The 115,343-nt window shown below is 38.3% G+C and carries 99 protein-coding genes, 1 tRNA gene and 1 pseudogene (2 of these 101 only partly in view); 55 read left to right on the top strand and 46 right to left on the bottom strand.

Annotated features, from left to right (window positions below; translation table 11 throughout):
• Nucleotides 1–1,645, bottom strand: partial view of a methionine--tRNA ligase gene (metG, locus tag K1I41_RS04840; protein WP_220641556.1) — the 5' portion only. 488 nt of this gene lie to the left of the window's left edge; only the first 1,645 of its 2,133 coding nucleotides appear in the window; its start codon is at nucleotides 1,643–1,645; its stop codon lies beyond the left edge, outside the window.
• A gap of 136 nt (nucleotides 1,646–1,781) precedes the next feature.
• Between metG and K1I41_RS04835 the strand changes: the two genes are divergently transcribed.
• The 3 genes from K1I41_RS04835 to K1I41_RS04825 all read left to right on the top strand — a co-directional run bounded on the left by K1I41_RS04835 (nucleotide 1,782) and on the right by K1I41_RS04825 (nucleotide 3,997).
• Complete coding sequence (locus K1I41_RS04835; protein ID WP_220641555.1) at nucleotides 1,782–2,681, top strand: S66 peptidase family protein; 900 nt, start codon at nucleotides 1,782–1,784, stop codon at nucleotides 2,679–2,681.
• Entirely contained in the window at nucleotides 2,681–3,040 is a 360-nt protein-coding gene (locus K1I41_RS04830; protein WP_220641554.1) for a YraN family protein, read from the top strand. The genes K1I41_RS04835 and K1I41_RS04830 overlap by 1 nt, the downstream gene beginning before the upstream one ends.
• Nucleotides 3,041–3,337: 297 nt before the next feature.
• The gene (locus tag K1I41_RS04825; RefSeq protein WP_220641553.1) at nucleotides 3,338–3,997 is read left to right on the top strand and encodes an aspartate kinase; all 660 of its coding nucleotides are present in this window, start codon (nucleotides 3,338–3,340) and stop codon (nucleotides 3,995–3,997) included.
• Between the two features lie 64 nt (nucleotides 3,998–4,061).
• On the opposite strand, the gene mfd is transcribed toward K1I41_RS04825, so the two are convergent.
• Nucleotides 4,062–7,421 carry a transcription-repair coupling factor gene (mfd, locus tag K1I41_RS04820; protein ID WP_220641552.1) on the bottom strand — a complete coding sequence of 1,120 codons (3,360 nt, stop codon included), beginning with the start codon at nucleotides 7,419–7,421 and terminating at the stop codon, nucleotides 4,062–4,064.
• 35 nt (nucleotides 7,422–7,456) lie between these two features.
• Nucleotides 7,457–8,110, bottom strand: coding sequence for a hypothetical protein (locus K1I41_RS04815; RefSeq protein WP_220641551.1), 654 nt, complete (start codon nucleotides 8,108–8,110; stop codon nucleotides 7,457–7,459).
• Between the two features lie 233 nt (nucleotides 8,111–8,343).
• Between K1I41_RS04815 and K1I41_RS04810 the strand changes: the two genes are divergently transcribed.
• Entirely contained in the window at nucleotides 8,344–9,291 is a 948-nt protein-coding gene (locus tag K1I41_RS04810) for an L-threonine 3-dehydrogenase (protein WP_220641550.1), read from the top strand.
• 409 nt (nucleotides 9,292–9,700) lie between these two features.
• A complete protein-coding gene (locus K1I41_RS04805) occupies nucleotides 9,701–12,709 on the top strand; it encodes a sensor histidine kinase (RefSeq protein WP_220641549.1) in 3,009 nt (1,002 codons plus the stop codon).
• Between the two features lie 15 nt (nucleotides 12,710–12,724).
• On the opposite strand, the gene K1I41_RS04800 is transcribed toward K1I41_RS04805, so the two are convergent.
• The 5 genes from K1I41_RS04800 to K1I41_RS04780 all read right to left on the bottom strand — a co-directional run bounded on the left by K1I41_RS04800 (nucleotide 12,725) and on the right by K1I41_RS04780 (nucleotide 17,143).
• On the bottom strand, nucleotides 12,725–13,360 hold the full coding sequence (locus K1I41_RS04800) for a response regulator (protein ID WP_220641548.1): 636 nt from the start codon (nucleotides 13,358–13,360) through the stop codon (nucleotides 12,725–12,727).
• A 59-nt stretch (nucleotides 13,361–13,419) separates the two neighbouring features.
• A complete protein-coding gene (locus K1I41_RS04795; protein ID WP_255566966.1) occupies nucleotides 13,420–14,469 on the bottom strand; it encodes a glycosyltransferase family 9 protein in 1,050 nt (349 codons plus the stop codon).
• A gap of 392 nt (nucleotides 14,470–14,861) precedes the next feature.
• On the bottom strand, nucleotides 14,862–15,371 hold the full coding sequence (locus K1I41_RS04790) for a DinB family protein (RefSeq protein WP_220641547.1): 510 nt from the start codon (nucleotides 15,369–15,371) through the stop codon (nucleotides 14,862–14,864).
• A 100-nt stretch (nucleotides 15,372–15,471) separates the two neighbouring features.
• Nucleotides 15,472–15,693: a hypothetical protein gene (locus tag K1I41_RS04785; RefSeq protein WP_220641546.1), complete on the bottom strand. Its 222-nt coding sequence runs from the start codon at nucleotides 15,691–15,693 to the stop codon at nucleotides 15,472–15,474.
• A gap of 52 nt (nucleotides 15,694–15,745) precedes the next feature.
• Complete coding sequence (locus K1I41_RS04780; RefSeq protein ID WP_220641545.1) at nucleotides 15,746–17,143, bottom strand: dicarboxylate/amino acid:cation symporter; 1,398 nt, start codon at nucleotides 17,141–17,143, stop codon at nucleotides 15,746–15,748.
• A gap of 201 nt (nucleotides 17,144–17,344) precedes the next feature.
• Here K1I41_RS04780 and K1I41_RS04775 point away from each other — a divergent pair, with 201 nt between their 5' ends.
• Nucleotides 17,345–17,857, top strand: coding sequence for a nuclear transport factor 2 family protein (locus tag K1I41_RS04775; RefSeq protein ID WP_220641544.1), 513 nt, complete (start codon nucleotides 17,345–17,347; stop codon nucleotides 17,855–17,857).
• A 941-nt stretch (nucleotides 17,858–18,798) separates the two neighbouring features.
• Here K1I41_RS04775 and K1I41_RS04770 read toward each other — a convergent pair.
• The 6 genes from K1I41_RS04770 to rseP all read right to left on the bottom strand — a co-directional run bounded on the left by K1I41_RS04770 (nucleotide 18,799) and on the right by rseP (nucleotide 26,828).
• Entirely contained in the window at nucleotides 18,799–21,228 is a 2,430-nt protein-coding gene (locus K1I41_RS04770; RefSeq protein ID WP_220641543.1) for a TonB-dependent receptor domain-containing protein, read from the bottom strand.
• The gene (locus K1I41_RS04765) at nucleotides 21,206–22,576 is read right to left on the bottom strand and encodes an HTTM domain-containing protein (RefSeq protein ID WP_220641542.1); all 1,371 of its coding nucleotides are present in this window, start codon (nucleotides 22,574–22,576) and stop codon (nucleotides 21,206–21,208) included. The genes K1I41_RS04770 and K1I41_RS04765 overlap by 23 nt, the downstream gene beginning before the upstream one ends.
• A gap of 56 nt (nucleotides 22,577–22,632) precedes the next feature.
• Entirely contained in the window at nucleotides 22,633–23,739 is a 1,107-nt protein-coding gene (locus K1I41_RS04760; protein WP_220641541.1) for an imelysin family protein, read from the bottom strand.
• 103 nt (nucleotides 23,740–23,842) lie between these two features.
• Nucleotides 23,843–25,042 (bottom strand): DUF4856 domain-containing protein, encoded by a 1,200-nt coding sequence (locus tag K1I41_RS04755; protein WP_220641540.1) that lies wholly within the window; start codon nucleotides 25,040–25,042, stop codon nucleotides 23,843–23,845.
• Between the two features lie 239 nt (nucleotides 25,043–25,281).
• A tRNA-Asn gene (locus K1I41_RS04750) sits at nucleotides 25,282–25,355 on the bottom strand.
• A 138-nt stretch (nucleotides 25,356–25,493) separates the two neighbouring features.
• Nucleotides 25,494–26,828, bottom strand: a complete 1,335-nt coding sequence (gene rseP, locus K1I41_RS04745; RefSeq protein ID WP_220641539.1) for an RIP metalloprotease RseP — start codon at nucleotides 26,826–26,828, stop codon at nucleotides 25,494–25,496.
• A 130-nt stretch (nucleotides 26,829–26,958) separates the two neighbouring features.
• Here rseP and K1I41_RS04740 point away from each other — a divergent pair, with 130 nt between their 5' ends.
• Nucleotides 26,959–27,912 (top strand): aldo/keto reductase, encoded by a 954-nt coding sequence (locus K1I41_RS04740; RefSeq protein WP_220641538.1) that lies wholly within the window; start codon nucleotides 26,959–26,961, stop codon nucleotides 27,910–27,912.
• On the opposite strand, the gene K1I41_RS04735 is transcribed toward K1I41_RS04740, so the two are convergent.
• Nucleotides 27,913–28,383 (bottom strand): hypothetical protein, encoded by a 471-nt coding sequence (locus K1I41_RS04735; RefSeq protein ID WP_220641537.1) that lies wholly within the window; start codon nucleotides 28,381–28,383, stop codon nucleotides 27,913–27,915.
• 15 nt (nucleotides 28,384–28,398) lie between these two features.
• A complete protein-coding gene (locus tag K1I41_RS04730) occupies nucleotides 28,399–30,321 on the bottom strand; it encodes a M1 family metallopeptidase (RefSeq protein ID WP_220641536.1) in 1,923 nt (640 codons plus the stop codon).
• A 149-nt stretch (nucleotides 30,322–30,470) separates the two neighbouring features.
• Between K1I41_RS04730 and serS the strand changes: the two genes are divergently transcribed.
• The 9 genes and pseudogenes from serS to K1I41_RS04690 all read left to right on the top strand — a co-directional run bounded on the left by serS (nucleotide 30,471) and on the right by K1I41_RS04690 (nucleotide 38,841).
• Complete coding sequence (gene serS / locus K1I41_RS04725) at nucleotides 30,471–31,742, top strand: serine--tRNA ligase (RefSeq protein WP_220641535.1); 1,272 nt, start codon at nucleotides 30,471–30,473, stop codon at nucleotides 31,740–31,742.
• Nucleotides 31,743–31,891: 149 nt separating this feature from the next.
• The gene (locus tag K1I41_RS04720) at nucleotides 31,892–32,551 is read left to right on the top strand and encodes a hypothetical protein (RefSeq protein ID WP_220641534.1); all 660 of its coding nucleotides are present in this window, start codon (nucleotides 31,892–31,894) and stop codon (nucleotides 32,549–32,551) included.
• Entirely contained in the window at nucleotides 32,548–34,326 is a 1,779-nt protein-coding gene (locus K1I41_RS04715) for a tetratricopeptide repeat protein (protein WP_220641533.1), read from the top strand. Before K1I41_RS04720 ends, K1I41_RS04715 begins: the two co-directional genes overlap by 4 nt.
• A 47-nt stretch (nucleotides 34,327–34,373) precedes the next feature.
• Nucleotides 34,374–34,694 (top strand): DUF4286 family protein, encoded by a 321-nt coding sequence (locus K1I41_RS04710; protein WP_220641532.1) that lies wholly within the window; start codon nucleotides 34,374–34,376, stop codon nucleotides 34,692–34,694.
• Nucleotides 34,695–34,741: 47 nt separating this feature from the next.
• Entirely contained in the window at nucleotides 34,742–35,521 is a 780-nt protein-coding gene (rsmA, locus tag K1I41_RS04705; protein ID WP_220641531.1) for a 16S rRNA (adenine(1518)-N(6)/adenine(1519)-N(6))-dimethyltransferase RsmA, read from the top strand.
• A complete protein-coding gene (mgtE, locus tag K1I41_RS04700; protein ID WP_220641530.1) occupies nucleotides 35,511–36,863 on the top strand; it encodes a magnesium transporter in 1,353 nt (450 codons plus the stop codon). The genes rsmA and mgtE overlap by 11 nt, the downstream gene beginning before the upstream one ends.
• Before the next feature lie 118 nt (nucleotides 36,864–36,981).
• Nucleotides 36,982–37,935 (top strand): annotated as a pseudogene (locus K1I41_RS04695) (2-hydroxyacid dehydrogenase); the annotation flags it as partial.
• Nucleotides 37,909–38,346 (top strand): VOC family protein, encoded by a 438-nt coding sequence (locus K1I41_RS12505; protein ID WP_374106914.1) that lies wholly within the window; start codon nucleotides 37,909–37,911, stop codon nucleotides 38,344–38,346. The pseudogene K1I41_RS04695 and the gene K1I41_RS12505, both read left to right, overlap by 27 nt.
• Before the next feature lie 93 nt (nucleotides 38,347–38,439).
• Nucleotides 38,440–38,841 (top strand): DUF805 domain-containing protein, encoded by a 402-nt coding sequence (locus K1I41_RS04690; RefSeq protein ID WP_220641528.1) that lies wholly within the window; start codon nucleotides 38,440–38,442, stop codon nucleotides 38,839–38,841.
• 44 nt (nucleotides 38,842–38,885) lie between these two features.
• On the opposite strand, the gene K1I41_RS04685 is transcribed toward K1I41_RS04690, so the two are convergent.
• Nucleotides 38,886–40,703, bottom strand: a complete 1,818-nt coding sequence (locus K1I41_RS04685) for a GNAT family N-acyltransferase (RefSeq protein ID WP_220641527.1) — start codon at nucleotides 40,701–40,703, stop codon at nucleotides 38,886–38,888.
• A 189-nt stretch (nucleotides 40,704–40,892) separates the two neighbouring features.
• Here K1I41_RS04685 and K1I41_RS04680 point away from each other — a divergent pair, with 189 nt between their 5' ends.
• Together K1I41_RS04680 and K1I41_RS04675 are read left to right on the top strand one after the other, a co-directional pair.
• A complete protein-coding gene (locus tag K1I41_RS04680; RefSeq protein WP_220641526.1) occupies nucleotides 40,893–41,654 on the top strand; it encodes an exodeoxyribonuclease III in 762 nt (253 codons plus the stop codon).
• Nucleotides 41,655–41,680: 26 nt separating this feature from the next.
• On the top strand, nucleotides 41,681–42,643 hold the full coding sequence (locus K1I41_RS04675) for an OmpA/MotB family protein (protein ID WP_220641525.1): 963 nt from the start codon (nucleotides 41,681–41,683) through the stop codon (nucleotides 42,641–42,643).
• 129 nt (nucleotides 42,644–42,772) lie between these two features.
• Here the strand turns inward: K1I41_RS04675 and K1I41_RS04670 are convergent, their stop codons facing one another.
• From K1I41_RS04670 to panC, 7 genes are all read right to left on the bottom strand, one after another.
• A complete protein-coding gene (locus K1I41_RS04670) occupies nucleotides 42,773–44,152 on the bottom strand; it encodes a PQQ-dependent sugar dehydrogenase (protein ID WP_220641524.1) in 1,380 nt (459 codons plus the stop codon).
• A gap of 144 nt (nucleotides 44,153–44,296) precedes the next feature.
• Complete coding sequence (locus tag K1I41_RS04665) at nucleotides 44,297–45,904, bottom strand: DUF4139 domain-containing protein (protein ID WP_220641523.1); 1,608 nt, start codon at nucleotides 45,902–45,904, stop codon at nucleotides 44,297–44,299.
• Nucleotides 45,905–46,113: 209 nt separating this feature from the next.
• On the bottom strand, nucleotides 46,114–47,478 hold the full coding sequence (gene radA / locus K1I41_RS04660; protein ID WP_220641522.1) for a DNA repair protein RadA: 1,365 nt from the start codon (nucleotides 47,476–47,478) through the stop codon (nucleotides 46,114–46,116).
• Nucleotides 47,479–47,484: 6 nt separating this feature from the next.
• The gene (locus K1I41_RS04655) at nucleotides 47,485–48,633 is read right to left on the bottom strand and encodes an alpha/beta hydrolase (RefSeq protein ID WP_220641521.1); all 1,149 of its coding nucleotides are present in this window, start codon (nucleotides 48,631–48,633) and stop codon (nucleotides 47,485–47,487) included.
• Nucleotides 48,634–48,674: 41 nt separating this feature from the next.
• Nucleotides 48,675–49,637, bottom strand: a complete 963-nt coding sequence (locus tag K1I41_RS04650; RefSeq protein ID WP_220641520.1) for a lysylphosphatidylglycerol synthase transmembrane domain-containing protein — start codon at nucleotides 49,635–49,637, stop codon at nucleotides 48,675–48,677.
• 7 nt (nucleotides 49,638–49,644) lie between these two features.
• Complete coding sequence (panD, locus tag K1I41_RS04645; protein ID WP_220641519.1) at nucleotides 49,645–49,995, bottom strand: aspartate 1-decarboxylase; 351 nt, start codon at nucleotides 49,993–49,995, stop codon at nucleotides 49,645–49,647.
• Nucleotides 49,996–50,008: 13 nt separating this feature from the next.
• Nucleotides 50,009–50,854: a pantoate--beta-alanine ligase gene (gene panC, locus K1I41_RS04640; protein ID WP_220641518.1), complete on the bottom strand. Its 846-nt coding sequence runs from the start codon at nucleotides 50,852–50,854 to the stop codon at nucleotides 50,009–50,011.
• A 109-nt stretch (nucleotides 50,855–50,963) separates the two neighbouring features.
• Between panC and K1I41_RS04635 the strand changes: the two genes are divergently transcribed.
• From K1I41_RS04635 to K1I41_RS04610, 6 genes are all read left to right on the top strand, one after another.
• Nucleotides 50,964–51,770 (top strand): glycogen/starch synthase, encoded by an 807-nt coding sequence (locus tag K1I41_RS04635; RefSeq protein WP_220641812.1) that lies wholly within the window; start codon nucleotides 50,964–50,966, stop codon nucleotides 51,768–51,770.
• 20 nt (nucleotides 51,771–51,790) lie between these two features.
• Nucleotides 51,791–53,377 (top strand): BamH family beta-barrel-assembly machinery protein, encoded by a 1,587-nt coding sequence (gene bamH / locus K1I41_RS04630; RefSeq protein ID WP_220641517.1) that lies wholly within the window; start codon nucleotides 51,791–51,793, stop codon nucleotides 53,375–53,377.
• 9 nt (nucleotides 53,378–53,386) lie between these two features.
• Nucleotides 53,387–55,234, top strand: a complete 1,848-nt coding sequence (gene glmS, locus K1I41_RS04625) for a glutamine--fructose-6-phosphate transaminase (isomerizing) (RefSeq protein ID WP_220641516.1) — start codon at nucleotides 53,387–53,389, stop codon at nucleotides 55,232–55,234.
• A 106-nt stretch (nucleotides 55,235–55,340) separates the two neighbouring features.
• Nucleotides 55,341–57,821 (top strand): TPR end-of-group domain-containing protein, encoded by a 2,481-nt coding sequence (locus K1I41_RS04620; protein WP_220641515.1) that lies wholly within the window; start codon nucleotides 55,341–55,343, stop codon nucleotides 57,819–57,821.
• Nucleotides 57,822–58,017: 196 nt separating this feature from the next.
• Nucleotides 58,018–59,529, top strand: coding sequence for a F0F1 ATP synthase subunit beta (gene atpD, locus K1I41_RS04615; RefSeq protein WP_220641514.1), 1,512 nt, complete (start codon nucleotides 58,018–58,020; stop codon nucleotides 59,527–59,529).
• Between the two features lie 76 nt (nucleotides 59,530–59,605).
• Nucleotides 59,606–59,890 carry a F0F1 ATP synthase subunit delta/epsilon gene (locus tag K1I41_RS04610; protein WP_220641513.1) on the top strand — a complete coding sequence of 95 codons (285 nt, stop codon included), beginning with the start codon at nucleotides 59,606–59,608 and terminating at the stop codon, nucleotides 59,888–59,890.
• Nucleotides 59,891–60,053: 163 nt separating this feature from the next.
• Here K1I41_RS04610 and K1I41_RS04605 read toward each other — a convergent pair whose 3' ends face one another.
• Nucleotides 60,054–60,260 (bottom strand): helix-turn-helix domain-containing protein, encoded by a 207-nt coding sequence (locus K1I41_RS04605; RefSeq protein ID WP_220641512.1) that lies wholly within the window; start codon nucleotides 60,258–60,260, stop codon nucleotides 60,054–60,056.
• A 3-nt stretch (nucleotides 60,261–60,263) separates the two neighbouring features.
• Nucleotides 60,264–60,776, bottom strand: coding sequence for a DUF2975 domain-containing protein (locus K1I41_RS04600; protein WP_220641511.1), 513 nt, complete (start codon nucleotides 60,774–60,776; stop codon nucleotides 60,264–60,266).
• Between the two features lie 126 nt (nucleotides 60,777–60,902).
• On the opposite strand from K1I41_RS04600, the gene K1I41_RS04595 reads away from it, so the two are divergent.
• Complete coding sequence (locus tag K1I41_RS04595) at nucleotides 60,903–62,042, top strand: aminotransferase class I/II-fold pyridoxal phosphate-dependent enzyme (protein ID WP_220641510.1); 1,140 nt, start codon at nucleotides 60,903–60,905, stop codon at nucleotides 62,040–62,042.
• Here the strand turns inward: K1I41_RS04595 and K1I41_RS04590 are convergent.
• Nucleotides 62,026–63,144: an AI-2E family transporter gene (locus K1I41_RS04590; protein ID WP_220641509.1), complete on the bottom strand. Its 1,119-nt coding sequence runs from the start codon at nucleotides 63,142–63,144 to the stop codon at nucleotides 62,026–62,028. The genes K1I41_RS04595 and K1I41_RS04590 overlap by 17 nt on opposite strands.
• A 160-nt stretch (nucleotides 63,145–63,304) precedes the next feature.
• On the opposite strand from K1I41_RS04590, the gene K1I41_RS04585 reads away from it, so the two are divergent.
• From K1I41_RS04585 to K1I41_RS04570, 4 genes are read left to right on the top strand one after another with little or no spacing between them, the layout of a single operon-like run.
• Complete coding sequence (locus K1I41_RS04585) at nucleotides 63,305–63,721, top strand: putative signal transducing protein (protein WP_220641508.1); 417 nt, start codon at nucleotides 63,305–63,307, stop codon at nucleotides 63,719–63,721.
• A complete protein-coding gene (gene bioD, locus K1I41_RS04580; protein ID WP_220641507.1) occupies nucleotides 63,718–64,338 on the top strand; it encodes a dethiobiotin synthase in 621 nt (206 codons plus the stop codon). The genes K1I41_RS04585 and bioD overlap by 4 nt, the downstream gene beginning before the upstream one ends.
• Before the next feature lie 2 nt (nucleotides 64,339–64,340).
• Nucleotides 64,341–65,633 (top strand): adenosylmethionine--8-amino-7-oxononanoate transaminase, encoded by a 1,293-nt coding sequence (bioA, locus tag K1I41_RS04575; protein WP_220641506.1) that lies wholly within the window; start codon nucleotides 64,341–64,343, stop codon nucleotides 65,631–65,633.
• Nucleotides 65,634–65,692: 59 nt separating this feature from the next.
• On the top strand, nucleotides 65,693–66,847 hold the full coding sequence (locus tag K1I41_RS04570; RefSeq protein ID WP_220641505.1) for a beta-ketoacyl synthase N-terminal-like domain-containing protein: 1,155 nt from the start codon (nucleotides 65,693–65,695) through the stop codon (nucleotides 66,845–66,847).
• Nucleotide 66,848: 1 nt separating this feature from the next.
• On the opposite strand, the gene K1I41_RS04565 is transcribed toward K1I41_RS04570, so the two are convergent.
• Nucleotides 66,849–67,700 (bottom strand): helix-turn-helix domain-containing protein, encoded by an 852-nt coding sequence (locus tag K1I41_RS04565; RefSeq protein ID WP_220641504.1) that lies wholly within the window; start codon nucleotides 67,698–67,700, stop codon nucleotides 66,849–66,851.
• Between the two features lie 138 nt (nucleotides 67,701–67,838).
• Here K1I41_RS04565 and K1I41_RS04560 point away from each other — a divergent pair, with 138 nt between their 5' ends.
• The 3 genes from K1I41_RS04560 to K1I41_RS04550 are packed head-to-tail and all read left to right on the top strand — an operon-like array spanning nucleotide 67,839 to nucleotide 69,727.
• Nucleotides 67,839–68,270, top strand: a complete 432-nt coding sequence (locus tag K1I41_RS04560) for a DoxX family protein (protein WP_220641503.1) — start codon at nucleotides 67,839–67,841, stop codon at nucleotides 68,268–68,270.
• A 42-nt stretch (nucleotides 68,271–68,312) separates the two neighbouring features.
• Nucleotides 68,313–69,215, top strand: coding sequence for a histone deacetylase family protein (locus K1I41_RS04555; protein ID WP_220641502.1), 903 nt, complete (start codon nucleotides 68,313–68,315; stop codon nucleotides 69,213–69,215).
• A 47-nt stretch (nucleotides 69,216–69,262) separates the two neighbouring features.
• The gene (locus K1I41_RS04550) at nucleotides 69,263–69,727 is read left to right on the top strand and encodes a hypothetical protein (RefSeq protein WP_220641501.1); all 465 of its coding nucleotides are present in this window, start codon (nucleotides 69,263–69,265) and stop codon (nucleotides 69,725–69,727) included.
• 79 nt (nucleotides 69,728–69,806) lie between these two features.
• Here the strand turns inward: K1I41_RS04550 and K1I41_RS04545 are convergent, their stop codons facing one another.
• The 6 genes from K1I41_RS04545 to K1I41_RS04520 form a co-directional block, all read right to left on the bottom strand.
• On the bottom strand, nucleotides 69,807–74,660 hold the full coding sequence (locus K1I41_RS04545) for a DNA repair ATPase (RefSeq protein ID WP_220641500.1): 4,854 nt from the start codon (nucleotides 74,658–74,660) through the stop codon (nucleotides 69,807–69,809).
• Nucleotides 74,661–74,672: 12 nt separating this feature from the next.
• Nucleotides 74,673–76,433, bottom strand: coding sequence for an ATP-binding protein (locus K1I41_RS04540; RefSeq protein WP_220641499.1), 1,761 nt, complete (start codon nucleotides 76,431–76,433; stop codon nucleotides 74,673–74,675).
• Between the two features lie 153 nt (nucleotides 76,434–76,586).
• Nucleotides 76,587–78,647 (bottom strand): flotillin family protein, encoded by a 2,061-nt coding sequence (locus tag K1I41_RS04535; RefSeq protein ID WP_220641498.1) that lies wholly within the window; start codon nucleotides 78,645–78,647, stop codon nucleotides 76,587–76,589.
• Nucleotides 78,648–78,787: 140 nt separating this feature from the next.
• The gene (locus K1I41_RS04530; RefSeq protein ID WP_220641497.1) at nucleotides 78,788–79,426 is read right to left on the bottom strand and encodes an OB-fold-containig protein; all 639 of its coding nucleotides are present in this window, start codon (nucleotides 79,424–79,426) and stop codon (nucleotides 78,788–78,790) included.
• 17 nt (nucleotides 79,427–79,443) lie between these two features.
• Complete coding sequence (locus K1I41_RS04525; RefSeq protein WP_220641496.1) at nucleotides 79,444–80,160, bottom strand: PspA/IM30 family protein; 717 nt, start codon at nucleotides 80,158–80,160, stop codon at nucleotides 79,444–79,446.
• Nucleotides 80,161–80,164: 4 nt separating this feature from the next.
• The gene (locus K1I41_RS04520) at nucleotides 80,165–80,560 is read right to left on the bottom strand and encodes a type III secretion system chaperone family protein (protein WP_220641495.1); all 396 of its coding nucleotides are present in this window, start codon (nucleotides 80,558–80,560) and stop codon (nucleotides 80,165–80,167) included.
• Nucleotides 80,561–80,769: 209 nt separating this feature from the next.
• Here K1I41_RS04520 and K1I41_RS04515 point away from each other — a divergent pair, with 209 nt between their 5' ends.
• The 3 genes from K1I41_RS04515 (at nucleotide 80,770) to K1I41_RS04505 (ending at nucleotide 84,302) form a co-directional block, all read left to right on the top strand.
• Nucleotides 80,770–81,534, top strand: a complete 765-nt coding sequence (locus K1I41_RS04515) for a helix-turn-helix transcriptional regulator (RefSeq protein WP_220641494.1) — start codon at nucleotides 80,770–80,772, stop codon at nucleotides 81,532–81,534.
• Nucleotides 81,535–81,938: 404 nt separating this feature from the next.
• Complete coding sequence (locus tag K1I41_RS04510) at nucleotides 81,939–83,483, top strand: carbon-nitrogen hydrolase family protein (RefSeq protein ID WP_220641493.1); 1,545 nt, start codon at nucleotides 81,939–81,941, stop codon at nucleotides 83,481–83,483.
• Between the two features lie 15 nt (nucleotides 83,484–83,498).
• On the top strand, nucleotides 83,499–84,302 hold the full coding sequence (locus tag K1I41_RS04505) for an SDR family oxidoreductase (protein ID WP_220641492.1): 804 nt from the start codon (nucleotides 83,499–83,501) through the stop codon (nucleotides 84,300–84,302).
• 195 nt (nucleotides 84,303–84,497) lie between these two features.
• On the opposite strand, the gene K1I41_RS04500 is transcribed toward K1I41_RS04505, so the two are convergent.
• Entirely contained in the window at nucleotides 84,498–85,160 is a 663-nt protein-coding gene (locus tag K1I41_RS04500) for a response regulator (RefSeq protein WP_220641491.1), read from the bottom strand.
• A gap of 172 nt (nucleotides 85,161–85,332) precedes the next feature.
• On the bottom strand, nucleotides 85,333–87,396 hold the full coding sequence (locus K1I41_RS04495) for a M13 family metallopeptidase (protein WP_220641490.1): 2,064 nt from the start codon (nucleotides 87,394–87,396) through the stop codon (nucleotides 85,333–85,335).
• 166 nt (nucleotides 87,397–87,562) lie between these two features.
• Here K1I41_RS04495 and K1I41_RS04490 point away from each other — a divergent pair, with 166 nt between their 5' ends.
• The 4 genes from K1I41_RS04490 to K1I41_RS04475 are packed head-to-tail and all read left to right on the top strand — an operon-like array spanning nucleotide 87,563 to nucleotide 90,787.
• Complete coding sequence (locus K1I41_RS04490; protein ID WP_220641489.1) at nucleotides 87,563–88,255, top strand: SCO family protein; 693 nt, start codon at nucleotides 87,563–87,565, stop codon at nucleotides 88,253–88,255.
• A 54-nt stretch (nucleotides 88,256–88,309) separates the two neighbouring features.
• On the top strand, nucleotides 88,310–88,543 hold the full coding sequence (locus tag K1I41_RS04485) for a FeoA family protein (RefSeq protein ID WP_220641488.1): 234 nt from the start codon (nucleotides 88,310–88,312) through the stop codon (nucleotides 88,541–88,543).
• Nucleotides 88,544–88,546: 3 nt separating this feature from the next.
• Nucleotides 88,547–90,652 (top strand): ferrous iron transport protein B, encoded by a 2,106-nt coding sequence (gene feoB / locus K1I41_RS04480; protein ID WP_220641487.1) that lies wholly within the window; start codon nucleotides 88,547–88,549, stop codon nucleotides 90,650–90,652.
• 6 nt (nucleotides 90,653–90,658) lie between these two features.
• Nucleotides 90,659–90,787, top strand: a complete 129-nt coding sequence (locus K1I41_RS04475; protein WP_220641486.1) for a FeoB-associated Cys-rich membrane protein — start codon at nucleotides 90,659–90,661, stop codon at nucleotides 90,785–90,787.
• A gap of 33 nt (nucleotides 90,788–90,820) precedes the next feature.
• Here the strand turns inward: K1I41_RS04475 and K1I41_RS04470 are convergent, their stop codons facing one another.
• Nucleotides 90,821–91,645, bottom strand: a complete 825-nt coding sequence (locus K1I41_RS04470) for a ZIP family metal transporter (RefSeq protein WP_220641485.1) — start codon at nucleotides 91,643–91,645, stop codon at nucleotides 90,821–90,823.
• A 4-nt stretch (nucleotides 91,646–91,649) separates the two neighbouring features.
• A complete protein-coding gene (locus K1I41_RS04465; RefSeq protein ID WP_220641484.1) occupies nucleotides 91,650–92,303 on the bottom strand; it encodes a metal-dependent transcriptional regulator in 654 nt (217 codons plus the stop codon).
• A 133-nt stretch (nucleotides 92,304–92,436) separates the two neighbouring features.
• On the opposite strand from K1I41_RS04465, the gene K1I41_RS04460 reads away from it, so the two are divergent.
• The 5 genes from K1I41_RS04460 to K1I41_RS04440 all read left to right on the top strand — a co-directional run bounded on the left by K1I41_RS04460 (nucleotide 92,437) and on the right by K1I41_RS04440 (nucleotide 96,745).
• Nucleotides 92,437–93,588, top strand: coding sequence for a lycopene cyclase family protein (locus K1I41_RS04460; protein WP_220641483.1), 1,152 nt, complete (start codon nucleotides 92,437–92,439; stop codon nucleotides 93,586–93,588).
• A gap of 122 nt (nucleotides 93,589–93,710) precedes the next feature.
• Nucleotides 93,711–94,121 (top strand): BrxA/BrxB family bacilliredoxin, encoded by a 411-nt coding sequence (locus tag K1I41_RS04455; protein ID WP_220641482.1) that lies wholly within the window; start codon nucleotides 93,711–93,713, stop codon nucleotides 94,119–94,121.
• A 138-nt stretch (nucleotides 94,122–94,259) separates the two neighbouring features.
• Nucleotides 94,260–94,994 (top strand): lysophospholipid acyltransferase family protein, encoded by a 735-nt coding sequence (locus tag K1I41_RS04450; protein ID WP_220641481.1) that lies wholly within the window; start codon nucleotides 94,260–94,262, stop codon nucleotides 94,992–94,994.
• 4 nt (nucleotides 94,995–94,998) lie between these two features.
• Nucleotides 94,999–95,994, top strand: coding sequence for an acyl-ACP desaturase (locus K1I41_RS04445; protein WP_220641480.1), 996 nt, complete (start codon nucleotides 94,999–95,001; stop codon nucleotides 95,992–95,994).
• Nucleotides 95,995–96,091: 97 nt separating this feature from the next.
• Nucleotides 96,092–96,745 carry an HD domain-containing protein gene (locus K1I41_RS04440; RefSeq protein WP_220641479.1) on the top strand — a complete coding sequence of 218 codons (654 nt, stop codon included), beginning with the start codon at nucleotides 96,092–96,094 and terminating at the stop codon, nucleotides 96,743–96,745.
• A gap of 44 nt (nucleotides 96,746–96,789) precedes the next feature.
• Here the strand turns inward: K1I41_RS04440 and K1I41_RS04435 are convergent, their stop codons facing one another.
• From K1I41_RS04435 to K1I41_RS04410, 6 genes are all read right to left on the bottom strand, one after another.
• Nucleotides 96,790–97,572, bottom strand: coding sequence for an enoyl-CoA hydratase/isomerase family protein (locus K1I41_RS04435; protein WP_220641478.1), 783 nt, complete (start codon nucleotides 97,570–97,572; stop codon nucleotides 96,790–96,792).
• A 20-nt stretch (nucleotides 97,573–97,592) separates the two neighbouring features.
• Nucleotides 97,593–99,092: a sensor histidine kinase gene (locus K1I41_RS04430; protein ID WP_374106912.1), complete on the bottom strand. Its 1,500-nt coding sequence runs from the start codon at nucleotides 99,090–99,092 to the stop codon at nucleotides 97,593–97,595.
• Nucleotides 99,093–99,096: 4 nt separating this feature from the next.
• A complete protein-coding gene (locus K1I41_RS04425) occupies nucleotides 99,097–99,654 on the bottom strand; it encodes a CopD family protein (protein WP_220641477.1) in 558 nt (185 codons plus the stop codon).
• Nucleotides 99,654–100,994 (bottom strand): MATE family efflux transporter, encoded by a 1,341-nt coding sequence (locus K1I41_RS04420; protein WP_220641476.1) that lies wholly within the window; start codon nucleotides 100,992–100,994, stop codon nucleotides 99,654–99,656. The genes K1I41_RS04425 and K1I41_RS04420 overlap by 1 nt, the downstream gene beginning before the upstream one ends.
• Nucleotides 100,994–102,025 carry a ferrochelatase gene (gene hemH / locus K1I41_RS04415; RefSeq protein WP_220641475.1) on the bottom strand — a complete coding sequence of 344 codons (1,032 nt, stop codon included), beginning with the start codon at nucleotides 102,023–102,025 and terminating at the stop codon, nucleotides 100,994–100,996. Before hemH ends, K1I41_RS04420 begins: the two co-directional genes overlap by 1 nt.
• A 110-nt stretch (nucleotides 102,026–102,135) precedes the next feature.
• A complete protein-coding gene (locus K1I41_RS04410) occupies nucleotides 102,136–103,008 on the bottom strand; it encodes a helix-turn-helix transcriptional regulator (protein ID WP_220641474.1) in 873 nt (290 codons plus the stop codon).
• A 228-nt stretch (nucleotides 103,009–103,236) separates the two neighbouring features.
• On the opposite strand from K1I41_RS04410, the gene hemA reads away from it, so the two are divergent.
• The 11 genes from hemA (at nucleotide 103,237) to K1I41_RS04355 (ending at nucleotide 113,453) form a co-directional block, all read left to right on the top strand.
• A complete protein-coding gene (hemA, locus tag K1I41_RS04405; protein ID WP_220641473.1) occupies nucleotides 103,237–104,493 on the top strand; it encodes a glutamyl-tRNA reductase in 1,257 nt (418 codons plus the stop codon).
• A complete protein-coding gene (hemC, locus tag K1I41_RS04400) occupies nucleotides 104,490–105,413 on the top strand; it encodes a hydroxymethylbilane synthase (RefSeq protein ID WP_220641472.1) in 924 nt (307 codons plus the stop codon). The genes hemA and hemC overlap by 4 nt, the downstream gene beginning before the upstream one ends.
• A 13-nt stretch (nucleotides 105,414–105,426) precedes the next feature.
• Nucleotides 105,427–107,163 carry a TrkH family potassium uptake protein gene (locus K1I41_RS04395; RefSeq protein WP_220641471.1) on the top strand — a complete coding sequence of 579 codons (1,737 nt, stop codon included), beginning with the start codon at nucleotides 105,427–105,429 and terminating at the stop codon, nucleotides 107,161–107,163.
• A gap of 11 nt (nucleotides 107,164–107,174) precedes the next feature.
• Nucleotides 107,175–107,876 (top strand): potassium channel family protein, encoded by a 702-nt coding sequence (locus tag K1I41_RS04390; protein ID WP_220641470.1) that lies wholly within the window; start codon nucleotides 107,175–107,177, stop codon nucleotides 107,874–107,876.
• A gap of 2 nt (nucleotides 107,877–107,878) precedes the next feature.
• Nucleotides 107,879–108,556, top strand: a complete 678-nt coding sequence (locus K1I41_RS04385; RefSeq protein WP_220641469.1) for a uroporphyrinogen-III synthase — start codon at nucleotides 107,879–107,881, stop codon at nucleotides 108,554–108,556.
• A gap of 3 nt (nucleotides 108,557–108,559) precedes the next feature.
• Nucleotides 108,560–109,330 (top strand): hypothetical protein, encoded by a 771-nt coding sequence (locus K1I41_RS04380; RefSeq protein WP_220641468.1) that lies wholly within the window; start codon nucleotides 108,560–108,562, stop codon nucleotides 109,328–109,330.
• 23 nt (nucleotides 109,331–109,353) lie between these two features.
• Entirely contained in the window at nucleotides 109,354–110,379 is a 1,026-nt protein-coding gene (gene hemE, locus K1I41_RS04375) for a uroporphyrinogen decarboxylase (RefSeq protein WP_220641467.1), read from the top strand.
• A gap of 6 nt (nucleotides 110,380–110,385) precedes the next feature.
• Complete coding sequence (locus K1I41_RS04370; RefSeq protein ID WP_220641466.1) at nucleotides 110,386–110,928, top strand: GNAT family N-acetyltransferase; 543 nt, start codon at nucleotides 110,386–110,388, stop codon at nucleotides 110,926–110,928.
• Nucleotides 110,918–111,838, top strand: a complete 921-nt coding sequence (gene hemF, locus K1I41_RS04365; RefSeq protein WP_220641465.1) for an oxygen-dependent coproporphyrinogen oxidase — start codon at nucleotides 110,918–110,920, stop codon at nucleotides 111,836–111,838. The genes K1I41_RS04370 and hemF overlap by 11 nt, the downstream gene beginning before the upstream one ends.
• Nucleotides 111,839–111,873: 35 nt before the next feature.
• Nucleotides 111,874–112,869, top strand: coding sequence for a porphobilinogen synthase (hemB, locus tag K1I41_RS04360; protein ID WP_220641464.1), 996 nt, complete (start codon nucleotides 111,874–111,876; stop codon nucleotides 112,867–112,869).
• A gap of 173 nt (nucleotides 112,870–113,042) precedes the next feature.
• The gene (locus tag K1I41_RS04355; protein ID WP_220641463.1) at nucleotides 113,043–113,453 is read left to right on the top strand and encodes a c-type cytochrome; all 411 of its coding nucleotides are present in this window, start codon (nucleotides 113,043–113,045) and stop codon (nucleotides 113,451–113,453) included.
• Between the two features lie 70 nt (nucleotides 113,454–113,523).
• Here the strand turns inward: K1I41_RS04355 and K1I41_RS04350 are convergent, their stop codons facing one another.
• Together K1I41_RS04350 and K1I41_RS04345 are read right to left on the bottom strand one after the other, a co-directional pair.
• Entirely contained in the window at nucleotides 113,524–114,204 is a 681-nt protein-coding gene (locus K1I41_RS04350) for a response regulator transcription factor (protein WP_220641462.1), read from the bottom strand.
• Nucleotides 114,201–115,343 carry the 3' portion of a sensor histidine kinase gene (locus K1I41_RS04345; protein WP_220641461.1) on the bottom strand. It continues 138 nt past the right edge of the window, so the window shows 1,143 of its 1,281 coding nt (coding positions 139–1,281); the start codon falls outside the window, past its right edge; it ends in the stop codon at nucleotides 114,201–114,203. The genes K1I41_RS04350 and K1I41_RS04345 overlap by 4 nt, the downstream gene beginning before the upstream one ends.

Here is a 115,343-nt window from a genome sequence, read left to right as displayed (position 1 = left end):
CCACATCTTCCCAACGGGTAACATGCGCACGAATAGCATCGTTAACACTTAATGTTTCGTCTACAATACCCATAGTTATAATAGGCTCAGGGCGTTCGTCCAGTTTAAGTATGTTTTTTAGCTTGTTTGCTGTAAAGGGTAAAAATGGCTCACTAAGTACTGCCAAAGCGGTTGCTATTTGTAGGGCTACATACATTTGGGTTTGTACACGCTCAGGGTCTTGTTTAATTACTTTCCAAGGCTCTTCGTCGGCTAAGTATTTATTCCCCAATCGGGCTAAGTTCATCAACTCCGTAAGCGCTTCTCTAAAACGGTAACGCTCTATGCTGTTTGCTATAACCGCAGGATAGGCTTTCATTTCGGCAAGTGTAGCCTCGTCAACTTCGGTATAAGTATTGGGTGCTGGTATAATGCCATCGTAATACTTGTTAGTAAGTACTACTACCCTATTAATAAAATTGCCAAATATGGCAACAAGCTCATTGTTATTACGTGCCTGAAAATCTTTCCAAGTAAAATCGTTGTCTTTTGTTTCTGGTGCGTTCGATGTTAATGTGTAACGCAATACATCTTGCTTTTCTGGAAAATCCTCTAAATATTCGTGCAGCCAAACTGCCCAGTTTTTAGATGTTGATAATTTTTTGCCTTCCAGGTTTAAAAACTCATTGGCAGGTACGTTATCGGGTAAGATATAAGAGCCTTCTGCTTTTAGCATGGCTGGAAATATAATGCAGTGAAATACTATATTATCCTTCCCAATAAAGTGTACCAATTTAGTATCATCGCTTTTCCAGTAGGATTCCCAATCTTTACCTTCACGCTCAGCCCACTCTTTGGTAGACGATATATACCCAAGCGGTGCATCAAACCAAACATAAAGCACTTTACCATCTGCACCCGCTACAGGTACAGGAATACCCCAATCGAGGTCGCGGGTTACAGCACGAGGTTTCAACCCATCGTCCAACCACGATTTTACCTGACCTAAAACGTTAGGCTTCCAGTCTTTTTTATGTTCTCCTAGTATCCACTCACGTAAAAAGGTATCGTACTCGTTTAAAGGTAAAAACCAATGCTTGGTGCTTTTTGTTATGGGTTTAGAACCTGTAATGGTAGATTTTGGGTTAATTAAATCGGTAGCATTTAATGATGATCCACATTTCTCGCATTGGTCGCCATACGCCTCTTCGTTACCACAATTTGGACAGGTACCCATTACAAAACGATCAGCAAGAAACTGATTGGCTTGCTCATCATACAATTGTTCTGTTACTTCTTCAATAAACTTACCATCATCATACATCTTCTTAAAAAATGCTGATGCTGTATCGTGATGTATTTTTGAGGAAGTACGCGAGTAATTATCAAACGATATTCCGAAATCTTCAAACGATTGTTTAATTATACCGTTATACTTATCAATAACCTCCTGCGGTGTACTACCTTCTTTTTTCGCTTTCATAGGTATCGCGGCACCATGCTCATCGCTTCCGCAGATAAACGCTACATCCTTACCTTGCAATCGTAAAAAGCGGGCATAAATATCGGCAGGAACATACACCCCTGCAAGGTGCCCTATATGTATGGGTCCGTTAGTGTACGGCAATGCCGCCGTAATGGTATATCGTTTTGGGTTCTGTATCATCGGTAAAATTTGGTTTAAGCACAAATGTACAATATAGTTGCAAAGTCGTAAAGTTGAATGTTATAAAGTTTGCACACATTTGCCAATTGCAATTATCTCTTTTTTAGTTAAGTTTGTTACTATAGCATAAAGCATTATGAAAATACCACCCTATTTACAAAAAGGCGATACTGTAGCCATAGTAGCTACAGCCCGAAAAATAGACCTTGAAACGTTACAACCTAGTATAGCGTTGCTAGAGGAATGGGGGCTTACTGTAATTATAGGGAATACCATAGGACGAGATAATAATAACCAACTAGCGGGAACTGACGAAGAGCGTGCGTCTGATTTCCAGACTATGATAGATAACCCTACTATAAAAGCGGTTTGGTGCGCCAAAGGGGGCTACGGTACGGTACGCATGGTAGAACTTGTTGATTTTACTCCGTTTAAGAAAAACCCAAAATGGATTATTGGTTTTAGCGATGTTACCGTGCTACACAGCCATATTAATGCTATGGGTATTGCTACACTACATGCCATTATGTGCTCTACAATGCCAAGCAGTACACCCAAAGCTATAGCAAGCTTAAAAGGAGCTTTGTTTGGTAAAAAAATGAGCTATAGCATAGCTCCTCACCCTTTTAATAAGCAAGGGAAAACAAATGGTGTATTGGTAGGCGGTAACTTATCGGTACTATACAGCATAATAGGTTCACGCTCTGAGATAAATTATACTAATAAAATACTTTTTGTAGAGGACCTTGATGAATATTTGTATCATATTGATCGTATGTTGATGAACGTAAAACGCAATGGTTATTTTAATAACGTAAAGGGTATTATAATAGGTGGTATGACGGATATGAACGATAACGCCATACCGTGGGGACATGATGCTTTAGAAATTATAAGAGATATTACTAAGGAGTATAACATCCCGATGTGTTTTAATTTTCCTGCGGGACACTTACCCGATAACCGAACACTAATTTTAGGACACAAAATAACCCTTGATGTAACTACCAAAGGAACAACAGTAATTTTTGAGTAATGGCAGAGCATAACGAGCTGGGTAAACTAGGTGAGGCATTAGCGGTAGAATACTTGCAAAAAAAGGAATATACTATACTGGAAACCAACTGGATTTTCCAGAAAGCCGAAATTGACATTATTGCCCAAAAAGATGGTATATTGGCTATTGTGGAGGTAAAAACCCGATCCAGTACCGATTTTGGTTTACCACAGGATTTTGTAAAACCCAAAAAAATACAATTACTAGTAAAAGCCGTAAACGAATACATATTACAGAACGATTTAGATGTAACAACGCGTTTTGATATTATTGCCATACACAAAAAAGCGAAAACGTTTGAAATAGAACATCTGGAAGATGCTTTTTTTCACTTTTAGGTTAAACAAAAAGAACCAAAAAAGTATAAAAACTTCAAAAAAATTGTAGTTGTGTAATGTTTAACAAAAAAGATAAAACCATACTACAAAACAACTTAAACCTCTAAAAATGAGCTAATAGTTACAAAAAATTACATTTTTAGGACAAAACTTAGCAATACATATTAAACAAGTAATGTGTTTGATGTGAAATAAAAATCATTTTTGTAATTTTTAGTTTGTTAAATATTTAACAGAATGTTTTACTTTGTATATTTGTTTCACTAAATAACAACTACAACTACAACCCTTTACCCTATGAAAACAATATCTTCTGTAGTAGAGCACTACATAAAGACAAAACCATTTTTGCTGAGCGCACTATCGCAAGGCATTATAAACCTTACCTCTCTTGCCCGAACCATGATGCCTGAGCTAGAGTTGGAGTTAGGAAAAGATATAAAACAAGGTGCCGTAGTCATGTCGCTCAAACGACTATCAGAAGATCTTGATTTCCGACTTAACCATAAAATTGTTAAAGTATTAAAATCCATAGGAGAAATTACGGTACGCTCATCTTTAACGGACTATACTTTTGCAGTATCCGATACCATGTTGGATAAACACGTAGAACTCATTAATAGTATTACCACTAATCCCGAAGTATTTTACACCTCATCGCGTGGCGTAAACGAAACCAATATTGTAGTTAGTTCGTCGGTAAACGACCTTGTAGAACGCCTGTTTGCAGAAGAAAAAATGGTAGAGCGCGTAGATAATTTAGCCTCTATTACAATACGATTACCTAAAGATAATATCTCTACTCCTGGAGTATATTATTACATCTTCCAGAGGTTAGCTTGGGAAGGCATTATTATAAACGAAGTTATCTCTACATCGTACGAGTTTACAATACTGGTAAGTGAAGAAGAGGTTGATGTTGCCTTTAAAGTAATAAAAGACCTTAAAAATTTATAATAAAAAAGCACTGATTTCTCAGTGCTTTTTTATTACTCAAACCCATATTCTCTATTCAGAACTTCTATTCAAATACTTTTTCCAAAAGTTGTAATGCTTTAGGTAATGTTTTTACATTATCGAAAGTTAGCAATAAGCGCAGCCCGTTTTTGGTTTGTTTCTCTTTCATACGGCTAAGGGCAGGCTGCTCTTGCACAAACTGTAATACCTTACGGAAATTTTCCGATTGGTAATAATCCGATTGTTGGTCGCCTACAAAATAACCTATCATTTTACCTTGTTTTAGTATCAGTTTTTCGATACCCATTTTGGTAGCCAGCCATTTTATGCGCATGCTAATCAGCAAAGCCTTTGCTTGTTGCGGTAAAGGTCCAAAACGGTCGGTAAGTTTTTGTTCAAACTGTTGTAAAGCCTCTTCGGTTTTAATGGCACTTAACTCGTTATACAAGTTTAGCCTTTCGGTAATGTTATTAATATAATCGTCAGGGAATAGCAGCTCAAAATCAGTATCAATTTGTATTTCCTTTACGTACTCTTTCTGTGCGGGTTGCTCGGCATCTTCGTATAAGTCTTTAAACTCGTTTTCTTTTAGCTCCTCAATAGCTTCATTCATTATTTTTTGGTAGGTATCAAAACCTATCTCATTTATAAATCCACTTTGCTCACCACCGAGTAAATCGCCCGCACCACGAATTTCAAGGTCTTTCATTGCAATGTTAAAGCCACTACCCAATTCGCTAAATTGCTCTAGTGCTTGTATGCGTTTGCGGGCATCTTCAGTCATGGCACTGTAGGGTGGTGTAATAAAATAACAGAATGCTTTTTTGTTGCTACGCCCTACCCTACCGCGCATTTGGTGCAGGTCGGATAATCCGAAGTTATTCGCATTATTAATAAAAATCGTGTTGGCATTCGGTACATCAAGCCCGCTTTCAATTATTGTGGTCGCTACCAGTACATCAAACTCGCCATCCATAAAGGCAAGCATTAATTCTTCTAGTTTTTTACCCTCCATTTGTCCGTGCCCTACGCCTACTTTAGCACCAGGTACCAAACGCTGAATCATTCCTGCTACTTCTTTAATATTTTCGATACGGTTATTGACAAAGAATACTTGTCCGCCACGCTGAATTTCGTAAGTAATAGCCTCCCGAATGGTTTCTTCATTAAAGCCTACTACATGCGTTTCTATAGGATAACGGTTGGGTGGTGGCGTAGTAATAACAGATAAATCACGTGCTGCCATTAACGAGAATTGTAGTGTTCGGGGTATGGGGGTTGCCGTTAATGTAAGTGTATCTACGTTTTTGGCAATAGTTTTTAATTTATCCTTTACGTTTACGCCAAATTTTTGTTCCTCATCTACTATCAGCAAACCTAAATCTTTAAATACCACATTTTTATTGGTAAGTTGGTGTGTACCAATAATAATATCCAGTTTGCCTTCGGCAAGGTCTTTTAAGGTTTGCGATTTTTGTTTTGCTGTACGGAAACGGTTAATATACCCAATAGTTACGGGCATATCCTTTAGCCTTTCGCTAAAGGTTTTGTAATGCTGAAACGCGAGTATGGTGGTAGGTACCAAAATGGCTACCTGCTTGCCGTTATCTACAGCTTTAAAGGCTGCTCTAATGGCTACTTCGGTTTTACCAAAACCTACATCGCCACACACCAGCCTATCCATAGGGCGTTCGCTCTCCATATCGGCTTTTACATCGCGGGTAGCCGTAACTTGGTCGGGCGTATCTTCGTATATAAACGACGATTCTAATTCTGCCTGCATATAACTGTCTGGGGCATATTGGTAACCTTTATCAAGCCTGCGTTGGGCATATAGCTTTATAAGGTTAAAGGCTATGTTTTTAACCCGTGTTTTGGTTTTTTGTTTTAAGGTTTTCCAAGCACTACTCCCTAGTTTATATATTTTGGGTGGTGCGCCGTCTTTACCATTGTATTTGGCTATTTTATGCAGCGAGTGGATGCTTACATACACAATATCGTTATCGGCGTATACCAGTTTTATTGCTTCTTGTTTTTTGCCGTCTACCTCTATTTTTTGGAGTCCGCCAAACTTACCAATACCATGGTCAATATGCGTTACATAATCGCCCACCGATAAGGAGCTTAACTCTTTTAACGTAATGGTTTGCTTTTTGGAGTAGCCATTTTTTACATTAAAGCGGTGGTAACGCTCAAAAATTTGATGATCGGTATAACAGGCAATTTGGTTTTCGGCATCAATAAACCCTTCGTATATCGGGAACACAATGGTTTTATATTGTTTCCGAATATCTTCATGATTTTCGGCATCTATGCTTTCAAAAATATCATGAAAACGTGCTGCTTGTGCCTCATTAGCACAAAAAATATAGTTTTTAAAGCCGTTTTCGTGATTTTCGTTTAGGTTGGTAAGCAGTAAATCGAACTGTTTGTTAAACGAGGGTTGGGGTTGTATATGGAATTCAAACGATGCATCGGATTTGAATACGGGTTTGGTAGCCAACTCTACTACGGTAAAATCTTGTGCTTTTTTGAGAAAAGAGGCTTGGTTTAGGAATAACTCCTCGGGGGTAGCATGTTTTATATCTTCGGATAATTTTGTAAAGGCTTCGCCTGCTTTATCAAACAGCACATCCAGTTGCCCAAGCATGGCTTCGGTATTCTGAAGAAAAAGAACGGTTTTTTCGTTAATGTAGTCCAAAAAGCTCTGCCTGCTTTCTTGCATGAATTTATTTTCGACATTCGGGATAACCGATATTTTTTTATTGATTTGGAGCGATAACTGTGTTTCTACATCAAACGTACGGATGCTATCTACTTCGTTACCGAAAAACTCAATGCGGTAGGGATTATCGTTGCTAAACGAGAAAACATCTACAATACCACCCCGTACCGAAAATTCGCCAGGTTCGGTTACAAAATCAACACGACGGAATTCGTACTCAAATAATACCTCATTAATAAAATCGATGCTTATTTGGTCGCCCGTAGCTACCTTTAGGGTGTTTTTCTCTAAATCTTTACGGGTTACTACTTTTTCAAACAATGCTTCGGCATACGATACTATTATGGCAGGTTTTCTGCGCGAATTTATACGGTTTAGCACTTCTGCGCGGAGCAATACATTGGCATTATCGGTTTCCTCTATTTGGTAGGGGCGGCGGTACGAGCCTGGATAAAACAATACATCATCTTCGCCTACTAGTTTCTCTAAATCGTTTAGGTAATAGGCCGCTTCTTCTTTATCGGTAAAAACCAATAAAAAGGGGTGTTGCCCTGCCTCAAATAACGGGTGTATGGTAAAGGATAACGATGAGCCTAGTAGCCCTTTTATATGGAGTTTATTTTCGCGTTGCTGCAGTGCCGTAGCAATTTGGTGTATTTTTGCCGACTTTTGGTATAACGCTGTTATTTCGGGTTTCAATTTTCAGTTTCAGATTTATCGTTATTCTTAAAAGGTTACCTATTGCCTGTAGGCATGTTGGTATTGGGTTTTAAATCTACCGCTTTGGGTGGCAATATAGAGGGTTGCGGGGCTGTTTCGGGGTTTGCCATACGCAAAGTATCACGGGCACGTAACATTTGTGCTTCGCCTATCTCGGTAGGAATTTCGCTTATTCTAATTAACTCATCCAATTGTGCTTGTATGGCTGCTGTTTCGTGGGCTATTTCATCTATTAAAGGGATTACCTTATCGCATTGTACGGCATTTAGGGTAATGTAGGTATATAACGATTTTGTTTTGGTATCCAGCACCGCAATACGGCTACGTACTTCAGGTTCATTAAAAAATGGTGGAATACTTGTTTTTAGGTCACCAATTTCTTTAATAAGCTTTTCGGTTTTTTGTTGGTAAGCTGTTAATATACCCGTAGGTTTTTGGTCCAACTCCGCTCTAAACTGCTTCCACTCGTTCCAATCACTAGTACGCTCTTTTACTTTTTTGGTGGGTTCTGGCACGTCAAACTGCCAGTTACTGCTTATTACTTTTAGTATAGAGTCGTTACGCTGCTCTGCTTCAAGAGCTTCAGCAAGGCGCTTTTCGTTATCATCTGCACACGATGCTAAAGCAAGGCTCAAAAAAGCGGTTAGTATAAATAAGGTATATCTCATAATGCTGTATTGGAGTACAAATTTACAAATGTTAGACCAATGTGTTGTTTATTAAAATTTAAAATCTAAAAAGGCACTCGTTACCAAGCAGTAAGCAGCAAACCATTTTAAGAATATAGCAGTCATATTAAACTAAAAATCACAATACGGCAACGTTTTGTTACGAGCAAGGCAATAAATCACATATTTCGTAATCTGAAAATAGTATATTTGTGCAATTAAACAACACAACTATGAGTACTATTTTGATTATTGGAGCCTGTGGCCAAATAGGTACGGAGCTAACCCAGAAACTGCGAAACCTGTATGGTAAAGACAATGTTATTGCATCTGACGTTAGAGAGGGCAATGCAGCGTTTGTATCATCGGGTCCTTTTGAGGTAGTTGATGCCTTAAATCGTAATCAAATAGAAAGTATTATAGATAAATATGGTGTTACTGAGGTATACCTCATGGCAGCACTACTATCGGCCACTGCCGAGAAAAATCCTGCTTTTGCGTGGGATTTAAATATGAATTCGCTTTTCCATGTTCTTAACCTAGCTAAGGAAGGAAAAATCAAGAAAATATTTTGGCCATCCAGCATTGCGGTTTTTGGTCCTACTACACCTAAAGAGGATACACCACAGTATACCGTAATGGAGCCCTCTACAGTATACGGTATCTCTAAACAGGCAGGCGAAAGATGGTGCGAATATTATAATAAAGTACATGGTGTAGATGTGCGTAGCATACGTTACCCAGGGCTTATAAGTTGGTCTGCCATGCCAGGCGGTGGTACTACCGATTATGCTGTTGCCATATACCACGAGGCACTTAGTAAGGGTAAATATACTTCTTTCCTATCAGAAGACACACGACTGCCCATGATGTATATGGACGATGCTGTACGTGCTACCATAGCCATTATGCAAGCACCTACAGAGAATATAAAAATACGTTCGTCGTACAACCTATCGGCTATGGATTTTACACCTAAAGAAATTGCCGAAGCGATTAAAGCGCATATCCCTGATTTTACAATAGATTATGTACCTGATTTTAGACAGAAAATTGCCGATAGCTGGCCAAAGAATATAGATGATAGCCATGCCCGTAACGATTGGAATTGGAAACACAAATATGATTTGAATGATATGACCACCGACATGCTAAAAAACTTACAAAGTGTTGTAGAGTAGGGCAACGAAAATACCCCTACAACAAAGCCCGATTTACCATACAGGTAAATCGGGCTTTGTTTTAAATAGCAGCAATCTTTAAAAAATTAATTTTTACGATACACCTTTAAATAAGGAAAGATGTAAACGGTATTCGCTCACATCTTTTCCGGTTATAAACCTCTAAATAACATAAAGGTAATCGGGGGGCAAAAAATTATCTTTATTAATTTAAGTCAGTTCATTAACGCATCATAAACAAAACAATATAATAACACAAATTGATGCGTTTCACACAGTTGCAAATATAATTACTGAATTTTTATTAACAACACAAAAGTTGTTTCTGTTTTGTAGAATTAATTCTACAAAAAATAGTAGTATCTTTATTCTATCTACTTTAAATTCAATTTTTCATTACAAAGCATACATGAGGTTTTTTATCCGATTATTGTTGTTACTGTTGGTTATTGGCATTGGTAAATGCCAAGCGCAAAATAGCACCTATCGTATAACCCGATACTCTGCCGATAGTAACCATTTGCCACAAAACACCGTAAAATCCATTATTAAAGATAAGTATGGCTATATGTGGCTTGCCACAGAAAATGGTTTGGTACGCTTTGATGGTAAAAACTTTAAAGTGTTTAGCTCTTTTACCAACATGCTAAATACAAAATCCGATAGGATGCATGCTTTTGGAGGTAGTATTGCTAAAGATAGTATCCTGATTAGAAATGAAGTACAGGATTACTTTTTAATCCGAAACCGAAACGTGGTTAAAGATACTATAGCACATCCTGCATTAGCAGTTCCGAAAAGAAAACATCTAAAAGGTAATGTTAAGTTTACATCATCGCTCCATTTTAGTAATACCACAGAGTTTTTTACGTTGTGCTCCAATGGAAATAGCTATGTTATAGGTGACGATAGTGTTAGAGTTTTTAATAAAAATAGAGCGCTAAAACAAGCGTTTGCTCATACTATTGTAGATTCTACACAGTTTTTTAGCATTTCGGGTAAGCTCTACGAAATGAAAACTAGCAACAACTACAACGAAATCAGGCACGATACTCTTATACATAAAACATTTGACGTACCAGATGCTAAAGGATACTGCTTTTATAAGAACGAACTTGCAAATCAGTTTTTTTTAACGGTAGGAAAAAATGTTTACGCTGTAACACACAAAAACGGAACGCTACAAACCAAGCTATTGTATAATGACTTTAATAGAAACGATAACATTATAGCCCTTTATTTTGATGCCAAAAACAACAAGCTATATATGGGTAGCGAAAATAAGGGTTTGATAGTGGCAGAGAAGCAAGACTTTAAAAAAATGGCATCGCCAATTAGGCATAAATATGGTACAGACGGGGTTTATTATGGTCTTACAAATTACGGAGGCAATAAAATAATAAGTGCAACCAATGATGTTTTTGAGAATGGTAAACATGTAGAAAACATAAATTTTGATGGAACACCCGATAGATATGCTATTGTTTTTGATGATAATGGTAATTTGTGGCGTAAAGGCTATAGCATCCTTTACAAGTACTATAAAGATTCCAACTATAAAAAATTTGATCATTGGCATATTGAGAGTAGGATAACAACAATAATTAAGGCGGTAGATGGAAAAATTTGGATTGGTACCAACCGCCCAAGAAATGGCAAGGAAATAGGCTATTTGTATGTTATAAACCCTAACGAAAAAGATGCTGCTCCTGAAATGTATATGAAGTTGAAACACGGGCTAATGTCGTTACGCAGCACCAGCAACAACGAGTTATGGGTAGGTTCACGCACAAAAATGCATAAGCTTAACATAACCCAACAAAAACTAACAGAAGTAGCAGGGTTTAACAACGCTTATATTAGAAACATGTACAGCTCCAACCCAAACGAATTATGGGTAGCTACCTATAAAAAAGGCTTGTTTTTGCACAAAGATGGTGTTACTACCAATTTCCCTGCTGATAAAAACGGCTACATACTTACAGCCAATTGCATTATTGAGGATGCAAAACAACACTTTTGGGTTACAACAAACCAAGGGCTATTTTGTGTAAGCAAACAAGATTTGTTGGATTATGCATTGGGCAAGAGGCAGAATATTTACTACCATCTTTACGATAAAGGAGCAGGGTTTGCCACAAACGAATTTAACGGTGGTTGCGAGCCCTGTGGCGTATACCTTAGTGAGGAAAGAATATTTTTCCCTTCTATGGAAGGAATTATACATTTTGAGCCAGAGGAAACTATATTAAGTTTCCCTAAAAATGATATTTTTATTGACGAAGTAAAAGTAGATACAGCAACCTTTAGCAGTACCAACCTCGTTTTGAATAGAGATTTTGAGCGTATACTATTTTACGTATCCAGCCCATACTATGGCAATAAAAATAATTTGACTATAGAAACAAAACTTACTGGACCTGTAACGCAAGACTGGACGGTACTAAACAATAATTTCATCTCGTTTTCCACACTACCACCTGGAAAATATGAACTTATTGCAAGAAAACTTTCAGGCTTCAATTCAAATTACTCCTATAAAAGTATTACATTCTCCATAACCCCAGCGTTTTGGCAAACCACGTGGTTTGTTATACTTGTTATTATAGGGGGTATACTTATTGTTGTTGGCGTTTTTAAAATAAGACTACGCTACATACGTCGTAAAAACGAATTGTTGGAGCAGCAGGTAGCTGTACGTACAACACAACTTAGTACAACAATATCGGCATTACGAAAAACAAAAGATGACCTTAGCCAACAGAATGAAAACCATATTAAGCTTATAAAAAATATTACCCACGATATAAAGAGTCCACTTAAGTTTATGGAAATAACAGGGCGGTATGTATACAATAATTTGAGTAAAGATGATAGCGTACTAAAGGAAGATGTAGAGTCCATATACACCTCGTCTTCACAACTATATCATTTTGTAGATAACTTTTTAGAATACACAAAAATGGCTGACAGTGATATGGAAATAGCTCCCTATCCGCTGCATAAAGTAATAGAGGAAAAAATTCAGTTTTTTAGTACCATTGCCAAATCGCGTAACACCATAGTAACTAACAAGGTAAGTAAGGATATAAGTATAACAACCAATAAGCACTTGCTTGCTATAGTACTACACAACTTACTGGATAACGCCATTAAACACACAAAAGGGGGCAGTATAACCTTTAACGCTACCCAAACAGCCAAAACCACCATTATAACTATAGCCGACACAGGTACAGGAATGTCTGCCGAGAAACTTGCGTATTGCAACAACCTTATAAAAGGTATAACCGATGGCACTGTTGAGAATGGCGGTATGGGACTACTAATTATAGTAGAGTTACTGGTAATAATGGGCGTAAGTATGAAAATTGATGCTACCGAAGGAAAAGGTACAACCGTTACACTTACATTATAACATTACCAGCGTAAATTATTTGCTGTATAGCTTATATTTCTCTACCAACGACACGATATTGCTTACGTCCAGCTTATCGAAAATTCGGGTTTTGTATGTACTTACCGTAGAGGTTTGTATGTTGAGTTTATTAGCAATTTCGAGATTACCTTCACCCTGTACAAAAAGCAAAACAATTTCCATTTCCCTATTAGATAGAGTTTCTAAGGGATTATCGGGTACTTTGTTTTTAGCGTTTTCGGTTATCTTCGTTCTAATCTTTTTACTCACATAGTTTTCGCCTTGTAAAATAGCTTTAACTGCTGCGGCAATCTCATCTTCAGATGTTAATTTGTTTAAATACCCATCTGCACCCGAGTTTAGGTAACGTATGGCATACTGCTCTTCATCAAAAGCAGAAAAAACAAGTATTTTAACCAGCGGTTGTAGTTCTCTGATTTTATTTATCATATTAGGAGAGTTACCCCCTGGCAAATTAATATCTAAAACCAATAAATCTATTTTTCCTGTAGCCAAGGCGTCTTCAATACCATCAAAACTATCAGCATGTAGTATTTGAATATCAGGAAAGTTTTCCTTTAGTATAAGGGCTACGCCACGACGAACAATACTGTGGTCATCGGCAAGTAATATTTTTCTATCACTAAACATTCTTAAAGTATGTGGGGGAGTTGTGCTATAAATATACTACAAAATTGGGTTTAATCCTGCTAAACAATTGTAATAATTCGGTCTAAAATAGGCATCCAATCTTCAAGGCAAGTATCTTTGGTACTAATTGCAATACTATTTTCGTTATAAGGAGTGTAAACAGTGCTTCTGCCACCAGAAAAGAGTGCTACAGTAGGTGTTTGCGAGGCACTGGCTAAGTGCATCATACCACTATCGGCACCAATAAAAACGCTAGTATTGGCTATAACTGCTGCTATTTCACGAATATCTTTACTGTAAAAGTATGGTGCTTTAAAATCTATTTGCGAAACATTTTCAACGGGCAAAATTTCTATAATATTGTAATTTCTGTATTTTTCCTTTAATTGTGTATAAAAGGTAGTCCACCAGTCTTCGGAGTAACATTTTGAGCCTGATGCATGCGTAAAAATGCTAATTGTTTTATTGTTGTTCTTAACAATATTGTATAATACCTCCTTACCCTTGGCAAGCTCATCAGCGGTTAATTTTATATTGAGTGTAGGCACAGGGGTATTTTTGCGTTCGTTTACGCCTAGTAATGATAAATAGTGCCTAAAATTATATACAGGATACTTTGCTATATGAATGTAATCGGCATGTTTTGGGGCAATATCTTCCTCCTCAATATCGCCAAAAAACTTATATTTACCAGCAGCAGCTTTTGTAGAAAGCCTACCTGACGATGAGTTTTTATTTACATTAATTACAATATCATAGTGCTTTTTTTTAATGGCATACCAACCCGCAAGATAAGTTGCCAACTGTTTAAAGTGTTTTTTGGGTAATTTTATAATTCTATCTACAGATGAGTAATTTTTAAAAATAATAGCACTCAAGTTTCCTTTTACAAATAAATCTATCTTACAATCTGGAAACGTATTTTCTACCTCCTGCACTAGCGGTGTTATTAATAACATATTCCCCAAACGATGGTTCGGTCTGCAAATTAAAACACGCTTTACTTGTTTATTTTTAAGTGTATCGGTGCTTTTAAATACGGTGCTAGCCATATTTTTAGTAAGCTTACGCATTACAATCTTTCTGTAAACATTTACTGTTTTTAACATATAATGAAAATTATTTCAGCAAATAACTTATTTTTCAATTTATTAATCAATTTTTTTTACAAAAAAATAAGTTTTTAAAATTTTAGTTAATTTTCAAAGCTACGTAAGCTACCAATAAAAAACCCTACTATTTAACAGAAATGTGGTGTTATTATAGCATGGAAACAACGCTGCAATAGTTGGTATGGAAAACAGATAATGCGGCATTTTTATGAAGTAGGACGCCCCGTAGTAGCCTCGGCGAAGCCTAACGAAAAAAGGCTTTGGTACTACGAACATGAAGTAGTTAAAAAATAGTAAACGCTTAGGTATACTAAAATAATTAAGGGCTATTGGTTGAAGCTAAAACTAGTAGCCTTACCCAATAACCCTTTTTTATTATTTTGCTTTGGTTATCCTCTTTCCCAAAAAAAAGGCGGTTCTATACCCAAAGTACGTAAATACACATAGCCCTGCCCCCTGTGGTGTATATCGTTATCAATATAGTAGAGTATTGTGCTGCGCACCGTACCATGAAATTGTCCGAATGCCAGTACGGGTTTATCCATAAACTCTGGGGTAAAATCATCCCATAATTTATTAATAACATCTGTAATTTCATCCCAAAGTTGTAGTAACTCTTGTTTTGTTTTGGGCATCAATTCAGTATTGTGGTGTGGTAAATCGGCAAAATCATCCCAATCGTTCGTTAATAATCCGTGCATACCAGGTCCTGCCAAATCTATCATTTCCATAGCAAGTACTGCAAAGGGTCGCATACCCCCTACACTATAGGTAAATAATTCTTTTTCAGGAAATGCTTCTATCACTCTTCGGGTCAACGTTCGGTGTCCCTGCCAATGCTCCAATAAGGCTTGTAGTGTAATTGCTGTTTGGCTTGTTTGTAGTACATTGTTTTCCATGACAAATAATTTTAATGTTATTATACACCAAAATTAAGTAGGGGTAGTGACAGCCCTATGTCAGTAGTATTGTAAAAAATGTAATTCTTGTAAAATTATATTAGTCCTTGTGTGCTGCCCTTTTAGCAGTAGTATAGCGGTTTCTTTTGTGCGGAACAGTACAGCTACCTGTGCCACACCCTGGGTTGAGTGCCGCAAGTACTAACAAAAACACACCTGGTATAGCTAGCCACCACTGTTTAGCATCTATAGCTTGCAGTATAATAAGTATACCAAATACAATGCGAAGCAAACGTGGGATGTTAATTTTTTTTATAGCCATGTTTATTAGTAAATACACATTACAAGGTTCAAAAAGCGTACCAACAACAATTTTAAGGTTCTTGTATATCGGCATCAAAAACTTCCTCGCCATGCTCTTTATTAGGGTCAAACTCGCCTTCCCATTTGGCTATAAATGCCGACGCCAAACAGTTTCCTATTACGTTAATAGAAGTACGTGCCATATCCATAAGTTCATCTATACCCAATATTGCCATAATGGGCCATACAGGCAGGTTAAATGAGGCTGCTGTACCCATAAGTATTACCAACGAGGCACGCGGAATACCTGCTACTCCTTTACTGGTTACCATTAGGGTAAATACCATTATAAGTTGTTCGCCAAGGCTCAAATCGATACCCGCAGCTTGTGCCACAAATATACTGGCTAACGATAAGTATAACGTAGTACCATCTAAATTAAAACTATACCCCATAGGCATTACAAACGACACTATTTTTCGGGGTACACCAATACTTTCCATAGCTTCCATAGCACGTGGTAATGCTGCCTCTGAGCTTGTAGTAGCAAAGGCTATAGATACGGGTTGTTTTATTGCTTTTATAAACGGTATTAGTGGTATGCGCGCAATAAGTGCAATGGGCAACAAAACCAATAACGAAAACACCAGCAATGCACCATACAGTAGTAGTAGCAATCCGAATAAATTCTCTAATATGGTAAGCCCCATGTGTCCTACAGTATACGCCATTGCTGCCCCTACCCCTATTGGTGCAAAGTACATTACAATGTTGGTAAACTTAAACATTACCTCAGATAGGCTTTGTGTAAAATCTACCATAGGTTTACGTTTGTCTTTAGGTACCATAATAAGCCCAATACCAAATATTACACTAAATACTACTATTTGCAGTACTTCGCCTTCTGCCATCGATCGGGCTATGTTTTCAGGAAATATATGCAGTATAATATCCTGCCATGTTTGGGGTTTGGCTGCGGTTATTTGCTCGTGCATTGCTGCTGGTGCCTCTATACCCATACCTACAGGGAACAGGTTAATAGCTGCAACACCAATAAATAATGCTATAGTAGTTACTACCTCAAAGTAGAGTAGTGATTTCCAGCCCATACGCCCTACCTGCTTAATATCGGAGTGCCCTGCAATACCGTATACCAGTGTAGCAAAAATAAGGGGTCCTACTATGGTTTTAATCATTTTTAGGAATATCTTGCTCAGTACCCTAAGGTGTACGGCTACATCAGGAAAATCGTATCCTACAGAGGCACCTATAACAAGGCAAACCAATATCCAAGTAGTAAGGCTCTTCTTTTTAATACCGTATAGTACCAAACCAAATATCGATGCCCAACGTAAAAAGGCTAATGTACCCTCTGAAACTACACCAAAAATATAATCTGTTAAATACACAATTGCGGTTATGGAGATAATGATGAGTGCAAGGAAATTGATATAACGGGATTTGAACATGGAATATGCCTTTTATATAGTGTAGTGTTATTGTATTTTTTACAGGAAATGTATTACTGCGTGGTAAAAATAAAAGAAAAATAGTTTTTAGGCTAAAAAAGGTATTAAAATCGTTAGGGCAGTTTGGCATAGCAACCAATTACATATGTTTCATAAAAAATAAGTGTAGCTTTGTTTTGCTTACGCGAAAATATACCCTACATGAAAAAACTATTTATACTGTTTGCTTTTACAATTATTGGCTGTAGCACCACCCAAAACAAAGTAATTAATACTAATAACGAAAAAACGGCTATTAATACCTTATTGGACGATTGGCACACTGCTGCTGCCCAAGCCGATTTTGATGGTTATTTTGATAAAATAGCTACCGACGGCTATTTTATTGGTACCGATGCTACCGAAAATTGGGATAAAAAAGCATTTAGCACTTTTGCTAAACCGTATTTTGATAAGGGTAAAGCGTGGAATTTTAAAGCATTGGAGCGTAATATTTATTTTAGTAACGATGGCAAAACAGCATGGTTTGATGAGTTGCTGGATACATGGATGAAGGTATGCCGAGGATCGGGGGTATTGGAGAAAGCGGATGGCAAGTGGAAAATAAAGCATTACGTCCTCTCCATGACGGTACCCAACAAGGTTACTAAAGAGATACTCCCATTAAAGGCTAAGTATGAAGATGTTATTATTGAAGAATTAAAAAATCAATAGTCTTATAAAAAAAGCCCACCAAAGGGGATTGGTGGGCTATATACTAGCAATAGTATTTAAGGATCCAGTGACTAATATTGGGGGGCTATCACTGAATTTTCATATGCTTTTACATCTTTACCCAGATGATTTTGTTTCGTTTTCTTAGGTCAAATATAGGGCGGGTATCTATATTTTATTTCCATTATTCGTTTACCCTACCTAGTGGTACTATGAAATGCATAAAAGTTTCGACGAATGGATTATTTACAATAAATGAGGGACTTATTACAAAAAAACGCTCCGAGTACAAGTACTCGGAGCGTCCATCCACCTAACCAATTAAAAAAATTAACTCATGAAATTTACATTGCTAACTAGTTGTTAGCTCATGATTTAATTATAGGAGTAAAAGTAATATATAAGTACCCTTGTAATTATTTTTTATCGGTAACATGCAATTTACCGTAGATGAATATCTACTTTTTAACGATGAATGAATTTTTTGCGATAGTTTGCAAAGAAAAACGCTCCAAGTAAAATACTCAGAGCGTTTATCCACCTAACCAATTAAAAAATTAATTCATGAAAATTACATTGCTAACTAGTTTTGCCAGCTCATGAATAATTACAAGGATAAAAGTACACTATAGTAATATTTTAATTATTTTTTATCGGTAATGTGTAGTTTACCATAGATGAATATGTATTTTTTAACGATGAACGAATTCTAAAAATCGTATTTTAACAAAAAAAGAGATTGCTCTATTGTATATATAACTGTAAAACAAATCCGCAACCAAAAGAGTTAAAAACATCCTGCTATTGGCTGCATTATCAGTATGTAGTATTAGTTTCGCTCAGAAATCGACTATTGAAATACCGCCCGATTAAAACGTAAGAATTGATTTTCAGAATTATTCCAAGAGCGTAAAAAAGAGCTAGGGCTATAAGTACCTACCTTAAAATTTAATTTGAAGCGTGGTATAGAAATTTCTATCAGGCGAAGGGATAATACCTGGCCCAGGATACCCTGTTGCACGCCTTGTAAAGTAGTAGTTGTTGAGTACATTGTTTATACCCGCCTCCAGTTTAAATAGTTTATAGGTATAGGATAACGATACATCCATAACATCGTAGGCAGGAATTTCGCCAATTACACCACTTAGGTTACCATCTACCGCGTTGGTAGCATCTGTAAATTGTTGCGATAAGTAGGTGTACTGTATACTCCCCAGCAAATCTTTATATCCAAACCGAATACCTGTTTTAATGTTTACATCGGGTATAAACTCTACTTTGTTCCCCTCTACCCCGTTTTCTTCTGATTTGGTATATTCCGAACTTATAAACGACGTATTTATAAAATAGTTAAAGCTGTAATTTCTGCTACTGGTAAAAAATTCTTTTACATTAAAATCAATCAACGATTCTATACCGTACATTACAGCATCACCCACATTGCCACGCTCGCTTTTTACGCTACCATCGGGGAAGGCGCGTTGTACAAAACCAATTCTGTCATTATAAAACAGGCTAAAAGCACTAACATCGTACGCTATTTTATTGTTGTAATTACCGCGCAAGCCTACATCTACCGTAAAACCCTTTTCGTCATCTATATCGGGGCTTATGGCAAACGCTGGATTTATAATACTAATATCGGTAAAGGTTACCGAACGGTAATTTTGCGATATGTTACCATACACCTCTACCGCCTTAGTGGGTTTGTAGCTTGTACCCAAGCCTAGCAATACAAATGAGCGCTCGCGTACCTCGCTATCGTTTACTGTTTCGTTTAGTATTACATTGCCTGCTGCATCGGTATTAATACGTTTAAAAAAGCCTTCGCTTTCTGTTTTTATGTGTTCCAATCGGAAACCTGGTGTAACCGATAGTTTATCGGACAGGTACACTATATTCTCGCCAAACATAGCTAAGTTTAAGTTAGGATAGGTATAGTCGGATTGGTTGGGGTAATTAGGATAATTGTCGAGCTGAAAATCAAAATCTGCACCCCTACCATCAGAGCCTGGTCCTTGCTGGTTGGTATTATCGGCTTTGTAGAATTTAAACCCTAATAGCCCTACTGCTTTTTTGCCTAGTAGATTGTATTTGTGTAACACACGGGTTTCGAAACCAAAATTGTTAAACTCACCTTTTATTAAATCTCGTTCCGCTAATGAGTCCACTTGGTCTACCCTGTTGGTACGAAAGCCCAACGCATAACGGGATGCATTTAATCCAAAAGCATTAAAGGTAAAATTGGTTTTATCAGAAAATTTGTGTGAGAATTGCATGTTGTACAGTAACCAATCTACCTGAAACCAATTGCGTTCTCTATTGCTCTGGAAAGGATCATTCTGGAACATTTGGTCGTTTAGCCCGCCTGCTTGTTGCGCCAAATACCGTAAATAGGTAACCTCTCCCGTAAGTTTTGTTTTTTCGTTAAAAGTATACCCTATATGGGCATATACATTTTTAGATTCGAACTCGGAATTTGGGCGGAAACCATCTCCCTTTTTATAGTTAAAGTACGAGTAGTAACTCCAGTTTTTGTGCGTACCGCTTACACTTGTAAAGTTGGTGTACAGGCTATTGCTGCCTATTGTGTTTCGGGCTACAATTTCCAGGGGTTTATTTGGGTTGGGTTTCTTCATAATAAAGTTTACCAAGCCACCAAACTGCGTACCGTATTGTAACGATGCTGCACCCCGTATTATTTGTACTTCCTGCAATGCCTCTGATGCTGGTGAATAATAACTCTCAGGATACCCTAACACGTCGGCACTAATATCGTAACCGTTTTGGCGGGTATTAAAATTTGCCGTTCGGTTTGGGTCAAGCCCCCTACCGCCAATGTTAAGTTGTAGTCCCGCATCGTCATTCTGGTAAATATTCAGTCCTGCCACTTGGCTGTATATTTGCCTAGCGTTATTGGATGCTAAATTTGCCATAGATTGCTCTACTAAAACCACTTCGGTTTTTTTACCTGCATAAATAGCTGTACCCTCTACATCTTTAAGCCGTCTTAACTCGAATGCTTTTCGGCGTCGGGCATTAATTTCTACCTCCGATAATTCTTTAGCGTATAGTTGTAATTGTTGGTTTAGTACTACATCCTCAGTAACCGTTATTGTTTGTTCGGCAAGGCTATAATCGTAGGATAAAAATACTATTGTTAGTTTTTCTTTATCCGTAGTAAACTCAAAATACCCTTCGGTATTGGTTACTGCCAATTGCTGCCAATTTTTATCGTAAACTTCTACACTTTTTATGGGTAAACCAGTATTGGTAGTAGTTACAGTACCCGATACTTTGTGTTGCGCTTGCAGGCTTATAGTTAATAAACACACAAACAATATAATGCTATAATCCTTTAATTTCGTCATTAAATGGGAGTATCCAGTCTTTATGTTTAAACGATTCTTTTTCGCGGTACAAATTTACTGTTTTATCTACAAATGGCTGGCTTAATCTGCCATTTAAAGCAACATAACTTTCTACGTATACTTCTACGTTTTGGTAACCTTTATTTTTGTAATAATCGCCTAAGTAATGGGCATACTCTAAAATAAAATCGGGCTGAAAGCTCATTTGCTTTTCCTGAAACGGGGTTAAAAAATCAGTATTGTTTACATAGAAAGATTGTTTTGTGGTACCATCTACTATCTTAAAGTTAGCATACCCCATTTTCTCCATGAGCATTACACGCCACGAAAAGCGGTAGCCCTCTTCCGTCCAAAATAACTCGTCGGGGTATAAGCTATATCGAAACGGAAATAGTAATTGTATAGTAAAAAATACTACCAATACAGGTATTGTAATATTTTTGTATTTGTAGTTATACTGCTCTTTTACAATGCTATTTTTAGGTTTAGAGTTGAAGAATTTTTGAAGGATTCGTTTTAAAAATGCTATAACTTTTTCGTGGAAGCCTGCCTCGAAGAAAATTAGCGAACCGACTATCATTACATACGGAAATATACCTATGGGGAATAATACTCGGGTAAACACATGGAAAAACACAACTAGGGCAAAAGCTACCCAGCGTGTTTTTTTGTAAAGCAATAAAAAAGGGATAAATAAATCGTACAGCATGCCCGACCAACTCATGGCATGGTGGAACCAATTTTGCTGCATGAGGTTTTCGCCAATATAAGGTAAATCGTATTTAGAGGGTAACCATATTTTTAGCGGTTGGGCTTTGCCTAACCAATCGGAATTTATTTTGGCCAAACCCGCATATACATATACAATACCTAGTAGTAGTTTTACTGCATCTATATTCCATTTAGGAATATAACTGTATGATTTTTTTTTAAGATACGCATCTACGGAAAAGGAAACGTTTGCAGGTAAAAAGATGAGCATAAAACTCATTATGCTTATAAAGTAATAGTGGTTTAAGTAGGTGGTTTTATCCATTAGTTCTATATACGTAAAACTGAGGAAAAAGGTAATAATAGCAAGCCTGTATTTATAACCAATGGCTACAAAAAACGCTGCCAAACCACAAATAATAAATAGTAAATAGGTGTAATTGCCTAGTGGCTTTACCCACTCGAACCCATAATAGGTAAAATGAAATTTTGGCTGTATGTATAGTGTTTCTATCCAGCCCTTTGCCCAAAAACGTATAATACTTAAAAACATCATAAGCCCGAAACCAATACGAAAAACGATTAGTGGGGCTGCTTTAGTGGTTGTATTTAAGTATGTTTTTAGGTCCAGCTTCATTACAAAAAAAGGTTGCCTTTATGTCGGCAACCTTTATTTTTTATAGGTATTATGTGTTAATCGCCATCAGCATCAACATAGTCTACACTAACATTAAAGGCTTGTAGCATATCTACTTTAAATAGTACTACTACTGCTTGTAATGCATCGTACGCTTCTGTCATTTTAGCATTATTGGTATTAACTTGGTTGTAAAAGTTATTATCTAACGTTTCTAGCTTTTGCATACCATTAGTAAGTGCATTGGTTATACGTGTAGATAGTTCTGTTTTACCTAAAAACTCTAGGTACGATTTAAAACTACTCCCTGTAGCAGTACCGTTGTAGGCTCTGCCTTCAAACACGTTTTTTACCGCTGTTAGGGCTTCTGTAGCCAATTCTTTAGAAACTTGTTTATTATAATATGCTTCTACTTTTTCGGGTAGTGGCGTAGATGAGAAATTACCCGCAGGTATACCTACTTTGTTAGCTCGTAATCCTTTTTCATAATAAAATATAAAATCGTTTATTAGCTTGTTAGCAGCACTCGATGCTGTATTGGCTGTACCTGCAATAAATGTAGCTCTGTACGAAGTTGTCCAATCTGATAACACTACGCTTGTAAGTGCTTTCATTTGTTCGGTCAGGTCAGACAGGTATGTCTTGTACTTTGCTGCATCGGTAGCCGTATGGTACATGGCTATAATGGCTTCATCAGTATCTGCAACACCGTACAGCATATAATCTAGCGCAGGAAAACCTACAGCATCATTATTACTTGGGGTTGATAAATCGTATGTGCCTGACGCAATATTATTCTGAACATCTGTAACATTAGTAGGATAAATGTTCATTTGGAAATAATAAACTGTTTCTTCTGCTTTTCCAATGTTAAACATCTCCACATGTTGCCATGTTTTGTAGGCACTTAACCACGATGCTCTGAGAGCAGTTAAATTAACCTGATTGGGTTCGGCTATAAAATTATCTTTTGCAGTAACAAGCACAGCTAGTTTAGCATCTAAGTCCTGATATGCAGGTATAATAATATTATCTGCTAAGTTGGTAAGCATAGCACCTCTATCAAAAGAATCTGAGGTTGTACCTCCACCCGTATCATCGCTTTCAGTACAAGCTGTAATTACGATAGCCATACATGCTACCAGAAAAAATTTCTTCATCATAACATCAATTTCCCATTAATTTTTTAAATCGGCGACAAAAATACTACATTACTTCCTAATTTACACAGTATTAGGATGAGTACTTTTGCACATTTATTCCATTTTAGTTTATTGTTTGTGCCGTTGTAAAGGCAAATCGGCTAGCAATAGCATCCGATATTTGGTCTAATGTATCTGGCGTTATATCCCAAAAACCATTACCTGCCATTAATTGGCTTAAGTAACCATCTACTTCTGTTTTACTAAAATAAGGTGCGTTAGTATCTGGTTTGCGCGTAAATTGTAGGCTGTATATAAAACCAAAACCTTCAGATAAATCGTGGAATGCAGCTGCTTTATCTGTAGCTAAAACCGTTTTAGCAGATTGTAGGTAGTATACTGCTCTTATTGCAACTATCATTGATACTTTTTCTTTAATAATTGCTGCTTGTGCATCACGAACTTCGTAGTTTTTAGCAACAATTGCTGCTCTACCTAATTTAAACGCATTGTAAATATCATCTGCAATACCTGCAAAATCAGTATCATTTTCAACACGGTCTAAGTATTTATTTAAAAACCCATCTCTGTTAAGTTGTGGTGTAGCAGGCGTTTCTTCGTTACCATATAGGTACCCGTAAGCTTCATCCCACTTGTGCTCCATGGTAGTGTAGCTTTTACCCTCTGCAACAATATCATTATCGTTGTTTGTTCTGTTATCGCCTGCATCTAGTACGGCTGGGCTTAAATAGTTATTAAGCATTTGGTCTGTCATTAATGCTCCTATTAACGATTTTCCAACAGCTTGGTCGTACTCCAATCCGTTTGCGTTAACATAACGTGCTGTGTTACTGCCTAGCTCCTCTAATTTTCCTGCATTACCTTGGGTTGCGGTTACATTCCAGTTAGGGAATACCTCTGTTGTTTGTGCTGTAATCCAGCTGTCAAAATCAGCTTTTATAGCGTTAGATACTGTAGTATTGGCACTAAAGTAATCTTCGGATGCAGCTACTTTACTACGAATACTCTTATCAGATGCATTTAAATTAGTGTCCATAAAGTTATTTGCACCTTCTGTATGCGCAAACATTGCTGCTAATTGCTCTTGTGTTCTCGAATTATCTTTTAATGCACTTGTTAATTCATCTCCCATTTGGATTCTTGTAGTCTGTCCTCCAAAACTAACTGTAGCGTTTCCATCTCTTGTAAATGCATACGTTGCAGGAGCTACTACTTGAGAATCTGCAGATCCGTTATCATCATCACTAGAGCAAGATGTAAGTACACCTGCAGTAACTAATAAGCCTAATACTAATTTTTTCATTTTTGCTTTTTTGTAAATTGTGGTGCAAATATATTGCAGCGTTTTTCAAAAACAAAATTATTTAGACTTAATCTCAATAAACAATAGTTAAATTTCAAATGGAGTAAAAAGAGGGTAATATTTACAACACAACAACAGGTATTATTTTGAGTTGTTTAAACACTTTAAGTGTGATTGGGAATTATAGTAGAAAAGTAATAAAATAAAATAAGCCAGTCTGTACAGACTGGCTTTAAAAGCTCCCCCTCTTGGGCTCGAACCAAGGACCCTCTGATTAACAGTCAGATGCTCTAACCAACTGAGCTAAGGAGGAAACTGTATATTATGGTGTAATTTACTTTTACGCTGTAGCAGCAATTACATTGTATTTTTTAAGACCCTAAGGCACATTATACCTGTTACCTTTATTGCGGTGCAAATATATAACCATTTTTAATTTTCGCAAACAATTTTACGATAAATTTTTCATTATTAATTGGTAAATATCTTTACCAAAAACTAACGCCATGAGTGTTAATAATATAACCATACCTACCGTTTGTACTATGCCTGCCGCTTTATCGCCAAGTTTACGTCCTGTTATCATTTCGGCTATGGTAAATATAGCGTGTCCGCCATCTAAACCTGGTATTGGTAGTAAATTCATAAAGGCAAGTGCTATAGAAAATAGTGCTGTAAACCTCCAGAAAAATTCCCAGTTCCATGTAGGAGGCATAAGTTCTGCAATACCCACTACGCTTTTCACATGCTTATAGGCACCCGTACTTGGGCGTAGTATTAATTTAAACTGTTTTACGTTATATACTAGTAAAAAGTACGACTCTTCCATAGCTTTTGGAATAGCTGTAAAGAAATTATATTTTTCGTTTACAAAGTATTCCGGATTGCCCGCAGATTTAGGCATAAAACCAAGCGTACCTTCGTCAGATACTTTTGTATTAAGTGCCATAGGGTTACCATTACGCTCTATATTTAATGTAATACCTTTTCCTTTATTATTCTCTAACGCATCCAATACCTCATCAAAATACACCATATCAACTCCATTAACACCTTTTATTAAGTCGCCTTTACGCAAACCAGCTTTTTCGGCATTTTTATTGGGTAAAATAGAATCTACTACTGTATTTGTAACCCTTGCTGTAATAAAGCCTTTTCCTTCTTTATCCAATATTTCATTTTTATCAGCATCGGTAAGCGTTATAGTAACTTCCTTACCACCACGCTCTACTACAACCTCATCACCTAACAATATATCGAGTACCATACGGTCAAAACGTTCTTGGCGTTTCCCATCTACACTTAAAATTTTATCACCATTCTGGAAACCTACATTTTTACCCGTTTCGCCAAAAGCCAATCCGTTTTCCTGTATTTTATCTGTAGCTACGTAATTTTTACCGTATGTTGAGTATACTACAGTATATATAAACCATGCCAACAATATGTTTACAATAATACCTCCTAACATAATTATAAGGCGTTGCCAAGCAGGTTTTGCCCTAAACTCCCAAGGTTGTGGCTCGCTCTTCATTTGTTCAGTATCCATACTCTCGTCAATCATACCGCTTAGCTTTACATAACCCCCTAAAGGCAGCCAGCCTATACCCCATTCGGTTTCGCCTATCTTCTTTTTAAATAATGAGAAGCCTGCATCCATAAAAAGGTAAAACTTTTCTACTTTTACCTTGAATATTTTAGCAGCTATGTAGTGACCAAACTCATGCAATACAACAAGTATTGACAACATTAGTAATAACTGTGCAATCTTTATAACTATAACCATCTTTATTATTAATTCTATTTTTACAAACGCACAAAAATAGTGTTTTCTAATTACTTATAGCTATATTTAGGGTGTTGGTTAATCCCATTTAAAATAAAAACAATACAAAATCCAATAACGGTATTAAAAAATGGAAAAAAGAAAACTAGGTACTACCAACTTACATGTTTACCCTATGACGTTTGGTGGTAATGTGTTTGGATGGACAACAGACGAAAAAACATCGTTTGAATTGCTAAATGCTTTTACGGACAAAGGTTTTAATTTTATTGATACTGCCGATGCTTACTCGCGTTGGGCTGATGGAAATGAAGGAGGCGAATCGGAAATTGTTATTGGAAATTGGCTTAAACAACGTAAAAATCGTGATAGTGTTATTATAGCTACCAAAGTTGGTTACGATATGGGTAACGGTAAAAAAGGACTCTCTAAAAAATATATTTCACAGGCGGTAGAAGACTCATTAAAGCGTTTACAAACAGATTATATTGACTTGTACCAAACGCATTTTGACGACGAAAATACACCTATAGAGGAAACACTAGAAACGTATGCCCAACTAATACAAGAAGGTAAAGTACGCTATATAGGGGCTAGTAACCTTTCGGTAGCGCGATTACAGGCATCATTGGATATTGCTACGGATAAAGGATTACCCATGTACAGTACTTTTCAGCCGCATTATAATTTATACGACAGGGATAAATTTGAAAACGGACTAGAGCAGATTTGCTTGGATAATAATATTGGTGTACTCAATTATTTTTCGCTTGCCAGCGGATTTCTTACAGGTAAATACCGCAGCAAGGACGATTTTGGGAAAAGCCCTCGTGGCGGTAGTATGGATAAATATTTAAACGAGCGTGGGTATAAAATACTAAGTGCTTTAGACGAAGTGGCAAGTGATTTAAATACAACACCTGCAACAGTAGCGTTGGCGTGGCTACTACACCGTCCGTCCGTTACAGCACCTATTGTAAGTGCTACCAGCCTAAAACAATTGGAAAGTATTATAAACGCACCAAAATTGCCCATAAGAGCTGAGCACATTGAATTGCTTACTAAAGTAAGCGACTGGAAATAATTATACCAATAAAAACACCAAATTGGCAAGTAATAAAGCCTGTGTTACAAATAAAAGTATGGTTCGTTTATTGGGTTGTTTGTAACCCAAACCCAATATAATAAGTGCGAAAAGAGGGAAAACCAACCCCGATAATAACCGTAACGAATATACTTCGGTTTCGCCTGTAGCAACAATTTCGGCAGTATTAACCTCATCAAACAATAGTGATATTGTGGTTTTTACTTTTGGATGTTCGTTAAACTGTATGGCAAAATCTTCGGATGCCGAAAAACTATATGTTGGTGTTTGTACCGTATAAGAATAGTGTGCATTTTGTGCGGCATTATAATACCGCTCTTTGTTTCGGCTTACAGCTATAACTTCCTCTTCATAAGTTTTGCTCGGTATACAAAAATCAGAAATTATTACTAAGGCTAGTAGCCCAAATAAAAGTATAATTATACGTTTTAACTTAACGGTAGTAGCCATAGTAATGCGTTAAAATTACTCCTTAATAAAACGAAGCTGTGTTGTACCTTTATTGGTAATTAGCGTAACAAAATGTACGCCATTGGCAAGTTGTGCAATATTCCAAGTAGTGGTATTACCTGTTTCCAGTACTTTTTGCCCTAGCGTATTGTAAAAAATAGCTTTTTCAAGAAGCACGTTTTGTGGTAGTTGTACATTCAAATTATCCGATGTAGGGTTGGGGTACAATCGTACCGAGTCGAGACTATTGATTTGGTTGGTTCCTAAAAACACTTCGTTATTGGCTGATATAATATCGTTTTGCGGATTAAATTGTACGCCCGTATACGCAAAAGGAACATCTACTATAAACTCTTGCCCATTAAAAGTATTCTCTACCACAATATCCTGCACTGCGCCATTGGCACCAAACAATCGTATTGGTACGGGCATTTCAAAGAAATCTACTGAAGGGTGCGACTGGGTTTGGTTTACGGTTATTTTTACCTTGCCAAACTCCCAATGCTCTATAGTTATAGAGTATGTTGGGTAGCCTTGCCCGTACACCCAATCTTGGAAAAATTCATTTAAATCCATACCCGATGTTGCCTCAAGGTGTGCACGTAAATCGTGGGTTTTGGCATAACCAAATGCCAATTCGGGGTCGTTAAGGTAATTTCTAAGCCCTTGGTAAAAATCAGTATCGCCTACCCTATAGCGAAGCATGTGCGCTACCATAGCGCCTTTATTATAGCTCAATCGGCTATTAAATATTCGGCTAACGTTAGTTGTATCGGTATCCGAAAGGTATACGCTACCGTTGGGAAACGACGTAATGTTGGCATTACGCCCGCCCTTCCACTCGGTAAACGCATCATTACCATCAGCATCTTCTACTACTAATCCTGATAGGTACGTAGCAAAGCCTTCGTTAAGCCAAATATCTTTCCACGAACCACAAGTTACTTTATTACCAAACCATTGGTGTGCCAACTCATGCGCTATTAATTCGCGGTAATACCCTCCCATAAACGATACAGTAGTGTGTTCCATACCACCCCCATAACCATACTGGGCATGCCCGTATTTTTCTTCGTGGTAAGGGTAGGTTTCAAATAATTCTTCAAACAAATTCATAGTAGGCAACGTATGCCCAAGCTCTGGGATGGCTGTATCGGCAGTTTCGGGGTAAATATAATTTACCACAGGGAATGTATTAGGTGCTGTACCTGCTGTTTGGTTGTATATGGTATAATTGCTACAGGCTATCGCAATTAAATAAGCGGGTATAGGGTAATTATGTTGGAAATGCGTTGTTTTAGTACCATCGCCATTTTCGATTTGTGACAACTCTAGTCCGTTAGATACACTTACGTACTCCGAAGGCGCGGTCAGGTACACATCAATATTATCAATCTTATCGTTAAGGTCTTGTTTACAAGGCCACCAATCTTTTGCGCCATAGGGCTGCGATAGTGTCCATAAAGCGGGCACACCATCGTGTACATTTGTTGCAAAGGCATCCGAGCCAAAAGCAGGTTGCCCCGAATAGGTTATAACAACCGTAGCTTCGGTATTTAATGCCAACGGTGTCGGGAAAGTTATAATTAGTTCATCATCCGTATTTTGCTCAAACATTAAGCTATCTTCGCCCATAGTAACTTCGCTTACCGTAAGCTGCGAAGTAAGGTCGAATGTAATATCGGGCATATTATCTTTTGCTCTAAATGTAGTGGTAACCACACCGCTAATAAAATACTCGGCGGGGTCAATATCAAACTCCAATTGGTGGTACAGTACATCGTAATTACCTGTATTAATATTGGCAACAAAATTAGTAATATTAACTGCCGATTTCATTTCGGCTTCTACTATCTGTTCAAAATCGGCATCGTTTTGCTGCGCAAAAGCACACGACAAACCCAATAGCAATACGATTATTAGGGTAAAGTTTTTCATTTTTCTAAATCTTTTTCCAAAAATAGCTAATAAAAAGCAATTTACGGGTTGTAAAAAGGTAAAGATAAGACTTTTGAAAGTTTACAAATCCGAACCATTTAATAAAAACAAATGATTAAATTTGCCCACTTCATAAACCATATACAATTATGTTACAGACAGCATTTATTAGAGAAAACAGAGACCACGTAATACAAGCGCTGGGCAAACGTCATTTTGATGCCGAAGCACTTGTGGATGAAGTTATTGCACTTGACGAAAAAAGAAGAAGTACGCAAGTAGCTTTAGATACTGTTTTATCGGAATCCAATAAACTGTCTAAAGATATTGGTGCACTAATGAAGGCGGGCGAGAAAGCAAAAGCAACCCTAATTCGTGAGAAAACAGCACAGTATAAAGAGAAAAGCAAAGAACTTACCGAAGTTTTAAATACGGTATCGGAGGAGTTAACACAGGCACTATACAAATTGCCTAACGTACCTGCCGATAGCGTACCCGCTGGAAAATCAGAAGAGGACAATGAAGAAATAGCACGTTCTGGTGATATTCCTGAACTGCACGGCGAAGCTATGCCCCACTGGGAACTGGCTAAAAAATACGATATTATTGATTTTGAACTAGGCAATAAAGTAACAGGAGCAGGTTTCCCTGTATATAAAGGCAAAGGTGCTAGGTTACAGCGTGCCCTTATTAATTATTTTTTAGATAAAAATACCGAAGCAGGGTACAACGAGGTACAAGTACCCCATTTGGTAAACGAGGCATCGGGTTACGGTACAGGGCAATTACCCGATAAAGAGGGGCAAATGTACCATGTAGGGGTAGACGATTTATACCTTATCCCTACTGCCGAAGTACCTGTTACCAATATGTTCCGCGATGTAATTGTTGAGGAGAAAGAATTGCCAGTACAATGTACAGCCTACACACCATGTTTCCGTCGTGAGGCAGGTTCGTACGGTGCGCACGTTCGTGGGCTTAACCGTTTGCACCAATTTGATAAGGTAGAAATTGTACGTGTTGAAAAACCCGAAAATTCGTATGCTGCCCTAGATGGTATGGTTGATCATATAAAAATGCTACTAAAAGAGCTTGGTTTACCCTACAGGGTACTGCGCCTTTGTGGTGGCGACATGGGCTTTACCGCAGCATTAACCTACGATTTTGAGGTATTCTCTACCGCACAAGACCGTTGGTTGGAAATAAGCTCGGTGTCCAATTTCGAAACATTCCAAGCCAACAGGTTAAAACTACGCTACAGAGATAAAGAGGGTAAAAATCAACTAGCGCATACCCTAAACGGAAGCTCGTTAGCCTTACCAAGGGTCCTAGCCGGACTGCTAGAAAACTACCAAACACCCGAAGGTATAGTAATACCCGAAGTTTTACGCCCTTATACTGGGTTTGACATGATAAATTAGTAAATTTGTTACTAAAGGTGGGAACGCGGATGCCGCGGATTTTACAGATACGCACAGTTTTATACCAATAGATGCTTATTTTGCGTTTATACTATACGCTACGAAAATCTGCCTAATCCGAGTTTTCCGCGTTCGATTTTTTGATGACTATGAAAAAACTATTTCTCTATATCACGTTATTACTGTCGTTAACTAGCTTTTCACAAAATTTAAGACTAAACAGTTTTATACCAAAAGGATGGAAAACCATAGCTGCTATTGAAGGTGATTTGAATAGTGATTCATTAGAAGATGTAGTTATAGTTATTGAAGAAATAGATCTCAAAGAAAGTAAATTAAAACCAAGGCAATTATTAATCTTATTTAAAAATAAAAACAACGAGCTTTACTCGCTGAAAGCACAAAACGATGTGTTTATACCAACAGTAGACTACAAAAACGAACCTTGTCTTGAAGATCCATTTAATAAAGATAAAGTATCTATAAAAAATGGTATTCTTTCAATAAACTTACGCTATTTCTATAATTGTGGTAGTTGGAATATAGTAGATGAAACTTACAAATTTCGTTTCCAAGAGGATAATTTTGTTTTAATTGGTTATGATGCGTTTGATTACCATAGAGTGAGTGGAGATATGAAAAGTGTAAGCGTAAATTTGCTAACTCAAAAGAAAAAAATAACCGTAGGGCAAAATATATTTAAAGATAATAATGCTATCACAAAGTGGAGCGACATAGATGTTGATAAATCCATAATGCTAAAAAATATTGGAACGGCTAATTATTCTTATTTTAAAAAATGGATATGAAGAAAATAATCATTTATATATTATCGCTACTTCCAGCCTTGATTTATGCACAAAACCAGCAACTGGCAAACAACTACTTTGAAAAAGGCGAGTTTGAAAAAGCGTTGGTTATTTACGAGCAGTTAGCCCAAAAGCAACCTACCAATACATTTATTGTACAACGCATGGTAGCCACCTACCAACAACTTGAGCAATACAACGAAGCAGAACAGTTACTCCAAAAAAAACTAAAGCGCATTAAACGCCCTGTATTGTTGGTAGAGTTGGGTTACAACCACCAATTGCAAAACGATACCCTACAGGCACGCAATTACTACACCCAAGCGTTGGATGCGATAGCCGAAAATCCAGGCTACGTATACAGTGTAGCCAATACTTTTGAGAAAAAAGTACTCCCTAAAGAAGCATTGCAAGCCTACGAAAAGGCAATGAGCATAAATGAGAATATGAATTTTGATTACCAAATGGCATTGCTACAAGGGCAGTTAGGTAATATGGAGTTAATGATTGATAACCTATTGAACTATGCTTATAAAAACCAGCAAAATTTACCCATAGTACAAAATCAGCTTTCGCGGTTCATGAATGAGGAGTCGCCCGAAACGTTTAATAACGCCCTACGGAAAACCTTACTCATAAAAACACAAAAAACACAAGATATTTTCTGGAATCACTTCCTTAGTTGGTTTTTTGTACAACAGCGCGATTATCGTAAAGCCTTTATGCAGGAGCGCGCCATTTACAAACGAGAGCCTACAAGCTTTAACAATATTGTGGCACTAGCAAGGCTCGCCATTGAAGAAGACGAAACCGAAACAGCACGCGATATTCTGAACTTTATACTTGAAAATACAGAAGACCCAAACTTGCAAATGCAGGCACACACCTATTTGCTTAAAATGGATATTGCCGTAGCTCCAAAAAAGGAATATACCGCTATTAAAAAACGAATAGACGATTTACTGGCACAATTCGGCGTAAGCCCCTACTCGTTAGACCTACAATTGCTAAAGGCTGATTTTGATGCTTTTTACCTGCAAACACCTAACGAGGGGATTGCCACACTTAATAATGCCTTAAAGCTGCAACTTAACAAATACCAAGTTGCTAACGTAAAAATGAAACTGTCGGACATACTCCTGTTAGAAGAAAAATTCAATCAGGCAATTATTTACTACGCACAAATTGAAGAAGATTTAAAAAACGATGCCGTAGGGCATCAGGCAAGTTTAAAAGTAGCTAAAAGCACCTACTTTAAAGGCGATTTTGAGTGGGCGCAAAAACAACTCAAAGTATTAAAATCGTCGTCATCGCAACTTATTGCTAACGATGCTTTGGAGTTGTTTTTACTGATTACAGACAATACGGTAGAGGATAGTACCCAAACCGCGCTTAAAAAGTTTGCCCGTGCTGATTTTAAGCTATATCAGAATAAAAAAACAGAAGCTTTAGACGCATTTAAAGCTATTATCGCCACCGATAAAACCGAAAGCATACAAGATATTACGCTACTACGCATTGGTAACATTTACCAAACACAAGGCAAATACACCCTTGCACTAGAGCACTATAAACAAATAATAGACAACTATGCCGATGGTGTTTACATTGACGAGGCTCTGTTTTTCTCGGCAGAGATTTATAGCAAAAAATTAAACGATACCGAAAAGGCAAAAGCATTGTACGAAAAAGTACTCTTTGAACATCAGGATAGTATTTACTTTGTAGAAGCCCGAAAACAGTTTCGAAAACTACGTGGCGATACGGCGAGTTAACCATTCGCTACACTCAAATTATCAAACAAACAAATTAACCATACACAATGATTATTTACAACGTAACCATAAATATAGACGATACGGTACACAACCAATGGGTACAATGGATGACCGAAAAACACATACCCGAGATGCTGCAACTGGGCAAATTTACTGCTGCCAAAATGGTTAAAGTACTTATTGAAGAGGAAATGGGCGGTACTACCTACTCGGTGCAATACACTACCGAAAGTATGGATATGCTACAACGCTACTACAACGAAGATGCCCCAAAAATGCGCGAAGAAGGTTTAAAACTATTTGCCGACAAAATGGTAGCTTTCCGTACCGAACTGGAGGTAGTTAAAGAGTTTCAGCCAGCATAACGCATCGCTGCCTACCGCTTTACAGTTACACACACTAAATAATTTAAATGGATAAAGTAAAAGCCAAAAAACACTTAGGGCAGCATTTTCTTACGGACGAAAGTATTGCAAAGGATATTGCCGATGCCCTGAGCCTAAAAGGATACGATAAAGTGCTCGAAATAGGTCCGGGTATGGGGGTACTAACCAAATACCTACTGGAAAAACCTGTTGAAACCTATGTTATCGAAATTGATAAAGAGTCGGTAGCATACCTTTCGGCACACTACCTAAAACTGAGTGGTAGGATTATATCTGAAGATTTTTTACACTACAACCTCAACACTGTTTTTGGCGATGCACCACTGGCAATAGTGGGTAACTTTCCGTACAACATATCATCGCAAATTGTATTTCGTACGCTGGCCATGCGCGACAAGATACCCGAATTTGCAGGCATGTTCCAAAAAGAGGTAGCCGAACGCATTTGCGAGAAAAAAGGGAGTAAAACGTATGGTATACTATCGGTGCTAACACAAGCCTTTTATAACGCCGAGTATTTATTTACCGTACCTGAGCACGTGTTTAACCCACCACCAAAAGTAAAATCGGGGGTATTACGCCTTATCCGTAAGGAGAATTATCAGCTACCTTGTAACGAAAAACTATTTTTTGCAGTAGTAAAAGCAGCATTCAACCAACGCAGGAAAACATTACGTAACAGTTTAAAAACGTACAACCTTTCTGATAGTTTAAAGGAAGATAGTATCTTTGACCTGCGACCTGAACAACTTTCTACAGAAGATTTTATAACATTAACCCAAAAAATAGCTGCCGATGGAGTTTAAGATTGATAGGGATTTAATTAGCCAAATTGAGCAATACGTAGCCGAAAACCGCGAGAAGGAACTGCAAAACCTACTCGAGGACGTTCACTATGCCGATATTGCAGAGATTATGGATGAGCTAAACAGTTCCGAAGCAATCTATATATTCCACATCCTCGATAGTGAAAAAACAGCCGAAATACTGCTGGAGCTTGATGAGGAAGTACGAGAAAAAATCTTAAAAGAATTATCGCCAAAAGAAATTGCGGTAGAGCTGGATGAACTTAGTACCGATGATGCTGCCGATGTTATTGGCGAACTCCCACAGGATAAAAAAGAGGAAGTAATATCGGAGATACTGGACGTTGAGCACGCCAAAGATATTGTAGATTTACTACGTTACGACGAAGATACTGCAGGGGGATTAATGGGTAAGGAACTCGTAAAAGTAAACGAGAACTGGAATGTGCTTACCTGCGTAAAAGAGATGCGCGAACAAGCTGTAAACGTGCAACGTGTACACTCTATTTACGTGGTTGACGATGAAAACAGGCTAAAAGGTAGGCTTTCGTTAAAAGATTTACTTACAACATCTACAAAAACACCTATTAGCGAGGTGTACATCTCTAAAGTAGATTTTGTAAAGGTAAATACTCCTGATGTAGAGGTAGCCCGTATAATGCAACGTTATGACCTTGAAGCTATACCTGTTGTAGACGAATTGGGCAGACTGGTAGGGCGCATTACCATTGACGATATTGTAGATGTAATTAAAGAAGAAGCCGATAAAGATTACCAATTGGCAGCAGGTATCTCGCAAGATGTAGAGGCGGATGATAGTATTATTGAGCTTACACGAGCGCGTTTGCCTTGGCTGGTGCTCGCACTACTAGGTGGTTTTGTTACTGTAAAAGTAATGGGGCTGTTTGATGGTGCTATGAAAGAACATGGCGAACTCTTCTTTTTTACACCACTTATTGCTGCAATGGCAGGTAACGTAGGCGTACAATCCTCGGCAATAATAGTACAAGGTTTAGCCAACAATACCCTAAGTGGTTCGCTATGGCAACGACTCATAAAAGAAGTCTCGCTTAGTCTGCTCAACAGTACCATACTAGCCATAATATTAATAATAGGCGGTCATTTTTTGCTGGGCGTAAGCTACGATGTTGGGCTTACCATAAGCATCTCATTAATATCGGTAATTGTAATTGCATCCCTAATCGGTACATTTGTACCCATATTACTCAACAAAGGAGGCATTGACCCTGCCTTAGCTACAGGACCCTTTATTACCACCAGTAACGATATTTGTGGAATATTAATTTACTTTTCGATAGCAAAAGTTGTACTTGGGTTTTAGCAATCCTATTCGTTTTAGTGCCTGTAAAACGTATACCCTATTACAAATTGTTTGTGTAAATTAGCGCAATTAGTGTCAACCCATATTTCTTATTCCTACAAGCAATAAATTACGATTCATGGAGTCAAAACCCGAAAAAATAACAATACTACACCTCGATAGCAACCACCCTACCCTATGGGAACAACTGGAGCAAGCAGGTTTTACCAACGAAGCCGATTATACGGCATCGAAACAAGAGATAGAGGCAAAAATTAGCAACTATCACGGTATTGTAATTAGGAGCCGATTTGACATTGATGCAGCTTTTTTAGATAAGGCTACCAACCTACAATTTATTGCCCGTGTGGGTGCAGGGTTGGAAAGTATTGACTGTGTTTATGCCGAAAAAAAAGGCATACAACTTATTGCAGCACCCGAAGGTAACCGTAACGCCGTTAGCGAGCAGGCATTGGGTATGCTATTATCATTATTTAATAACCTAAATAAATCAGATAAGGAAATTAGGGAAGGTAAATGGATTCGGGAAGGCAACCGCGGACACGAGCTTGATGGTAAAACTGTAGGTATTATAGGGTATGGTAATATGGGTAAAGCCTTTGCCAAAAAACTACGTGGCTTTGATGCCGAAGTACTCTGTTATGATATAAAACCCTTTGTAGGCGATGCTAATGCCAAACAAGTAGCCTTAAAGGAATTACAACAAAAAGCGGATGTGCTAAGTTTACACACCCCTTGGACGCCTGAAACAAATAAAATGGTTAATGCAAAATTTATTGATGCATTTGCAAAACCCTTTTGGCTTATTAATACGGCACGCGGAAAAAGTGTAGTAACTGCCGATTTGGTTGCAGCATTACAATCGGGTAAGCTTTTAGGGGCTGCACTTGATGTGTTGGAGTACGAAAAATCGTCTTTTGAGCAGTTATTTACCGAAGATACTATGCCCGAAGCATTCCAATATTTGCTAAGTGCCGATAATGTATTGCTATCGCCACACATAGCAGGCTGGACGTTTGAAAGCCACGAAAGGTTAGCACAAGTAATTGTAAATAAAATAAAAGCGATTTACTTTGAAGAAGAAAAACCAACAGCAGCAGAAAAACACGTAACGGGTATAGGTGGCGTATTCTTTAAATCGAAAGACCCAAAAATACTCAGAGATTGGTATAAAAAACATTTAGGTTTGGCTACGGACGATTACGGATGGTCGTTTTGGTGGCACGATAAAGAGGGCAACGCTGCCATGACACAATGGTCGCCTTTTGCTAATGATACGAAGTATTTTGAACCTTCGGAAAAGCAGTTCATGCAAAACTTTAGAGTAAATAATCTTGATACCTTACTCGAAAAATTAAAAGCAGCAGGCGTAACTGTTGTAGGCAAGCCAGAAAGCTACGATTATGGTAAATTTGGTTGGATTTTAGACTGCGAGGGCAATAAAATAGAACTTTGGGAACCCATAGATAAGGCGTTTTTATAGCCCTTATTTTTTTACAAAATTGTAATGCGATTCTGTAAAAAGCATATATTTGAAAACGTTTTCAACTAGTAACCAACCAAAAACAAATAAATTATGATTGAATGGTATTTAAAAGTAGTTCGAGACAACTACGCAAACTTTAAGGGCAGAGCCCGCAGAAGTGAATACTGGTATTTTGTACTTTTTAACATTATAGTAGGTATTGTGCTGGGTATTATAGATACTTATTTGCTAAATATGGAAGATTTCAGTCCTTTAGCAAATATTTATAATCTTGTTATCCTTATTCCTAGTATCGCTGTATCCGTAAGAAGGCTACATGATGTAGGTAAAAGTGGATGGTATTATCTATTAATACTTTTACCGATTATAGGATGGATATGGCTTCTCGTACTTTTTGTAACTGATGGAGACAACGGTCCTAATGAATATGGAGAAGACCCTAAAGCTGATTATTCTGAATTTAATGATATTGGTAATAACACCAACGTATAATAAAAAAGCCTCTAGTACTAGAGGCTTTTTTATTATATTGCTACTTAATGCTCTCCTTTTTCAATAAGCTTCTGCTCTAATTCGGCTTGCAGCTCTTCCATAACAGGTTTTACGGTGCTTTCGGGCAAATCGGCAATACGAATGTACATTAACCCATCTACAGAATTGTTAAATAAAGGGTCAACATTAAAAGCTATAACCTTTGCGTTTTGTTTAATATACTTCTTTATAAGTACAGGCAGGCGTAAGTTTCCAGGCTCTACCTCCTCAATTATTTTGTCAAACTTATTTAGGTCAGACTCTGTTTCGTTAAACACAAAGTCCTTGTCGGCATCTTTTAGTTTTACTTTATATTCCTTTTTAGGATGCACGTACTGTGCAATGTAAGGGTCGTAATAATGCGATTTCATAAACTCAATCATCAACGATTTTGAAAAATCAGAGAACTGGTTGCTTATACTCACGCCTCCTATCAGGAATTTATGTTCAGGGTAACGGAGTGTAGTGTGTACAATACCTTTCCATAATAAAAATAGCGGCATTGGTTTTTGCTGGTACTCGTTTATTATAAAAGCACGCCCCATCTCAATAGATTTTGAGAGCATATCGTACAACTCAGGTTCAAACCTAAAAAGGTCGTGCAGGTAAAAACCATCTACACCATGTTTTTTATAAATTTCGCTGCCCAACCCCATACGATACGCTCCTGCAATTTGCTTGGTAGCATCGTCCCATAAAAACATATGGTGGTAGTACTTATCATACAAGTCTAAATCTAACGATTCGTTCGTTCCCTCGCCTACCGCTCTAAAGGTTATCTCGCGTAAGCGTCCTATTTCGTGTAGTATGTTGGGTATTTTATCTGCCGAAACAAAAAACACCTCATAATTTTTACTTTGCAGTAAACGATAATCGTTTTCGCGCAATTCATCTACCTCTGCCAATATTTTATCGTGGTTAGCGGGCATAGCAATTTGCTTTGGGCTTTTTTCCTTTTGGCGCTTTATATTTAAATTAGTCGTATCAATTAACTTACTATCTTTCTCATAAGGGTTGGCAAGCATGTAGGTTTTACGCCTTAAAAATTCAGAGTACGCTTCAAGCCCTTCGTGCTCGTTTTGTTCGCTTACCGATATGGGTTTCCCAATGCGTACCTTTATTACCCTGTCTTTTTGCGTAAGCAGTTCTGATGGTAATTTTGCGGTGCGCAAGGTATCGCTCAGTTTAGAAAGAAAGTAAAATAGTTTACTGTTTTTGGCATGAAAATAAATAGGTACTACAGGAACATTTGCTTTTTTTATGAGTTTAATTGCACCTTCTTCCCAAGGCTTATCTACAACCAACTTATCATCCCTATAGGTAGATACTTCGCCTGCGGGAAAAATACCCAATGGTTTATTTTCGCTTAAATGGCGTAAGGCATCCTTAATGCCCGAAACACTCGATTTTGCATCTTTATGCCCCTCAAAAGGGTTAACGGGCATAATATAGGACTTCATCGGTGCTATACGATGTAATAAAAAGTTAGCAATAATTTTAAAATCAGGACGCTGCTCCAGCATTAATTTTAATAGCAGTACACCATCTAATCCTCCTAATGGGTGGTTAGATACCGTTATGTAAGCGCCATCTTTTGGAAGGCGTTTTAAATCTTCTTCGGGAATTTCAAATTTTATCTGGAACTCGTTTAATAGCGCATTTAAGAATTCTACGTCCGATAGGTGTTTGTGCCTATCGTATATCTTGTTCATTGTAGAAATCTTTAAAACCTTCATCAGTAACCAGCCTGAAAAAGTCCCTAAAAAACCATACTTATCAGTTTTTATTGCTTTTGCAACTTCTTTAGCGGTAACTAAACTCATCTGCAGTGTTGTATTTAGGCGAAAAACAAAGATAACAATTCTAACCAAACGTTAAAATGGAATGCTTTTTTTAACGCTGTAAATATTTAAACTGCTAGTAAACTATTCCTAAAGCATTTAAAGCCAAATATTATCCTTAACATTCAATATGTATGGTTTTTTGGTTACTTTTGGGTGTTAATTTAGCTTATGAAAATTATTTCTTATAACGTAAACGGCATACGCGCTGCATTTAAAAAGGGTTTTTTAGATTGGTTAGCGCAATCCAACCCCGATATTATATGCCTACAAGAAACAAAGGCAAGTAAAGACCAAATAGATACCGAAGCTATAGAAGCCGCAGGATACCCTTACCACTACTGGTTTTCGGCAGAAAAAAAGGGTTACAGCGGTGTAGCCATACTATCTAAACACAAACCCAAACACGTGGAATATGGTACTGGCATTGCCTATATGGATGCCGAAGGGCGTAACATTAGGCTGGATTTTGAGTCGTTCTCCATAATGAGTTTATACCTACCATCAGGAACAAATATTGCACGATTAGAGCATAAGTTCCAATATATGGACGATTTTTACGATTATATAAATACCCTAAAGCAGGAAATACCCCATTTAATAATTTGTGGCGACTATAATATTTGCCATGAGGCGATAGATATACACGACCCTGTACGCAACAAAAAAGTATCGGGCTTTTTACCTGAGGAGCGCGAATGGTTGGATAAATTTATTAACAACGGATTTATAGATAGTTTTAGGCATTTTAATAAAGAGCCACACCATTACAGTTGGTGGAGTTACCGCGCCAATGCGCGTAACAATAACAAGGGCTGGCGTATTGATTATGCTATGGCAACCGAACCTATGCGCAACAGGCTTACAAGAGGGGTAATACTGCCCGAGGCAAAACACAGCGACCACTGCCCTATAGTAATTGAATTTGAATAGAATACACATATAAACTAAGAAGCAAAATGGTACTAAAACGAATTTCTGCTGGATTACTGGCATTAGCACTCACCACCTCGTGTGTGTCATCTAAAGTATATAAAGATCTTGAGGATAAGTATGCGGACTTGAAAAAGGAAAACAGATCGTTATCTGATGAAAATGCTGCTTTGGCAAAAGAAAAAAACAAGTTGGACTTACAGGGTAAAGACCTACAGTCGCAGCTAGATAAAACAAAAGCAGAGCGGGATAAATTGGCTGCCGATTATGCTGCTGCACAATCCAACCTAAATACACTAAAATCGTCGTACGATGCGCTAGAGAAAAACAGTAGTGCTGCATTGGATAGCAACATGAAAAAAAACCGTGAGCTATTGGCACAACTGGAAGCAAAAGAGAAAGCACTAGCGGCCGAACAAGACCGCCTAAATAAACTAAAAAGTGACCTGCAAGACCGCTCGCAACGTGTAGACGAATTGGAGAGTATGATTGCTAACCAAGAAGCTAGCCTAAAACAACTAAAAGAAACACTATCCAGAGCGTTAAATAGTTTTGAGGGTAAAGGACTTACTGTAGAGCAAAAAAACGGGAAAGTATACGTAAGTATGGAAAACAAGCTCCTGTTTGGTTCGGGTAGCTGGAAAGTAGGTACCGAAGGACGCAGAGCGGTAAACGAAGTAGCTAAAGTACTGGCAGACAACCCTGATATTGCTGTACTTATTGAAGGGCATACGGATAATGTGCCTTACAATGGCAACGGACAAATATCGGACAACTGGGACTTATCTACCAAACGTGCTACGGCTATTGTAAGCATTATTAAAGAAAATAATGGCGTAGACCCTAAAAACCTTACCGCTGCTGGGCGTGGCGAATATGCACCAGTTGCAAGCAACGAAACTGCCGAAGGAAAATCGAAAAACAGACGTATCGAAATTATCCTAACGCCAAAATTGGATGAAATTTCTAAAATGCTTAACGAGATATAACAAACTTATATGGTATCTGAAACAAAAAAGCCTACTGTAGTACAGTAGGCTTTTTTGTATTTTAATTTATCTTTTTATAGTAATACAAACCTACAAGGTATTGCAAACCTTGCAGGGAATAAAGTTTAGCTAGTTTACAGCAAGTTTGTAATTATAATGCAATCCGTTAGTACCTGTAACATTTAATATATAAAGTCCTGTTGGCAACGTACTTACACTAAATGTGTTTTGGGCAGCGTTGTTTGTAAACGAGTAGCTAAGTAACTGCTTACCACTAACATCATAAATAGTAGCTTGTGCAACTGTTGTAGCACCACTTGTTTTTATAGTTACTGCGTTAGTAGCTGGGTTAGGATATACGGAGAAAGCATTGCTGTTAAACGTTGTACTACTCAACTGAGTGTCTACAATTTTATACAGGTTACCACTAATACCACCTGCAATGTATAATTCGCCATTAACATCCTCGCCAAATGTGGTAAAAAACTGTCCGTTAAATGGTTGGGTATACGTTATCTCTGCATTACTATTAACCATACCTATTTGGTTATTGCAATAATCTGCAAATAAATAAAGACCTTGCAAACCAGGGTATGTGGCACCGCGGTACACATATCCGCCTGTTACGGAGCATCCGCCTGTAGCATTGTGCGTATATTCGGCAAAAGGAGCCCGATAATCGGTAGCTTCGGGGCAACCCGTAGTATCATATTCTGCTGTACCCTCGTAGCATCGCCAACCATAGTTAATCCCTGCTTCGGTAGGTTCTGCTTTATTAATTTCCTCTATGGCATTTTGCCCTACATCTGCAATCCACAAATCATTATTGTCCTTATCAAACGAGAATTTCCAAGCGTTACGCAAACCATACGCCCATATCTCATCTGCACCATCAGTTCCTACAAATGGGTTATTGGCTGGTATAGCATAAGGTGCTGTAGAGTCGTCGTCCACATCAATACGGAGCATTGCACCTAATAAAGTATTAATATCTTGCCCATTACCATCAGGGTCGCCACCGCTACCGCCATCGCCCATAGAAATGTACAGGTAACCATCAGGACCAAAACGAATACACCCTCCGTTATGGTTGGAATAGGGCTGGTCTATGGTTAATAGTATGGTGCCACTATCGGGGTTGGCAATATTGGCATCGGCGTCACTTACTTCGTAACGTGCTATAACGGTATCGCCCGATGTATTGGTGTAATTGATATAGAAATAACCGTTGGTAGCATAATTGGGATGAAATGCCAAACCTAACAATCCTCTTTCGCCTCCCTCAGATAGTATAGTACTTACATTAAGATAGGGAGTGGCATTAACACTACCATCGGAGTTTAGTACTTTAATTAATCCGCCTTGCTCTACTACAAACAATCGTTCGTCGCCTGCATGAACAATCTCTGTAGGGTCGGTAAAACCCGAAGCAAAAAGCGTTAAGTCTATCGTTTGTGCAAACGAAAAAGCGGAAAATAGGGCAAAAAGGAATAGTAATTTTAATTTCATAGTTATGTGAATTTTATGTTGTTATGCTAATGTAACAATAATAACACCAATAGGCAACCTGTGTACCGTTTGTTACAGCCGTAATATAAAAAGCAACCCTCACTCTCGTAAGGGTTGCTCCAGTTAATCTGAGTTAGTTAGCTCTTATAAATTTTGTATTGCTTTATCCTTAGGGGAGCGTACTTTGTAGCTAATGCGTACTTTTTTGGTTGTACCTGGTTTTAATTTAAACTCCCAAGTAAGTACACCCGTTTCGGTATTTACCGTAGCACCGTCGTCTTTCAACAGTTCTATTTCAATTTCTTTGTCGGTGCTTATCGGGTATTGGTCTTTTAGCATGAGCTTAACCGTTTCTTTTTTATTGTTGCGCACCGTAATGTCATACGTAAAGGTTTGCTCTTTATACGATGATAAAAATCTACTTCCCGATTTATCGGTTACCTTCTCCCTCTTGATGGATATCTTCCTATCGCGCCCCATACTTAAACGTAAGGTATCGCTGGTTTGGTTCGGGTCAATAACCGTTTTACCAATGTACATCCCTTCAAAAATAATGTTGGCTTCTCCTCTTAGCAGGTTATACTGCGAGTAATCGTTAAACTCTGCCAATAAAAAGGCTTCCTTATCTAATTTTGGTACTGCATAGTGCTTGTATGTAGCAGGCAACTTAATTTCTTTGAGTGTTACGCTATGTTTTTTACCATTAGAGAGGATATCATACGGTACATCAATATCAAACGAGACATTAAGTTGGTTCTCGTTAATGGTTGTGTAATTGGATACCGAAGATAACTTGGCTCTGTCGGCACTAACTGTTTCAGCTTCTTCTTCTATACGCACGTTAAGGGTATTCATAACCACGTTACTGTTATTGTAAAGCTGCATTACGCCAAAGCGTAAAAACCATGCTTGTAACAACGGCACTTGGTTGTTTTGGTTGGGCATACCGCTGGATAGTGTTAGTTTTACTTTTTTCCAATCGATACCTGTTTGCTGTACCACTTGTGCTTTATACAACATATCTATAGGTTTGCTAATATCATCGGCACGCAAATCGTAAAACGGTGCCCACGATGCTCCTGTAGTAAGGTAATTAATATCCAACGGTACGTTACCTGCTACGTCGCTCATTACCTGTAACACCAATTTTCCTCTGGATGTTTTTTCTTCTTTATTAACATTAACCTGTAGCCTACTCTTTAAATTGGTTAGCTTTTGGTTTAGCTCTTGTATTTTTACAGCCAATGCGTTTTCGGCTAGTGCAATTTCCTTACGCTTTTTTCTGTAATAATCTACCATTTTGGTTAACTCACCAACATTTAAACCGCTTTGTTGCCCTGCCACTTGTTGGTTTTTATCGAGCATTTCCAGCGTTTTTTGCTCAGCATATTTAGCAATATTGCTTTGCTGAATTTCTTTTTCGATAATCTTAATACTATCGCGCACCCGCTTTAATGCTGGCGAGCTATCATCAGGCTCGTACTCCGAAATATAATCGCGGGTAAATTGTACCGATAGTACAGTGAGGCTTTTGGGCGCACCAATACGCACCGTACTCTCGTTAACGTAATCGGCTACGTTTTTAATGACTATCTCTGATGTTCCTTTCGGGATTTTGGCTGTTGCCGATTGTGTAATTTCGGCAGCATTAAAATATACGGTAGCTGCCTCTACCTTTGCCAATGTAAATACGGGCTTTTGTGCATAGATGATGCTACTGAAGAGTAGGCATACAAAAAATATCTTCTTCATAATTAACGTGTTTAGTTATATAGAGCATCTTTATTTGGTAAAGGTTGGGAAGGATTGTAAAAAAATTAATTTTTTAATTTACCATACTAAAAAAAGCATCCGTTAGGGGTACGTTTTAAAGGTAGTTTTACAGAGAATACTGCACTTATTTTTACGAAAAATTATGTGCTTGCTTTATGTTTCGCTTAACGATATTGGTTCTTATAAGTTTAACCAAATAAATGCCCTGCAACGTCCTCTATCTTGGCAACGAGCTTGATTTCGATAAGCGTATCTTTTAATGATATTTTATTGTACTTGGAAACAAATATGGTGGAGAAACCTAATTTTTCGGCTTCCAGTATGCGTTGCTCTACACGATTAACAGGGCGTACTTCGCCCGATAAGCCTATTTCGCCTGCAAAACAATAGTCTTTATTCACAGGTATATCTTCGTTAGAGGATAGTATGGCAGCTACCACAGCAAGGTCTATAGCAGGGTCGTCTACATTTATACCGCCTGTAATATTCAGGAAAACATCTTTTGCTCCCAAACGGAAGCCCGCCCGTTTTTCCAATACCGCAAGTACCATATTAAGGCGTTTGGCATTGTACCCTGTGGTGCTGCGTTGTGGTGTGCCGTATACGGCAGTGCTTACTAAAGCTTGTATCTCTATCATTAACGGGCGCATACCCTCCATAGTGGTGGCAATGGCAGTACCACTTAATTCTTCTTCTTTATGCGATAGTAAAATTTCGGACGGGTTGGTTACTTCGCGCAATCCGTTACCCAGCATTTCGTAAATCCCCAATTCGGCAGTAGAGCCGAAACGGTTTTTTAACGAGCGTAATATGCGGTATACATGGTTGCGGTCGCCCTCAAACTGCAACACGGTATCTACCATGTGCTCCAATATTTTGGGTCCTGCTATGCTACCATCTTTAGTAATATGCCCGATTAGGATTACGGGTACATTACTCTCTTTAGCAAACTTTATTAACTCGGCAGTAGTTTCGCGTATTTGCGATATGCTCCCTGCCGATGCCTCGATATAATCGGAGTGTAATGTTTGTATCGAATCGATAATAAGTACTTCGGGTTCAATCGTAGCTATTTGCTTAAATATATTTTGGGTTTTGGTTTCGGTAAGTATAAAGCAATTATCCGCTTCGGGGGTTATCCTTTCGGCACGCATTTTTATTTGCTTTTGGCTTTCCTCGCCCGATACGTACAAGGTTTTGTACGGTAACTTTAACGATATTTGTAGGAGTAAGGTACTTTTACCAATACCTGGCTCACCCCCTAACAAGGTTAACGATCCTGGCACAATGCCACCACCCAATACACGGTTGAGCTCGGCATCGCCTGTATCGAGTCGTTGCTCGTTGGCTGCATCAATTTCTTTAATACGTAATGGGCGTGCTGCTCTTTTACTTTCGGCAGGAACGGTTGCTCTCCATACTGGTTTTTCTTCTTTTTGTAGTACCTCTTCAACAATAGTGTTCCACTCCTTACAGGCATTGCATTGCCCTTGCCATTTGGAGTATTGTGTACCGCAGTTCTGACAAAAAAAAGCCGTTTTTACTTTAGCCATGTATGTTTATTCAACCAAATTCTTTAATATCTCTGCCTTTTCAATAATTACGTCCTTGGTATAGTCGCCAATATCATCGTAATTATATCCTTTTAAGTAGGCTCTAATTGCCTTTCGGGTTTCGCCTTTCATTTCGTGGTGTAACCCTTGGTAGTATTCGCCAATTATCATTTTGGGGTAATCATCCCGCGCCATATCGGCAAGGTCTTCCAACTCATCATAGGCAGCATTTTTCATAATAGCAGCCTCTATTGCCTTAAAATCGTTTAACCTTACAGGGATGTCAATACCCAATTCTTTTCTTATAACCTCGTATTTCTTTTGTAGGTACGCTACATAACCCGATGGTAGTGTAAGTATTTCCTCTTCGTACTCTTTTGATGATATGGGTTGGTATTCCGAAAATATAAAATATAGTGAGTTGGGTATACCCAATGCTACTAACGAGTAGTGCGATGCGCCTTCAAACTCTTCAAACTTATAGTTTAGCTTAGGGTTCTCTATACCGTGTATATTGGTATTAAGGGTATCTATTTTCTTTTTTATGTTTTTTACATCGCCACTAGCCGTTGCCAAATAGTAGTACGTTCTTTTATCTACGTCCTGTAATGCGGTTGCTACACGGTTTTCCATCTCTAAGGGTAAAACAGGGCTATAGGAAATATAGGCGTTAAATACAGGTTTATCTCTGTACAAAAAGAAGTTTAGGAAACCTGCCGTTAGGTTATGCCCTGCCACAATACGAAAGGGTGCAACACGGTAGTTTTTTTCCATGTATGCTATAAGTTCGTTAGAAATGAATCGGTAAAACTGGTCGCCCTGTCCTTCTGGTAATCCTGTCGATTTATAGGTTTGTGTATTGTATTCTCTATTCTCTGCACCTTCGTGGTTTATGCCAACAATAATTACCTCAGGTAAATCGTCCCAATATGAAGTGTAAGAGAGTATTCCTTCAAAGGGGTCTACTAAATATTCTCCGTCAAGTACTACTAATAACGGGTATGATTTATCTTCGTTTTTATCATAGGAAGGGGGTGTAACTATTGTTACAACTTGTGTGTCGTTAAAAACTCTTGATGGTACGTCTTGAAGTGTTTTTTGGGAGTACAACGCAACAGACACCAGCAATATTAATAGCAAGTATTTGAATTTCATTATTTTAGGGCATTAATTGAAAATGTAATGCAAGGTAAGGATTATTTTTTTTTATGGAGTAAAGGGAGTAATAAAAATGAGACTCCTCCGAAAAAAATAACAAATAGTATTTGCGAAGTCCATACAATCCATCCAAAAGCCGTTCCAGCCTCTAGTGGCACGTTATACAAATGTAAGATAGCCCCTATTAATACTGGGTATACGCCAAAACCACCATTGGTAAATGTAATTGCCAAGCTGCCCATTATAAACGATGTGGCAACGGCTCCAAAGCTTATATGTGCCGTTTCGGGCAGGGCATAAATGGTAATGTAAAACATGGATACGTAGGCTACCCAAATGTATATGGAGTGTAATATAAAGGGCCATTTATTTGGCATTTTAAACACACTAAGCGAGCCCTCTATTAATCCTGCAATTTTTACTTTTAATTTGGTTACCCATAGTAGCCTAGAGTATTTGTAAAACAGTATGGTACTTATAAGCAAGGTTACTGCTACAATACCATAAAGTAATAACCGCTCAAAAGGTATTTTTTGTGCTACGTAACCTTTAAGTACATCAAACTGTAATAGTAATGTAGTTGATATACAGGTAACGAGCAATATTAAATCGACAACGCGCTCGGATATTATGGTACCAAAACCTTTATCAAAAGGAACATTAGCATATTTTTTTAGTACCAAAGCGCGCGATACTTCTCCAGAGCGCGGAATGGTTAGATTAAGAAAATAACCTATGCTTATGGCAAAAAAATTTGTTGAAAAGGAGGACTGATATCCCAAATGCGAAAGGGTATACCGCCAACGGTACGCCCGCGACATGTAGCTGGTAAGTGCAAAAAATAACGAAATGGCTACATAATTATAATTGGCGTTGGCAAAATGGCTAAACATTTCATCACGCTGCTCAGGTGTAAATTGGTTGTAGCTGTATATAATTAAAAACACTCCCAGCAATAGCGGGAGTGTTATACTTAATATTGTTTTTACTTTTTTGCCCAACAAACGTTTATGTTAAAGAGTTATCCTTCTCGTTAGGAAAAACAATGGCTGGTTTAAATGTTTTAGCTTCTTCAAACTCCAATAAACCGTATGATATTATAATAACAATATCGCCCTTTTGTACTTTGCGTGCCGCTGGACCGTTTAATGTTATTTCGCCACTACCCTTGTTCCCTTTTATAACGTATGTTTCCAAACGTTCGCCATTGTTAATATTAACAATAGTAACCTTTTCTCCTTCAATAAGATTGGCGGCATCCATTAAGACTTCGTCAATCGTAATACTACCTATGTAATTTAAATCTGCTCCCGTTACCGTAACACGGTGAATCTTGGATTTTACAACTTCAATTTGCATGGTGCAAAGTTAATTAATTTAATGACATATTATCTATTAGCCTCACGTTGCTTAACATAACCGCAATAAAGGCTCTGTATTTTTTATCTTGTTTTATAGTAGTCGGTACCAAGTCGTCCTCGGCAGCTATTTCAAAATACTCCAACTCAAACGCAGGGTGTGCTAAAAATGTTGTTGCAACGTGCGTTTTAATCTCGGTAATTGACTTGGTTGCAAATTGTTTTTTAGCCGCTAAAAGTGTTTTGTATAGTAACGATGCCGCTTCGCGCTCGGCTGCTGTTAAACGTTGGTTGCGCGAACTCATTGCCAAACCATTAGCCTCACGTGTTATAGGGCAGCCCACTATATTTACAGGAATGTTATGCTTTTTTACCAGTTTTTTTACAATTTGTAGCTGCTGGAAGTCTTTTTCGCCAAAATAAGCATTGGTTGGCTGCACGTATTCAAAAAACTTCTTTACAATAGTACCTACACCATCAAAATGCCCAGCACGGTGGCTGCCTTCCATTTGGTTTTCAATACCATCAAAATCAAAATGAGTCGATTCTGTTTTATCCTCATACATCTCTGTTACCGACGGAACAAATACAACAATAGCATCACTTATTGTTTTTATTTTTTCCATATCAGCTTCTACAGTACGGGGGTACTGCTGTAAATCGTCAGTATTATTAAACTGTGTAGGGTTTACAAAAATACTAATTACGGTAACGGCGTTGTTTTGTACCGATTGCTCTAGTAACGATAGGTGCCCTTGGTGCAATGCACCCATTGTAGGTACAAAACCAATTGAAGAACCTTTGCTGATATAGCGGGATAAAAGCGACCCTAAATCGGCTTTATTATTGAAAATGAGCATTAAATTAAAATTAAAAATCGGGGCAAAATTAATTATTTAGTTATAAACTGCGTAAAAATGTTTAATTTTGCGTGTTTTTGTACCAATTAAAAAAAATAAATTTTTGAAGATGGAGGATAAGAGGATATTATATGTATCATCTGAAGTAGTGCCATATTTGGCTGAAAACGAAGTTTCTTTAATGTCATACGAAGTACCTAAGATGATTAACGATCAGGGCGGACAGATAAGAATATTTATGCCACGCTATGGTAATATTAACGAGCGTAGACACCAGTTGCATGAAGTAATTCGTTTATCGGGAATGAACTTAGTAGTAAACGACATGGATATGCCGCTAATTATTAAAGTGGCATCGATACCAAAAGAGCGTATTCAGGTTTATTTTATTGATAACGATGAGTATTTTAAAAGAAAAGCTACGTTTAGTGATGAGGATGGTGTTTTATATCCTGATAACGATGAGCGTGCTATTTTCTTTGCCAAAGGTGTTGTAGAAACCGTTAAGAAACTTAATTGGGTACCCGATATTATACACGTACACGGTTGGATGGCAGCCCTACTACCCGTATACATGAAGCATTACTATAAAGATGAGGCATTATTTGCTAACACTAAAATTGTAACATCTGTTTACAACCAGTCGTTTGAGGGTGAGCTTGATAACGGTATGCTTAAAAAAGTGCTTTTTGATGAAGTGCCAGAAGATGCTGTACAAGGGCTTGCAACGCCAAATTACGAGAATATACTTAAAACATCCATAGCACACTCTGATGCTGCTATTATCTCTTCTGAGAACTTATCGCCAGAGTTAACTAAGTTTGTAGAAGAGTCAGGAAAACCATTCCTACCATATGTTTCTAAAGATAAATTTGCCGAAGCGTATACTAATTTCTATAAAAATGAGGTTTTATAGTAAATCAATAAAAAATTTATATGAATAATCGCTTGATTTATAAAAGCCTTATTATCGTTTTAGGTGTCGTCTTTTTCGCTTCGTGTGACACCGATTACAACAACATTGGAGCAAACATTATTAATGATGATATTCATCATGATATGCTAAAGTACGAAGCAAACGTAGTAGCAACCGATGTTGGTACAGGTGTTGTACAAGCTAACAACTTACCCCAAAACTTACTTGGAGTACTGGAAAGTCCTGTTTTTGGAAAAACCATTGCACACTTTGTTACCCAAATAGAGTTGGAAAACGTAAACCCAACACTTAACAACCCTACTATCGACTCGGTATACATGTACGTACCTTATTATAGTACGTTAGAGAGTACCAATGCCGATACTGGATTGGGAGAATACTCTTTGGATTCGATTTATGGAAGCATTACCTCTCGATTTAAACTAAGTGTTTACGAAAATAATTACTTTTTAAGAGATACCGATCCTGGATCGGGAGATGGTAGTACACAAAAATATTACTCTAATGACAGAAACCTGATAGAAGCCAATAGAGGAAACGTATTGCTTAACGATGGAATTAGTAGCGAAAACGAATTATTTAGATATAGTGCAGTACCTATACAAAGGCTGTATGGAGGAGGCGAAGTTGCTGAGACCTTTGCACCAGGAATGTTCTTGTACCTAAACAACGATTTTTTCCAAACTAAAATACTTAATGCAGCTGCATCAGATAACTTGGTTAATAACAACGTATTTAGAGAATACTTTAGAGGAATTTATTTTCAGGCGGAACAAATAGGTAACGAAGCTGTAATGGGAGTACCTCGATTTGATCAAGGTACCATTACCATTAAATATACTGATGATAAACTGGATCTTAACGGTAACCCTGTAGTTGAAAATGGTGTAGTGCAGCGCGAAAGTAAATCGATGACGATTAACCTAACAGGTAACACAGTAAACTTTTTAGATTACACCTACCCTTCTGAATTTACTACAGCCATTACTACTAATGACGATGCTACAGGTGACCAAAGATTGTATGTTAAGGGTGGTGAAGGATCTTTAGCAACCATCAACATCCTTAGTGACCAAGATATTGCAACGTTAAAAGAAGAAAGAATACTTATAAACGATGCAAGCCTTACTTTTTATATAGACCAAGATGTAATGGAAAACGCAACAGAGCCATTGCGTGTATACCTGTACGACCTGAATAACAAACGCCCGTTACTGGACTACGGTATAGATAACACAAGTAGAGCATCACGACCAAAGTTTAATAAATTTGTACATGGCGGAATTATACAAGAGGATGATAACGACAAGGGGCTTAAATATAAAATTAGAATTACCAACCACGTTAGCAACATTATAAATAACGACTCTACAAATGTTAAGCTAGGGCTTGTGGTTACCGAAAATATTAACGTTATTACCAACGCTGCTTTAAAAACACCATTTACAACAGATGGTTTGGAGGTTAAAACCGTACCAGTATCATCTGTAATACACCCATTCGGAACAGTATTATACGGCAGCAACAGTACTGTACCCGAAGACAAACGTCTTAAACTTGAAATTTTTTATACTAAACCAAATTAATTATTAACTATGTGTGGAATTGTTGGTTACATTGGACACAGAGAGGCATATCCTGTAATTATTAAAGGTCTGAGAAGACTGGAGTACAGAGGGTATGACAGTGCAGGCGTCGTTCTTTTTGATGGTAACGACCTAAAGCTTTCTAAAACTAAAGGTAAGGTTGCTGACCTTGAGGAAAAGTCACAGAAAGAAATTTCTGTTTCTGGTAATATTGGTATCGGGCATACCCGATGGGCAACGCACGGTGTACCCAACGATGTAAATTCGCATCCGCACTATTCCAACTCAGGTAACCTTGCTATTGTTCATAATGGTATTATTGAGAACTATGAACCCTTAAAAAAAGAGCTTATTGCCAGAGGTTATGTATTCCATTCGGATACGGACACGGAAGTATTAGTAAACTTAATTGAAGACGTTAAGAAAAAAGATAATTTAAAACTCGGTAAAGCAGTACAAATAGCCCTAAACCAAGTGGTAGGTGCCTATGCTATTGCTGTATTTGATAAAGAACGACCAAACGAAATTGTAGCTGCCCGTTTAGGTAGCCCATTGGCTATTGGTATCGGTAAAGACGAATTCTTTATCGCATCGGATGCTTCGCCGTTTATCGAATATACATCAAATGCTATTTACCTCGAGGATGAAGAAATGGCAATTATACGTTTGCATAAACCAATGAAAATACGAAAAATTAAAGACGACTCTTTAGTTGATCCGTACGTTCAAGAGCTGCAAATGAACCTTGAGCAGATAGAAAAAGGCGGTTACGACCACTTTATGCTTAAAGAAATTTACGAGCAACCAGCCGTTATAAAAGACACCTACCGTGGTAGACTTCATGCAAACGAAGGGCTTATAAAAATGGCAGGAATAGAAGATAACCTTCAAAAATTCCTGAATGCAAACAGAATACTCATCGTTGCTTGTGGTACATCGTGGCACGCAGGTTTGGTAGCCGAATACATATTTGAAGAATTTGCACGCATACCTGTAGAGGTAGAATATGCCTCAGAATTCCGATACAGAAACCCAATTATACACGAAAATGATGTAGTAATTGCTATATCGCAATCTGGAGAAACTGCCGATACCCTTGCTGCTATAAAACTAGCTAAGGAACATGGTGCGTTTGTATTTGGCGTATGTAATGTAGTAGGTTCATCAATATCGCGCGAAACGCATGCAGGAGCTTATACCCACGCAGGGCCCGAAATTGGAGTAGCCTCTACAAAAGCATTTACTACACAAATAACTGTACTAACACTTATAGCACTACGCTTAGCACAAGCCAAAGGAACGCTTACTAACTCCGACTTCCACAGGTATTTACAAGAGTTAGAGCTAATACCCGAAAAAGTACAACAAGCACTAGAAACTAACGATGTTGCAAAAGATATAGCAGCCATATACAAAGATGCACCCAACTGCCTGTACTTAGGTAGAGGGTACAACTTCCCTGTAGCACTAGAGGGCGCATTAAAGCTAAAAGAAATATCGTACATACACGCAGAGGGATACCCTGCTGCAGAGATGAAGCACGGACCTATTGCACTTATAGACGAGCAAATGCCAGTAGTGGTAATTGCACAAAAACAAGAGCATTACGATAAAATTGTAAGTAACATACAGGAAATAAAATCACGTAGTGGTAAAATAATAGCTGTAGTTACCGAAGGCGATACCCAAGTTAGAGCCCTTGCCGACCACGTTATCGAGATACCAAAAACAGTAGATGCACTTTCGCCACTACTAACTACCATACCATTGCAATTACTAAGTTACCACATTGCGGTAATGAGAGAATGTAATGTAGACCAACCGCGTAACTTAGCAAAATCGGTTACAGTAGAGTAAACAAAATTTTGTTTCTAAACCATATAAAGGCAGCTTCGAATTAATTTCTTAGCTGCTTTTTTATTGTATTAAAAATTTTGTTAATTTTAGAAAAATCCATCCACTAATGAAAGAAATAAAAATAGAACATTTAGCCTATCGACTTAAACAAGCTAAAGATAATAAACGTCCACAACCGATATTTTTTTTAGGCGCTGGCGCTTCATGCACAGGCGATATTCCATTAGCGGGTGAAATTGTCAAAAACATACTAGAACAACATAAACACAGTCCTTTCATCAAAGATTTACCTGATGACAAAAAGAACTATCCAAACCTTATGGATTGTCTTGATCCTGATGAAAGAAATGAGCTTTTAAAAGGATACATTAAGAAGGCGAAAATTAATGTTACTCACATCTATTTAGCGCAATTATTAAACGAAGGATATGTTGATTATATATTAACTGTGAATTTTGATAATTTAATGCTCCGAGCACTATCACTATATAACATATTTCCTGCAACATACGATATGGCAATATTAAAAGACTTAACTACAAGTACTTTTAAAGAAAAATCAGTAGTGTATCTTCACGGTCAAAATCATGGGCTATGGTTATTAAATACCCAGCAGGAAATGGATAAAGTAAAAACCACTGTGCCTACAATATTTGATTCCATAAAAAATGGAAGACCATGGATATTTATAGGCTATAGTGCCGAAGACCCCATATTTGAACATATTAAAAAACTAGGTCGTTTTGATAATGGCTTGTATTGGGTAAGCTATAACAATAATGATCCTAGCAAAAAAGTTCGAGAATTTCTTTCAAACCCACACACCAATGCTTTTTTGATAAAAGGGTACGATGCTGATTCTTTCATGTTAAAACTAAATGCCGAATTAAAATTATCGCAACCTAGCATCGTAGATAAACCGTTTACAGCATTAAAAGAAATGCTAAACGAAATTGTTGACATTGATGATAAAGAACATTTTAAAGGTGTTAAGGAGCGATTAGAAATTTCAAAAGAACAAGTAGATGAAGCAATACAACAGTTTGAAGTAGGAAAAATTACTCCTAATAAAGCTTCAAAGAATGAAACTCAAATTAACTTGTTGAAAAAAGAAATAATAAACCTGTTAATTAATGAAAAATATGATGAAAAAGTAATTTCAGGACTACAGGTAAAAGCCAAAAATATAAATGATAAAGAAGTTAATAGCTTACTCTCCTCGCTCTATTCAGATTGGGGTATAGATTTAGCAGAATTGGCAAAAACAAAAACAGGGAAAGAGGCGGAGCAATTATACCTTGAAGCTTTTAAAAAATACCAAAAAGCAATCGATATTAATCCCGACAAACATGAAGCATATAATAACTGGGGAAATGGTTTAGCAAAATTGGCAAAAACAAAAACAGGGAACGAAGCGGAGCAATTATACCTTGAAGCTTTTAAAAAATACCAAAAAGCAATCGATATTAATCCCGACATGCATGAAGCATACTATAACTGGGGTATAGATTTAGCAGAATTGGCAAAAACAAAAACAGGGAACGAAGCGGAGCAATTGTATCTTGAAGCTTTTAAAAAATACCAAAAAGCAATCGATATTAATCCCGACATGCATGAAGCATACTATAACTGGGGAAATGGTTTAGCAAAATTGGCAAAAACAAAAACAGGGAAAGAGGCGGAGCAATTATACCTTGAAGCTTTTAAAAAATACCAAAAAGCAATCGATATTAATCCCGACAAACATGAAGCATATAATAACTGGGGAAGTGGTTTAGCAGAATTAGCAAAAACAAAAACAGGGAACGAAGCGGAGCAATTGTATCTTGAAGCTTTTAAAAAATACCAAAAAGCAATCGATATTAATCCCGACATGCATGAAGCATACTATAACTGGGGAAATGGTTTAGCAAAATTGGCAAAAACAAAAACAGGGAACGAAGCGGAGCAATTATACCTTGAAGCTTTTAAAAAATACCAAAAAGCAATCGATATTAATCCCGACAAACATGAAGCATATAATAACTGGGGAAATGGTTTAGCAAAATTGGCAAAAACAAAAACAGGGAACGAAGCGGAGCAATTATACCTTGAAGCTTTTAAAAAATACCAAAAAGCAATCGATATTAATCCCGACATGCATGAAGCATACTATAACTGGGGTATAGATTTAGCAGAATTGGCAAAAACAAAAACAGGGAACGAAGCGGAGCAATTGTATCTTGAAGCTTTTAAAAAATACCAAAAAGCAATCGATATTAATCCCGACATGCATGAAGCATACTATAACTGGGGAAATGGTTTAGCAAAATTGGCAAAAACAAAAACAGGGAAAGAGGAGGAAGATTTATATAATTTAGCATTTGAAAAATATCAAAAATCTATAAGTCTTGGTGGAAACCATTATAATTTAGCTTGTCTTTATGCTTTAAGAGGAAATAAAAAAGAAGCTTTACATCATTTAGATATAAGTTTACAAAACGATGGGATTTCGACTTCTTTTGTTAAAGATGATGAAGATTGGGAGAAATTCTTAAATGATGACGATTTTAATATACTTTTGAATAAATATGATAAAGAAGAATAAGGAGGTCATTCGGGTTTTCCTCAAAACAAACCGAACTTAAATAACAATACCTCAATCAATTTCCTCTTAAGTACACTTCTGTTAAAAAAAATACAAAATTAAAATTGCATAAATCGTTCAGAAAAAACTATCTTTGCGCTCGGAAAAAAGAAGTTTTTTTCAGTAAATAAATAGCTGTTTAATAAATACATAAGCAATGTCTAAAGTAATAGGAAAAGTTGCACAAATTATCGGACCAGTTGTAGACGTAGTGTTTGACACCGAAAACGCTGAGCTTCCAAAAATTTATGATTCATTAGAAATCACTAAAAAAGACGGTACTTTACTTGTACTAGAGGTACAATCGCACGTAGGTGAAAACACCGTACGTACCATTTCGATGGACTCTACTGACGGTTTGAGTAGAGGGTATGAGGTTGTAGGTACAGGTAGCCCTATACAAATGCCTATTGGTAGCGATATCTACGGACGCTTATTTAATGTAATTGGAGACGCTATTGATGGTTTAGGTGATTTACCTAAAGCGGGTGAAAATGGTTTACCAATTCACCGTCAAGCACCAAAATTTGAAGATTTATCAACTTCGTCAGAAGTTTTATTTACTGGTATTAAAGTAATCGACCTTATTGAGCCTTACGCAAAGGGAGGTAAAATTGGATTATTTGGTGGTGCTGGTGTAGGTAAAACAGTATTGATTCAGGAGTTGATTAACAATATTGCAAAAGGTCACGGTGGTCTTTCCGTATTCGCAGGAGTAGGTGAAAGAACACGTGAGGGTAACGACTTACTTCGTGAGATGTTAGAGTCGGGTATTATCAAGTACGGAGACGACTTTATGCACTCTATGGAAGAAGGCGGATGGGATTTGGCTAAGGTTGACAAAGCTGGAATGAGAGATTCTAAAGCAACATTCGTATTCGGACAGATGAACGAACCACCTGGAGCACGTGCACGTGTGGCACTTTCTGGTCTTACTATCGCAGAATACTTCCGTGATGGTGCTGGAGATGCACAAGGTAAAGATGTACTCTTCTTCGTAGATAACATCTTCCGTTTTACACAAGCAGGTTCAGAGGTATCGGCACTACTAGGTCGTATGCCATCAGCGGTAGGTTACCAACCAACACTAGCTACAGAAATGGGTGCTATGCAGGAGCGTATTACATCTACCAAAAAAGGTTCTATTACATCGGTACAGGCAGTATATGTACCTGCGGATGACCTTACTGACCCCGCACCAGCAACAACGTTTGCCCACCTTGATGCAACAACAGTACTTTCGCGTAAAATTGCTGAGCTAGGTATTTATCCTGCGGTAGACCCATTGGATTCTACTTCGAGAATACTTACACCACAAATTTTAGGTGAAGAGCACTACAAGTGTACACAACGCGTAAAAGAGATACTACAGAAATATAAAGAACTACAGGATATTATTGCTATTTTGGGTATGGAAGAGCTTAGTGAGGAGGACAAACTAGCTGTATCGCGCGCACGCCGTGTACAACGTTTCCTTTCGCAGCCATTCCACGTAGCCGAGCAGTTTACAGGTATTCCTGGAGTACTAGTAGATATTAAAGATACCATTAAAGGGTTTAACATGATTATGGATGGTGAGTTAGACCACCTTCCAGAAGCTGCCTTTAACCTTAAAGGTACTATTGAAGAAGCTATTGAAGCTGGAGAAAAAATGCTTACTGAAGCGTAATATTGTTTCGGGTTGTATGTTTTACGTGTTCAACTCGTAATACCCAACCAGTAACAACTAAAAAACAGGTTAAACTATGTTATTAGAAATAGTATCGCCAGAAGGACACTTATTTAAAGGAGATGTTACCTCGGTAACGGTACCAGGTGTAAATGGCGAATTCCAAATGCTAAGCCATCACGCCAATATTGTATCGGTGTTAAATGAGGGTAGTATTAAAATTGCAGTACCTAACCTAAAGGCTGCTACCGAATATTCGCCAAAGTTTACCCGTAACGACAAAGAGCAAAAGTTAATGCTTGCTATACATTCGGGTACACTAGAAATGAAAGATAACAAGATTATTATTTTGGTTGATTAATTCACTTATATTTACTAAAAAGCCCTTTCCTACAAGAAAGGGCTTTTTTGATTTTATATACCTGCTGCCATTGTGAGGAGGAACGACTAAACAATCTTAAACTATTAGACTACCACGCTCCGTTTTACTATGGCAGCAATGACATATTAGTAATCTAGATTTGTTACTCCTTTACATACTCCATAATATCGGCGGGCTGGCAATCCAGCTCCTTGCAAATAGCCTCTAAGGTAGAAAAGCGTATCGCTTTGGCTTTACCTGTTTTTAATATAGATAGGTTTGCAGTAGTAATACCAATGCGCTCGGCAAGCTCGTTACTACGCATTTTCCGCTTGGCAAGCATTACATCAAGGTTTACAACTATTGGCATAACTTATACCGTTAATTCGTTTTCCTCTTTCATACCTTTTGCTGTTTGAAATACCTCAGCAAGCACTATAAAAAAGAGCCCTAAGCCAATTGTGAGCAATGAATTATTAAAGGCAATACCAATAGTTATATCATGTGATGGACTCGTAATCCAAGCAAGCACAATACTTGCAGCTATAATAGAGTAGCCTATTAAAATAGCCTTGCCCGTCTGGTCAAAATTCTTAATTACACGATCGTCAAAAATGATACGTTTTCTAAACAAGTCGAGCGTTTTTCTGAATAGATAAAGAGCGTACACAAAAAACAGAGCCCCTACATATAACAGTAATAATAAAATTATTATTTCCCATTGTTCCTTACCTTGTAATAATTCTGAGTCTGCATCCAATTTAAATGGAATACTATCAGGAAATAAAAATACCATTATTATTAACGGCAGCCCAAATATAGCCCCAATCATAGTAAGGATAAATAATATATCGGTAACCGTTTTTAAGAGTGAAAGTCGTCTCATACTATATTTTTTTGGTTTGATGTTACAATACAAATATAATAAAATTATTGAAAAACAATAATTAAGTATTATAAAACAATATTTAAATTTATAAAGCAATATAAAAAAGATACTTATTTTTGGAGTATGCAGCAGTTGCCCAAATCACTTCAGGATAAACTCGAAAACCGTAGTAAAAACGGTTTATTACGCGAATTACCAACCTCGTCATCATTAATCGATTTTGCATCGAACGATTATTTGGGATTATCGAAAAACAAAGCTGTTTTTACGGCTGCAAGCGAGTTATTGGTATCGGCTAACACTATAGCCAACGGTGCTACGGGTTCGCGCCTTATTAGCGGAAACCATACATTGTACACCGAAGCCGAAGATTATATTGCTCAATTCCATGCTGCTAAAAGTGCGTTACTATTCAATTCGGGGTACGATGCTAATGTTGGTTTTTTTTCATGCGTACCTCAAAAAAGCGATGTGGTATTGTATGATGAGCTTATACATGCCTCCATACGCGACGGAATACGGTTGAGTAATGCTAGTGCCTATAAGTTTGAACATAATAATGTAACGGCTTTAAAATTACTACTAGAAAGGCATACGAACAAAGCTGCGGAAGTGTACATTGCAACCGAGTCGGTTTTCTCGATGGATGGCGATACGCCTGATTTAATTGCAATAGCCAAATTGGCTAAGAATTATAACTGTAAACTGGTTATAGACGAGGCACATGCACTAGGCGTTTTTGGCACAAAGGGCGAAGGCTTAGTACAGCAACTGGGCATTGCAGGTGCTGTTTTTGCCCGTATAGTAACCTTTGGCAAAGGTTTGGGCTGCCATGGTGCAGCAATACTAGGCGCAAAGGAACTTAGGAGTTATTTAGTTAATTTTGCACGTAGTTTTATTTATACTACAGGGCTACCACCGCACTCGGTTGCTACTATTTTATGTGCTTACAAGCAAATGGAGAGTGATAACAATAATTGGGAGCAATTACGAGCCAATATCAACCATTTTATAACAACAGCTAAAACATTAGGGTTACATCAGTTTATTGTTAGTAAGTCGGCAATACATTGTGCCGTTATCCCCACCAATATAAAGGTAAAAAGCATTGCACAGCATTTACAAAAGGAAGGCTATAATGTAAAGCCTATTATGTCGCCCACAGTAGCCGAAGGCTCAGAACGCTTACGGTTTTGTTTGCGCAGTACCGTTACGTTTACCGAAATTGAGGGCGTATTGCATTGCCTTAAGGCTGCTCTGTAACCTCGGGTTCTTGCTTTTTTTGGCGCGGTCGTCGTTTCTTAAACCAATTACTATCTTCTTCACCAAACAAATAGGCGTAAGGTTGTGTTTCGGGGCTCATCTCAAACAACTTCTTCAATATGGCAATGGTAGGTATTATTAATATCATACCTATAATACCCCATATGGCACCACCTATTAATAAACCCAAGAAGGTAACTAATGCATTAAGATTTACATTACCACCTGTAATTCTGGGTGTTAAATACGCATTTTCGAGTATTTGTATAAAAGAAAACGACACCAAAACAGCTATAGGATAAAAAAGTGTGTCCTTAGTTATTAATGCGAAAAAGAAAGGTAATATAGCCCCAAGTACAGGACCCAAATACGGAATAATATTTAATACGCCTGCCAACACTCCAAAAAATATGGCGTGCTCTATGCCCAATATTAGTAATACCGCAGTATTAATAATAGCAAGAATAAGCATTACTTTTCCTGCCCCTGTAATATAGGCGTGTACAATACGGCGTATATCCGTTAACCTGTCCAGCAAAACACTATCTTTTTCTTTACGGAATACTTTACTAATAAATACCGCTAAATGATCGCGGTATATAAGCAGAAAAAATATGAATATGGGTAACAATAATATGTCTGATAACATACTAAGGATATATAATATCAGTTGGGTTGGCGTAGCATCTTCAGTTTGTACAATGGCTACTGCTTTTTTAAACTCAAAACCGTTGTACATACCCATATCTACCCCCAAGTTTTCGTAACTCCAGCTATTCGCCTTTATAACATACAGATTTGCTTTTTCAGAAAGATCGCCACCCAAATCTTCTATAAAGCCTCGTACCTGAAAATAGGTAAACACCAATAGCACCGATATTATAGAAATAAAGGCAAAAAGGCATATAATAGCACTAACGGTACGAGGTATTTTTAAACTTTCCAGCCTGTTACACGTAGAGGTTAGCAACATGGCTATAAAGCCCGATATAAGCAACGGAACTAAAATTGTTTTACCCGCCACCATAAAAAGTATAATAATGATAATGAGTAATGCTATAAAAACAGTTTTAATGTAAGAGGGTACTTTTAAGGTGTCCATAAAGTAAACACATGTTAAATTATATCAAACTTTTCAAATGTACATATAATAAGTTGCTGCATATGGTAATGTTTTATTAAAATTACAAAACACTTTTTATCAAAGTACATCTGTATAAAAAGCTGGTAATTATTGCCCTTTGATTTAGTAGATTTGTAGTATGGAAAGTGCCTTTACAAAAATTGGGTCTTATCTTTATTCATCCGAAGCTATTATCATAAAAGGAAAACTAGCGTCTGAAGGCATAGAAGTATTTATGGCTGATAACCATACAATAGAAACAGACCCCTTAATGAGCAACGCTATTGGCGGAGTAAAACTGTTTGTAAAAACGGAACAGCTCGGAGCAGCAAAAAAAGTACTCGATGAAATAAGTCGATATTCATTAGATGATAAAGGCAAGCCTATTAAATGCCCAAAATGCCAACAAAATAAAGTCGAGATTGGTTCTACCGTAAAAAACATAAAATCATTCTTTGTATTCCTTTTTAGTTTTGGTTTTTTAGGCACACTTCCGTTTTACATCAAATACAAATACCGCTGTAGCAACTGCGGAAACGAATTCAATATCTCATGAAACTATTTATAACAGGCATAGGTACCGATGTAGGTAAAACAGTAGCATCGGCCATTGTTACCGAAGCCTTAAAAGCCGATTACTGGAAACCTGTACAAGCGGGCGACCTTGATAATTCTGACACCCACAAGGTAAAACAATACGTATCTAATAGTAAAACGGTGTTTCACAACAACAGTTATGCGCTCACTACCCCTGCAAGCCCGCATATGGCAGCCGCTATAGACGATGTTACCATCGACATCAAAAAAATAAAAGAGCCCAAAACCAAAAACCACTTGGTTATAGAGGGTGCAGGTGGTTTGCTGGTACCGTTAAACGATAACGATACTATTGCCGACCTACTACAACCCGATTATAAAGTTATTGTAGTATCGCGCCATTATTTGGGCAGCATAAACCATACACTACTTACTATTGAAGCCTTGCAGCAACGAAACATTGCTATTGCGGGTATTATTTTTAACGGTGATGAATACAAGCCTACCGAAGAAATTATTCTAAAAAAAACAGGTGTAAAATTACTCGGCAGAATAGAGGATGAACCTTTTTTCGACGCTACGGTTATTCGTGACTACGCCAATCAGTTTAAAGCACAACTACAAGCCCTAGAATAGTAATGAATACAACTCAAAATAACGACCTTGCAGCTCGCGATGCCCACTACCTTTGGCACCCGTACACACAGCACAAAACAGCAGCCCCACACATTGCCATACAACGTGGCGAAGGCGCATTGCTGTGGGACGATAAAGGCAAGCAGTACATAGATGCCATAGCCTCGTGGTGGGTAAACCCCTTTGGGCACAGCAACAAGTTTATAGCCGATGCCATATATAAACAACTCACTACATTAGAGCACGTATTGTTTGGCGGTTTTACACACGAACCTGCTATACAGGTAGCCGAAAAACTCAAAGAAATACTACCCAGCAATCAGCAAAAATTTTTCTTTTCAGATAATGGTTCTACGGCGGTAGAAATTGCCCTAAAAGTAGCCTTGCAATACTATTACAACAAGGGCAAAAAACGCACTAAAATTATTGCTTTTGAAAATGCTTTTCATGGCGATACTTTTGCCGCTATGGCTGCCAGCGGTATATCGTTTTTTACCGAAGCCTTTAGCGGTTCGCTTATAGAGGTTACCCGTATTCCCGTGCCTGTAGCAGGGCAAGAAGAAGCTAGCCTTGATGCCTTAAAAGAACTTACCAAAACAAACGATTACGCTGCCTTTATATTCGAACCCTTAGTGCAAGGTGCAGCAGGTATGGTAATGTATGCTCCTGAAGCGTTAGATACCTTAATAAGTACTTGTAAAGACAATAATATTTTTACGGTAGCCGACGAGGTTATGACAGGATTTGGTAAAAGTGGTAAAAACTTTGCTTGCGATTACCTTACTGCACAACCCGATATGATGTGCCTCTCCAAAGCACTAACAGGCGGTACAATCCCTATGGCAATAACCACATTTACACAAGAATTATTTGATGGTTTTTATGATGACGATGTAAACAAAGCCCTCTTTCATGGGCATACCTTTACCGCCAACCCAACAGGTTGTGCAGCAGCATTAGCAAGCATACAGCTATTACAACAACCCGAAATGCAAGCTAACATACAGCGTATTAACCAACAGCACTTGGCTTTTCAGGCAAAAATAGCACAACATCCACGTATAAAAACAACTCGGGTGCTGGGAGTAATATTTGCCCTCGAATTAAAAACGGAAAGTAAAGAAAGCTACTACGGCGGACTACGTAACAAGCTATATAATTATTTTATTGATAAAGGGGTAATACTGCGCCCTGTAGGTAACATTATTTACATACTACCTCCGTATATTATTAGCGACGAGTTGTTATCTGAAATTTACGAAACAATAGCATCCGCAATAGAAGAAGTACATTAAAAGGCTATAGGTTTCGGTAGTTTGAGGTTTTACAGTATTTTTGCGGAAAAACCGCACTATTGTTACCACCCATAGCCATAACCTCGCTTCGTTCGTTTTCCGCGTTGGGCGATACCCCTGAAACCATCTGGGAAAACTACTGCAACACAACATCGTTAATCCAACCTATGGATTGTAACGGTACGCAGGCATTGGGCGCACCCCTACACGATACGTTACAGCAAAAAGTAGCTGCATTAAGGGCTTCCGAAAATAAGTACCTTAATCTTGATAATTCGGTATTGTATGCGCTTTTAGCTTCGCGCGAAGCAGTACAAAATGCAGGATGGCAACAGGGCGACGATTTTGGCGTAAATATAGGTTCATCTCGTGGGGCAACAGCATTATTTGAACAATACCATCAAGAATTCCTAAAAACAGGATTAACGGCTACACAAGCGTCGCCTGCTACTACACTAGGCAATATCGCTTCGTGGGTGGCACAAGATTTAAAAACTACAGGTCCCGATATTTCGCACTCCATAACGTGCTCTACAGCATTGCATGCTTTGCTTAATGGGGTGGCGTGGTTACAATCGGGTATGACGTCGAAATTTTTAGTGGGTGGCAGCGAGGCACCGCTTACCCCTTTTACCATAGCCCAAATGAAAGCGATGAAAATATATGCCTCTAACGAATCGGAATATCCCTGTCGTGCCTTAGACCTCAATAAAAAAACCAACACTATGGTATTGGGCGAGGGTGCAGCCTCTGCGTGTTTGGAGGTTGGTCGTAAAACAAATGCGTTGGGTTATATTGAGGGTATTGGTTATGCTACAGAGGAATTAAAGCATAGTGTTTCCATTTCGGCAAATGCAGTATGTTTGCAAAAATCCATGCAAATGGCGTTGCGCAACACTCCCTTAAACGAAGTTGATGCTATAGTAATGCACGCTCCCGGTACCGTAAAGGGCGATTTATCAGAATACAACGCTGTTCAGTCAATTTTCGGCGAAAGCCTGCCTTTACTTACCACCAACAAGTGGAAAACGGGGCATACTTTTGGTGCTTCGGGCTTGCTTAGCCTCGAATTGGCACTGATGATGATACAGCACAATACGTTTATTGGTATACCTTTTATTCCTAGTCAGAAAAACCAAAAACCAATAAAAAAAGTACTCGTAAATGCGGTTGGTTTTGGTGGTAATGCTGTAAGTGTATTGGTAGGTAAATAAACTACGCTTCGGCAATAAGTTTATAGCCTTTACCATGAATGCTTACTATTTGTATAGCAGGTTCGTCTTTAAATTTTTTACGCAGTTTAGAGATAAACATATCCAAGCTACGCCCTACTATTACCCCTTCATCTTCCCAAACTTCTTTCTGGATGCGTTCGCGGGTAACCTCTGTATTGACATTGGTGGCAAATATGTTGAGTACTTTGGCTTCTTTGGCTGTAAGGCTCTGTACGGTATTTTTTACCTCTAGTTTTTGTAGATCTGGAAAGTATTTGCAAGCTCCTATCATCACAGGAACATGAGGCTGTACCGCAACAGGAGCTTTGGCTTTCTTTTTAGTAGTGCGTAGTTGGTGCCAACCAAACAATACAAACAAAGGTATAACTCCTGCTGCATACCATATTACATTGTTTGTTTCTATAAATTGTATGGTAATATAGTAGTTGTCCTTCGGTAACGCACGCCCCAAACAGGGTACAGCATCGGCTTCTGCTGTAGGCATACTATAAGCATATTGTACCGTATTGGTAGCTACGTCGTACACTTGTACAATATAGTTTTGGGGGATGTACCCTTTCTTTTCTTCGTTGGCTATAATTTCAATAAGTGCATCAGGGTGCAACGCAAAAGGGTGCTCAAAATGAATTTCGTACGTACTTCCGTCAACCTGTTGTATCGGCAAAACCCTAGAGGTAGCATCGTTGGCATTTAACAATAATTCGTGCCCCACTTTACGGAGCGCAATATGCTGTTGGTCTTTTTCAACACCATCATCAAATAAAAAAGTACCTGAAAAAGCAGGCGTACAAAACGTACATAAAACTATAAGAGTACATACAAATTTAATCATGGTTAAAAATAGCAATTTCATCCTTTTTATAATGCCCAAAATGCACTTTTTACATTTGTTTACATTTGATTTACGGGCTTTTACCAAAGTTAGCAACTAACCCATTTAGTTTTGTGGTATAATTAAAATAGAACGATTATGAAAGCAAAAGTATTTAGCACACAACCACTTTGGAGCTACGGATTTGACCTTGTTAGAATTTTAACAGGGATAATAATGGCAAAGTTTGGTATGGAAATTTTTCGGGACGATATTATGATTGAATATTCTCTTTATGTAGAAAAAATGGGTTTTCCTGCCCCAGTATTTATGATTTATTTAGCCAAAATAATTGAGTTAGTTGGAGGAATATTTTTAGCACTGGGGTTGTTTACCCGCTTGGTTACTCCACCACTAACTTTTGTTATGGGTGTATTACTATGGGATATGGCAAACATGAATCTTTTAAATGGGGGTATCTTTTCGTTATTCATACTACTATTCTTTCTGTACTTTACTATGGGAGCAGGAAAATGGAGTTTGGATTACGTTTTGTTTGATAAGCCCAAAAATAAAAGCAGTAACAGTTAAACATGATACGGGAAGCGTATCTTTGTACAAAGTTTACTAAGAATGCTTCCCATTGCTTTTCACCCGATATACAAACACCCGTTACCCGAAGGGCATCGTTTTCCGATGTTAAAATACGAGTTGCTACCCCAACAACTTATACACGAGGGCACGATAACTGAAAAGGCGTTTTATGCACCCAATATGCCCGATATGCAATACATACTGGGCGTGCACCAAACAGTGTACGTAGATGATTTACTTAACCTTACATTAGATGCGCGAGCGGCACGTAAAATAGGCTTTCCGCTTTCGGCGGAGTTGGTAGAGCGTGAATTGCGCATTGCGCAAGGCACCATTTGGGGATGCGAACAAGCCTTGCAAAAAGGTATTGCCTTTAATATTGCAGGTGGCACGCACCATGCCTATAGTACCCATGGTGAGGCTTTTTGCTTATTAAACGACCAAGCTACAGCAGCACACTACCTACTGCAAAACAAAAAAGCGAAACGCATACTAATTGTAGACCTCGACGTGCACCAGGGGAATGGTACTGCCGAAATTTTTGCAAATAATGATGCTGTATTTACCTTTAGTATGCACGGTAAAACCAACTACCCTTTTAAGAAAGAAACGTCTGATTTGGATATTGCTCTGGGAGATAATACAGGTGATGATGAGTACCTAACCATCTTAGAAGAAACATTGCCAAAATTGATTGACAACCATAAACCCGACTTTATTTTTTACCTGAGCGGTGTAGATATTTTAGCATCCGATAAATTGGGCAAACTCGGTTGTAGTGTAGAAGGCTGTAAAGAGCGTGACACTTTTGTATTGAACCTATGCCAAAAACTGGGCATACCCGTACAGTGCAGTATGGGCGGTGGTTATAGCCCCGATATAAAAATTATTATAGAAGCGCATGCCAATACGTACCGAGTGGCAAAGGAGGTATATTTTTAGAAAATGTAACAAAATGCTCCTAGTAACGACGTATAAAATAAAAACACATGCGTTTAAACGAGGCTACCGAATTATTAGATAACTTATCATTACAGACAACGAATAAAACGGAGAAAAAAGTTTACAGTTCTTTTACAGGGATACTAATTTCCTTAAAAGAAAAGGAGCTAACCAAAGAGCAGCTCCAACAAATAGAGGAAAAGCTTACTTCGCTGCATTTGGATATGCCAACGGAAAACAGAAAAAAGTACTACAGTAAAAAACTTACTGAATTTAAGACATTCTTAAAAAACGAATTTTCTTTTACTACCGAAAAATATTATACCGCCATAGGAATGAGTTTGGGGATAAGTTTAGGTATAGCAATAGGAATGCCTATTGGTATAGCAATTAACCCAACTATAGGGATAAGCCTAGGAATATCTATTGGAATGGGAATGGGTATTGCACTCGGAATAGCTTACGGTGCCAAAAAAGATGCAGAAGCTAAAAAACAGGGCAATGTTATATAAAGTAATATAGAGTAGCGAAAGAAGTATTTATACAAAAAAACACCTGCAAGGTTTTAAAAACCTTGCAGGTGTTTTTAGTTTACTTTGTTTCTAATCCTTTTCGTAGGATATCTTTTATGCCCTCAATATGGTCGGTAAATTCCATAATCTGCGAAAGCATTTGCGCCATTTCGTTTTGGTTACCAAAGCCTTTTAACTTGTTATTCTTTACAAAAGTTTCTTTTATAGTTTGCCAACGCTGGTTTTCTTCTTCCGAGAGCTGCTCGGTCATTTCTTTATACTTTAATAGGTTGGCTTCGGCAGCACTGGTAAGGGTTTGGGTTTCGTTACGGTAATGCGATAGTAATAGTGTATCTATCTCATCATCATTCATAACAGGTACTATTTTAGCCACCAATTTGTTCATATCACGGTACGAACCCTGCAATTTAAATGATGGCTCGGTACGGTAGGCATCTTCCATCGCCGCAGAAGCAATGTAAGCTGCATTGGCTTTTAGCACTACATCACGTACTTTTAGTACCTTATCCAGCAACGAAATATAAGTTTCTATCTCCTGCTTGCTGTGATTACCTTTTAGCTCAAAACCATCGCGTTGCCCTGTGGTTGCCATTTTGATTAACGGGTACAAATCATCGCTATTTTTAGCCATAATACCTGCCAGTATGGGGTTAGATGTTAATGCATTCTCGATAAGGCTCAGTTCAAACAATTCGCTAGTACTGCCTATTACATCACCCAAGTTATAAATATCGGCACGGTTGGCAAGCATATCGGGTATGGCAAACTTCTCGCCTGTTTCGGTATACGGGTTACCCGCCATAATAACACAAAACTTTTTCGATTTCATGTCGTACGTTTTGGGTTGCCCGTTATATACCCCCTCTATTTTACGGGTACCATCGGCAAGCGAAATAAATTTCTGTAAAAACTCAGGACTACAATGTTGGATATCGTCCAGATACAACATTACGTTATTCCCCATTTCGAGGGCTAGGTTGAGTTTTTTCAGTTCTTCGCGGGCTGCGGTATTGGTTGCCGAAGCAGGATCTACCGAAGTAATATCGTGCCCAATAGCAGGTCCGTTTATTTTCATGAATACTAGCCCCAATCGGTTCGCCAAATACTCCATTAAGGTCGTTTTACCATACCCTGGTGGCGATACCAATAACAGCATCCCAGAGCGGTCGGTACGGCGGTTTTCGCCTGCGCTACCCAATTGTTTGGCAAGGTTGTCCCCAAATAGGGGCAAATACACTTGGTCTATCAGTTTATTACGCACAAACGAGGTTAGTACTTTGGGCATAAATTCGTTTAAGCGTAATTGCTCTTTTAAGGTAACTGTCAGGGTATGGCGCGCCTCTCTAAAACGGTTAAAGGCAGGTACTTCGTTATCGTAATAATGGCTTAGTAAACGGGTAAACGTATGGTAATGGAAGTTGTACGTACCATTAGTTACCGTAGGGTGCGCCCCTGCAAGCCCCGTTATAACCTCGTCGGGTTCTATGGCTACTATATTCTCTGCCGATTCGTGCCTGTATAGTAGCAGGGCAGTAATTTCGTATAAATAATCTTCGTATTGCTCCTGCGCTGTTTCTACAAGGTACGAGGCTACCCATTGCGCAGCCAGTTGTATGCCACTTTGTTTATCGGGTGCGTTATCAATATTGTGCCTAAAGGCTACGCTTGCCCCTTTGCTATCCAGCATTTTAAAGAAACTTTCGGCTAATTGCGCCGCTTTGTGGCTTACGGTAAAAGCATCATCACTTTTTAATTCCTCAAAAAGGTAATGTGCTGCATTTTTAGTATTACTATTTAACCCTTTACTAAAAGCGGTATGCTGCAAATAGGCTTCTAGTTGTTGCTGTAGTTCTGTTACAATATAATCGAACTCTTTGCTGTTGGGGAACACCGCCAAAACACCCCCCGAAGCTTTTATTTTACTGTTGAGTGTGGTACGAGCATCGTCCTCCAAACCATACCAAAAAAACTGGGCAAAAGCACGTGTAGTAGGCTCGTAGCGGAGTAATCCTAAATTATGATGTTTAGCTACTAACGTTTTTAATAGTTTAAACGCATCGGCATCGTGCACCCCTTTTGTATAGCCTTCGGTATAATTCTTTGATGTTTCTTCGGCTACTAATTTTTCCAGATTTTCATCTGTCATTTCAAAAAGTGCATTGGGTGTATTGTTTCTAAATATTTTATAGGCTAAAAAGGCAGCCCTATACACCGCATCGTTTTCGGAAACGAGTTCCTGACTCCAATATTTTTTAGACGAAAGCATGGTTTCGTCCTCCAATTCTTGGTAAAAATCGGTACCTGTTAAATGGTAGTTTAGCGTACCGTTTTTATATACAATGGTAAGGTCTAGCGGTTGTTTGTTTACAGCAAATTTGTGTTTCCCAAAACGGATAATGTTTTCGCCATCCTCATACAGCTCTTGCTTGTCTTTTAATTTACGAAGCGCATCTTCGCGTGCCGATTTTAGTGCGGTTTCTATCGCTTCAGCTTTGCCTGTATCGTCAAGGTCGATGAGTTGCTGTACTAAATCGCGTAATTTGGCAATCATCAAATCAGAAGCAAAATAACCGTTTATCTCTTCTGCCGATTTAAAGGTTAAGGCTTTGGAAGCTACATTTTTTAATATTCTGCTCGAAGCACTCTCTATAGCTACCGCTTTTTTATTACGGGCTTCTACTAGGCTGCTTCTTTTGGCATCAAAGGCATTGTACACCTCTTCTCTTTTCTCGATAATGGCACCTGTAAACTCCTCATAATCGGCAAAACGGGCTTCTACATCTTCAAGCTGTACCGATATTTTGTTGAGTAATTCCTCAGCCTTTTCGGGTGTTGTAGCCCTATCGAGGGCATTTACAATACTTTGGTCTATCAGTTTTATTTGTGCAGCAAAATCGGCTTTTGCCTCTTTACTGCCTAGTGACGATATTTTATTTTTTATATCGGCTTTTACTCTGTTGAGTGTAGCAAATATTAACGATATGGTATTAATAATATGGGTGGACTTAGAGGTATCTTCTATATTTAAATTGGATACAATGTCAATTAGCATCTCCAAATCGCCCGTAATAGTGTTTACCTCATCTTGCAGTTTTTTACCTTCGGTAACGGTAGTAATATCGGCAATTGCCTCTTGCTTTTTGGCTACGCGTGCATGGTAGGGGGCTAATGCCTTATCGTTCATTAGGAATTGCACGCAATTTTGCGAAATACTTTCGGTTTGCGCTACAATTTCGGCTTCCAATTCAGTTATAAAGTCATGATCAATGTAACGGACTTCCTTTAAACTGATTACCTCGCCCCGTAGGGTACGTAATCCTGCCAAATCGGCTACAAAAACATCAATATCATCTAACGGTGAGCTTTTTATCTGGATGAAGAGGCTTTCGGCTTTTTGCTGTACCTCCTCTGTAATTTTTTTAGCATTTTGGCGGAGTTGTACTACTTTTTCAAACTCATCTATAGCAGCGTTTGCGGTACTTTTTATCGCGCTAAGCGGTACGTTAAGCGCAAATGTTTCGGTATTGGTTATCCAGTAGTAGGCATCCAGTACGTTTTGCGATAAACGATTTAAATCAACATACAACCCGTCGTAATCGTCCTCTTTGTTAAGGAGTGTAACAATAGCCTGGCAATCTGCCATGGCCTTTACAATGTCCTTGTTGCCTATTTTGTAAATGTAGCTGTCCTTGTGCTCCGAGGGCATACTATCGGCTTTTACAAAAGGGGTTTGCCATATTTGTACCAAGTGGCTTTTACTAGCTGCATCCTCCGCACGGAAGTAGGTTAACGCGCCATTTTTTAATACTGTAAAACCGTTACAGATAATCGGCGTCATTACCTCGCGGGTAATAAGGTTATACGACATTAGTACATATTGCCCGTGTGTTTCTTCGTAAAAAACGTACATAAAATCTTCGCCATTGGGCGATGTAATACGTTTTTGAAAGAATAGGTTTTCGAGGCTACTCTCAAATATTTTGTACTCGCCTGTTTGGAGGTAATACCCGTTGGAGAATATTACCCCATGATCGTCGGGTAGTAATATTGCCGATGTTTCGAGGCTATCTATTTTACAAACTTCCTGTAGTTTATGATTGTAAATAAAGTAACGCGGGTCTTCCTGAAAGGGTTGTATGCGCAGGGCGATGATATTACCTAAATCGGCGTACTGAAAATTACCATCATCCAGCGTTTGGTCGGCGTGGATTACTTCTTCATCATAAATACCTTTACCCGTATCGGTATTGTCTTCAATTTTTATGGTAAGCGTTCCGCCAACGGTTTCTACAAATACTTTATCGAGTATGGAAACGTGCGGATGCTCGCCATACTTTTGCATATCGCGGGTGGTTTCCTGCCACCTAAAGTCATGCTGTTTCGGGAATTTATATTCGTGGTCGCTCCTGTTGTCTATATACGTTAGGCTATCCTCTTTAATAAGCCATTTAAACGTTTTTATGTCCGATATTCTGTCGCTAATCTGGAATACCATATGCAGGTAGTTGCCTGCTATAAAAAACTTACGGAAACTGGTATCTCTATAATATTTGTATAGATTGAAGAAATCAGTTTGGAACGTTTCGTCATTAATATAATCGAGTGATTCCTCGCGGAAATCGCCATCTTCGTAAGCATAAATACTAAAAACATCTTCAGCTTTTATATCGGTACGTAACCCAAAGTGTACATTGTACCCGAGTATGCACTTGTCGTTTACCGAAACAATATCGGCAGGAATACAGTTGTTTTGGGTTATAATGCGGTTGTTGGCTATTAGTTTGGTTTCTATACTGCCAAATACCTCCTTACGCGCTTGGTTTAGCTGTTGCAATCGTTCCAAAAGATCGTTCTTTTGGGTTGCCAAACGTGCCTGTATAATTTCGTATGTACCGCCTTCCAGTGTACTCATGGTTAAATTTGATTAAGTTTTAGAGAATATACCGCTTATCATTTTTTTTATGACAAAGTTTTCTAATTTATTGGCAACTGCTCTTACATTATCATCATCTTTATGTCTGTGAAGTTCATCGTTATATATAATGCCTAATAGATAAAAAGTATCAGGAACTGAATGCCTGATTTTTTCACAATATTCTAACTTCTTTTTTGTTCCATGTAAATCTAAAAATTCTTGTCTTTTTTCTGAATCTTTAATTTGATCATAGATTAATTCCTCTACTTTCACTCTTACACCAAAACAAATTGCTAATGGATCATAGTCCTTCTTATCTTCCAAATATTTTTCAACTTCAAAATTTATAAACTCGTGAAATTTTTCAGAACATCCCCAAGCCTTAGGTAAACCTAATGCTACAAATTCATTCTCAATGCTGACAGGAGTTGGATAATAGTGAAAATGATGTTTATCAACATCTTGTTGTATTGTAGAATCTCCTCTTTTTTTGATTAAGTTAATTATATGTTGGCTTGACTGATAAGGAGTTTCTTTAAGGTAAGCTACTTTCAATTTATGTTTATTGAAACAATTGTTATGAAAAAAAAGAGGGTCTAAGTGCGTCATCAGAATAGGGAAAAAATTCTTTCCCTTAGATTTCATATCTTCAATCATGTTTGTCACAAAATATTGGAAAGCTATTAAATTCGCATCGTCCAAATAATCAAAAACTTCGTCAATTATCAGAATACAGTTTTGCTTTTTAAAACTTCTTTTTGCTTTCATTAGTAAAGCAATAAAAGAAAGAATATCTCTCTGCCCATTAGAAATTTCATGAGCCTTTGGCCATTCAATGACTAGACTTGAACCAGAAACTTTGGGTTTAATGTCAAATCTTTTTTGCACATTTGCAGGAATAAAATCATTTATACTTGTAGTAAAATAGTCTTTTTCATCAAGATAGAAAACATAGTTTGCTGCTTTTTGAAAATTTGCTTTCATAGAAAGAGCAGTTTCTATTACTTGAAAAGCAGCCAGATAGCTCTCAGTATCAGTACTGATTCCATCGAAATTTCGTAAAATTTTCGCTAGCTTATTAAATTCTGATATATCTTCAAATTCAGCCTTCTTATATTCTTCTATCCAGCTTTTAATTTGTTTCTTAGTACCTGTTTTCTCGTTTATTTCATCTTTAAGGATTGATAGTGTCCTTGAAGTTTTTACTTGTACGAATTTTGAAAAATTCACTTCATTGATAATAGAGTGCAATAAAGAAGCTGATTTAAAAACACTTATTATATTAGATAAAATAAATCCATTTGTTCCAAAAGCTTGTCTTGCCTTTGTAACGTTATAGCTAAATAGAACTTTTGAAGGTATTGTTTTAATTAGAGTTATTGGTGAGATTTCTAAAGATGACTTTACTATGATATTTCCACTAATATTCATTTTTTTTGCCTTAGCCATCAGTTGACTATTAATTACAAAAACATCAAACTCATTAGAAATAATATTAGTAGTGTCATTTGCCAATAAATTCTTAATTCCAGATATGTCTTCAATAGTCATTTCAATGACAGGTTTATTATTACTATCGTTTAAATGGTAATTTTTTTCATCTAATTCAATTTTGTTCCTTTTGAGTGAATCAAAGCCTATACTGAACGAACTCTTACCAAAACCATTTGGAGCCACAAGAATATTTGGCTTGTTAGGAATAAGATTTAAATCAAAGGTTCTATTAGCAATACCTTTAACATTTATTATTTTAATATTTTTTATCTTCATTGTATAGCAATAATTAGTTGGTAGGTTAAGTTAAAAGCTTACAGCAGAACACCCTGCCTTTTCACTCTCTATTTGGGAATTAAGGATAAGATAACCCTCAGTATGCCAAAGCATACCGAAGGCATTATTTAAAAAAATCAAGTAAACTCGCGGTTATCCTAGCTTTTTGTTAGATAAACCTAGGTTTTTTGCCATATCCAACCAGTTGGAGAATAAGCCTTGCTCCTCGGTATCGCTACTGCGTTTTTGTAGCTCCATAAGTAATCCTGCTATGGTAAGGTTTTTTATATCTTCGGATGAGATGTTGTATTTATCGGCAAAGCCTTTTACACGATCCATAAGGTTCTCGCCTTCCTCGCCACCTTCGCCTAAAATAGCGTCTTTAATCTCGGTAATATTTTCTGAGTGGTTTACGAGCCTATCAAAGCCTTTCGATTTAGTTATTTGACCTACAATTTGGTCAAAGAACATTGTTTCGCCACCCACAATATCAATCTTAGCGGCTTTAAGTGCTTCGCCTATTACGCTAGCTTGTGCGTCGGCTATATCTTTCTGGATATTAATTTCTGCTAAATCTACTTGTAGCTCTTTATCCAGTCGTAGTTTAAACTCTTCGTGGTCTTTTCCAACGCCGTCAAGTTTCTTCATTGCTTCGGCTTTCTCTTCTATACCACTCGCCTCGGCATGGGCTTTCTCTTTTATTACATCGGCTTCGGCTACACCTTGCTCCTTATTGGCTTCGGCTTTTGCTTTTATACCTGCAGCTTCGGCAAGTGCTTTTTTCTCGATAACTACCGCTTGTACAATACCCTCTCTTTCGCTGGCATCAGCTTTGGCGTGCATTACCTGCGCTTCCGAGAGTCCTAAAGTAGCATCTTCTTTCGCTTTGGCATCAGCCAATATCTTACGTGCTTCGGCATCTTTTTCACTGGCTGCCATACGTGCTGCTGCATCAATATTAATTTCTTCTGCCCTTTGCTTCGCCGCTTCTTTTTCGGCTTCGGCAGCTTTTAAGCGTTTTATATACAGTTCTTCACTTTCCTTTTCGGCAAGTGTAAGCGCTACTTTCTTCTCCCTATCGGCAGTTTTAAATGCCTCAATATCCTTCATGTTTTCCTGCTCTTGTACTACTCCTTTTTCGAGTGTTACCCTATCGCGAATTACATTTTGGATGTTTTTACGCTCTACCTCAACCGCTTTTTCTTTTTCAATTTGTGCTAAGGTTACAATACGCTCTCTTTCGGTTTGCTCCAACGCACGGTCTTTTTCTACACGTTCGGTTTCTACCGCTTCGGTACGCTCTTTATTTTTAGCAGCTACAATTACCAATCGGTCTTTGTTTTCTTCGGCTACCTGTACTTTTTCGGTAGTACTAATGCGTGCTGTTTCCGATTTTAAGCGTTCTTCTTCGTTTACTTTTGCAATTTCGGCTTCCTCACGGGCTTTAATGTTGGCAATTTCACGTTTTTGTATTTCTTCTTTTTCAGCTAACTGACGGTCTAATGCTAAAATGGCTTCGCGCGCCTCTACATCTTGCTTGCGGATGGTTTTTTCCTCGTCCCTGCGGATAAGGTTCGATTTCATGTTTTGCGCTGCGGTAAGCTCGGTAATTTTCTTGATACCCTCAGAATCGAGTATATTATCGTTTTTTAGATAACTTAATGCTGTTTGCTCTAAATCGTCAATAGCACAATCATCTAAAATATAACCGTTAAGGTCGGTTCCGATAATGGAGATAATTTCTTCGCGGAATTCGCTACGGGCTTCGTACAGCTCGATAAAATCGAATTTTTTACCTACTGTTTTTAGGGCTTCGGAGAATTTGGCATCAAACAGGTTACGCAATACATCAATTTCCGATGCGCGGGCACAACCAATGGTTTGTGCTACGTTTATAATATCGGCGGTTGATTTATTGATTTTGATGAAGAAGGTTACCTTAATATCGGCACGGATGTTATCTTTACAGATAAGCCCGCTAAGCCCTGTACGCTCTACCTCAAGTTTTTTAACAGAAATATCCATTATTTCCATTTTGTGTAATACGGGTACTACAAGCCCAGCGTTAAAAAACACTTTGGTACCCCCTGCTCCCGTACGTACTATAACCTTACCTTGTATGGTTTTTTTGTACATAGATATAATCCATACTAGTAAACCTATTATGGCTATAGTGATACCTATTAATAATACGGTTCCTGAATTTTCGAACATTTTACTTTTGATTTATGGGTTGTTAATTTTTATTGATTGTTGTTTGTGGGGTGCATTATACTACTTGCTCTATTATATTTATAGAGAGAGTAATTATGGCAATTAAAAAGGACATCATGGTTGTTGGAATTTGTTGGTGGTTAATAATCAAATTTCTCAATAAGATAATATCGCTTATCCTCGCTTTCCTTTATAATAACGGCTTGTTGTCCAGCCATAATTTTTTCGTCTGTATGGCTGCGGGCGTATAGCTTTATAGGGTCGCCGTTTACGGTGAGCTCTACCATACCCGTTTTATTTGGCGCTACTGCTGTTAGTACGTTGCACCGCCTACCCAAAAAATCTATTTCTGGCTCGCCCTTGTGGTTTACCACTTTGTATAACCGCCCTAAAGGTTTGGCAATTAATTTTACTATAAACAAGCTAACGATAAGGTTTGGAATGAGTAATAGAAACCCTAAGAGGGAACTCTCGATGCCTAAATAGTACGTGATGTTTACGCCTAAAAACCACATGCTAAAAAACACTATGGTAATAATAAACATCATTGGGAGCTCATCGAAACTGAAGTACTCGAGTATTTTCATGAAACTACTGCTCCCACTATGGGCATCAACGCCGTACTCGCCATCAACATCTGCCGCATCAAACTCAACGCTAAACAAATCGGGATCCAAACCAGCTATTATTACTAATACCCAGTAGAAAACCATGACGATGGACATGATGGTAAAAAACGCATTTACAGGCGAAAAAGAAATTTCTATTAATTCCTCCATTATTTATTAAAGTATATTTATTTGGTTTTGCTATCGCTAATACCCATTTGGGCTTTTAGCTGCTCTAGCTCATTAGTGGCTTTAGATTTTTTTACATCTATAGCACTATCTATCTCGGCATCTATGGATTTTGTGGCATCGGCTATCTCGCCATACGCTTCGGCAAGGGCTTCTTCTTGTACTACCTTTTCTTTCATGCGCTCCAGTAACGATATGGTACCATTACTATCAATTTTTGCCATTTGCTCGTTAAGGCTTTTGGTAGCATCTGCCACCTTAACGCGGGAGCGGAGTATTTTAAGCTCGTTTTCCCATTTGTTTATATTTTGCTTAATGGTTTGCACATTGCCCTCCATTTGTACTACATTTTGGTCAAAACGCTCCTTGTCGCCTTCAGCACGTGCTTTATGTGCTAAAGCCTCTTCTTTTTTAACCAAAGCTTCGGTGGCCAATCGGTCTGCCTCTTGGCTTTCTATTTCGCCTCTTTGGGCTTTTTTAAGTAGCAACATTGCTTTTTCGCTATAATCTTGTGCTTTACTGTTATGCTCTTCTGCCTCGTTATTGGCACGAATGCTCATGGCTTTTACTTGGGCTAGGGCTTCTAGGCTCTTCTCTAAATCCTGCTTCATATCGCGTATGCCCTGCTCCGTCATTTTAATAGGGTCTTCAATACCGTCAATAGCATGGTGCACCTCTGCCTGTCCTATTTTAAATAATCGTTTTAAAAATTTCATCGTTCTAATTTTTTGAAAAGTTAATAATCTGTTCCGAATACTCACTCAACAATAGGCTGAGCGAATTTAACGTTGCACCAAACTCATTCTGGTCTAAATTTTCGAGTTGCAACGAGTCCCTAAAAATTACTTTTCTACCTGAAGTATCCAGTACGAAAGCTCCGTGAATAATATCGCGGTTTTTTTGGAGCAGTTCTTTAAAAACAGTATAGGCATCGGGTTGTACCTCAAATAAATATTGCTCAAAAATAACAATAGGATACGCTACACAAATAATAAGATTAATGATACCGTCCTGCTCGTTGCTTACTATAAATACGCCCTCGCTCTCGCTTTGGTATTTAATTTCAAGCTCAAGCTCATTCAAGTAATCCTTAATCACTCCAAAATAGTCTTTCATGTTTACAATAGGTATTAATAATTTATAAAACTCGCTTTTTTTTTAACGGCTTACAAATATTGTTTTCTATAGTTTTTAACAATAAAGAAAAATCTTTTTAAGCCTCAAAAACTCATTATATTAGCATTATTACTATATTTGCTAATAATGTTAGTACAAATATAAAGATATAATTTTAAATTGCAAATAATATTAGCAAAATATATTTTATGATGATGCTCGGAAAGAACCTTAAAAAAATACGCAGTGTACACGGAATGAGTCAGCAAGAATTTGCAGAACTCTTTGATTTAAAGCGTGCTACACTTGGTGCATACGAAGAAGACCGCAGTAACCCCAAGCTAGAAACCGTAGTAAAAATTGCTAAGCATTTTAGTATTACAATAGAGGATTTGCTTACCAAAGAGCTTACCGTAAACCAATTATTGCGCTTTAACGAAGCAATAACGGTAGTACCAAAAGAGACTAAAAGTAACAACATACAAGGTATTGTATGCATTACAAACGATAATAAAGCTGATTTTATAGCGCAATATGGTGCTGCTAATAATATTAGTAACATACAACTACCACACCTATACTTACCACATGTTAGCGGTGATAATAAACTGGCATTGGTTATAGACGACTTAACAATGTCGGGCGGAGCACATGGTTTTTTACCAAACGATGTTGTAATAGGCAACAAAGTACCAACAACCGAAATAGCAAAAACAAACAACGAACTGGTGCTTGTGGCTACAGCCGATGCATTGTATTTTAGAAAAATGAACCATCAGGACGATACCGTAGTGCTGCAAGCCAACCACCCTGGTGTAGCACCCGTTGCTATTGCTACTACAGCTATTATAGGTGTGTGGGTAATAGTACATGTGTTTCGGTATACATTACCTAATAACAACAGCGAAATGGAGCAACGCCTGGCACAACTGGAAAGTACCATAGCATTGTTACGGCAAAAACCATCGTGGTAAGGTAAAAAATAAGGGGTTGCTCCTCAGCAACCCCTCCCCTAAACCAGTCCTACACGAGGTTGTAATTAATACCTCGTATGAACACAAAACACAATCTAACTTTTTAGTAATACACAATTACTAAAGTCACAAATATAAACGCCCATGCAAGGGCATACCATACCCAACTGTGGGTAATTTTCTTTTTTAACAGTTTAGTTAATACGTGCCTATTTCACTGAATATAAATCATTAAATAAATGTGTAAACTTTTATGATTTTCGTATTAAAAAAAGTAATACTATTGCTCCGTTAAACTAATAGGTAGTTGCAGTGCGTAAATACAGTGTTTTTATAACGCATACTACGGTAGAGATATACCAAAAAAACATTTTTTGTACCTTTAATAAAAAACCAATTTTAGTATGCAAATAGAAATTAATAAGGTTGAATTACGTAACCTGAAGATAGAAGATTATAAGCAGTTAAAGCTTTCTATGCAACACGCCTATGGCGAACTAGAGCAAGCCTACTGGCAAGAAAAAGAAATAAAAAAACTCCTAAATATATTCCCCGAAGGGCAGCTTGTTGTATTAGTAGATGGCAAGGTGGTAGGCGCAGCCCTATCACTTATTGTAGATTACAAAAAAGCTACTAGCATACATAATTACGAAACCATTACAGGTAAGTACACTTTTAATACACACGACTACGATGCCGAAATATTATATGGTATTGATGTTTTTATAGACCCCGAATACCGTGGGCTTAGGCTGGGCAGAAGGCTGTATGATATGCGAAAAGAATTGTGCGAGCAGCTCAACCTAAAATCCATCATATTTGCGGGGCGCATACCCAACTATACGGCACATGCCGACGAATACTCCCCAAAAGAATACATCGAAAAAGTACGCCTAAAAGAGGTACACGACCCTGTATTATCGTTTCAAATCAGTAACGATTTCCACGTAATAAAATTAATGCGCAATTACCTTGAGGGCGATACCAGCTCTAAGGAGTATGCCGTATTGATGGAGTGGAATAATATTTATTACGATAAAAGCCCAAAACTAATAAACACTCGTAAAAGCACCATAAGGCTCGGGTTGGTACAATGGCAAATGCGACCACTTGCCAATGTAGAGGCCTTATTTGAACAAGCCGAGTTTTTTATTGATGCCGTTTCGGGCTACGGTTCCGATTTTGCACTATTCCCCGAGCTTTTTGTTGCACCACTTATGGCAGACTTTAACCACCTGAGCGAAGCCGATGCCATACGTGAAATTGCGCGTTACTGCGACCCTATACAAAAGCGTTTTCAGGAAATGGCAATATCATACAACATCAATATTATTACAGGTAGTATGCCGTATATGGAGGATGGCAACCTATATAATGTGGGCTTTTTATGCAAACGCGACGGAACATCGGAAATGTATACTAAAGTACACATTACACCCAACGAGGTACAGTATTGGGGCATGAAAGGAGGCGACAAAATTCAGACTTTTGATACCGACTGTGGTAAAATTGGTATTATGATTTGCTATGATGTGGAGTTCCCCGAACTGGCACGTTTAATGGCAGACGAGGGAATGAATATTTTGTTTGTACCTTTCCTTACCGATACGCAAAACGGTTATACCCGCGTAAAACATTGCGCGCAAGCACGTGCTATAGAGAATGAGTGTTACGTAGCCATAGCGGGCTGTGTGGGCAACTTACCAAAAGTAAATAACATGGATATACAATACGCGCAAACGGCTGTGTTTACACCCTCTGATTTTTCGTTTCCATCTAATGGGATTAAGGCTGAAACAACGCCCAACACCGAGATGACGCTTATTGTAGATGTTGATATTGATTTACTGAAAGAACTACACGAACATGGTAGCGTACGCATACTAAAAGACAGGCGCAACGACTTGTACCAAATTAAAAAGTTAAACAATACCAAGAGTACTTCATAAACATACAAAAAACAAATGGCAGATATAGCACTATTGGGTTGCGGATGGCTCGGGTTACCCCTAGCCAAACAACTTATAGCAGCAGGATATAGTATAAAAGGCACAACTACAACCCCCAGTAAAATACCTGTTTTGCACGAGGCAGGTATACAACCCTATTGTATAACCTTACACGAAGATGAAACTACTGGTAATGTTACCGATTTTCTGGAAGGGTGCGATACTTTGATTATTGATATTCCGCCAGGGTTACGAAAAGATAGTAGTGCTAGTTTTGTAGCTAAAATAAATACCTTTTTTGGATTTGTAAATGCATCCTGTATAAAAAAGGTACTGTTTATAAGCTCAACATCAGTTTATGGTGCTACGGCAGGTACACTTACCGAGAGTGCACCACCCAACCCAAAAACTGAAAGCGGTAAGCAATTATTGGAGGTTGAAAACATCTTGCAAGAAAATACTAACTATAAAGCAACCATAGTACGCTTTGGCGGACTAATTGGCAACGATAGGCACCCAGCACGGTATTTAGCAGGCAAAAGTAATTTACCTAGCCCTAATGCCCCCGTTAATCTGATTCAGCGTGAGGATTGTATTGGTATTATGCAAAAAATAATAACTGATGGTGCTTTGGGGTATGTATTTAATGCTGTTGCAGATTATCATCCTACCCGAAAGGAATATTATACCAAAAAAGCAAAAGAAATGAAGCTTAGCACGCCTATGTTTAATGAGGCAGATACCTCTGGTGGAAAGATAATAGCATCTGAAAATTTACAGGAAGTACTGAATTATAACTTTATACACCCAAAACCATAGGGGGGTAAAAAAGAATACTACCCCTGATAAACGCATTACCAAGAGTAGTATTATAAAATTAGCTGGATGTAGTGTAAAATAACAGAATTTTAACGACTTAAAATTGCGGTTTTTCCGCAGTTAACACTTGTTTAATAATCACACACTAACTTTAAACAAAAAATACATTTACCGTATTTTGGTGCAACCAATGGGTTATAAATAACCTTGGTTACGGGCTTCCAGTATTAACTCTTCGTCGCCACCCTCTATTTCCAACATCCGCTTTATTCTATACTTGCGCTTTTCTATACCACTAACAGTAAGGGGTATGTACTTATTAAGGTTTTTGTTTTTAATACCTTTTGCAAGTAATTTTATAATGCGTACATCTACTTCATCCAGCAATATGCCACTTTCTAAACGTTTTTGGAAATTAGCTACTGTTTTGGAGTAGTAATTGCCACCGCTAAGCACTACCTTAAACCCTTCAAAAAGTTCATCGGTAGTACAATCGCTTTTATTAATAAAACCTTCGGGCTTAATATTTTCGAGTATGCGCGTCATAATATCCACCTCCTTATGCATCGTCATCATCATAATTTTGCATTCGGGCATAACGCGCCTAACCAGCATAGCCATATCGGCTCCTGAGTAAAGCTCCTTCTCTACGTAATTGGGTATGCTGTAATCTACCACCGCTATATCAAACGGCTCGGATTTGTGGTTTTCAATCAATTCATAAGCCGACTTGCAATCAGTAGCCTTTATAAAATTCAGATCGTCATGTTTTCCATTCAGCGTTTTAAAAATAGCATGGTAACCCTCAAGGACTACAACATGATCGTCTATTGCTAGAACATGTAATACTTTTTTCAAGTTGGATTGTATTTATATTTTGTGGGATGACAAATATAATTCTTAAAAGCATAGGATAATTGCGGTTTTTCCGCAATTAACATTTTAATTCCCAGTACCTGTGTTATTTAAAAATACAAAAAAAACCTATGATTCTCATCATAGGTTTTGAAAAGTTTTATCAAATAAAGTTTTACCAAATTTTAACTCGCTCTTCAGGGTTAATATACATGCCATCTCCTTTTTTAATATCAAAGGCTTCATAAAAAGCATCTACATTTTGTAAAGGCACGTAAGCCCTATACATTGCTGGCGAGTGAGGGTCGGTTTTTACCTGATTTTTTATCGCCTCATCTCTCATTTTGGTTCTCCATATGGTAGCCCAAGAGATAAAAAAGCGTTGTTCTGGCGTATAGCCATCTATTAAACCTGGTCGTCCGTTCTTCTCAAGATAAATCTGTAAACCATCGTATGCTGCATTAACACCACCAAGGTCACCAATATTTTCGCCTAGCGTAAACTCGCCATCCACATACGTACCGGGTAAGGGTTGTAACTGGCTGTACTGGCTGGCTAGTGCTCCGCCAAGACCTGTAAATTTCTCTAAATCTTCATTGCTCCACCAGTTTACAAGGTTACCATCAGCATTGTAACGTGAACCCGAATCGTCAAATCCGTGCGATATTTCGTGCCCAATTACTGCGCCAATACCTCCGTAGTTAACAGCTTCATCTGCTTTGTAATCGTAAAATGGCGGTTGTAGTATGGCTGCTGGGAATACAATTTCGTTGTACGATGGGTTAAAATAGGCGTTTACAATTTGTGGCGCCATATACCATTCGTCCTTATTAACAGGCCTGTGCAGTTTAGCCATGTCTTTATTATGGTTAAAGCGGGCAATATTTTTCATGTTGGTAAACAAGTCACCTCCTGCTTCGGGGCTTGTAATGGTAAGTGCAGAATAATCTTTCCACTTATCGGGGTAACCTATTTTTATACGTAGTTTACGTAGTTTTTCTATTGCATTTTTACGGGTCGATTTTGCCATCCATGGCAATTTGTTAATTCGGTTTTCAAAAGCCAGCATTACATTGGCTATCATACTTTCTGCTTTCTGCTTAGCCTCAGCAGGAAATTTTTTGGCAACGTATAATTTACCCAATGCTTCTCCTACGGTACCGTTTATAGTACGTAGTGCATTAATTTCGCGCTTTTCCTCTTTAAGTGCGCCGCGAAGGGTTTGGCTGTAAAATCTCCAATTGTCAGTTTCAATATTAGTAGTTAACTGACTTGTTGAACTATTCAGTAAAGTCCATTTCATGTAGTGCTTCCAATCGTCAACTTTATTCTCATTTAGTAACCCCGCTAACCTATCCATATACTTAGGCTGCGAAACAATAACGGTATCTACTTTAGTAATACCAATACCCGATAGGTAGCTGTTCCAGTTGATTACTGGCATAAGTTCTTGTAGCTGTGCGACTGACATAGGGTTGTACGTTTTTCTGCTATCTCTGCGCTCTACTCTGTCCAGTCGTGGCGTTGCCATTGCGGTTTCAAACTCAAGAATACTTTTTGCCGCTTTTTCTGCAGTAGTCTTGTTATACCCTACATAGCGTAACATGTGAGCTACATGCATTATGTATTTATCGCGCTTTTCTTGCGAATCTTTATCGTCAGACACATAATAATCCCTATCGGGTAATCCCAAAGACCCAGGCATTATATATACCGCATTACGGTTACTATCTTTAGCATCTGCGCCTACGCCCGAGTTAAAAAACCCTATACCCCCTACAACTTCCATTTCGGTTATTAGCTTTTGCAAGTCAGATAAGTTTCTAACCCTGTCTATTTTAACCAAATAGGGTTCTAATGGTTCAATCCCTTTTTGGTTTCGTGCCACAGTATCCATAATAGCGCGGTACAAGCTTGCTGCCTTACCTTGGTCTGAATTTGGATTTAATGTTTTATCAGCAGCTGCCTCTTTAAGTATGACAAGTGCATCATGGTTGGTTTGCTCACGCAACTCATCAAAACTACCCCAACGGGTTTTATCGCCAGGAATCTCTGTGTTATCCAGCCATTTACCATTTACGAAACGGAAAAAATCTTCGCTTGGTTTTACAGATGTATCCATATACGATAAATTTATACCGGGCTTAGTTTGCTTGCTGCTTTTAGTTTGTCCATTACATACCGTTGCTCCAAGCACTATGGCAAGTGTTGCAAGGGTAGCCTTTTTGTTTAGTTTCATGTTGTTTGTTTTAAACCTTATTTATACAAAAATATAAAGTTACCTTAAAAAGGGGCGTTAAAAGCAAAAAAAGTGATTTTTACGCTGTTTTTTAACGTACCAAAGTGCAATATAGCACTACATTAATCGGACATCCTTTTGTAATTTTGCAGGAAATTATTTTTACATGCTTACTTTCTTCAAAAAATACAAAGTATTCTTTATAGTGCTCCTTATTGTATCGGCAATTATATTATACCTTTTTTACAATGCGCTAAAGCCCCAAAAATTCTTAAAAGTATACAGTCCTGCCGATGTTAGCCCCGAGTTGGTAGATACCACCGTGCAATACATTAGCCGTAACCATAAAATAGCCGATTTTTCGTTTACCAACCAAAACGGTAAAACCATTACGCAAAAGGATTACAAGGGCAAAATTTATGTAGCCGATTTCTTTTTTACGACCTGCCCTACTATTTGCCCCATAATGACGGACAATATGGTATGGCTACAGGATAAAATTAAAGATAACCCTAAGGTAATGCTACTATCGCACTCGGTAACGCCCGATATTGACAGCGTACCTGTACTTAAGGCGTACGCCGAGAAAAAAGGGGTAATTGATAGTAAGTGGAATTTGGTTACGGGCAACAAAAAGGACATTTACTACATTGCCCGAAAATCGTATTTGGCGGTAAAAACAAATACATCGGACGAGTTATATGATATGGTACATACCGAAAATTTTATACTGGTAGATGCCGAAGGACGTATTAGGGGATTTTATAACGGAACGAATCTTGACGAGGAGGTTGAAGGCGAAAAAAATGTTACGCAATTGCTAGAGGATATTAACTGGTTATCTGGACGGGAAAACTAGTACATTATCAGCTATTTTTTGTAAATTTGTGCCTTTACTTATTCTTAATAAACCTTGAAAAACACGCTTGCAGAACTTAAAAAAGGGCAAAGAGCTATCATTGTCGACTTTAATATCGACCTCATCCCACTCAAATTGCTTGAAATGGGGTGTTTGCCTGGTAATCTTGTAGAGCTGTTACAGGTAGCGCCATTTGGCGACCCCATCTACATCAATGTAAACGATAGTCATGTAGCCATCCGACTGGAAACGGCTGCCGAGATTGATGTGGAAATTTTAACCGAGTAGTACATGGCAACCCAAATAATAAAAATTTCTTTAATAGGTAATCCTAACACGGGTAAAACATCTGTTTTTAACCAGCTTACAGGACTTAACCAACAAGTAGGAAATTACCCAGGTATTACTGTAGAGCGTAAGCAGGGTACCATGCGGCTAAACGGCACTACTAAAGGTACGGTTATCGACTTGCCAGGTACATACAGCCTTAACGCCAGCTCTATGGACGAGAGTGTTGTTATTGAGTTGCTATTAAACCGAAAGGATAAGGATTTTCCTGATGTTGCCGTTGTGGTTACCGATGTAGAAAACCTAAAGCGTAATTTACTGCTGTTTACACAGATTAAAGATTTAGAGATACCTGCCATACTGGTTATAAACATGGCAGACCGAATGGAACGCAAAGGCATTACCGTAGATATACCTTACCTAGAAGAACAATTAAAAACCAAAATTGCTTTGGTAAGCTCGCGCAAAGGCACGGGTATTGCAGCGCTTAAAGAACTCATTTTAAATTATAAGGATTTACCTACCGAGCCTTGCCTCAATGCATCATCCATAGACCCTGATTATTTTGGAAAGCTAAGGCAAGCATTCCCCAACCAGTTGTTATACAAGCTATGGCTTGTTATTACGCAGGATGTTAACTTTGGGCAGGTAGAACGAAACGAAATTGATAAAAGCTCGTTTACAAAATCCAAAACAGAGCTAAAACGACTACAGCAAAAAGAAACCATAAAACGCTACCAGTTTATAAACAACGTTTTAAAACTTGGGCGTATTGTTAATACAGCCAACGCAAACGATTTACGCGCAAAGCTGGACAGGGTTTTAACACATAAAGTATTTGGCTACGTAATATTCTTTTCCATACTAATGCTCATCTTCCAATCCATATTTGCGTGGTCCAATGTGCCTATGGATTTAATAGACGAGGGCTTTAGCTGGTTAAGTTCGTATGCCGCTAAAAACCTGCCGCCAGGGCAACTTACCGAATTGGTTACACAGGGTATTATACCTGGTATAGGGGGCGTAGTTATATTCATCCCACAAATAGCCTTTTTGTTTCTGTTTATCTCTATATTAGAAGAAAGTGGTTACATGAGCCGTGTAGTATTCCTTATGGATAGGGTTATGAAACGCTTTGGATTAAGCGGAAAAAGTGTTGTGCCTTTAATATCGGGTACAGCATGCGCTATACCTGCTATTATGGCTGCCCGTAATATAGAAAATTGGCGCGAAAGGCTTATAACCATATTAGTAACCCCCTTTACAACCTGCTCGGCAAGGTTGCCCGTATACGCCATACTTATTTCGTTAATTATACCCAACCGTATGGTATTGGGCTTTGTAAACCTGCAAGGGCTCACACTAATGTTATTGTATATGCTGGGCTTTTTAGGAGCAATACTATCGGGTATTATTTTAAATAAAGTACTAAAAACACGGTACAAAAGTTTTTTTGTGGCAGAAATGCCCAACTACAAAGTACCACTTGCTAAAAATGTAGCCATTACTGTTGTAGAAAAAACGAAGGCGTTTGTATACGGTGCTGGTAAAATAATACTAGCCCTATCTATAGTAATATGGTTTTTAGGTTCGCATGGTCCTGGTGACGACTTTGAAAATGCAGAACAGATTGTAACATCGGAGGAAAGCAGTGCCACACTATCTGCCAACGAATTAGACGATAAAATTGCTGCCTACCAACTGCAAAACTCATACATTGGTATTATGGGTAAAAGTATTGAGCCTGCAATAGCACCTTTGGGTTACGACTGGAAAATTGGCATTGCTATTGTATCTTCTTTTGCAGCACGCGAGGTATTTGTAGGTACACTAGCCACTATATACAACATTGGTAGCGGTAGCGACGACGAAGCTACGATAAAGCAACGTATGCGCGCAGAAACCGACCCCGAAACGGGCAAAAAAGTATTTAACTTTGCTACAGGCATATCGTTACTATTGTTTTATGCTTTTGCCATGCAGTGTATGAGTACGCTGGCAATTACCAAGAAAGAAACCAACTCGTGGAAGTGGCCCATGATACAGTTGTTTGGTATGAGTGGTTTTGCGTATCTTGTATCGTTAATAGCCTACCAACTCTTAAAATAAAAAATTATGTATATACAATCTGTTATAGCGTATTTACTAGTTGCAGCATCAGCAGCCTATTTGGTTAAGAAATTCTTTTTTAAGAAAAAGAAAAAGGCAACCCAATGCGGTACTAACGATTGTGGTTGCCATTAAAATATAATACTATATACTTTGCAAAAAGCTGCACTAGCCTAGTGCAACATCAAGCGTCATCATTACTACAAAACCGCCAATAAAGCCTAGCGTAGCAATATCGGTATTTTTATCCTGTTGCGTTTCGGGTATCACCTCTTCAACCACAACAAATATCATCGCACCCGCAGCAAATGCCAACGCATAAGGCAGTATAGGCGTAAAAAACGTAACTGCCAAAGCACCAAGTACACCCGCAATAGGCTCTACAATTGCAGATGCCTGCCCGTACATGAAACTTTTACGACGACTCATGCCCATACGGCGCAACGGCATGGATACCGCAATACCTTCGGGGAAATTCTGGATACCAATACCCATAGCAAGGGTTAATGCTCCTACTATAGAGGCTTCGGGTATACCCGCAGCTACACCACCAAACAATACGCCTACGGCAAGCCCCTCGGGTATGTTGTGCAGCGTTATGGCTAACGTTAGTAGCGTAGTACGTTGCCAAGGGGTTTTTATCCCTTCTTTTTCGCTTTCTTTAAAGTTAATATGCAAGTGAGGCAAGGCTTTATCTAACCCAAATAAAAATATAGCGCCTAGCATAAAACCTACAGCAGCAGGTAGCACTTTAATAAAACCTTCGCCCGCGCTCATCTCAATAGCGGGCGATAGTAAACTCCAATAACTGGCAGCTACCATTACCCCACCTGTAAAACCAAGCATACCATCTAGCACCACACGGTTCATGTTCTTAAAAAAGAATACTGCCGATGCACCTAGTGCGGTAACACCCCAAGTAAATAACGTGGCGTATAGTGCCGCCAAAACAGGGTCTATCGATTCAAAATACGTTACTATATCTTCAAACATGTAATTATAGTGTTTTTACAAAAAGGTTAGCGGCTATTTTATTCGATACAGTCATTTCGGCATCATGAACACGTAAGGTTAACGACATATCGAAATCTTCTTTAGAAAGTACAGTAATAGCCGAGCCAAGTGCTATTTGCTGTTTATCGAGGTACTGTAAAAAAGCAGGTGAACTATCTTTAACGCCAACACATAGTACTTTTGCACCAGGTGCTACCTCCGATAGTAATTTTTTATCTATTTTCTTCACATTTCCCTCCCTATCGGGTATAGGATCGCCATGAGGGTCTTCCGTAGGGAAATCCAAAAACTCTTCTAGTTTATTAATCAGTTTTTCCGATTTTATGTGCTCCAACTGTTCGGCAACATCGTGCACCTCATCCCAAGAGAAATCGAGTTTTTCCAACAAAAAAACTTCCCAAAGGCGGTGTTTACGCACAATCATTAAGGCGGTAAACCTACCTTTTTCGGTAAGCGATACTCCTTGGTATTTTTTATACACAACCAACTCCTTATCCGCAAGCTTTTTAATCATATCGGTAACCGACGATGGTTTACTCTCCATATCGTTAGCAATAGCATTTGTGGTAATGCCTTTGCCTGTACCTGTAGATAAATGGTAGATTGTTTTAAGATAATTCTCTTCAGAATAAGTCATTAGTAAACTGTATTATGGCGCAAATATAGTGATTATTTGATACGGTTAAACTATTTTTTAGATGCGTCTAAATATTACACTGTAATACTGCATTCGTTTTTCGTATTTTTGGATTTTATCCCTAACAAATACTATGAAACACTACCATTATATTTTTGCAGGTGCGGGACTTTCGGCTTTAATAACGGTTTACAGAATGGCGGTTTCGGGTAAATTTTCGGATAAAAATATTTTATTGATTGATGCTGATGCCAAAAAGAGTAACGACCGTACATGGTGCTATTGGGAAACAGGCGCAGGCGAGTGGGATGCCATTGTGAGCAAAAAATGGGATAATGCCCTGTTTGCCAGTAGCAATTTCAGGAAAAACATGGTATTGGCACCCTACAGCTACAAAATGATAAAAGGGGCTACTTTTTACCAGCATGTTTTTAATACCGTTAGTAAGCACAGCAACATAACATTTGTGCAGCAAAAAGTAGTCGATTTTTCGGATGCATCGCAGCACGTTTTAGTAAAAACGGAAACAGAAAACTATACTTGCAACAAGCTTTTTAACAGTATATACAACCCCAACTTTGTACACGAAAGCAACTACCAACTGGTACAACAGCACTTTATAGGCTGGTTTGTAAAAACCAAAAAACCTGTTTTTAGTAGTGGTATGGCTACTTTTATGGATTTTAGTGTGCCACAATTGGGCAATACGCGCTTTATGTACGTATTGCCAACATCAGAGAAAGAAGCTTTGGTAGAATACACGCTATTTTCGCCCAACCTACTGGAAAAACAGGAGTATGAAAATGCCATACGAGAGTACCTTAAAAATTTAGGGGTTAACGATGGTGGTTACGAAATTGTAGAAAAAGAGGCTGGCAATATACCGATGACGTGCTACCCGTTTTGGAAAAATAATAGTAAAAACATCGTGCATATAGGTTCGGCAGGGGGCTGGACAAAAGCAAGTACGGGGTACACGTTTAAAAATACCACCAAAAAATCCGAGCAGTTGGTTAACTACCTACAGCAGCCCAACCCCGATTTTACCAAGCTATATAAAAAAAATAGGTTTTGGCTGTACGATTTACTTTTAATAGATATTTTGTACCGCACTAACGAGAAAGGCAGTAGTATTTTCTCGGCAATGTTTAAAAAAGAAAACCCACAACTCATCTTTAAATTTCTGGATGAAGAAACCACCTTTGCAGAGGAATTAAAAGTAATACTAAGTTGCCCTAAACTCCCCTTTATACAAGCACTTGGCAGAAAATTAGTACTAAAATAATAGCACCACAAAAATAATCTGGAAAACAGCATAAAAAATTAAGTAAACCTTCACATACACACTGTTTTTTGCAAAAGCATTTCTTTGTAACTTTGTAAACTTAAACTTTAATAAATAAAGATATGTATCCTGAAGAATTAGTAAAACCGATGCGTGCTGAACTATCAGAAGCAGGTTTTGAAGAACTATATACAGCCGATGCGGTTAAAAACGCTATCGACGGCGAAGGTACTACACTAGTGGTAGTAAACTCAGTATGCGGATGTGCTGCCCGAAATGCACGCCCAGGCGCAAAAATGAGTCTTGATAACGACAAGAAACCAGCCAAACTGGTAACTGTATTTGCAGGTGTAGATAAAGAGGCTGTAGATGCAGCGCGCGAGTCGATGTTCCCTTTCCCACCCTCATCGCCAAGTATGGCATTGTTTAAAAATGGTGAGTTGGTACACATGCTAGAGCGTCATCATATAGAGGGACGCCCTGCCGAAATGATTGCCGAAAATCTTAAAGATGCCTATAGTGAGCATTGCTAAGCAACACTAATAACAACATCCAAAAAACCACGCTAATTAGCGTGGTTTTTAGCTACAACACACAACTATGCCTGCATAACAAAACTTTTTAGTATGTTGTAAAAAGGTAGTAGTTTTACGCGAATTTTTAAACCTGTTATGGAAAAGGTACTGTCATATCCTATATCAGCACTATATTACATTGTTTTTTTTATGTTGCTGCTTATATTTCACCCCATACAATGGATTTGCCTTAACGTATTTGGCTACAACGCCCATAAAAAAAGTGTAAGCCTTTTAAACCTGTCGTTATTACGGTGTACGCACATTTTAGGCACAACCTATAAATTTACCAAAACAGCCAACATACCTATGGGGGTACCGCTTATAATTGTAGCCAACCACCAAAGTATGAATGATATACCACCGCTAGTTTGGTTTATGCGCAAGTACCACCCTAAATTTATTAGTAAAAAAGAATTGGGGAAAGGCATACCCAGCGTATCGTACAATTTAAGGCATGGTGGCTCGGTATTAATAGACCGTAAAGACCCCAAACAAGCACTACCTGCCATAAAAAAAATGGGAGTGTATATAGAGCAGCATAAACGCTCGGCAGTAATATTTCCGGAAGGAACACGAAGCAAAACGGGAGAACCCAAAAGGTTTTCAGAAAACGGACTTAAAATACTTTGTAAATACGCCCCGTCTGCGTACATTGTACCCGTAAGCATTAATAACTCATGGAAGTTATTTAAATTCGGGAACTACCCACTAGGGCTGGGCAATAGGTTTACTGTAACAGTACAGGAACCCTTTGCTATAAAAAACATTCCTTTTGACGAAGTTATGGAACGAACAGAACGCGCAGTAAAACAAGGAATAAAAAAATAAATATATGTCTACAAAAAATGTTAGGTTGGAGGTAATGCAACTGCTAGAAAAAGACGTTGACTCTTTTGTTGACGAATACCTCGTACCCGTAGAGGAAATATGGCAACCTACCGATTTGTTGCCTGACTCACAGCAAGAAACTTTTTACGACGACGTAAAAGAACTAAGAGAAATAGCAAAAGATTTACCATACGATTTTTGGGTGGTTATGGTGGGCGATACCATTACCGAAGAGGCACTACCTACATACGAGTCGTGGCTAATGGATGTTGAAGGTGTAAACCAAGTAGACGGACGTGGCAACGGATGGTCGCGATGGGTACGTAAATGGACAGGTGAAGAAAACCGCCATGGCGATGTATTAAACAAATACCTATACCTATCGGGGCGTGTAAACATGCGTGAAGTAGAAATGACGACGCACCACCTGTTAAATGATGGTTTTGATATTGGTACGGATCGCGACCCTTATAAAAACTTTGTGTACACCAGTTTTCAGGAATTGGCTACCTACGTATCGCACAACAGAGTATCGCAAATTGCCCGAAAATTTGGCGACAAAAAACTCTCTAAAATGTGCAAGCTAATTGCTGGCGACGAAATGCGCCATCATATGGCATATAGCGAGTTTGTAGATCGTATTTTTAAGGTAGACCCTAGCGAAATGATGTTGGCATTTAACTATATGATGAAACTGAAGATAACCATGCCTGCTCACTTTTTAAGACAATCAGGCGATAGTTTAGGTACAGCTTTCGACCAATTCTCCGATTCTGCACAGCGTATAGGCGTTTATACCGCTATGGATTATGTAGAAATTCTGCGTAAGCTAATAAACAAATGGCAAATAGATAAAATTGACGGGCTTACCGCCGAAGCGGAAAAAGCCAGAGATTACTTAATGAAATTACCCGATAGAATGGCACGAATATCCGAAAGGATTGTAATACCCGAAGAATCGCATATATTTAAATGGGTACAACCTGCCCTTATAAAATAAACTACCAAAAGCCACCGTAAGGGTGGCTTTTTTGATGTGTTAAAATGGATATAGTTAGCCTACTATTAACTATTTTTGCAAAACCTAAACCCATACCATGAGCAACCCTGCGCTTGTACACAACACTATTGTTTTTGTAAAAAAACAACTCCAAAATGCCGAAGGAGGTCACGATTGGTTTCATATACAACGCGTATATAACAATGCTTTAGCTATTGCAGAACATGAAGCGTGCGATTTATTAGTAGTGCAATTAGGCGCGTTGTTGCATGATATTGCTGATAGTAAATTCTACGATGGCGACGAAACTGTTGGACCTAAAGTTGCAAGAACATTTTTGGAACAAGAAAACGTAGATGAAGCTACCATAGCACACGTTACAAAAATCATCGAAAACATATCCTTTAAAGGCGGTAACTTTGAGCAAACCTTTACCTCTGTAGAGTTACAAATAGTACAAGATGCCGATAGGCTCGATGCACTGGGTGCCATTGGTATAGCACGTACTTTTAACTACGGTGGGTTTAAAAACAGGGCGTTGTATAACCCCGATATTGCACCCAAAACCAGAATGACAAAAGAGGAGTACAAGAATAGCGATAGCCCTACACTAAACCACTTTTACGAAAAGCTATTATTACTTAAAGACCGTATGAATACCGAAACAGGTAAAACCTTAGCACAGGGCAGGCACAACTATATGGTACACTTCCTATCGGAATTTTATGCCGAGTGGGAAGGCGAAAAGTAAAAAAGCAGCCTTTTCCAGACTGCTTTTTATGTATTTGATTATTTCTATTTACCTGTAAATTTTGCTTTTCTTTTCTCTAAAAAGGCAGTAGTACCCTCTTTAAAATCTTCTGTACCGAACGATTCTCCAAAGGCTTTTATTTCGGTTTCGTAACCATTAACGCCGTCTTGGTAGTTAGCATTTACTGTTTCTATTGCTCTAGCTATTGCTTTTGGCGAGTTCTTCATAATTTTACCTGCAATACCTCTACAAAACTCTATTAATTCTTCCTGTGGCACCACGTGGTTTACTAATCCGTAGGCTTTTGCTTCGGTAGCATTTATCATACCTGCCGTCATAATCATTTCCATAGCGCGCCCTTTGCCTACAAGCTGTGGCAAACGTTGCGTACCACCATAACCTGGTATTACCCCCAACGATACTTCGGGTAATCCCATTCTGGCATTATCAGACGCAATACGGAAGTGTGCTGCCATAGCCAACTCCAAACCGCCGCCCAGTGCAAAACCGTTTACGGCTGCTATTACAGGCGTACTCAGGTTCTGTACAAAATCGAAGAGTAATTCCTGCCCTTTTGCCGCTAGTTTTCCACCCTCTTCTACAGAGAAGTTAGCAAATTCCGAGATGTCTGCCCCTGCTACAAAAGCTTTCTCGCCTGTACCTGTTATAATAATAACTTTTACAGCAGCATCGGCATCCAATGTTTTAAAAGCTTCGTGTAACTCCTCAATAGTGGCTTTGTTAAGCGCGTTTAATTTGGTAGGTCGGTTAATTGTAATTAATCCAATTCCTTCTTCTATTTCTGTAAGGATATTTTCGTAATTCATTTTCGTATTGGTTTTATAATTTATAGCATTGTTTGTCCTTCGTTAGTAATATCCGTCATAGGAAACGTAACAGTAAAAGTAGTTCCTTTTCCCAACTCGCTCGTAAAGGTAATAGTACCATTATAATTTTCTACAATATTTTTTATAATACCCAAGCCCAAGCCCATACCACTTGTTTTGGTTGTAAATTTAGGTTCAAATATACGGTTCTTGTTGGGTGTACTTATTCCTTTTCCGTTATCGGTTACGGCTATAATAGCGCTATTCTCTTTACGATAAACGCTTACCTCTATAAGCGGATTCGGATGATTTTCGGGCATGGCTTGTGTGGCATTTTTAACAAGGTTGGTAATAATCCGTATCAACTGCGTTCTGTCCATACGGGTTATTATTTCAGGCTCTTCTGCATTAAAAACAATATAGTTCTCATTGAAGATTTCTAGTGCCAACTGCACAATTTTAACCATGTTTATGGTTTCGTTTTGTTGTGCAGGCATGGATGCGAAGCTGGAAAATGCTGATGCCACCGACGTCATGGTATCTATTTGTTGTATGAGTGTTTTGGAGTATTCGTCGAGTTTTTTTGTTATATCAGGGTCGTCAGGATTAAACTTACGCTGAAAACTCTGTACCGTTAAACGCATGGGTGTTAACGGGTTTTTAATTTCGTGGGCTACCTGTTTTGCCATTTCGCGCCACGCTTGTTCTCTTTCGCTTTGCGCGAGTTTGGCTGCACTTTCGTCAAGGTCGTCCACCAGCGTATTATAGGCTTTTACAAGCTGACTAATTTCCTGTGGCGAATCGAGCTGATTTATTTTTTCGTTAACACTACTCAGGCGTATTTCGGTTATCCTATCGCTAATGGATTTGAGGGATTTAGTAATATAACTGGAAAGAAAATAGGCTATTATGATGGAGATGAGCAACATGAAAGAGTACACCTGAAAAAAGCGCATCATAAAATTATTAATCTCCCTTTCGTAATACCCATCGTCCTCAATGTACGGTAGGTTAAGTATACCTAAAGGTTTAAACTTGGTATCGGTTATATAACTGTACGACGAACGAAAGCGTTTGCCCTCTTCGGTAGTAAGTAAATCTACATAGCGTTTCTCGGCGGTAGAGCGTATTACGCGCAATACAGGCTCAGGAATTTTTCGGCTAATGGTATCTACAGAAAAGGAAGCTTTGGATGCTTTTAGCAAGTTACCATCAAGGTCGTAGATGTCAATTTCCATACCATGGATGTTTGACAACTCGTGTATGCGCTCGCGTAAAATAAGTGGTAGATTCTCGGTAGATAATGGATAGGTGGTAGTGGAAAGAATGTAGTTAATATGCTCCGTTATGGCTTTCTCTTTCCTATCTACGCGGTCTTGGTGGTAATCTTTGGCTTCTTTTTTAAACTGGTAAATGGATACGGCTGTAATAAGCAACGAGGCAACAAGGGTAACGAATATCATCGAAAGGAATATTCGTACGCGTAACGACCATCTGCTTATCTTTAACTGTTTATTCATCCAATCAGGATTTGTTCCGTTCCCGTATTCGTTTATAAAATTTAAATCCTAACATTAGTAGTACCGAAAAACCAATAATGCCTACTACGCCAAATACCCAGTTTACAGCACTTTTTAAAATTACCAAAAAAACTACGGCAAATAGTATTATGGTTGCCCCCTCATTCCAAAGGCGCATAAAGGTGGTGGAGTATTTTACCTCATCGTTTTGCAATTGCTTGTATATGCTATGGCATTTTAAATGGTACAGGTATAATAAAAATACAAAACCTAGTTTTACGTGCATCCATGAGAATTGTAACCATACCGCTCCCCTTTCTGTACCAAACAACATTAAAAAAGCAAACAGGCTTGCCAATACTGCCGATGGCCACGTGATGATATACCATAAACGGTACGCCATGAGTTTGTATTGCTTTATGAGTATTTCCTTTTCGGGCGATGGTTTGCTATTTGCCTCTATATGGTACACAAATAGACGCACAATGTAAAACAACCCAGCAAACCAAGTTATTACAAAAATGAGGTGTAACGATTTTATATAGTCGTAATACGCTTCCATCAAGATTCTTTAAGTTCTTTTGCCATTTCTTTTTTCAAGAATAGCCCTGTTATGGTTGTTGATAGGATATCTGAAATCGGGAAGGCTATCCATACCCCAAAAATACCAAAAAACTGTGGTAATATAAGTATTAATGGTATCAGGAAAAATCCTTGCTTACTTAACGTAAGTAATAAGGCTTTTGTGGCTTTGCCTGCTGCCTGAAAATAAGCAGCGCCTATAAGTTGTACCGCAATAATAGGCGATGCTGCAAATACCCAACGCAATGCACTCGGCGTTTCTTTTATTATCTGTGGGTCGGTTGTAAATACGGATGCAATAGGTTTTGCAAAAACAAGTACTATTACAAGAATAATTACCGATAGGTAGCCTGCATATTTTATGGCGGTAAGTATGGCTTCTTTTACACGGGTGTAATTGCCTGCACCGTAGTTGTAGCCTGCAATGGGCATAAAACCTTGTGTAACGCCCAATACGGGGAACAGCATAAACATAAGCATACGGCTAATAATACCATATATAGTAACAGCCTGCTCACCCCCTTCGGCATACAGGGTATGGTTAAGTATAATGGCAAGGATGCTAATTACACCTTGGCGGGCAAAGGTTACAAAACTTAACGAAAGAATTTCTTTAGTAAGTTTTACATCAAAATTAAAGGAGATTATTTTTAATCGGAGTTCACTCTTTACCACAAAAAACCATAGGATGTATAAAAAGCAAAACAGGAACGAAAATGCGGTAGCCAATGCCGCCCCAAAAATTCCCATGTCGAATACTTTTATAAAAAGTATATCCAACACAATGTTGGATACTGCTGCTACTATCATGGCTACCATAGCGTAGCGCGCTTTATCTTCGGCGCGTGTTACGGTGTTCCCCATCATGCACAATGCCTGTAACGGCACGGCAAGCAGTATGGGCATAAAAAACGCTTTGGCGGGTGCCATTATAGCACCGTTGGCTCCAAAGAGTAACAAAATTTCTTCGCTAAAAAAAAATCCTGCTATTACAAAAAGTACACAAATGGTAACCGTCATCATAATTTGATGCGCAAAAGTGGCCACTGCTTTTTTATGGTTGCCTTTACCCAATGCCCGCGAAAGCACCGAGCTACCGCCTATACCTACTGCCATACCCATGGAGGATATAAAAAAGGTTATGGGCATTACTACGGATAGGGCTGCAATGGCTAACGCACCTATCCACCGTCCTACAAAAATAGTATCGATAAGTAGGTTAACAGTTAGGAATAGTATACCTATAGAGGCAGGCACAGCCTGCTTAATAAGCAGGCTGTTGATACTTTTATTTGCCAGATCTTTTGAAGAAACTGACATTATGCTACGGGCGTTTCAGCGTGTGCCCACTCTTTTATCCAGTTGGCAACTACAGCTACCCAATCGTCGTTATCATTAAGGCAGGGTATTGCCATAAAGTTTTCGCCACCGTTTTCTTTAAAATCTTCGTTGGCGCGCATGGCTATTTCTTCTAGTGTTTCCAAACAATCCGATACAAAAGCAGGCGTTACTACGGCTAAGTTTTTAATGCCTTTGGCGGGCATTTTATCAATTTCAACATCCGTATACGGCTCCAACCATTTATCGCCCGAAAGGCGCGATTGAAACGTAAGCGAGTATTTATCTTCGGGTAACCCCAGTTCTTCTACTACCAATCGGGTGGTTTCATAACATTGGTGGCGGTAACAAAACTTATGTGCTGGCGATGGTGTTTGGCAGCACGTATCGTTTATTTTACAGTGCGATTTTGTTATATCGGTTTTTCTAATGTGGCGTTCGGGTATACCGTGGTAGCTAAATAACAAATGGTCGTAATCGTACCCCTCTAAAGATGTTTTTATGGATTTTGCCAGTACTTTTATGTAATCGGGCTTATCGTAAAACGCAGGCACATCGGTAATTTTCATGTGCGGGAACTTCTTCCGTTGGAGTTCCTCTGCTAATTTTAATATGGTTAATGTAGATGCCATGGCATACTGCGGATACAGCGGAAACAATAGTACTTCTGTTACTCCTTTATCCGAAAGTTCCTGCATACCGCTCTCTATAGAGGGGCTACCATAGCGCATGGCTAGCGCAACAGGCATATCTACTTTTTTAGTTACTTTTTTGTGCATGCGCTCACTAAGCACAATAAGTGGCGAGCCCTCGTCCCACCATATTTGTTGGTAAGCGTGCGCCGACTCTTTTGGTCGTTTGCGTAATATTATACCCCTAACCAATAAAGCCCGTAATAAAAAAGGAACATCTATTACATATTTATCCATCAAAAACTCATCAAGATACGGTTTTACATCCTCTGGATTGGGGCTGGCTGGCGAGCCAAGGTTTACTAATAGTACTCCTTTCATATTCTGTTTATATAATTCTTAATCTGTTAATTTCTAGTCAAAAATAGTGAGAGATATTACATTAATCTAACTTTTGTGAATTGTTTAAGCATTTTTAAAGCTAGTGTGTTTTAAATCTTCTCATTCATACTCATCAGGTACTTTTTAGGTGTAGTACCAAATTTCTTTTTAAAGGCCGCTATAAAATGGCTGGACGTACTGTAACCAATACGCAACCCCACTTCGTTTACGTTGTACGAGCCGCTATCTAACAACTTGCGGGCGTACTCCATCTTATAATCAAACAAAAAACTATATACACTATCGCCGTATATCTGGCGAAAGCCCATTTTAAGTTTCTTTAAATTAATACCCACTTGGTCGGCAAGTTCCTGCAAGCCTGGTGGCTCTGCCATGTTGGCTATTACAATATCCTTTGCTTTGCGTATTTTTATTACGTTTTCCTCGTCTATTAAAAACGGGCATTGCTCGGCATTAGGGTCTTCGGTACGATTAAAGTACAGGCTCAACAATTCGTACACCTTTCCTTTAAAATACAGTTTTTTAATGGATTGATGCAGGTTAAAATGATACAACTGGCTAAGCACTATAGCCATTGATGGATTTATTTTATCTTCCTTATAATATTTTTTATCCTTGTTGCCTTCGCTCAGGAAAGGTATATAATCTGCCTCTTCAGAAAAGAAACTATGGAATTTTTTAATGGAGATTAATACGGTTAACACCCACGATTGCGGTGCAATTTCTAAGTGTACAGGTAACTCTTTTTGAGGGTTATACAAAAATAACGATACCTCCTCGCGCAAATCGAGCGCATAACGCCCTTGGTTAAATATAAACTTGGCACGCCCTTTTACACCAAAGTGAAATTGGATAAGGTCTACACCCACCTCACGCTCAAAGTGAAGCGTTTCGTCAGTATCATTTTCAAAACGTAAAACAAAAAAATTATCTTCAATTTCTATCGCTTCATGAGTACTCATAGCGGTATTTTTTTGGTTGTATTTTTTCCCTTTTCAAGCCTATTTATTTAGAATAGTTCTAAACTAAACAATCGCAAAGCATTGATTTTATTACAAAAATAGCGTATTTATAGTTATAAAAGGATTTTAGTGCTAAAATATCCGATAGCGACATAAAAAGAACCTACAGCGTTACTTTTAAAAAAATGTTGACACTATTTTTGTAGCACTTTTAGGAAAGTGAGCACTATGGAGAATCATAATACATCGAAGCATCAGTATTTTTATGCTGTAGGTTTGAGCTACAGGAAAGCCGATGCCGAGATGAGGGGGAAATTTAGTTTGGATGCCGAAGGCAAGCATAACTTGTTACAACAGGCTAAACAAGAGGGCATAAGCAGCCTTGTTGCTGTATCTACTTGTAACAGAACCGAAATTTATGGTTTTGCCAATCACCCTTTCCAACTCATAAAATTACTTTGTGATAATAGCCGTGGTACTGTTGAGGAGTTTCAGCGTGTTGCCTTTGTATATAAAAATAACGAGGCAATTAATCATGTACTTCGTGTGGGTACAGGTTTGGATAGCCAAATATTGGGCGATTTCGAAATTATTAGCCAAATAAAAATAGGATTTTCAGCCTCTAAGAACTTAGGGCTTGCCAATGCATTTTTAGAACGATTGATAAACTGCACGATACAGGCGAGCCGTAGAATTAAAAACGAAACAGAGCTAAGCTCGGGTGCAACATCCGTATCGTTTGCATCGGTACAATACATTATGAATAATGTTGCCGATATGCAAAATAAAAACATTTTGCTCTTTGGCACGGGTAAAATTGGCAGAAACACCTGCGAAAACCTTGTAAAGCATACCAAAAACGAGCACATTACGCTTATAAACCGTACTAAGGACAAAGCGGAAAAAGTAGCAGGTAAATTTAACCTTGTTGTAAAAGATTACGATGTTTTACCACTAGAGATACCGAAATCGGATGTGTTGGTAGTGGCTACAGGAGCGCAAAACCCTACTATTGATAAAGATATTTTAGTGGTTAAAAAGCCATTGTTAATACTGGATCTTTCTATCCCTAAAAATGTACACGATAATGTTAAGGAACTGGATAACGTTACTGTGGTTCACCTAGACGATTTATCTAAAATAACAGATGATACGCTAGAAAACAGAAAAAAATACATTCCTGCAGCAGAAGCTATTATTGCCGAAGTGGAAGACGATTTTGTAAACTGGCTTAATGCCCGAAAGTTTGCACCAACCATACACGCGCTTAAGGAAAAACTTAACACAATAAAGGATACCGAATTAAACTTTCAGCGCAAAAAAATAAATAATTTTGATGAAGATCAGGCAGAAATAATCAGCCAACGTATTATTCATAAAATTACAACACATTTTGCAAACCACCTGAAAGACAGGGATACTATGGTAGATGAAAGCATCGAATGGATAGAAAAGGTATTCCGCATCGAAAACTCCACAAAATGAACAAAGCCATAAGAATAGGCACCCGCGATAGCGAACTCGCACTATGGCAGGCACACACCGTACAGGCAAAACTAGAAGCCTTAGGCTATACTACCGAAATTGTTGCTGTAAAATCTAAAGGCGATGTAGTGTTGGATGTACCTTTATACGAATTTGGTATAACAGGGATATTTACCAAAACACTAGATGTTGCCATGATTAAAGGCGAGGTAGACATTGCCGTACACTCCATGAAAGATGTACCCACCGCACTACCCAAAGGTATTGTACAAGCTGCCGTTTTAGAGCGTGCCGCAACTGAAGATATACTAGTACACAAAGGTAGTTTGGACTTTTTAGAAGGCGAAGGTACTATTGCCACAGGTAGCCTACGTAGGCAAGCGCAATGGTTAAACCGTTACCCACAACACAACGTAACCGATTTGCGCGGTAATGTAAACACACGCCTTAAAAAATTAGCAGAAAGCAACTGGGGCGGAGCCATATTTGCTGCTGCTGGGCTAAAGCGGATTAACCTACTACCCGAAAATCATATCAATCTGGATTGGATGATACCCGCACCCGCACAAGGGGCTATGGTAGTGGTAGCTATGGAGCACGACGATTATTGCCGCGAAGCTATTGCCAAACTTAACGATAACCAAACAGAAATTTGTACCTTTATAGAACGTCAGTTCCTAAAAAAACTAGAGGGCGGGTGTACAGCACCTATTGGTGCATTGGCACAGTTTAAAGATGATGCTATTTATTTTGAAGGCGCATTATTAGCGATAAACGGAAAGCAAAAAATAGAGATACAAAAAACAATTGCTGCCAACGCTGATTACAGTACCTTTGGAGAGCAATGCGCACAAGAAATATTAAACAATGGTGGTACAGCACTAATGCAGGCAATACGAAATGCGCTAAGTAAAAAATAATCGTAAAAGTAAGATGTTTAAAAATATTTCGAACGTACTGTCTAAGATATACGGGTTTGTAGATATCTTACTAATTACCTTTTTGGTGTTCGATTTTGGCTTCGAAAATCTCATTTACGAAGTATTCGAGCATAAAACACTCTACTTTGTTGGATTAATTGTTGGGCTTATGGGCTTTAACGTGGTACGGTTTTTTTATACCGAAAATCCAACGCTAAAAAAAATGCTCAAGGCAAACACACTAGTACTAGCATTAACGCTAGTAACAGCAACCGCCACTTTTATGAGCAGCGGCGAGTACGAACGCCTGTACAACGCCAATTTAGTTATAGATACGGGGCTTATACTCTACTTTTTTTTACGGCTCACTAGCCTACTCCGCAAATTATACGCACTCTATTACAACCCTACCATACTATTTGTAGGAAGTTTTGCCGTTACGGGGCTTATAGGTGCCTTTTTACTCATGTTACCCAACGCTACCACACACGGCATAAGTTTTACTGATGCTCTCTTTACCTCAACTAGCGCAGTATGCGTTACGGGGCTCATTGTATTGGATACCGCCACCGATTTTACCTTTATGGGTAAAACTGTAATACTCTGCCTTATACAATTGGGTGGTATTGGTATGCTTACCTTTACATCGTTTTTTGCCTTCTTTTTCAAGCAGGGTTCATCGTTTAGAGAGGGAATGAATGTAAGTAGCTTTGTAGATAGCGATAACCTGCAAAATGTACTCCATTTTGCCATGCGGGTAGTGGCCTTTACAGTAGGGGTAGAAATTGCAGGAGCGTTACTCATTTACTCCTTTATAGTAGATATACCCAGCATACAAAACAAACTATTTTTCTCGGTATTCCACTCCGTTTCAGCATTCTGTAACGCAGGATTTTCAACCTTTTCCGATGGGTTAAATGACCAATCGTTGCAAGATGCCTATGCTTTCCAATGGGTAATTATGCATCTCGTTATTTTTGGTGGTTTGGGTTATAACATCGTGTTTAACTTTGTACGGTACATTAGGCTATTCATCGTAAATAGTGTAACCAATATGCGTTTTCAGGCACCTGTACGCACCCTTACACTCAACTCGCGCATTGTTATTATAACCACCGCAATATTGCTTACCGTAGGTAGTTTCTTTTTCTTTTTTGCAGAATACAACAATACCTTTAAGGACGAAACGCTTTTTGGTAAAATTACATCGGCAGCCTTTACATCGGTAACTGCACGTACGGCTGGTTTTAATACTTTCGATTTCGCATCCTTATCCATGCCCGCCATACTGTTTGTAATATTTTTAATGTGGATAGGAGCATCACCAGGCTCAACAGGAGGAGGTATAAAAACCAGTACCTTTGCATTGGCTACGCTCAACATAATATCTATAGCACGAGGTAAACAACACATAGAGCTACGCAGCCGAAAAATTAACAACCAATCGGTTAAGCGGGCGTTTGCCATTATATGCATTTCGCTCATGGTAATAGGTATGGGCGTGTTAATGGTATTGTTTTTTGAAAAAGATTTCTCGCTTATACAAGTCGCCTTCGAGGTATTCTCGGCGTTTAGTACCGTTGGGCTTAGCTTGGGCATAACAGCAGAGCTTAGTATAGGTAGTAAATATGTTTTGATAATGGTAATGTTTTTAGGACGGATAGGGCTACTCAACCTACTAGTGGGTATGCTAAAAACTATGGAAGCCCATAGTTATGAATATCCAGAAGAAAACATACTGATAAACTAAAAAGTAAAGTTATGAAGATTATCATATTCGGACTAGGAAATTTCGGGATGTCGTTAGCCGTAAACCTTACAGAAACAGGCAACGAGGTAATTGGTATTGATAACGATATGGGCAAGGTTAACTTGGTAAAAAACCAAATATCGCACGCTGTGTGTATGGATGCCACCAACGAGCTAGCCTACCAAGCACTCCCCGTAAAGGATGCCGACCTTGCTGTTATTGCCATTGGCGAAAACGAAGGGGCTGCCATTATAGCTACTGCCATTATTAAAAAACTATCGGGTGCACGTATTATAGGGCGTTCGCTATCACCCATTCACGATACGGTACTGGAGGCTATGGGTATCGAAACAATTATTCACCCTGAACAGGATTTCGCCGATAGGCTTGCTAAAAAAATAAACCTAAAGGGTATTGTAGATAATTTTAATATTGATAAAAACTACAGCATATCGGAAATAAAGGCATTACCCGAGTTTACAGGAAAAACCCTTGAAGAATTGGAGTTTAGGCAAACCTACAACATGCACGTAGTAACCATTATACGCAAGCAAGTACGAAAGTCGATAATAGGGACAACCAGTAAAATAGACCAATCTGAAGGTTTTATAACTAAAGATTGTGTTATAATGGAAAACGACTTATTGGTAGTATTTGGGCTTAATAAAGATATTGGTAAGTTTTGTAACCGCTCGCAAAAAAGCAATCGTTAGTCATGGAAAGGTCTGTACGCATCGTATCAACAAAAAAGCTACAGTCCAACCAACGGCAGTACCTGCTTAATGCAGGGCTGGCACTAACCGAAGCCAATTTTATAAGCGTTAAGCATAAAACATTTACAACAAACGATATAAGGAAAAACCTGATTTTTACAAGCCAAAACGGTTTTAAAGCCTTTTTAGCCAACATACCACTGGGCGGAGCATATAAAAACCATGCTATATTTTGCGTAGGTCAAAAAACCCGCAATGTAATAGTAAGTGAAGGATATACGGTTATTGCTTTTTCGGATTATGCGGAGGAATTGGCTGCAACGATTATAAACAATTACAACAAAGAACGTTTTACGTTCTTATCGGGTAATATTCGCCGAGACACATTGCCCAACGCATTAAAAAATGCAGGGGTAGACTATAACGAAATTGAAGTATACAAAACAGCGCTAACACCGCATAAAATGAATACCGAGGCTAACGGGTTGTTGTTTTTTAGCCCTAGCGGGGTAGCTAGCTTTTTAAAACAAAACACTGTTGGTACTGCCACCTGCTTTTGCATTGGCACTACTACAGCAGAAGCTCTAACAGGCATAACAAAAAAGATAATAGTAGCAAACAAACCCACTATAGAGAATGTGATAATACAGTGTATTAACTACTATAAAGATAACACCTAAAGCATGAAAAGGGTCTTTAAAATTATTACAATGCTAATTTTGTTCCTTAAAGCTATCTACTGTTTCGGGCAAGAAAACAGCACGGAGCCTGTAGGTATATATGAATTTGTAATAATAACTGACCCTGAAGATAGTTTTGTCAACTTAAGAAATACACCCAATATAAAAGGAAGCATTGATAAACAGTTACAAAATGGAAAAGTAATGTTTGCTTACGAACAAGATGGAAATTGGATACTTGTTGAACGCTCGAAAGCAGAGGGTCTAAAAAATGATATAGCAACAAGTGGATATGTTCATAAAAGTCGCGTAAAGAAAATTTCGTCTTTAAAAGAGGTAAAAAACACTTCATCAACAAATAATAGTATTTCTTTCACGAGTGAGAATATTTTTGTTCAAATAACACAGAGGAATTTCGTAAAATCAGAACATAAATGTTTTTACTCAGATGATGAGTATTATCATTATGACAAAGGCATATACAATCTAGAGCTTATTGATGGTAAGGAACCTTGGGGTACTGATGGTAATATCCCTCGTATGGAATATAAAAACATCACTATAAAAATTGATGGAAAGACTATAACTTTACCTGAGCAATCTTATAAAAACTTATACGAACCAAACCTGAGCAACACATCAGTACATTATGATACAGCTAAAGATACGCTTTATATAATAGCCAATAATAGTGATGGTGCAGGTGCTTATGCTACAGTATTAATTATTGAAAATAAAAAATATAAAGAACGGGTATTAGAAATTCCGTTTTAGTAAATACATAATAGAAAGACAAAATGAGCATAAAAAACGATTTATTCCTAAAGGCACTACGTAACGAAACCGTAGAACGTCCACCTGTATGGATGATGCGCCAAGCAGGACGCTACCTGCCCGAGTTTATGGCATTAAAAGATAAATACGACTTTTTTACCCGCTGCCAAACACCAGAGCTGGCTGCCGAGATAACTGTACAACCCATACGCATTGTAAAACCCGATGCTGCCATACTATTTTCGGATATTTTGGTAATACCCCAAGCTATGGGAATAGACGTAGAAATGAAACCCGATTTTGGTCCGTATTTACCCAACCCCATACGTACCGCTAAGGATGTAGAAAAAGTACGCGTTCCTGAAATTAATGAAGAGCTGGGTTATGTTATGGATGCCATAAAGCTAACCAAAGAAATGCTAAACGACGAAGTGCCGCTAATTGGTTTTGCAGGGTCGCCATGGACGATACTTTGCTATGCCGTAGAAGGTAGAGGCTCTAAAAGTTTTGATAAAGCCAAAGGATTCTGCTTTTCACAACCCGAAGCAGCCCACGCACTACTGCAAAAAATAACCGATACCACTATTGCCTATCTTAAAGAAAAAGTAAAATCTGGCGTTAATGCAGTCCAAATTTTCGATAGTTGGGGTGGTATGCTAAGCCCTGTTGATTATCAGGAGTTTTCGTGGCAATACATTAACCAAATTGTAGAGGCACTAGCACCCAAAACCCACGTAATTGTATTTGGTAAAGGCTGTTGGTTTGCATTGGACGAAATGGCACGAAGTAAAGCATCGGCACTTGGGGTAGACTGGACGTGTTCGCCACGCAACGCACGGTATCTAACAGGCGGAAACATAACACTACAAGGTAATTTTGACCCAAGCCGATTACTATCGCCCATACCAACCATTAAAAAAATGGTACACCAAATGATTGATGAATTTGGTAAGGATAACTATATTGTAAACTTAGGACATGGTATATTACCCCATGTTCCTGTAGACCATGCCAAGGCATTTATAGAAGCCGTAAAAGAGTATAAATAAAAACTTATGGGAACAATAAGCTGGAAAACCGACCGTATTGCCAATACCACGCCTGAGGAGTTTTACGACCTTATAGTGCGTAATAGGCAGCACATATACCTAACATTTCCAGCTACGTCCTCAAGTTGCACCAGTTTAGAAAAAACAAAAACCTTTTTAAAAAATGCTGCTGCTTTAGAACAGGGAGGCAGAGGCTACTATTTTTATTTACGCAATAGCGACAATTTAATGATTGGCTACATCTGTATTAAGAATATCGACCGAAATTGCGATAAATGTGAATTGGCTTATTTTGTTGATAAAGATTACCAAGGGCAGGGCATAATATCTAAAGCCGTAAGCAATATAACAGCCTATTGCTTTAACAAAATCAATATGAATAAAGTATTTATTTGTGCCGCAACAACCAATATTGGCAGCCAAAGAGTAGCCAAAAAAAATGGCTATTTGCAGGAAGGGCTATTGCGGGAAGATTTTAAAAATGGCGACGGGAAACTGGAAGACACACTGTATTTTGGACTTTTGAAATCGGAGTATAATGAAAGATAAATTTTACCACTACATACAACAATTACAAGATACCATAACGGCAGGGCTAGAAAAAGCCGATGGCAAAGCAACCTTTAAGCAAGACTTATGGGAACGCCCCGAAGGCGGTGGCGGGCGCACCCGTGTAATCGAAAACGGAGCTGTATTCGAAAAAGGCGGCGTAAATATCTCAGCAGTACACGGACCACTCCCCAAAGCCATGCAAGCCTATTTTAACGTGGGTGATGTCGATTTTTTTGCTTGCGGATTAAGTTTGGTAATCCACCCTAAAAACCCTTTTGTGCCTACAGTGCATGCCAACTGGCGTTATTTTGAGATGTACGATAAAACCGACCTATCCCCCTCGGGGAGATTGAGAGGGGCATGGTTTGGTGGCGGGCAGGACCTTACCCCCTACTATTTATTTGAGGAAGATGCTACACATTTTCATAGTGTGTGCAAAACGGCTTGCGACAAACACAACCCTGAATTTTACCCGAAATATAAAAAGCAATGCGATGAGTATTTTTGGAACAGCCACCGTAACGAAGCACGTGGTATTGGCGGGCTATTTTTTGACCATTGCAAAGCTACCGATGATTTTAGTATGGAACAATGGTATAACTTTGTTACCGAAGTAGGCAACAGTTTTTTAAATGCCTACGTGCCTATTGTAGAAAAACGAAAAAACATAGCCTATACACCCGAAAACAGAACGTGGCAGGAAATTAGGCGCGGGCGTTACGTAGAGTTTAATTTAGTACACGATAAAGGCACCCTATTCGGCTTAAAAACCAACGGACGTATTGAAAGTATATTAATGAGCTTACCACCCTATGTGCAATGGGTATACGACCATCATCCTGAAAAGGGAAGTGCAGAAGAAAGATTAATTCAAGTATTAGAAAAGCCGAAAGAGTGGATTCGATAGTAAACCGCTAACCTAATAACTTAACACGAAAAACAATGTTCCCCATACAACGCGACAGACGATTACGTACTACAGAAGCCATACGTGCTATTATGCGCGAAACTACGCTTACGCCTAACGATTTTATGTTCCCGATGTTTATTGCAGAAGGTAAAAATGTACAAATTGAAATTCCCTCCATGCCAGGCATCTATCGCCGTTCGGTAGACCTTACCGTAAAAGAAGTGAAAGAGCTTTGGAGTTTGGGTATTAAAGCCATAAACATTTATGTAAAGGTTAGCGATAATCTTAAAGATAATACAGGTAAAGAGGCTTGGAACCCCAACGGACTAATGCAGCAAGCTATTAAAGCCATAAAAGATGCCGTACCAGGCATGATTGTTATGCCCGACGTAGCCCTAGACCCTTACTCTATTTACGGGCATGATGGTATTGTAGAAAGCGGCGCAATTATAAACGATGCTACCGTTGATGCGCTCACCCGTATGAGTGTGAGCCATGCCGATGCAGGTGCCGATTTTGTTGCTCCTAGTGATATGATGGACGGGCGGGTGCTGGCAATTCGTAAAGCATTGGAAGAAAGCGGACACCACAATGTGGGTATTATGAGTTACAGTGCTAAATATGCCTCGTCGTTTTACGGTCCTTTTCGGGATGCATTGGATAGCGCACCTAAAAGTAGTGGTGTACCCGTACCAAAAGATAAAAAAACCTACCAAATGGATTATGCCAACCGCATTGAAGCCATTAAAGAAGCACTACACGATGTAGAGGAAGGTGCCGATATAATTATGGTAAAACCAGGTTTAGCATATTTGGATATTGTACGCGAGGTTAAAAATGCGGTAAATGTACCCGTATCGGTATTTCATGTATCGGGGGAGTATGCCATGGTAAAAGCTGCTGCTGAAAAAGGCTGGCTGGATCACGATAAAATTATGATAGAACAGTTGCATTGCATTAAACGTGCAGGAGCTAACCTCATCTCTACGTACTTTGCCAAAGAGGCTGCCATAGTACTAAATAAATAACCATTTTTCGGATAAAAAATAGTATACATTTTAACCTACAAATTTGCTGTTTACAATAGGGTATTCGGCGTTTGGGTCGTATCTTTGTTATACCCAATAGCACAGTACAATTTGGGGTGATAAAGCCCCATTTTTAGTGCTTTTTAACAGCATTTATTAAAACTATTTTTATCATGAAACACTTACTTTCTATATTCGCAGTATTAGTATTAATTTCTTGCAAAAAAGAAGAAAAAAAAGAATCGTTATACCCTGAAAGTATGACGGAAGCAACTAGCGAAAGTACCGCAACTAAAATGACGGCTTCGGAAACGTTGGGGCAAGAAATTTTTAATGGCAAAGGCAATTGCCACACCTGCCACAAAGCCGACAAAAAAGTTATTGGACCAAGCATTAAAGAAATTACAAAAATATACGCCGAGCAAAACGGCGATATGGCTGCTTTTTTGCGTGGTAAAGCCGACCCGATTGTAGACCCATCGCAATATGATGTAATGAAAACCAACTTTTACATTACCAAACATTTTACTGATGAAGAAATGCAGGCAGTGGTAGATTATATGATGTACTTTCAAGAAAAGTAGTTTACAGTCACAGTTTTCATAATTGGTATATAGTAATTACAATGACTGCCTACTGCGACTGAAAACTGCATCACGGTGCTACAAGTTTAAAACCTACGCGGGGTATATTCTCGATACGAATACGCTCGTCAGCCTTAAATATTTTGCGCAGCCGCGAGATAAACACATCCATACTGCGCCCCATAAAATAATCGTCCGTACCCCAAATGGATTTTAATATTTGCTCACGTTTAAGTACGATATTTTTATTCTCAATAAACAACTGCAGCAACGCCGACTCTCGTTCGGTTAACTGCGTGGTTTTGCCATTATGGGTTATGGTATAGTTTACGGCATCAAAAGCAAAATTGCCTATGGTATATTTGCTATTTTTTTGTTTGGATTGTTTTTGGCTGCGCTGTAAAAACACTTCTATTTTTAGTGTAAGCTCTTCCATACTGTAGGGCTTTACCAAATAATCGTCTGCACCAAGCCGCAAGCCTTTTATACGGTCCTCTTTCAATGTTTTAGCCGATAGGAATATAATGGGTACTTCTACATCGCGTTCGCGTATGGCAGTTGCCAGCTCAAAACCATCCATTTGGGGTAGCATAACGTCCAACACACACAAATCAAAATCTTGTTCTGTAAAGGCATCAAAGGCCTCCTTGCCATTATCGTAATGGACTACTTCGTATTCCTGCTCTAAATTATCGGCAGTTAAAAAAGCAAGCGTAGTATCGTCTTCTACATATAGTATTTTCTTTTTCATAGTATGCTGCTTTTGGGTATGCCAATGGTTATGGTTATGCCTTTATCGGTATTGTTTTCTATTTTTATCTTCCATCCGTGGAGTTCGCAAATCTTCTTTACGTAAAACAGCCCAATACCAAAACCTTCTATCTCTTTTTTGTTTTCTCGGGGTACGCGGTAAAATTTATCAAAAACATGCTCTAAATGCTGCGGAGGTATCCCCGACCCATTATCGGTAAACTGTAAATCGACACATTTAGCTGTTTCTGTAATTTGTATGGCTACTTCAGGGGTATCGTTGCTGTACTTTATAGCATTCTCTATAATGTTGTATACGATGTTGTAAAAGTGGAAGGCATCGGCAGCTACGGTGTAATTATCTTTACTACTTGTAAAAGTTATTTGGGTTGCGGGGTACTTTAGTTCGGCATTGTCTTTAGCTAATTGCAATGTTTCAACAATATTGAATTCTTTTTTATCCAACCCCATAAGGTCAGAATCAGCTTTGGCTACATTTAGTATACGCTCTATATGTTGGTTGAGCTTATTGCTTTGTTCTATTATAATTTTCAGGTATTTATTAAGTTTTGGGTTTTGCTCAATAACGTCTTGTTTAACTGCGTAATTTGATGCTATTAATATGGACGATAATGGTGTTTTAAACTCATGCGTCATGTTATTAATAAAATCCTTTTGCAACTCGGTGTAGCGTTTTTGTTTTAAGAGTGTAAATACCGAATACACATATATAATGAGTACTAAAAACAGTACGCCCGTGTACACCCAATATTGTTGTAAGGAGGCACTATAGTTGTAGTGCAGGTGCGGAAACCGAATGGCAAAGTAATAAATGAGTCCTTCTTTTTTGGTAAAACAGTTTTCGCACTTGGCAATATCATTCTCCGCTTCAAAACCTGCTGCGTTAATATAGTTACCGTACATCATTTCATCCGAAGCACAATCGTATATGGCATACTCATAATCAATATCCAGTTTTACTTTCTGGAATTCGCTTTTTAAGTAATACTCTAATATTTTGGCCTCAAAAACATCATTCACGTTTACTACATAATAATCGTCTGCCACTTTTTTAATGGGGCTGGCTGTAGGCAACTCGCTACCGTTATCGCGGTATATTTTGTTTACCACATCCTGCAA

The sequence above is a fragment of the Flavobacterium litorale genome (assembly GCF_019613795.1).
GTDB classification, from domain to species: Bacteria; Bacteroidota; Bacteroidia; order Flavobacteriales; family Flavobacteriaceae; genus Flavobacterium; species Flavobacterium litorale.
Note: the sequence above shows the minus strand (reverse complement) of the source record. Positions and strands in the feature narration are given on the sequence as shown.

Coding starts and splice junctions, on each gene's coding strand:
- K1I41_RS04675 (WP_220641525.1), top strand. CDS start 41,681: ATGGTACTAAAACGAATTTCTGCTGGATTACTGGCATTAGCACTCACC.
- K1I41_RS04740 (WP_220641538.1), top strand. CDS start 26,959: ATGGAAAAAAGAAAACTAGGTACTACCAACTTACATGTTTACCCTATG.
- K1I41_RS04410 (WP_220641474.1), bottom strand. CDS start 103,008: ATGAGTACTCATGAAGCGATAGAAATTGAAGATAATTTTTTTGTTTTA.
- K1I41_RS04385 (WP_220641469.1), top strand. CDS start 107,879: ATGGAAAGGTCTGTACGCATCGTATCAACAAAAAAGCTACAGTCCAAC.
- K1I41_RS04760 (WP_220641541.1), bottom strand. CDS start 23,739: ATGATGAAGAAATTTTTTCTGGTAGCATGTATGGCTATCGTAATTACA.
- rseP (WP_220641539.1), bottom strand. CDS start 26,828: ATGGTTATAGTTATAAAGATTGCACAGTTATTACTAATGTTGTCAATA.
- K1I41_RS04470 (WP_220641485.1), bottom strand. CDS start 91,645: ATGTTTGAAGATATAGTAACGTATTTTGAATCGATAGACCCTGTTTTG.
- K1I41_RS04595 (WP_220641510.1), top strand. CDS start 60,903: ATGCAGCAGTTGCCCAAATCACTTCAGGATAAACTCGAAAACCGTAGT.
- K1I41_RS04665 (WP_220641523.1), bottom strand. CDS start 45,904: ATGAAGAAGATATTTTTTGTATGCCTACTCTTCAGTAGCATCATCTAT.
- K1I41_RS04680 (WP_220641526.1), top strand. CDS start 40,893: ATGAAAATTATTTCTTATAACGTAAACGGCATACGCGCTGCATTTAAA.
- K1I41_RS04495 (WP_220641490.1), bottom strand. CDS start 87,396: ATGAAACTAAACAAAAAGGCTACCCTTGCAACACTTGCCATAGTGCTT.
- K1I41_RS04545 (WP_220641500.1), bottom strand. CDS start 74,660: ATGAGTACACTGGAAGGCGGTACATACGAAATTATACAGGCACGTTTG.
- K1I41_RS04560 (WP_220641503.1), top strand. CDS start 67,839: ATGAAAGCAAAAGTATTTAGCACACAACCACTTTGGAGCTACGGATTT.
- atpD (WP_220641514.1), top strand. CDS start 58,018: ATGTCTAAAGTAATAGGAAAAGTTGCACAAATTATCGGACCAGTTGTA.
- K1I41_RS04465 (WP_220641484.1), bottom strand. CDS start 92,303: ATGACTTATTCTGAAGAGAATTATCTTAAAACAATCTACCATTTATCT.
- hemH (WP_220641475.1), bottom strand. CDS start 102,025: ATGAAAGGAGTACTATTAGTAAACCTTGGCTCGCCAGCCAGCCCCAAT.
- K1I41_RS04425 (WP_220641477.1), bottom strand. CDS start 99,654: ATGGAAGCGTATTACGACTATATAAAATCGTTACACCTCATTTTTGTA.
- K1I41_RS04735 (WP_220641537.1), bottom strand. CDS start 28,383: ATGGCTACTACCGTTAAGTTAAAACGTATAATTATACTTTTATTTGGG.
- K1I41_RS04670 (WP_220641524.1), bottom strand. CDS start 44,152: ATGAAATTAAAATTACTATTCCTTTTTGCCCTATTTTCCGCTTTTTCG.
- K1I41_RS04505 (WP_220641492.1), top strand. CDS start 83,499: ATGGCAGATATAGCACTATTGGGTTGCGGATGGCTCGGGTTACCCCTA.
- panD (WP_220641519.1), bottom strand. CDS start 49,995: ATGCAAATTGAAGTTGTAAAATCCAAGATTCACCGTGTTACGGTAACG.
- rsmA (WP_220641531.1), top strand. CDS start 34,742: ATGGATAAAGTAAAAGCCAAAAAACACTTAGGGCAGCATTTTCTTACG.
- K1I41_RS04515 (WP_220641494.1), top strand. CDS start 80,770: ATGATGATGCTCGGAAAGAACCTTAAAAAAATACGCAGTGTACACGGA.
- K1I41_RS04370 (WP_220641466.1), top strand. CDS start 110,386: ATGGGAACAATAAGCTGGAAAACCGACCGTATTGCCAATACCACGCCT.
- bioD (WP_220641507.1), top strand. CDS start 63,718: ATGAAACTATTTATAACAGGCATAGGTACCGATGTAGGTAAAACAGTA.
- K1I41_RS04445 (WP_220641480.1), top strand. CDS start 94,999: ATGTCTACAAAAAATGTTAGGTTGGAGGTAATGCAACTGCTAGAAAAA.
- K1I41_RS04655 (WP_220641521.1), bottom strand. CDS start 48,633: ATGAAATTCAAATACTTGCTATTAATATTGCTGGTGTCTGTTGCGTTG.
- K1I41_RS04520 (WP_220641495.1), bottom strand. CDS start 80,560: ATGAAAGACTATTTTGGAGTGATTAAGGATTACTTGAATGAGCTTGAG.
- K1I41_RS04555 (WP_220641502.1), top strand. CDS start 68,313: ATGCTTCCCATTGCTTTTCACCCGATATACAAACACCCGTTACCCGAA.
- feoB (WP_220641487.1), top strand. CDS start 88,547: ATGGCAACCCAAATAATAAAAATTTCTTTAATAGGTAATCCTAACACG.
- K1I41_RS04460 (WP_220641483.1), top strand. CDS start 92,437: ATGAAACACTACCATTATATTTTTGCAGGTGCGGGACTTTCGGCTTTA.
- K1I41_RS04790 (WP_220641547.1), bottom strand. CDS start 15,371: ATGGAAAACAATGTACTACAAACAAGCCAAACAGCAATTACACTACAA.
- hemA (WP_220641473.1), top strand. CDS start 103,237: ATGGAGAATCATAATACATCGAAGCATCAGTATTTTTATGCTGTAGGT.
- K1I41_RS04420 (WP_220641476.1), bottom strand. CDS start 100,994: ATGTCAGTTTCTTCAAAAGATCTGGCAAATAAAAGTATCAACAGCCTG.
- K1I41_RS04440 (WP_220641479.1), top strand. CDS start 96,092: ATGAGCAACCCTGCGCTTGTACACAACACTATTGTTTTTGTAAAAAAA.
- K1I41_RS04585 (WP_220641508.1), top strand. CDS start 63,305: ATGGAAAGTGCCTTTACAAAAATTGGGTCTTATCTTTATTCATCCGAA.
- radA (WP_220641522.1), bottom strand. CDS start 47,478: ATGGCTAAAGTAAAAACGGCTTTTTTTTGTCAGAACTGCGGTACACAA.
- K1I41_RS04550 (WP_220641501.1), top strand. CDS start 69,263: ATGCGTTTAAACGAGGCTACCGAATTATTAGATAACTTATCATTACAG.
- K1I41_RS04525 (WP_220641496.1), bottom strand. CDS start 80,160: ATGAAATTTTTAAAACGATTATTTAAAATAGGACAGGCAGAGGTGCAC.
- K1I41_RS04800 (WP_220641548.1), bottom strand. CDS start 13,360: ATGTTTAGTGATAGAAAAATATTACTTGCCGATGACCACAGTATTGTT.
- K1I41_RS04785 (WP_220641546.1), bottom strand. CDS start 15,693: ATGGCTATAAAAAAAATTAACATCCCACGTTTGCTTCGCATTGTATTT.
- K1I41_RS04755 (WP_220641540.1), bottom strand. CDS start 25,042: ATGAAAAAATTAGTATTAGGCTTATTAGTTACTGCAGGTGTACTTACA.
- K1I41_RS04530 (WP_220641497.1), bottom strand. CDS start 79,426: ATGGAGGAATTAATAGAAATTTCTTTTTCGCCTGTAAATGCGTTTTTT.
- serS (WP_220641535.1), top strand. CDS start 30,471: ATGTTACAGACAGCATTTATTAGAGAAAACAGAGACCACGTAATACAA.
- K1I41_RS04765 (WP_220641542.1), bottom strand. CDS start 22,576: ATGAAGCTGGACCTAAAAACATACTTAAATACAACCACTAAAGCAGCC.
- K1I41_RS04710 (WP_220641532.1), top strand. CDS start 34,374: ATGATTATTTACAACGTAACCATAAATATAGACGATACGGTACACAAC.
- K1I41_RS04475 (WP_220641486.1), top strand. CDS start 90,659: ATGTATATACAATCTGTTATAGCGTATTTACTAGTTGCAGCATCAGCA.
- bamH (WP_220641517.1), top strand. CDS start 51,791: ATGAATAATCGCTTGATTTATAAAAGCCTTATTATCGTTTTAGGTGTC.
- K1I41_RS04380 (WP_220641468.1), top strand. CDS start 108,560: ATGAAAAGGGTCTTTAAAATTATTACAATGCTAATTTTGTTCCTTAAA.
- K1I41_RS04720 (WP_220641534.1), top strand. CDS start 31,892: ATGAAAAAACTATTTCTCTATATCACGTTATTACTGTCGTTAACTAGC.
- hemF (WP_220641465.1), top strand. CDS start 110,918: ATGAAAGATAAATTTTACCACTACATACAACAATTACAAGATACCATA.
- K1I41_RS04390 (WP_220641470.1), top strand. CDS start 107,175: ATGAAGATTATCATATTCGGACTAGGAAATTTCGGGATGTCGTTAGCC.
- K1I41_RS04565 (WP_220641504.1), bottom strand. CDS start 67,700: ATGATTAAATTTGTATGTACTCTTATAGTTTTATGTACGTTTTGTACG.
- K1I41_RS04775 (WP_220641544.1), top strand. CDS start 17,345: ATGAAAAAACTATTTATACTGTTTGCTTTTACAATTATTGGCTGTAGC.
- mgtE (WP_220641530.1), top strand. CDS start 35,511: ATGGAGTTTAAGATTGATAGGGATTTAATTAGCCAAATTGAGCAATAC.
- K1I41_RS04835 (WP_220641555.1), top strand. CDS start 1,782: ATGAAAATACCACCCTATTTACAAAAAGGCGATACTGTAGCCATAGTA.
- K1I41_RS04685 (WP_220641527.1), bottom strand. CDS start 40,703: ATGAGTTTAGTTACCGCTAAAGAAGTTGCAAAAGCAATAAAAACTGAT.
- hemE (WP_220641467.1), top strand. CDS start 109,354: ATGAGCATAAAAAACGATTTATTCCTAAAGGCACTACGTAACGAAACC.
- K1I41_RS04605 (WP_220641512.1), bottom strand. CDS start 60,260: ATGCCAATAGTTGTAAACCTTGATGTAATGCTTGCCAAGCGGAAAATG.
- hemC (WP_220641472.1), top strand. CDS start 104,490: ATGAACAAAGCCATAAGAATAGGCACCCGCGATAGCGAACTCGCACTA.
- bioA (WP_220641506.1), top strand. CDS start 64,341: ATGAATACAACTCAAAATAACGACCTTGCAGCTCGCGATGCCCACTAC.
- K1I41_RS04430 (WP_374106912.1), bottom strand. CDS start 99,092: ATGAATAAACAGTTAAAGATAAGCAGATGGTCGTTACGCGTACGAATA.
- K1I41_RS04690 (WP_220641528.1), top strand. CDS start 38,440: ATGATTGAATGGTATTTAAAAGTAGTTCGAGACAACTACGCAAACTTT.
- glmS (WP_220641516.1), top strand. CDS start 53,387: ATGTGTGGAATTGTTGGTTACATTGGACACAGAGAGGCATATCCTGTA.
- K1I41_RS04780 (WP_220641545.1), bottom strand. CDS start 17,143: ATGTTCAAATCCCGTTATATCAATTTCCTTGCACTCATCATTATCTCC.
- K1I41_RS04355 (WP_220641463.1), top strand. CDS start 113,043: ATGAAACACTTACTTTCTATATTCGCAGTATTAGTATTAATTTCTTGC.
- K1I41_RS04810 (WP_220641550.1), top strand. CDS start 8,344: ATGAGTACTATTTTGATTATTGGAGCCTGTGGCCAAATAGGTACGGAG.
- K1I41_RS04600 (WP_220641511.1), bottom strand. CDS start 60,776: ATGAGACGACTTTCACTCTTAAAAACGGTTACCGATATATTATTTATC.
- K1I41_RS04455 (WP_220641482.1), top strand. CDS start 93,711: ATGTATCCTGAAGAATTAGTAAAACCGATGCGTGCTGAACTATCAGAA.
- K1I41_RS04620 (WP_220641515.1), top strand. CDS start 55,341: ATGAAAGAAATAAAAATAGAACATTTAGCCTATCGACTTAAACAAGCT.
- panC (WP_220641518.1), bottom strand. CDS start 50,854: ATGCTCATTTTCAATAATAAAGCCGATTTAGGGTCGCTTTTATCCCGC.
- K1I41_RS04815 (WP_220641551.1), bottom strand. CDS start 8,110: ATGAGATATACCTTATTTATACTAACCGCTTTTTTGAGCCTTGCTTTA.
- K1I41_RS04805 (WP_220641549.1), top strand. CDS start 9,701: ATGAGGTTTTTTATCCGATTATTGTTGTTACTGTTGGTTATTGGCATT.
- K1I41_RS04395 (WP_220641471.1), top strand. CDS start 105,427: ATGTTTAAAAATATTTCGAACGTACTGTCTAAGATATACGGGTTTGTA.
- K1I41_RS04350 (WP_220641462.1), bottom strand. CDS start 114,204: ATGAAAAAGAAAATACTATATGTAGAAGACGATACTACGCTTGCTTTT.
- K1I41_RS04715 (WP_220641533.1), top strand. CDS start 32,548: ATGAAGAAAATAATCATTTATATATTATCGCTACTTCCAGCCTTGATT.
- K1I41_RS04730 (WP_220641536.1), bottom strand. CDS start 30,321: ATGAAAAACTTTACCCTAATAATCGTATTGCTATTGGGTTTGTCGTGT.
- K1I41_RS04540 (WP_220641499.1), bottom strand. CDS start 76,433: ATGAAGATAAAAAATATTAAAATAATAAATGTTAAAGGTATTGCTAAT.
- K1I41_RS04635 (WP_220641812.1), top strand. CDS start 50,964: ATGGAGGATAAGAGGATATTATATGTATCATCTGAAGTAGTGCCATAT.
- K1I41_RS04510 (WP_220641493.1), top strand. CDS start 81,939: ATGCAAATAGAAATTAATAAGGTTGAATTACGTAACCTGAAGATAGAA.
- K1I41_RS04490 (WP_220641489.1), top strand. CDS start 87,563: ATGCTTACTTTCTTCAAAAAATACAAAGTATTCTTTATAGTGCTCCTT.
- K1I41_RS04610 (WP_220641513.1), top strand. CDS start 59,606: ATGTTATTAGAAATAGTATCGCCAGAAGGACACTTATTTAAAGGAGAT.
- K1I41_RS04770 (WP_220641543.1), bottom strand. CDS start 21,228: ATGACGAAATTAAAGGATTATAGCATTATATTGTTTGTGTGTTTATTA.
- K1I41_RS04450 (WP_220641481.1), top strand. CDS start 94,260: ATGGAAAAGGTACTGTCATATCCTATATCAGCACTATATTACATTGTT.
- K1I41_RS04830 (WP_220641554.1), top strand. CDS start 2,681: ATGGCAGAGCATAACGAGCTGGGTAAACTAGGTGAGGCATTAGCGGTA.
- K1I41_RS04825 (WP_220641553.1), top strand. CDS start 3,338: ATGAAAACAATATCTTCTGTAGTAGAGCACTACATAAAGACAAAACCA.
- K1I41_RS04535 (WP_220641498.1), bottom strand. CDS start 78,647: ATGTTCGAAAATTCAGGAACCGTATTATTAATAGGTATCACTATAGCC.
- K1I41_RS04590 (WP_220641509.1), bottom strand. CDS start 63,144: ATGGACACCTTAAAAGTACCCTCTTACATTAAAACTGTTTTTATAGCA.
- K1I41_RS04795 (WP_255566966.1), bottom strand. CDS start 14,469: ATGTTAAAAACAGTAAATGTTTACAGAAAGATTGTAATGCGTAAGCTT.
- K1I41_RS04435 (WP_220641478.1), bottom strand. CDS start 97,572: ATGAATTACGAAAATATCCTTACAGAAATAGAAGAAGGAATTGGATTA.
- hemB (WP_220641464.1), top strand. CDS start 111,874: ATGTTCCCCATACAACGCGACAGACGATTACGTACTACAGAAGCCATA.